This window comes from Dyadobacter sp. Leaf189, assembly GCF_001424405.1.
Lineage (GTDB): Bacteria > Bacteroidota > Bacteroidia > Cytophagales > Spirosomataceae > Dyadobacter.
This window is the reverse complement of sequence record NZ_LMPS01000004.1, coordinates 519,043-633,105: the sequence shown is the minus strand read 5'-3', so window position 1 is coordinate 633,105 and position 114,063 is coordinate 519,043. Positions and strand designations below refer to the sequence as shown.

The 114,063-nt window shown below is 46.8% G+C and carries 113 protein-coding genes and 1 pseudogene (2 of these 114 cut by a window edge); 57 read left to right on the top strand and 57 right to left on the bottom strand.

Annotated features, from left to right (window positions below):
- From ASG33_RS12010 to ASG33_RS11985, 6 genes are all read left to right on the top strand, one after another.
- Nucleotides 1-408: the 3' portion of a hypothetical protein gene (locus ASG33_RS12010; protein ID WP_157474736.1), read on the top strand. Its footprint begins 15 nt before the window's first position; the window shows 408 of its 423 coding nt (coding positions 16-423); its start codon lies off the left edge, out of view; its stop codon occupies nt 406-408.
- 3 nt (nt 409-411) lie between these two features.
- Complete coding sequence (locus ASG33_RS12005) at nt 412-831, top strand: carboxypeptidase-like regulatory domain-containing protein (RefSeq protein WP_056284984.1); 420 nt, start codon at nt 412-414, stop codon at nt 829-831.
- A 3-nt stretch (nt 832-834) separates the two neighbouring features.
- The gene (locus tag ASG33_RS12000; RefSeq protein ID WP_056284981.1) at nt 835-1,257 is read left to right on the top strand and encodes a carboxypeptidase-like regulatory domain-containing protein; all 423 of its coding nucleotides are present in this window, start codon (nt 835-837) and stop codon (nt 1,255-1,257) included.
- 49 nt (nt 1,258-1,306) lie between these two features.
- A complete protein-coding gene (locus ASG33_RS11995; RefSeq protein WP_056284977.1) occupies nt 1,307-1,729 on the top strand; it encodes a hypothetical protein in 423 nt (140 codons plus the stop codon).
- A gap of 30 nt (nt 1,730-1,759) precedes the next feature.
- Nucleotides 1,760-4,879, top strand: coding sequence for a T9SS type A sorting domain-containing protein (locus ASG33_RS11990; protein ID WP_157474734.1), 3,120 nt, complete (start codon nt 1,760-1,762; stop codon nt 4,877-4,879).
- Between the two features lie 118 nt (nt 4,880-4,997).
- Complete coding sequence (locus ASG33_RS11985) at nt 4,998-5,378, top strand: hypothetical protein (protein WP_056284973.1); 381 nt, start codon at nt 4,998-5,000, stop codon at nt 5,376-5,378.
- 2 nt (nt 5,379-5,380) lie between these two features.
- On the opposite strand, the gene ASG33_RS11980 is transcribed toward ASG33_RS11985, so the two are convergent.
- From ASG33_RS11980 to ASG33_RS11940, 9 genes are all read right to left on the bottom strand, one after another.
- Complete coding sequence (locus ASG33_RS11980; RefSeq protein ID WP_056284969.1) at nt 5,381-5,992, bottom strand: RNA polymerase sigma factor; 612 nt, start codon at nt 5,990-5,992, stop codon at nt 5,381-5,383.
- A 311-nt stretch (nt 5,993-6,303) separates the two neighbouring features.
- Nucleotides 6,304-6,762 carry a RidA family protein gene (locus ASG33_RS11975; protein WP_056284966.1) on the bottom strand — a complete coding sequence of 153 codons (459 nt, stop codon included), beginning with the start codon at nt 6,760-6,762 and terminating at the stop codon, nt 6,304-6,306.
- A gap of 33 nt (nt 6,763-6,795) precedes the next feature.
- Nucleotides 6,796-8,277: a sorbosone dehydrogenase family protein gene (locus ASG33_RS11970; RefSeq protein WP_056284961.1), complete on the bottom strand. Its 1,482-nt coding sequence runs from the start codon at nt 8,275-8,277 to the stop codon at nt 6,796-6,798.
- 18 nt (nt 8,278-8,295) lie between these two features.
- Nucleotides 8,296-8,730 carry a cytochrome c gene (locus ASG33_RS11965; protein ID WP_056284957.1) on the bottom strand — a complete coding sequence of 145 codons (435 nt, stop codon included), beginning with the start codon at nt 8,728-8,730 and terminating at the stop codon, nt 8,296-8,298.
- 117 nt (nt 8,731-8,847) lie between these two features.
- Entirely contained in the window at nt 8,848-10,584 is a 1,737-nt protein-coding gene (locus ASG33_RS11960) for a PQQ-dependent sugar dehydrogenase (protein WP_056284954.1), read from the bottom strand.
- Between the two features lie 207 nt (nt 10,585-10,791).
- The gene (locus ASG33_RS11955) at nt 10,792-12,042 is read right to left on the bottom strand and encodes an amidohydrolase/deacetylase family metallohydrolase (RefSeq protein ID WP_056284951.1); all 1,251 of its coding nucleotides are present in this window, start codon (nt 12,040-12,042) and stop codon (nt 10,792-10,794) included.
- Between the two features lie 30 nt (nt 12,043-12,072).
- Complete coding sequence (locus ASG33_RS11950; RefSeq protein WP_056284948.1) at nt 12,073-13,293, bottom strand: aminotransferase class V-fold PLP-dependent enzyme; 1,221 nt, start codon at nt 13,291-13,293, stop codon at nt 12,073-12,075.
- 257 nt (nt 13,294-13,550) lie between these two features.
- Nucleotides 13,551-14,651, bottom strand: a complete 1,101-nt coding sequence (locus ASG33_RS11945; protein WP_229238624.1) for a lactonase family protein — start codon at nt 14,649-14,651, stop codon at nt 13,551-13,553.
- A 21-nt stretch (nt 14,652-14,672) separates the two neighbouring features.
- Nucleotides 14,673-15,407 carry a carbohydrate-binding family 9-like protein gene (locus ASG33_RS11940; protein WP_056284946.1) on the bottom strand — a complete coding sequence of 245 codons (735 nt, stop codon included), beginning with the start codon at nt 15,405-15,407 and terminating at the stop codon, nt 14,673-14,675.
- A 210-nt stretch (nt 15,408-15,617) separates the two neighbouring features.
- Here ASG33_RS11940 and ASG33_RS11935 point away from each other — a divergent pair, with 210 nt between their 5' ends.
- The 4 genes from ASG33_RS11935 to ASG33_RS11920 all read left to right on the top strand — a co-directional run bounded on the left by ASG33_RS11935 (nt 15,618) and on the right by ASG33_RS11920 (nt 19,055).
- Nucleotides 15,618-15,923 (top strand): hypothetical protein, encoded by a 306-nt coding sequence (locus ASG33_RS11935; RefSeq protein WP_056284942.1) that lies wholly within the window; start codon nt 15,618-15,620, stop codon nt 15,921-15,923.
- A gap of 133 nt (nt 15,924-16,056) precedes the next feature.
- Nucleotides 16,057-17,586 carry an MFS transporter gene (locus ASG33_RS11930; RefSeq protein WP_056284938.1) on the top strand — a complete coding sequence of 510 codons (1,530 nt, stop codon included), beginning with the start codon at nt 16,057-16,059 and terminating at the stop codon, nt 17,584-17,586.
- 30 nt (nt 17,587-17,616) lie between these two features.
- Nucleotides 17,617-17,868, top strand: coding sequence for a DUF6814 family protein (locus tag ASG33_RS11925; protein WP_056284936.1), 252 nt, complete (start codon nt 17,617-17,619; stop codon nt 17,866-17,868).
- A gap of 2 nt (nt 17,869-17,870) precedes the next feature.
- Nucleotides 17,871-19,055 carry an acetyl-CoA C-acyltransferase gene (locus ASG33_RS11920; protein WP_056284932.1) on the top strand — a complete coding sequence of 395 codons (1,185 nt, stop codon included), beginning with the start codon at nt 17,871-17,873 and terminating at the stop codon, nt 19,053-19,055.
- Here ASG33_RS11920 and ASG33_RS11915 read toward each other — a convergent pair whose 3' ends face one another.
- Nucleotides 19,056-19,559, bottom strand: a complete 504-nt coding sequence (locus ASG33_RS11915) for a GtrA family protein (RefSeq protein ID WP_056284928.1) — start codon at nt 19,557-19,559, stop codon at nt 19,056-19,058. It lies immediately after the preceding gene.
- Nucleotides 19,560-19,756: 197 nt separating this feature from the next.
- On the opposite strand from ASG33_RS11915, the gene ASG33_RS11910 reads away from it, so the two are divergent.
- Both ASG33_RS11910 and ASG33_RS11905 read left to right on the top strand, forming a co-directional pair.
- Complete coding sequence (locus ASG33_RS11910) at nt 19,757-20,275, top strand: hypothetical protein (RefSeq protein ID WP_056284925.1); 519 nt, start codon at nt 19,757-19,759, stop codon at nt 20,273-20,275.
- Nucleotides 20,276-20,287: 12 nt separating this feature from the next.
- Nucleotides 20,288-20,803 carry a hypothetical protein gene (locus tag ASG33_RS11905; protein WP_056284922.1) on the top strand — a complete coding sequence of 172 codons (516 nt, stop codon included), beginning with the start codon at nt 20,288-20,290 and terminating at the stop codon, nt 20,801-20,803.
- A gap of 1 nt (nt 20,804) precedes the next feature.
- On the opposite strand, the gene ASG33_RS11900 is transcribed toward ASG33_RS11905, so the two are convergent.
- The 3 genes from ASG33_RS11900 to ASG33_RS11890 form a co-directional block, all read right to left on the bottom strand.
- The gene (locus ASG33_RS11900; RefSeq protein ID WP_056284918.1) at nt 20,805-21,812 is read right to left on the bottom strand and encodes an SMP-30/gluconolactonase/LRE family protein; all 1,008 of its coding nucleotides are present in this window, start codon (nt 21,810-21,812) and stop codon (nt 20,805-20,807) included.
- Nucleotides 21,813-21,873: 61 nt separating this feature from the next.
- The gene (locus ASG33_RS11895; protein WP_056284915.1) at nt 21,874-23,412 is read right to left on the bottom strand and encodes an alpha-amylase family glycosyl hydrolase; all 1,539 of its coding nucleotides are present in this window, start codon (nt 23,410-23,412) and stop codon (nt 21,874-21,876) included.
- A 9-nt stretch (nt 23,413-23,421) separates the two neighbouring features.
- Entirely contained in the window at nt 23,422-24,000 is a 579-nt protein-coding gene (locus ASG33_RS11890) for a nucleoside triphosphate pyrophosphatase (protein WP_056284912.1), read from the bottom strand.
- A gap of 134 nt (nt 24,001-24,134) precedes the next feature.
- On the opposite strand from ASG33_RS11890, the gene ASG33_RS11885 reads away from it, so the two are divergent.
- Nucleotides 24,135-24,593 carry a MarR family winged helix-turn-helix transcriptional regulator gene (locus tag ASG33_RS11885; protein WP_056284909.1) on the top strand — a complete coding sequence of 153 codons (459 nt, stop codon included), beginning with the start codon at nt 24,135-24,137 and terminating at the stop codon, nt 24,591-24,593.
- Between the two features lie 60 nt (nt 24,594-24,653).
- Nucleotides 24,654-25,262, top strand: coding sequence for a YceI family protein (locus ASG33_RS11880; protein WP_056286435.1), 609 nt, complete (start codon nt 24,654-24,656; stop codon nt 25,260-25,262).
- A gap of 59 nt (nt 25,263-25,321) precedes the next feature.
- Here the strand turns inward: ASG33_RS11880 and ASG33_RS11875 are convergent, their stop codons facing one another.
- Complete coding sequence (locus tag ASG33_RS11875) at nt 25,322-25,771, bottom strand: type I restriction enzyme HsdR N-terminal domain-containing protein (protein ID WP_056284906.1); 450 nt, start codon at nt 25,769-25,771, stop codon at nt 25,322-25,324.
- Between the two features lie 51 nt (nt 25,772-25,822).
- Here ASG33_RS11875 and ASG33_RS11870 point away from each other — a divergent pair, with 51 nt between their 5' ends.
- From ASG33_RS11870 to ASG33_RS11845, 6 genes are all read left to right on the top strand, one after another.
- Nucleotides 25,823-26,596 (top strand): AMP nucleosidase, encoded by a 774-nt coding sequence (locus ASG33_RS11870; RefSeq protein WP_056284903.1) that lies wholly within the window; start codon nt 25,823-25,825, stop codon nt 26,594-26,596.
- A gap of 15 nt (nt 26,597-26,611) precedes the next feature.
- Nucleotides 26,612-26,983, top strand: coding sequence for a globin (locus tag ASG33_RS11865; RefSeq protein ID WP_056284901.1), 372 nt, complete (start codon nt 26,612-26,614; stop codon nt 26,981-26,983).
- Nucleotides 26,984-27,078: 95 nt separating this feature from the next.
- Entirely contained in the window at nt 27,079-27,375 is a 297-nt protein-coding gene (locus tag ASG33_RS11860; protein ID WP_056284898.1) for a type II toxin-antitoxin system HigB family toxin, read from the top strand.
- 2 nt (nt 27,376-27,377) lie between these two features.
- Complete coding sequence (locus ASG33_RS11855) at nt 27,378-27,743, top strand: type II toxin-antitoxin system HigA family antitoxin (RefSeq protein WP_056284895.1); 366 nt, start codon at nt 27,378-27,380, stop codon at nt 27,741-27,743.
- Between the two features lie 96 nt (nt 27,744-27,839).
- The gene (locus tag ASG33_RS11850; protein WP_056284894.1) at nt 27,840-29,255 is read left to right on the top strand and encodes a CCA tRNA nucleotidyltransferase; all 1,416 of its coding nucleotides are present in this window, start codon (nt 27,840-27,842) and stop codon (nt 29,253-29,255) included.
- A gap of 74 nt (nt 29,256-29,329) precedes the next feature.
- Nucleotides 29,330-29,527, top strand: coding sequence for a hypothetical protein (locus tag ASG33_RS11845; protein ID WP_031526592.1), 198 nt, complete (start codon nt 29,330-29,332; stop codon nt 29,525-29,527).
- On the opposite strand, the gene ASG33_RS11840 is transcribed toward ASG33_RS11845, so the two are convergent.
- The gene (locus tag ASG33_RS11840; protein ID WP_056284891.1) at nt 29,524-30,804 is read right to left on the bottom strand and encodes a DUF2851 family protein; all 1,281 of its coding nucleotides are present in this window, start codon (nt 30,802-30,804) and stop codon (nt 29,524-29,526) included. The genes ASG33_RS11845 and ASG33_RS11840 overlap by 4 nt on opposite strands.
- Nucleotides 30,805-30,925: 121 nt before the next feature.
- Here ASG33_RS11840 and mtgA point away from each other — a divergent pair, with 121 nt between their 5' ends.
- On the top strand, nt 30,926-31,612 hold the full coding sequence (gene mtgA / locus ASG33_RS11835) for a monofunctional biosynthetic peptidoglycan transglycosylase (protein ID WP_056284886.1): 687 nt from the start codon (nt 30,926-30,928) through the stop codon (nt 31,610-31,612).
- Between the two features lie 33 nt (nt 31,613-31,645).
- On the opposite strand, the gene ASG33_RS11830 is transcribed toward mtgA, so the two are convergent.
- Complete coding sequence (locus ASG33_RS11830) at nt 31,646-32,047, bottom strand: OsmC family protein (RefSeq protein WP_056284883.1); 402 nt, start codon at nt 32,045-32,047, stop codon at nt 31,646-31,648.
- A gap of 35 nt (nt 32,048-32,082) precedes the next feature.
- Nucleotides 32,083-34,905: a phospholipase D-like domain-containing protein gene (locus ASG33_RS11825; protein WP_056284881.1), complete on the bottom strand. Its 2,823-nt coding sequence runs from the start codon at nt 34,903-34,905 to the stop codon at nt 32,083-32,085.
- Nucleotides 34,906-35,130: 225 nt separating this feature from the next.
- Between ASG33_RS11825 and ASG33_RS11820 the strand changes: the two genes are divergently transcribed.
- Complete coding sequence (locus ASG33_RS11820) at nt 35,131-35,604, top strand: GNAT family N-acetyltransferase (RefSeq protein ID WP_056284876.1); 474 nt, start codon at nt 35,131-35,133, stop codon at nt 35,602-35,604.
- 26 nt (nt 35,605-35,630) lie between these two features.
- On the opposite strand, the gene ASG33_RS11815 is transcribed toward ASG33_RS11820, so the two are convergent.
- From ASG33_RS11815 to ASG33_RS11790, 6 genes are all read right to left on the bottom strand, one after another.
- Nucleotides 35,631-37,499, bottom strand: a complete 1,869-nt coding sequence (locus tag ASG33_RS11815) for a gamma-glutamyltransferase family protein (RefSeq protein WP_056284871.1) — start codon at nt 37,497-37,499, stop codon at nt 35,631-35,633.
- A gap of 84 nt (nt 37,500-37,583) precedes the next feature.
- The gene (locus tag ASG33_RS11810; protein WP_056284869.1) at nt 37,584-38,909 is read right to left on the bottom strand and encodes a hypothetical protein; all 1,326 of its coding nucleotides are present in this window, start codon (nt 38,907-38,909) and stop codon (nt 37,584-37,586) included.
- Between the two features lie 47 nt (nt 38,910-38,956).
- Complete coding sequence (locus ASG33_RS11805) at nt 38,957-40,321, bottom strand: hypothetical protein (RefSeq protein ID WP_056284866.1); 1,365 nt, start codon at nt 40,319-40,321, stop codon at nt 38,957-38,959.
- A 33-nt stretch (nt 40,322-40,354) separates the two neighbouring features.
- Complete coding sequence (locus ASG33_RS11800) at nt 40,355-42,151, bottom strand: sialate O-acetylesterase (protein ID WP_056284863.1); 1,797 nt, start codon at nt 42,149-42,151, stop codon at nt 40,355-40,357.
- A 46-nt stretch (nt 42,152-42,197) separates the two neighbouring features.
- A complete protein-coding gene (locus ASG33_RS11795) occupies nt 42,198-43,367 on the bottom strand; it encodes a hypothetical protein (RefSeq protein ID WP_056284859.1) in 1,170 nt (389 codons plus the stop codon).
- Between the two features lie 227 nt (nt 43,368-43,594).
- Nucleotides 43,595-44,179 carry a Crp/Fnr family transcriptional regulator gene (locus tag ASG33_RS11790; RefSeq protein ID WP_056284856.1) on the bottom strand — a complete coding sequence of 195 codons (585 nt, stop codon included), beginning with the start codon at nt 44,177-44,179 and terminating at the stop codon, nt 43,595-43,597.
- A 391-nt stretch (nt 44,180-44,570) separates the two neighbouring features.
- Here ASG33_RS11790 and ASG33_RS11785 point away from each other — a divergent pair, with 391 nt between their 5' ends.
- Both ASG33_RS11785 and ASG33_RS11780 read left to right on the top strand, forming a co-directional pair.
- On the top strand, nt 44,571-44,876 hold the full coding sequence (locus ASG33_RS11785; protein ID WP_056284853.1) for a hypothetical protein: 306 nt from the start codon (nt 44,571-44,573) through the stop codon (nt 44,874-44,876).
- Between the two features lie 12 nt (nt 44,877-44,888).
- Entirely contained in the window at nt 44,889-46,019 is a 1,131-nt protein-coding gene (locus tag ASG33_RS11780) for a hypothetical protein (protein ID WP_056284850.1), read from the top strand.
- A 142-nt stretch (nt 46,020-46,161) separates the two neighbouring features.
- On the opposite strand, the gene ASG33_RS11775 is transcribed toward ASG33_RS11780, so the two are convergent.
- From ASG33_RS11775 to ASG33_RS11765, 3 genes are all read right to left on the bottom strand, one after another.
- Nucleotides 46,162-46,809, bottom strand: a complete 648-nt coding sequence (locus ASG33_RS11775) for a 2'-5' RNA ligase family protein (RefSeq protein ID WP_056284847.1) — start codon at nt 46,807-46,809, stop codon at nt 46,162-46,164.
- Between the two features lie 188 nt (nt 46,810-46,997).
- Nucleotides 46,998-47,417 carry a response regulator transcription factor gene (locus tag ASG33_RS11770; protein ID WP_056284843.1) on the bottom strand — a complete coding sequence of 140 codons (420 nt, stop codon included), beginning with the start codon at nt 47,415-47,417 and terminating at the stop codon, nt 46,998-47,000.
- Nucleotides 47,404-49,014 (bottom strand): ATP-binding protein, encoded by a 1,611-nt coding sequence (locus ASG33_RS11765; protein ID WP_056284840.1) that lies wholly within the window; start codon nt 49,012-49,014, stop codon nt 47,404-47,406. Before ASG33_RS11765 ends, ASG33_RS11770 begins: the two co-directional genes overlap by 14 nt.
- A gap of 252 nt (nt 49,015-49,266) precedes the next feature.
- Here ASG33_RS11765 and porV point away from each other — a divergent pair, with 252 nt between their 5' ends.
- From porV to ASG33_RS11745, 4 genes are all read left to right on the top strand, one after another.
- Nucleotides 49,267-50,370, top strand: a complete 1,104-nt coding sequence (porV, locus tag ASG33_RS11760; protein WP_157474732.1) for a type IX secretion system outer membrane channel protein PorV — start codon at nt 49,267-49,269, stop codon at nt 50,368-50,370.
- A 129-nt stretch (nt 50,371-50,499) separates the two neighbouring features.
- Nucleotides 50,500-51,132, top strand: coding sequence for an START domain-containing protein (locus ASG33_RS11755; protein WP_056284837.1), 633 nt, complete (start codon nt 50,500-50,502; stop codon nt 51,130-51,132).
- A 107-nt stretch (nt 51,133-51,239) separates the two neighbouring features.
- Nucleotides 51,240-51,473 (top strand): hypothetical protein, encoded by a 234-nt coding sequence (locus ASG33_RS11750; RefSeq protein ID WP_056284835.1) that lies wholly within the window; start codon nt 51,240-51,242, stop codon nt 51,471-51,473.
- A gap of 59 nt (nt 51,474-51,532) precedes the next feature.
- Nucleotides 51,533-51,937 carry a hypothetical protein gene (locus ASG33_RS11745; protein ID WP_056284832.1) on the top strand — a complete coding sequence of 135 codons (405 nt, stop codon included), beginning with the start codon at nt 51,533-51,535 and terminating at the stop codon, nt 51,935-51,937.
- Between the two features lie 46 nt (nt 51,938-51,983).
- On the opposite strand, the gene ASG33_RS11740 is transcribed toward ASG33_RS11745, so the two are convergent.
- Nucleotides 51,984-52,787, bottom strand: a complete 804-nt coding sequence (locus ASG33_RS11740) for a 5'-methylthioadenosine/adenosylhomocysteine nucleosidase (RefSeq protein WP_056284829.1) — start codon at nt 52,785-52,787, stop codon at nt 51,984-51,986.
- Between the two features lie 8 nt (nt 52,788-52,795).
- Complete coding sequence (locus tag ASG33_RS11735; protein ID WP_056284827.1) at nt 52,796-54,094, bottom strand: NCS2 family permease; 1,299 nt, start codon at nt 54,092-54,094, stop codon at nt 52,796-52,798.
- A 151-nt stretch (nt 54,095-54,245) separates the two neighbouring features.
- Here ASG33_RS11735 and ASG33_RS11730 point away from each other — a divergent pair, with 151 nt between their 5' ends.
- Nucleotides 54,246-57,011 carry a DUF6797 domain-containing protein gene (locus tag ASG33_RS11730; RefSeq protein WP_056284825.1) on the top strand — a complete coding sequence of 922 codons (2,766 nt, stop codon included), beginning with the start codon at nt 54,246-54,248 and terminating at the stop codon, nt 57,009-57,011.
- 102 nt (nt 57,012-57,113) lie between these two features.
- On the opposite strand, the gene ASG33_RS11725 is transcribed toward ASG33_RS11730, so the two are convergent.
- Together ASG33_RS11725 and ASG33_RS11720 are read right to left on the bottom strand one after the other, a co-directional pair.
- Nucleotides 57,114-58,697, bottom strand: a complete 1,584-nt coding sequence (locus tag ASG33_RS11725; RefSeq protein ID WP_056284822.1) for a DUF4394 domain-containing protein — start codon at nt 58,695-58,697, stop codon at nt 57,114-57,116.
- Between the two features lie 148 nt (nt 58,698-58,845).
- Nucleotides 58,846-59,964 (bottom strand): endonuclease/exonuclease/phosphatase family protein, encoded by a 1,119-nt coding sequence (locus ASG33_RS11720; RefSeq protein WP_056284819.1) that lies wholly within the window; start codon nt 59,962-59,964, stop codon nt 58,846-58,848.
- A gap of 113 nt (nt 59,965-60,077) precedes the next feature.
- On the opposite strand from ASG33_RS11720, the gene ASG33_RS11715 reads away from it, so the two are divergent.
- Genes ASG33_RS11715 through ASG33_RS11705 form a run of 3 tightly spaced genes read left to right on the top strand, consistent with a single transcriptional unit; the run spans nt 60,078 to nt 63,401 of the window.
- Nucleotides 60,078-61,253: a glycosyltransferase family 1 protein gene (locus ASG33_RS11715; RefSeq protein ID WP_056284816.1), complete on the top strand. Its 1,176-nt coding sequence runs from the start codon at nt 60,078-60,080 to the stop codon at nt 61,251-61,253.
- On the top strand, nt 61,243-62,229 hold the full coding sequence (locus tag ASG33_RS11710) for a lysylphosphatidylglycerol synthase transmembrane domain-containing protein (protein WP_056284814.1): 987 nt from the start codon (nt 61,243-61,245) through the stop codon (nt 62,227-62,229). Before ASG33_RS11715 ends, ASG33_RS11710 begins: the two co-directional genes overlap by 11 nt.
- Nucleotides 62,230-62,234: 5 nt before the next feature.
- Complete coding sequence (locus ASG33_RS11705) at nt 62,235-63,401, top strand: glycosyltransferase family 4 protein (protein WP_056284812.1); 1,167 nt, start codon at nt 62,235-62,237, stop codon at nt 63,399-63,401.
- On the opposite strand, the gene ASG33_RS11700 is transcribed toward ASG33_RS11705, so the two are convergent.
- From ASG33_RS11700 to ASG33_RS11690, 3 genes are all read right to left on the bottom strand, one after another.
- Nucleotides 63,402-64,184: a hypothetical protein gene (locus ASG33_RS11700; RefSeq protein WP_056286430.1), complete on the bottom strand. Its 783-nt coding sequence runs from the start codon at nt 64,182-64,184 to the stop codon at nt 63,402-63,404.
- 122 nt (nt 64,185-64,306) lie between these two features.
- Complete coding sequence (locus ASG33_RS11695; protein ID WP_056284809.1) at nt 64,307-65,065, bottom strand: LytTR family DNA-binding domain-containing protein; 759 nt, start codon at nt 65,063-65,065, stop codon at nt 64,307-64,309.
- A complete protein-coding gene (locus tag ASG33_RS11690) occupies nt 65,062-66,150 on the bottom strand; it encodes a sensor histidine kinase (RefSeq protein WP_056284806.1) in 1,089 nt (362 codons plus the stop codon). The genes ASG33_RS11695 and ASG33_RS11690 overlap by 4 nt, the downstream gene beginning before the upstream one ends.
- A gap of 210 nt (nt 66,151-66,360) precedes the next feature.
- Here ASG33_RS11690 and ASG33_RS11685 point away from each other — a divergent pair, with 210 nt between their 5' ends.
- From ASG33_RS11685 to ASG33_RS11670, 4 genes are all read left to right on the top strand, one after another.
- Nucleotides 66,361-67,395 carry an LLM class flavin-dependent oxidoreductase gene (locus ASG33_RS11685; protein WP_056286427.1) on the top strand — a complete coding sequence of 345 codons (1,035 nt, stop codon included), beginning with the start codon at nt 66,361-66,363 and terminating at the stop codon, nt 67,393-67,395.
- 110 nt (nt 67,396-67,505) lie between these two features.
- Nucleotides 67,506-68,402, top strand: a complete 897-nt coding sequence (locus tag ASG33_RS11680) for a hypothetical protein (protein ID WP_056284803.1) — start codon at nt 67,506-67,508, stop codon at nt 68,400-68,402.
- A 6-nt stretch (nt 68,403-68,408) separates the two neighbouring features.
- Nucleotides 68,409-68,960, top strand: a complete 552-nt coding sequence (locus ASG33_RS11675) for a TlpA disulfide reductase family protein (protein WP_056284800.1) — start codon at nt 68,409-68,411, stop codon at nt 68,958-68,960.
- 134 nt (nt 68,961-69,094) lie between these two features.
- Nucleotides 69,095-69,523 carry a hypothetical protein gene (locus ASG33_RS11670; protein WP_056284796.1) on the top strand — a complete coding sequence of 143 codons (429 nt, stop codon included), beginning with the start codon at nt 69,095-69,097 and terminating at the stop codon, nt 69,521-69,523.
- Between the two features lie 29 nt (nt 69,524-69,552).
- On the opposite strand, the gene ASG33_RS11665 is transcribed toward ASG33_RS11670, so the two are convergent.
- The 5 genes from ASG33_RS11665 to ASG33_RS11645 form a co-directional block, all read right to left on the bottom strand.
- Nucleotides 69,553-70,692 (bottom strand): hypothetical protein, encoded by a 1,140-nt coding sequence (locus ASG33_RS11665; protein WP_056284793.1) that lies wholly within the window; start codon nt 70,690-70,692, stop codon nt 69,553-69,555.
- A gap of 97 nt (nt 70,693-70,789) precedes the next feature.
- Nucleotides 70,790-72,133 carry an alkaline phosphatase family protein gene (locus ASG33_RS11660; RefSeq protein WP_056286424.1) on the bottom strand — a complete coding sequence of 448 codons (1,344 nt, stop codon included), beginning with the start codon at nt 72,131-72,133 and terminating at the stop codon, nt 70,790-70,792.
- A 207-nt stretch (nt 72,134-72,340) separates the two neighbouring features.
- Entirely contained in the window at nt 72,341-75,496 is a 3,156-nt protein-coding gene (locus ASG33_RS11655) for a TonB-dependent receptor (protein ID WP_056284791.1), read from the bottom strand.
- A gap of 400 nt (nt 75,497-75,896) precedes the next feature.
- Nucleotides 75,897-76,637 carry a hypothetical protein gene (locus ASG33_RS11650; protein ID WP_157474728.1) on the bottom strand — a complete coding sequence of 247 codons (741 nt, stop codon included), beginning with the start codon at nt 76,635-76,637 and terminating at the stop codon, nt 75,897-75,899.
- 174 nt (nt 76,638-76,811) lie between these two features.
- On the bottom strand, nt 76,812-77,174 hold the full coding sequence (locus ASG33_RS11645) for a hypothetical protein (RefSeq protein ID WP_056284785.1): 363 nt from the start codon (nt 77,172-77,174) through the stop codon (nt 76,812-76,814).
- 354 nt (nt 77,175-77,528) lie between these two features.
- Here ASG33_RS11645 and ASG33_RS11640 point away from each other — a divergent pair, with 354 nt between their 5' ends.
- Nucleotides 77,529-78,188: a ferritin-like domain-containing protein gene (locus ASG33_RS11640; protein WP_310589193.1), complete on the top strand. Its 660-nt coding sequence runs from the start codon at nt 77,529-77,531 to the stop codon at nt 78,186-78,188.
- Between the two features lie 28 nt (nt 78,189-78,216).
- A complete protein-coding gene (locus tag ASG33_RS11635) occupies nt 78,217-79,041 on the top strand; it encodes a ferritin-like domain-containing protein (protein ID WP_056284778.1) in 825 nt (274 codons plus the stop codon).
- Between the two features lie 65 nt (nt 79,042-79,106).
- Here ASG33_RS11635 and rbsK read toward each other — a convergent pair whose 3' ends face one another.
- Nucleotides 79,107-80,006 carry a ribokinase gene (gene rbsK / locus ASG33_RS11630; RefSeq protein WP_056284775.1) on the bottom strand — a complete coding sequence of 300 codons (900 nt, stop codon included), beginning with the start codon at nt 80,004-80,006 and terminating at the stop codon, nt 79,107-79,109.
- Between the two features lie 127 nt (nt 80,007-80,133).
- Here rbsK and ASG33_RS11625 point away from each other — a divergent pair, with 127 nt between their 5' ends.
- On the top strand, nt 80,134-81,048 hold the full coding sequence (locus tag ASG33_RS11625; protein WP_056284770.1) for an NmrA family NAD(P)-binding protein: 915 nt from the start codon (nt 80,134-80,136) through the stop codon (nt 81,046-81,048).
- Between the two features lie 218 nt (nt 81,049-81,266).
- Nucleotides 81,267-82,031 (top strand): LytTR family DNA-binding domain-containing protein, encoded by a 765-nt coding sequence (locus ASG33_RS11620; protein WP_056284767.1) that lies wholly within the window; start codon nt 81,267-81,269, stop codon nt 82,029-82,031.
- A 188-nt stretch (nt 82,032-82,219) separates the two neighbouring features.
- Here the strand turns inward: ASG33_RS11620 and ASG33_RS11615 are convergent, their stop codons facing one another.
- The 5 genes from ASG33_RS11615 to ASG33_RS11595 all read right to left on the bottom strand — a co-directional run bounded on the left by ASG33_RS11615 (nt 82,220) and on the right by ASG33_RS11595 (nt 86,149).
- Nucleotides 82,220-82,960 (bottom strand): ImuA family protein, encoded by a 741-nt coding sequence (locus ASG33_RS11615; protein WP_056284765.1) that lies wholly within the window; start codon nt 82,958-82,960, stop codon nt 82,220-82,222.
- A 78-nt stretch (nt 82,961-83,038) separates the two neighbouring features.
- Nucleotides 83,039-84,370: a PQQ-binding-like beta-propeller repeat protein gene (locus ASG33_RS11610; RefSeq protein ID WP_056284764.1), complete on the bottom strand. Its 1,332-nt coding sequence runs from the start codon at nt 84,368-84,370 to the stop codon at nt 83,039-83,041.
- A gap of 3 nt (nt 84,371-84,373) precedes the next feature.
- Entirely contained in the window at nt 84,374-84,610 is a 237-nt protein-coding gene (locus ASG33_RS11605; RefSeq protein WP_056284762.1) for a hypothetical protein, read from the bottom strand.
- A gap of 128 nt (nt 84,611-84,738) precedes the next feature.
- The gene (locus ASG33_RS11600; protein WP_056284759.1) at nt 84,739-85,611 is read right to left on the bottom strand and encodes a PHB depolymerase family esterase; all 873 of its coding nucleotides are present in this window, start codon (nt 85,609-85,611) and stop codon (nt 84,739-84,741) included.
- Between the two features lie 115 nt (nt 85,612-85,726).
- Nucleotides 85,727-86,149 carry a VOC family protein gene (locus ASG33_RS11595; RefSeq protein ID WP_056284757.1) on the bottom strand — a complete coding sequence of 141 codons (423 nt, stop codon included), beginning with the start codon at nt 86,147-86,149 and terminating at the stop codon, nt 85,727-85,729.
- Between the two features lie 140 nt (nt 86,150-86,289).
- On the opposite strand from ASG33_RS11595, the gene ASG33_RS11590 reads away from it, so the two are divergent.
- From ASG33_RS11590 to ASG33_RS11580, 3 genes are all read left to right on the top strand, one after another.
- The gene (locus ASG33_RS11590) at nt 86,290-87,063 is read left to right on the top strand and encodes a hypothetical protein (protein ID WP_056284755.1); all 774 of its coding nucleotides are present in this window, start codon (nt 86,290-86,292) and stop codon (nt 87,061-87,063) included.
- A 120-nt stretch (nt 87,064-87,183) separates the two neighbouring features.
- Nucleotides 87,184-87,684, top strand: coding sequence for a DUF6934 family protein (locus tag ASG33_RS11585; protein ID WP_056284753.1), 501 nt, complete (start codon nt 87,184-87,186; stop codon nt 87,682-87,684).
- A gap of 33 nt (nt 87,685-87,717) precedes the next feature.
- Complete coding sequence (locus tag ASG33_RS11580) at nt 87,718-87,888, top strand: hypothetical protein (RefSeq protein WP_157474726.1); 171 nt, start codon at nt 87,718-87,720, stop codon at nt 87,886-87,888.
- A 77-nt stretch (nt 87,889-87,965) separates the two neighbouring features.
- Here ASG33_RS11580 and ASG33_RS11575 read toward each other — a convergent pair whose 3' ends face one another.
- The 3 genes from ASG33_RS11575 to ASG33_RS11565 all read right to left on the bottom strand — a co-directional run bounded on the left by ASG33_RS11575 (nt 87,966) and on the right by ASG33_RS11565 (nt 89,938).
- Complete coding sequence (locus tag ASG33_RS11575) at nt 87,966-88,475, bottom strand: SRPBCC domain-containing protein (protein ID WP_056284750.1); 510 nt, start codon at nt 88,473-88,475, stop codon at nt 87,966-87,968.
- A 1-nt stretch (nt 88,476) separates the two neighbouring features.
- Nucleotides 88,477-88,836 carry a helix-turn-helix transcriptional regulator gene (locus ASG33_RS11570; protein WP_056284748.1) on the bottom strand — a complete coding sequence of 120 codons (360 nt, stop codon included), beginning with the start codon at nt 88,834-88,836 and terminating at the stop codon, nt 88,477-88,479.
- A 127-nt stretch (nt 88,837-88,963) separates the two neighbouring features.
- Nucleotides 88,964-89,938 (bottom strand): SIMPL domain-containing protein, encoded by a 975-nt coding sequence (locus tag ASG33_RS11565; RefSeq protein ID WP_056284745.1) that lies wholly within the window; start codon nt 89,936-89,938, stop codon nt 88,964-88,966.
- Nucleotides 89,939-90,079: 141 nt separating this feature from the next.
- On the opposite strand from ASG33_RS11565, the gene ASG33_RS11560 reads away from it, so the two are divergent.
- The 5 genes and pseudogenes from ASG33_RS11560 to ASG33_RS11545 all read left to right on the top strand — a co-directional run bounded on the left by ASG33_RS11560 (nt 90,080) and on the right by ASG33_RS11545 (nt 94,714).
- Nucleotides 90,080-90,901 (top strand): alpha/beta fold hydrolase, encoded by an 822-nt coding sequence (locus tag ASG33_RS11560; RefSeq protein ID WP_056284741.1) that lies wholly within the window; start codon nt 90,080-90,082, stop codon nt 90,899-90,901.
- Between the two features lie 322 nt (nt 90,902-91,223).
- Complete coding sequence (locus ASG33_RS11555) at nt 91,224-91,550, top strand: PadR family transcriptional regulator (RefSeq protein WP_056284738.1); 327 nt, start codon at nt 91,224-91,226, stop codon at nt 91,548-91,550.
- Nucleotides 91,547-91,741: pseudogene (locus tag ASG33_RS26275) on the top strand (permease prefix domain 2-containing transporter); the annotation flags it as partial. The gene ASG33_RS11555 and the pseudogene ASG33_RS26275, both read left to right, overlap by 4 nt.
- A gap of 130 nt (nt 91,742-91,871) precedes the next feature.
- Nucleotides 91,872-94,241, top strand: a complete 2,370-nt coding sequence (locus tag ASG33_RS11550) for an ABC transporter permease (RefSeq protein WP_056284733.1) — start codon at nt 91,872-91,874, stop codon at nt 94,239-94,241.
- A gap of 107 nt (nt 94,242-94,348) precedes the next feature.
- Nucleotides 94,349-94,714: a DUF4180 domain-containing protein gene (locus ASG33_RS11545; protein WP_056284731.1), complete on the top strand. Its 366-nt coding sequence runs from the start codon at nt 94,349-94,351 to the stop codon at nt 94,712-94,714.
- 68 nt (nt 94,715-94,782) lie between these two features.
- On the opposite strand, the gene ASG33_RS11540 is transcribed toward ASG33_RS11545, so the two are convergent.
- Nucleotides 94,783-95,961 carry a DUF4236 domain-containing protein gene (locus ASG33_RS11540; protein WP_229238623.1) on the bottom strand — a complete coding sequence of 393 codons (1,179 nt, stop codon included), beginning with the start codon at nt 95,959-95,961 and terminating at the stop codon, nt 94,783-94,785.
- Between the two features lie 296 nt (nt 95,962-96,257).
- Here ASG33_RS11540 and ASG33_RS11535 point away from each other — a divergent pair, with 296 nt between their 5' ends.
- Nucleotides 96,258-96,500 (top strand): hypothetical protein, encoded by a 243-nt coding sequence (locus ASG33_RS11535; RefSeq protein WP_056284728.1) that lies wholly within the window; start codon nt 96,258-96,260, stop codon nt 96,498-96,500.
- 331 nt (nt 96,501-96,831) lie between these two features.
- Here the strand turns inward: ASG33_RS11535 and ASG33_RS11530 are convergent, their stop codons facing one another.
- The 5 genes from ASG33_RS11530 to dinD form a co-directional block, all read right to left on the bottom strand.
- On the bottom strand, nt 96,832-97,332 hold the full coding sequence (locus tag ASG33_RS11530; protein ID WP_056284726.1) for a VanZ family protein: 501 nt from the start codon (nt 97,330-97,332) through the stop codon (nt 96,832-96,834).
- Between the two features lie 48 nt (nt 97,333-97,380).
- Entirely contained in the window at nt 97,381-97,674 is a 294-nt protein-coding gene (locus tag ASG33_RS11525) for a hypothetical protein (protein ID WP_056284724.1), read from the bottom strand.
- Between the two features lie 33 nt (nt 97,675-97,707).
- On the bottom strand, nt 97,708-98,481 hold the full coding sequence (locus ASG33_RS11520; protein ID WP_056284722.1) for an NYN domain-containing protein: 774 nt from the start codon (nt 98,479-98,481) through the stop codon (nt 97,708-97,710).
- Nucleotides 98,482-98,592: 111 nt separating this feature from the next.
- Nucleotides 98,593-99,192: an alpha-ketoglutarate-dependent dioxygenase AlkB gene (locus tag ASG33_RS11515; protein WP_056284718.1), complete on the bottom strand. Its 600-nt coding sequence runs from the start codon at nt 99,190-99,192 to the stop codon at nt 98,593-98,595.
- Between the two features lie 27 nt (nt 99,193-99,219).
- Nucleotides 99,220-100,056, bottom strand: a complete 837-nt coding sequence (gene dinD / locus ASG33_RS11510) for a DNA damage-inducible protein D (RefSeq protein WP_056284714.1) — start codon at nt 100,054-100,056, stop codon at nt 99,220-99,222.
- Nucleotides 100,057-100,229: 173 nt separating this feature from the next.
- Between dinD and ASG33_RS11505 the strand changes: the two genes are divergently transcribed.
- The 7 genes from ASG33_RS11505 to ASG33_RS11480 all read left to right on the top strand — a co-directional run bounded on the left by ASG33_RS11505 (nt 100,230) and on the right by ASG33_RS11480 (nt 111,303).
- The gene (locus ASG33_RS11505; RefSeq protein ID WP_056284710.1) at nt 100,230-101,729 is read left to right on the top strand and encodes a DNA polymerase Y family protein; all 1,500 of its coding nucleotides are present in this window, start codon (nt 100,230-100,232) and stop codon (nt 101,727-101,729) included.
- Nucleotides 101,729-104,956 carry an error-prone DNA polymerase gene (locus tag ASG33_RS11500; RefSeq protein WP_229238622.1) on the top strand — a complete coding sequence of 1,076 codons (3,228 nt, stop codon included), beginning with the start codon at nt 101,729-101,731 and terminating at the stop codon, nt 104,954-104,956. The genes ASG33_RS11505 and ASG33_RS11500 overlap by 1 nt, the downstream gene beginning before the upstream one ends.
- Before the next feature lie 176 nt (nt 104,957-105,132).
- Nucleotides 105,133-105,915: a hypothetical protein gene (locus tag ASG33_RS11495; RefSeq protein WP_056284707.1), complete on the top strand. Its 783-nt coding sequence runs from the start codon at nt 105,133-105,135 to the stop codon at nt 105,913-105,915.
- A gap of 105 nt (nt 105,916-106,020) precedes the next feature.
- Entirely contained in the window at nt 106,021-107,832 is a 1,812-nt protein-coding gene (locus tag ASG33_RS11490; protein WP_056284704.1) for a sensor histidine kinase, read from the top strand.
- A gap of 87 nt (nt 107,833-107,919) precedes the next feature.
- Complete coding sequence (locus ASG33_RS25775) at nt 107,920-108,087, top strand: hypothetical protein (protein ID WP_157474724.1); 168 nt, start codon at nt 107,920-107,922, stop codon at nt 108,085-108,087.
- A gap of 121 nt (nt 108,088-108,208) precedes the next feature.
- Nucleotides 108,209-110,611, top strand: a complete 2,403-nt coding sequence (locus tag ASG33_RS11485; RefSeq protein ID WP_056284701.1) for an ABC transporter permease — start codon at nt 108,209-108,211, stop codon at nt 110,609-110,611.
- A 29-nt stretch (nt 110,612-110,640) separates the two neighbouring features.
- The gene (locus tag ASG33_RS11480; RefSeq protein ID WP_056284697.1) at nt 110,641-111,303 is read left to right on the top strand and encodes an oxidoreductase; all 663 of its coding nucleotides are present in this window, start codon (nt 110,641-110,643) and stop codon (nt 111,301-111,303) included.
- A 92-nt stretch (nt 111,304-111,395) separates the two neighbouring features.
- Here ASG33_RS11480 and ASG33_RS11475 read toward each other — a convergent pair whose 3' ends face one another.
- From ASG33_RS11475 to ASG33_RS11460, 4 genes are all read right to left on the bottom strand, one after another.
- Entirely contained in the window at nt 111,396-112,274 is an 879-nt protein-coding gene (locus tag ASG33_RS11475) for a pirin family protein (protein ID WP_056284694.1), read from the bottom strand.
- Nucleotides 112,275-112,479: 205 nt separating this feature from the next.
- A complete protein-coding gene (locus ASG33_RS11470) occupies nt 112,480-112,992 on the bottom strand; it encodes an SRPBCC family protein (RefSeq protein ID WP_056284690.1) in 513 nt (170 codons plus the stop codon).
- A gap of 9 nt (nt 112,993-113,001) precedes the next feature.
- Entirely contained in the window at nt 113,002-113,379 is a 378-nt protein-coding gene (locus ASG33_RS11465; RefSeq protein ID WP_056284686.1) for a VOC family protein, read from the bottom strand.
- Between the two features lie 32 nt (nt 113,380-113,411).
- Nucleotides 113,412-113,726 carry a helix-turn-helix transcriptional regulator gene (locus tag ASG33_RS11460; protein WP_056284683.1) on the bottom strand — a complete coding sequence of 105 codons (315 nt, stop codon included), beginning with the start codon at nt 113,724-113,726 and terminating at the stop codon, nt 113,412-113,414.
- Nucleotides 113,727-113,899: 173 nt separating this feature from the next.
- Between ASG33_RS11460 and ASG33_RS11455 the strand changes: the two genes are divergently transcribed.
- A protein-coding gene (locus ASG33_RS11455; protein WP_056284681.1) for a helix-turn-helix domain-containing protein crosses the window boundary here: on the top strand, nt 113,900-114,063 show its beginning. The gene runs 652 nt beyond the window's last position; the window shows 164 of its 816 coding nt (coding positions 1-164); it begins with the start codon at nt 113,900-113,902; its stop codon lies off the right edge, out of view.

The window sequence follows — 114,063 nt, the reverse complement described above, 5'->3', positions numbered from 1 at the left end:
AAGCTACACTTCCGAGCAATGCTAGCTGTGATATTCCTCGGCTTCCTTATGGATTCCTGCTTCTTAAAACAAGATCGTACTACTGTTGTTTATGGAAAGATTACAGATGAGAAGGGACAGGCGGTGGATAGTATTATGGTCATTTGTCAGGGACTGAGAGATTTGACTTATGAAACAATTCACTCGACTTATTCAGACAAGAATGGAGCGTACGAAATAGCTGTTGAAGTTCCCCGGAAATTTACGGCTGTCAATGTAACTGTTCCGTTTTTACCGCTGGAAAATCCTAAATACTTACGTCTTTTTAGAGGTAAGAGAAGTTCCATGAATGGAAAGTCAACAGGAAATTGCTGCGTCGCTAAAATCGGCGAAAAGACCAGATATGATTTTCAATTAACCTTCAAATAGACCATGAAAACCAACCAAATTAAAAAGTACTTGTGGTCATCGACATTTTGCCTGTTTGCGATCTTCGTCATGCAAAAGTGTAAAAGTATTTTTTCTAACACTACAACAGTCTATGGTAGGATTACAGACGAAAAAGGAATACCTGTTGATAGCATCATGGTACGTGTCGTAGGAAGTAAAATCCACGGATCTCAGAACATGGCGGAAACTTTATCTGATTCAAGCGGTGGATATGAAATTGTTGTCGAAGTAGCAGGGAAGTTTACTAGTGTCAATTGTCTAATTCCGCCCAATTCACCTGGAAATGTCAAATATAAAAGTGGCTATTCGGGATATGATGTTTATAAAGATGGGAAGAGCGCCGGCTTCTCTGTTGAAAAAGGTGAGAAAAATAACATTGACTTCAAATTAAAATCGAAATAAACAATGAAAACTAATCAGGGCGAAATAAGTATAGTAGCAACAATACTTTGCCTGACAATAGTTGCCGTTTTGCAGGGGTGTTTCGTGTTTTCTGATCGGACGACAAGTGTATATGGTACGGTAACGGATGACAAGGGACTACCATTGCCGGGAGTGGGATTGTCCGTGTACGGTAGAAAAAAAATTAGCCATCAAATGCATATGGCAACTGCCTATACTGATTCAAGCGGCCACTATGAAATTACGGTCGATGTCGCCGGGAAATTTCATACGCTTGATTGTTACATTGATGATGGCGCAATTTTCATGAAAAACTTTCCCAAGAAGTCAAGCTATGAAACATTTACTGACGGCAAAAAGAGTCGTTGCTGTACCCTTGCGATAGGTGAGAAAACGAATTTCGACTTTCACATAATAGTAGAGTAGTTCAGCTCAATTTGGCCAGATTTCAATCAATATAAATACATTCATCAAAATGAAATCTTTACGAAAGCTACACTTCCGAGCAATGCTGGCTGTGATATTCCTCGGCTGCCTTATGAATTCCTGCTTCTTAAAACAAGATCGTACAACTGTTGTTTATGGAAAGATTACAGATGAGAAGGGGCAGGCGGTGGATAGTATTATGGTAGTTGTTCAAGGTAAGAGAATGCTGACGCATGAGTTATTAGCAACAACGTATTCAGACGAGAACGGGAATTACGAGCTCTTGGTAGATGTACCTAAGAAGTTTGTTGCGGTAAACGCCGGTATCCCAAGTTTTCCAGTTGAAAATCCAAAATTTCATAAGAAGTATGTGTCCTATGGTGTCTTGAAGAATGGTAAGGTAACTACCGATTGTTGTAATTCTGACGTGGGCACTAAGACGCAGTACGATTTTCAACTAAAATCCAGATAGCAATTTTAAACCTCTAATCATACACTTAATATGAAGCATTTGCAAAAATGTGGACGGGGGAAACTGTGCGTTTTCCTTGCTGCTCTCCTTGTTGCCTTTTCGTCCTCCTACGCACAGGATTATAAAGAACAACGAAAAGTTTTCATTAACAAACTTGACCTTTCGCAGTTAGGCAGTACGCTTTTTCTTAATGCCGCATTGACCAGCCCGAATGAGGTTGGCTTCTTCAAAAAACGCTCACAAATTCCGGATCCTGCTATGGAGCAGGTTTCTATGGAAGAGTGGCAAAACTTATATGAGCGATTGATCGATGCTGATTTGCGCGAAGGCACTTACCGGATGCCAGGCTTTGATGAGCTAACTGAGACAAACGCGTACAAGCTGTCGCGCAACAATGTGATTCCAATTGGCATTATGAATCTTAGTAGTATATACTTAACCGGTAGCGAAATTCAACAGCATGAAGCAGCGAAAAAGGCCGGGCACAGCAGAAGATTCGCCGATTCTGCCAGGTTCAATATCGTTTATGGGGCTGTGCTGCAAGAAGATGTTTTTCAGGGCGATGTTGCTTTTAAAATTAGTCGTGAGCTCTATATTTCTAATGATACTACGCAGCCAACGCAGGTGGAATTAGATCTGGAAGATGGCCGCGGGTTTGTCGCATATCCATTTTCAGAAAACCCTATCGCGCATCAGTTTAGCTCGGTAGGGAAACATACTGTACATATCCGGCTATCGCTAGGTACGCAAACCTACTTATTTGATACGCAGATTAATGTTCGTCAGTTGGAAAGATCAAAACCCTTCGCAGAATTTCAGGTTGAGGCGCAAAGGATATACAAAGCTACTGGGTCCGACGACCGTGCCGCGAGGACAATGCTGGCAGGCGGGAATATTCGGATCATTCTAGGCTGTGACCAGCTCCTTAACAAGCCGATTATCATTGCGGAAGGATTCGATATGGGGCAGGACGTCACACTTGATCATATTGAGGCACATTATCAAGCTCCCTTAAATGATTATCTTCGCGAGGGTTACGATCTGGTTTTACTGGACTATCACGACGCGCGCGCGCCAATCCAGGATAATGCGCAAGTTCTAAAAGCACTGATCCAGCAGGTTAATCAGATGAAAACTGGGAACATCGAATCTGTCGTGATAGGAGAGAGCATGAGCGGGCTTGTGGCTCGGTGGGCTTTAAGGCAAATGGAAAACGAGAACATTCCGCACCATGTCAAATTAATGATCTGCTACGACACGCCGCATCAGGGTGCCAATATTCCGGTTGGATTGACACAACTTGCCTGGGAGACCACACCCACTATTTTGAGCCAGGTGGTCCTGAAATTCTTTGCAAAAGGCTTGCGTAACTACTACCTGGCGTTGAGTACCACAGCTGCGCGGCAATTGTTGTTGCACTGGGGCGGTCAGGTAAGCGGGGGCGTAGGAAGCAAACATCCTGAATTCGATCTTTTTAGGGGTGAGTTAGCCGCATTGGGTAACGGTGGTTACCCGGAAAATTGCCGGAACATCGCCGTTATTCATGGCAGCATGGACGCGAGTGACCGGGCTCTCTTTGGGAATTATAACTATGGGAGCCGTATTCTGCGCGGCTGGGCTCCATTATTGCTTCAAAACGCTAACATCGATGTCCACACTAATGCACTCAATAAAAACACCAATGTTTTTAGGTTTGCGACCTGGGGTGTCATTTCAAAGATCCTGGGGGTCAGCAGATCTTACAATAGCAGTTTGAATGACGATTTCCTTCCGGGCGGACGTACACAATTTAGCATACCAAACAAGTTGTTTAAGAGTACTAGATCTTTTGATTTCTGTTTTGTGCCGACTTTTAGTTCTGTTGATTATAGAGGGACGGTAAACACACAAAGTGAAAGAGAACTTCTGAATGTTAACCAACTTACTTCAACGGACATACCCTTTGCGGAAATCTATGGAAGAATTAATAATACAGCTCATGTAGGTACCGACAGGGTAAATTGGGAAGATATTGGCCTTGCCGAAAACCTCCTTACAGACGTCCCTGCCTGTCCAAACCTCCCAGTCCCCCCTCAACCCGTCATTTCAACCGGCAACATCTGTCACGCATTTAGTGAGAAACGTACCACCGAGGATAATACGCCTAATATCACAGTTACCCTCGCGACTCCCTCAAACGGACAATATATTCATAACTGGACTGTCCTGCCTTCCAATCAATATTTTACAACTACCGGCGATCAGATCACTTTTCAGGCCGAACGGGCCGACCATTACGAAGTTACCTGTGTGCGGACATATCCCAACCGCCGCGATATCAGCAGCACTTTTACAAAAACAATCTGGGTGTTTGACTGCAATGACCAGTCTGTTGATCCCGGTGACGAGACCGAACTCACGGCAACTGATGCGGACATTGACATTACCGATATCTGGGAAGACGATTTTCTGGTGACTACGGCTACTGACAACTTAGAGGTTTTTGCGCATTATGAACCGGTCTCCAAGATCTTGTACGCCTCACTTGCCGACGCTACGTTCGTTGCGCCTGCCATGTTGGTGCAAGCCGGAATGTTTCCGGAGTTTGCGGAATTGTTCGCTGCTACCGATCCGCGCGAAGCTTTGCCGGTCACATTGGTTGCGTTTCATGCGGAACAAGAGGGCGCATCCGTCCGACTGAGTTGGGTGACCAGTGCGGAAATTCAATGCGACCATTTTGAAATTGAGCGTAGCGCAGATGGTAAAAAATGGACTTCGATTTCAAATAAGAAAGCGCAAGCTTCGGAAGGCAATGGGGCTGAATACATGTTTACAGACATGGAGCGGGGAAACGGGAAAGTCTATTACCGACTGAAAATGATCGATAAGGATAGCTCGTATGCTTATAGCCGGATCTTGCCAGTTCATAGTGAAGCAATTGATCATACCGGCGTGTTCCCTAACCCCGTTGGTGATGAAGATATAATACAGTTTTTCGATCCGGAGAAAGTTGCCGGATATGCAGTTTACCGACTGAATGGCACTGAGGTTTTGAAGTCAGAAACGAACGAGATTCAAAAGGCAGTCAGTAACTTACCTGTTGGGAAATACATCTTGAAAATGAAAATGAGAGACGGAAAAGAAGTTAGCCGGATTATCACTAAAAGGTAACGGTAAGCATACCCTGGCAGCGATCGTCAGGGTATTTAACTAATTTTCAAACAACTATCTAGGAAATATATAGGCTATGGATTCGAACAGATATCATTTTTCAAAAACATTACTAGCAATGTCATTCCTCGCATTGTTGCTCAACTCCTGTTTTCTCAAACAAGATAGAACTACTACAGTTTACGGGACGATAACAGATGAAAGAGGGCAGCCGGTGGATAGTATTTTAGTTCTTGCGAAAGGGCGGGAATGGTCGAAGGAAACCACTCTGGATCAAACGTTCTCGAATCGTTCAGGTGAGTACGAATTGTTGGTTGATGTACCTAAGAAGTTTGACGGTGTGGACGTAGTTATTCCTTTCGGCAGCTTAACAAATCCCAAGTTTCAATCACTTTACAAAGACTTTCGAGTGACAAAAGATGGCCAGCCAACAAACAACTGCTGCATTGCTCAAATCGGTGAAAAAACTAGATATGATTTTCAGTTAATCGCCAGGTAAGCTTAGTGCGAGAAGATAAGCAGTAATGTAATGAGCCCGGCTCCGATGGACCGCATTTGGAATTTCAATGCACTGATCGCCTTGAACAATAAATTCGCAACAGATTGCCTGTTGACCTGCATTAAATCCGCGATTTGTTCATTGTCCATTCCTTCGTAGTATTTCAGGAATATCGCTTCTTTCTGGCGGCGGGGAAGTTCTTCCAGGGCACTTCTCACTTTTGCCTTATTTTCATTGAACAGCTCATTCCGCTCTATCTCGGTTTCCACGGTCTGATAATCGGAAATCTGGTTAGCCTGCTCAATATCCAGCATATGCGACGCATTGTTTTTCCGGAACTCCTGCATCAACTGGTTCCGCAACGCTCTCAGAAAGTAAATGGTAACAAACTGGATTTGTATCTGCTGCCTTTTCTCCCAGATGTGGATCAGCAGCTCCTGAATGGAGTCCTTGATGAATTCTTTGTCAGACGTGAAGTTGGCAGCGTAATTGAAAAGAGTGCGGTATTGCTTGTCGGCGAGCTGACAGAATGCAAGACTGTCACCAGCCTGGGACTGATACCAGAGTTCCAGAAGAATCGTGTTCTCCTCAGCGATGCGTTGTCTTTTGTTCAAATCTTATCAGGTCAGACAACAAATTAACTGTTATTTAATAATAACTTAAAATATAAGAGCGACTTTATTTTTTAATTTAAAATTATCTGCGGACAAATTGTATTATTTCAAAATATACGTTTGGTGGAAGCTGTGATTTGTTTTAACCAGCTTTGTCAGACTGAGCGGACCGGGCCGCCGGGCGGTCGAAGTCACCAGCGAGAACAATAGTGCTGGTGACTTCGACTGCGCTCAGTCTGACAAGGCTACTATCAGACTGACAAGGCTACTATCAGACTGACAAAGCTATTGCCAGTCTGACAAAGGCATTATTACACGTAAGCTATGCAGTCGATTTCTACTAGGGAATCGCCTGGTACTCCGCCGTAGACTGCTACTGTTGTGCGGCAAGGTGGTTTGTTGCCGAAGCGACCTTTGTAGGCTTCGTTCATTGCTTTGTAATCGTTAAGATCGTGCAGGAAAACGCTGCATTTAAGTACCTTTTCCATGGAAGAACCCGCTTTGATCAGCTCTTTTTCCAGTTCGTCCAGTACGTGCTTGGTATGTGCCGTGATATCTCCGTCAAAGTGAGCGCCTTTTCCAGCTACGAACACCAGGTTGTTGAATTTGGTGTGTCCGGAAAACAGTGGGACGTCCTGGTACATTTCCACACTTCCAACTTCCTTCTCAGGCGTTGCGTCAGCTTTTGCTTTGGTCGCAATTCCAAGCCCGGCAACTCCGGCCACAGAGGCGAACAGCTTTTTGATAATCGATCTTCTTTCGGACTTCATACTCTTTTTTATTAAGGTTATAAACTGGTTGTATTAAGCTCTCTTCTTCTTTGTCTTTTTCAAAATTTTGTCTGACGCCGGCATGGTAATCTTCCAGATACTGCCGCCCGCCTTATTTCCTCCCTGCTTGCCGCCGTATTCAATCACATACAGCGTATTGCCCACCAGCAATGCGTCGGTTGGTGAAGTGAAGTTGTCGACAATGCGTGTTGTTTTTACTTTATAATTGTCGCTCGCCTTGTCGTAGATCATTTCCAGGTGGAGCAGGTCTTTTCCCTGGCGCCGCAATGGACTGGGGTTTACGACCCCGTTGCGCGGGCCGCCTGTATACCTGATCACAAATCCATCGCCGGCCAGGTCTTTACCCAGGGCTTTTTCATTATCGAAAAACAAGCCCAATGGAGAGGAATGCGCATTGAATGTGCCTACTGTTACGCCCGTGGTATCGCCGTCCATTACCAGACCCGTTTTGCGGTCGCGGTACTCGTTGGCATCCGGCCCCATGTTCTGCACAGAAGGTGTGAAAGTTACCCCCGCAGGTCTTTTCGGGAATTCGGGATCGTTGTGGAAATACTTCATTAGCCAGGCGAATGCAAACTTGCTCAGGAAGGTATCTTTCTCCGGATCGGGCTGGTAGTCCGGATATTGCTGCGGGTTTTCAATGCCGCCCATTATCCACGGAAATCCGTAATGCCGGCCCTGACGTACCCAGAACATATCTTCCGGGTGATCGTAATCGCCGGAATTGGACACTGCAAACAGGTTACCTTTTCCATCAAAAGCCATATCGTAAGCATTCCGGATACCTTCGGCAAACAGGTAGCCTTTCGCTTTCATTTCGGCTGCATCGGTGGTGAGTGTCAGGTCTTTTGCATCAATGGGGATGCGGAAAATATTGGCAGTTAATGCATTATCCCGCGCATTCGGGTATTCTCCGCCATTGTCCTGCACTTCGCCGTGGTCTGTCCGGGCGCCTGTGTTGACAAATACATACTTCTTGTCCGGGCTGATTTCCAATGCATTCCAGCCGTGGTCGAAAGTGGTTTTATTGGCCCCGTACTCCACTGTATTGAAAACGACGGTTAATTCAGGCTTGTCAACCCCCGCCTTCATTTCATACCGGACCATCCTGCCTTTGTTGCCTTTGTTGTTGTTAACACTCACATTGCCGGCCAGGAATAATGTATTTCCATTAAAAGCAGCGCCCTGTAACCGGGGAATACCGTGGTCTTCAACTGAAAAAACCTTCTTGCTTTGCGGCTTTCCGTCTACTTCAACAATCTTGATTACATCTCCGAAAAACGTCGTGTAATAGATTTCACCGGAAACCGGGTGCCGGATAATGCGCACGGCTTCCGGCTCTACTTTCATGTACTCTTCAATGGTAATATCATCACGCAATGCAATCGGCGTTTTGGTATTTACCTCTTTTTGCTGTGAAAATGAAGGAGCGGACACGCCTGCGAGAAGCAGGGTGGCGAGTGCGTACTTGCAGAAATTGCTGTGATGTAACATTTATATACGGTTCAGGATTTACTCTGTTTTGCCAAGATGGCGGATATAGGCAACAAGCTGCCACTTCTGCTCATCCTCGAACACATCTTTAAAAGGAGGCATATTTCCTCTTCCGTTAGACAGTTTCCAGAATAAGGCACCGTCAGTCTGTTTTTTAACGAGGGTATTGTGAAAATTAGCAGGTTTCTGTCCCAGCGCGCCACCAGCCGCACCGTCGCCGTAACCTGCATCGCCGTGACAGGACGCGCAATAAAGCGTAAATAGCTCTTCGCCCTGCGCCAGCGTGAGCGGTTCTTCATGAAACGGACTTTTCAGGGTATCGGCCCAGGCGGGTGCTACCCAGGGTTCCTGTGCTGGTCCGGTGGTATGTGCAGTTTCCTGAAAAGAGAAGCCCGTCAGCGCGGAACCGAAAAGCAGGATAAAGCTGGCTGCAAGTATGCTGTTCTGGAACATTTAAATGAAAACTGAAAGTGGATATATATAACGGGCGATTCTCCCTCCAACCCCCAAAAGGAATACTCAATTGCCGGAGAGTAATATCCACTTAATGAGGTTGGAAGGAGAAAAGCATTACTTCAAACTATCTGTGACTGCACGTACACGGGCAACTTCCTCGGTACTTACGGACCCCGCACTATTGCCAAAATTGGTCCGGATATGCGTCAGTACCTCTGAGATCTCCTCGTCTTTTAAAAAACTGTGCTGGGGCATTACATTGTTATAAGATTGTCCCTTCACTTCGATCGGACCTTCCAGTCCTTTCAACAATACATTGATCAGCTTATCCTTATCGCCGGTCACCCACTCGGAGCCACCCAGCGGAGGGAACCGCTGCGAATCGCCCATTCCATTGCGCTGATGGCAGGCGGAGCAGTACACACTGTATACATTGCTGCCGGCCACGGGTTTGTCTTTATCCAGGTTATCATTGGTAAAATCGGGGGTGCGGATGTGTGTAAGTGACTTCCGTTTTTCCATTTTGGCCAATGCGTTTTTTGGAAACTTTTTCTTGTTCCCGGTATAAGTTATTTTCCAGATTTTACCTTTTTCTGTTTCCGCAATATAGATCGAGCCGTCAGGTCCCATAGCAATTCCCATCGGCCGGTACACAGCGTCACTTACATTCACGATCGGATCAATTCCTGCAAAACCATCTGCAAAAATCTCGTATTCACCTGCTGGTTTGCCGTTTTTGAATGGAACGAAGCCGATGAAGTAGCTTGACTGCGGATAAGGCGCCCGGTTAGTCGATCCATGGAATGCGATAAAAGATCCATTCAGGTAACGTTCGGGAAACTGGCGGCCGCGGTAAAAGAGAAGGTCGTTTGGAGCCCAGTGTCCGGGAAATCCGATCAGCGGTTTCTCATATTGTCCGCAATCTCCTGTCAGTTTTCCATCGCCGCCATATTCCGGGTTGAGTACCTTTTTACCCTGCATCTGGTCCCAGTAACAATAGGGCCAGCCGGCGTGAGTGCCTTCTTTTATTCTTAAAAACTCTTCCGAGGGAAGCATTGCGCTTTGCCAGCCATTAAAAAGCTGCGGCCACAATCTCAGCAGATCGTCGCGCCCGTGTTGCAGTGCGTAAAGATTATTATCAGCAAAATTCCAATCCATTCCCACAATGCTCCTGAGCCCGGTCGCAAATTTCACCCCGTCTTTCTGGTGCTGTCCCGGCTTGCTGGCATCAAACTTCCAAATGCCGCCGTGGTCTTCCAGGATCGGACAGGGAGTCATTCCCTTGGAACCTGGCGTGCGGTTTTCTTCCTGGCATGCATTGGAATTGGCGCCAAAGGGCACATACATAAAACCTTTATCATCAAAAGTCAGCGGTTTGGCGATGTGCTCGTGCATGCCGTGCGGGTGATCGTCTGTTAGTATCACTTCTTCTTCACTCTGCGGAATCAGGTCGCCGGGCGTGAGTTTGTACCGGTAAACCACCAGCTCAGAACTGAAATACAGGTAGCCATTATAAATGCGCATGGCAGTACCATAAGCATGTTCCCGCGCCTTTCCTCCGAAACGTTTGATAATATCTGCCCGCCCGTCGTCGTTGGTATCCCGCAATGCAATCACCGATTCACCGGCATTGGCAAACCGGGCTTTTACATAAATATCGCCATTGTCATTCACCGCAATATGTCGCGCCCGCCCCGGCAGGCTGTCTACAACAACTACTGCTTCGAAACCTTCGGGAAGGAAAAGTCCGCCATTCTTCGAATTGACGGGTTCGTTGCTATCATTCTGAGTAAAACCGGCGACGCCAACAACAAGAGCGAGGAGAGAGTACTTAAAAAAACGTTTGTTCATAGAGTTTAGGGGGATTTGACTTTTGCGGTTTTAACTGTTCGGTTACTCCCTCGCCTTTTTGTCACCCTGAGCGGACCGGGCCGCCGTGCGGTCGAAGGGACGTGCTAATTGCCCTTCGACTGCGCTCAGGGTGACAAGCTTCGACTCCGCTCAGCATGACAAAAGCGGTCATCTAACATCTAAAAGCCAATAGCTAACAGCTAACAGCTACTTCAAATAAATCGGCTTTGCAATACCGTTCAAATCATACACGATCTTGCCTCCCATGACGGTCATTTCGCATTCCAGCTTTTCCTTGCCTTCCATTTTGTAGCCTGTTTTATCATAATACCCGAAGTTCCCTTTCCGCATGGAGAAAATAGCTACGTCGGCAATGGCGCCTTCTGAAATGTGGCCGAGGTTTTCTCTGTGGATTACTTTCGCTGGTTCCCAGGTACTTGCCTTGATCACGGAAGGCAGGTCCATTCCCATTACATAAAACTTTGACATAATGCTCAGCATATCTTTCATAGAGCCGTTCATACTGCCGGTATGCAGGTCAGTGCTGATCGTGTTGGGTAAAAAGCCCGACTTCACGGCCGGTATCGCCTGTGAATAATTGAAGCTAGCGCCGCCATAACCCACGTCGAAAATGATCCCTTTCTTCCGCGCTTCAATAGCAAATGGTTTCACCTTTTTAGTCGCTTCATCCACGATCGTTTCTCTTACATTTCCTTCCAGCAGCGTATAAGCGTGCGTAAAAATGTCGCCCGCGCGCAGATGTTTCATGAAAAGATCTTCCAGCGGCAAAGGCGGTGTGCTGCCCCCGAAATCTACCATAACCGGCATATTCGCGAGTTTGCCGGCTTTCACTGCATTATCAACCGGTTTCCAGTCGGGTCCCATGAAGTGGGCTACTTTGAAGCCTACCACGTCATTTTTGTTTCTCAAAGCGACAGCCGCCGCGAGCGCCGGGTCCATATCACTCGTATCCTGCTCCATCTGGCCGCCGCTCATCCCTTTGCCCACAATATTCATGAAGGAAAGAACGCGCGTTCTCGAGTTGAAAATGACATTGTTTTTGAAATCGTCAAAGTTGGTCCAGCCTGCGCCGCCTGCATCTACAATGGTAGTTACACCTACACGAAATGTAAAACCGTCAGGGGGCAATGCAGTGAAGCTGTTGCTGAGGTAGTGGTTAACCTCCGTACCAAAGAAAACGTGACCGTGAATGTCGATCAGGCCGGGCGTTACATACATTCCCTTTGCATCCACTACCTGCCTCGCTTCCTTAGGATCAATGTCTTTGGCGACTTTTTTGATCTTTCCTTCAAAGATCCCCACATCCATGACCTGGTTGATGTTGTTTTTGGGATCGATAACAGTTCCGCCTTTGATCAGAATGCTATAAGTCTGCGCGTCGGCAACAAGGCTGGACAAGCCCGACAGCAGGCAAATCAGTATTAACTTAAACTTCATTATGATGGGTTTAGAAATGGTCGTATTACTTTAAACAACTGCTTTCGACAGCTCTTCCTTTAATCTTGCCGCAACGATCTTTTCCTCGCCGGGTTTTAGCATCCAGGTAGTAATCGTCAATGTATTGTTCTCGCCGGGCATGATCTCGATCGAAGGATTTCCGTCGCGCAGGTTCTGGTGCAATACTTTCACGGGCAGTGCAACTTTGGTCGCATCCCACGAAATGCGCAGGGTAGGAGTATGGTTTCCAAGTTCCGGTACAAATTTTTCCACCTCAACTCCGGCTACGCTTTTAGCTGCATTGGTAATCGTGGCAGCGCGATCTTCCCATATCTTCCATTCCTTTTTGTGGTCCATTTTGACAAACTTGTCAAGCGCCACATACATCCCCAGGATCTCTTCCTTATTCACTTTCATACCGCGCCCGATGGTCGACCCGCGTGGCGGCATGCTCAGCCTTGCCGCGTCGATCAGGTGTTTTTTACCCATCAGGATACCTGCGCTCTGTGGTCCGCGCATCGCTTTTCCACCCGAAACGCACACCAGGTCAAAGCCCATATCATTGAATTTCCAGAGATTTTCAACAGGGGGCACGTCGGCTGCCATATCGATCATCGTAGGGATACCATTTTTCTTCGCGATCTCCACCCATTGCTGGTGATTGATCTGTCCTTTGTCCGACTGGATATGCAGAAACCACATCAATGCGGTTTTTTCAGTAATTACTTTTTGTAGTTCCTCAACCGTTTCAATTTCTATGATCTTGCAGCCTGTATTGGTCAGAGCGTGGGAGTAGCCGATATTATGGCCTTTCTGAATGATCACCTCTGATTTCATTCCGGTACCTTCCAAATGCGGTAGTGCCTCCACTTTCTTCTGGTCCATTCCTGTAAGCACACCGGCTAGCCCGAGTGTAAGTGCTGAGAAGCAGCCAGCAGTTACCACTGCTGATTCCGCGTGGGTCAATGCAGCAATTTTCTCACCTACTTTGGTCTGCACTTCGTCGAGCATCATGAAATCCTTGGATGCGCCCTGGATCGTCTCCATTACTTCCTCGTGCATCAGTGAGCCGGTCATCATCGTGTAGGTACCCGCGGCATTGATAAAAGTACGTATCCCGAGTTCCTTTGCCAGGTTCCTGGCTGGTACCTTGGCCAGCATACCTGCAGCTTCTGCATTGTTCTGTCCCAAAAACCCGCCAAGAAGAGGAACGGCGGACAAGTGTTTGATTAAATCCCTGCGATTGATCATAAAATATGAACTGAATTGAGTTGGCTGAACTATTTTAAATCCTTGTAATAAAGGATGCAGAAAATATGCGTGAATACTCGCTTCGTAGCTTTATTTTTTTTTGATATACGCAAAATAAGAAATAAAGTTTGGTCAATGCAGGCTTTGTGGTGCTTTTGTTCCGGCCGGATCGTGTGTAAATGAATAAGGCAGATAGCACATGCTATCTGCCTTATTATCAGCTGTAAAACTGAATTTAAGAAATGTACTAAGCAGGTTTATGGAAGGATCAGCTGTTTCACACAAACAGGAGTCGGTACACTGATTTCCTTGCCGGTGTAAGTGAGCTGGCCGTTTGTTTTGTCCCTTTTGAAGAATACGGCATTATCATTGTCGCGGTTAGTAACTATGACAAAGTCACCCTTTTCGTCGATCAGGAAGTTACGCGGGTGCTTTCCGTGGGTATCTGCGTGACCAGCCAGCGTAAGTTTTCCGGTACTTGCATTCACGCTGTAAATCACCAGGCTTTCATGTCCGCGGTTGGACGCATACAGGAATTTTCCGTCGGGAGAAAAATGGATATCCGCTGCAAAGCTTTTCCCCGAAAAATCAGCGGGAAGCATGGATATCCTTTCCAATGGAACCAATGCACCCGAGTTTTTGACAATCTTGAATGAGTTTACCACAGAACCGAGCTCGCCGGCAGAATAGCCAAAGTTTCCGTTCGGATGAATTGCAAAATGCCGGGGACCGTCGCCTTTTTTCACCTCGGCATAAGGAACAGCTGCGGGAGTGAGCTTACCCGTTTTTGGGTCCACAGCGTACACCATAATCTTGTCAATGCCCAGATCCGACGCATAAACGAAGTTTCCGTCTGCGGAAGGAATCATGGAATGCATGTGCGGCTTCTGACCTTCTCCACCTTTGTCCTGAATGGTATCGGCCAATGCGCCCAGACTACCATCCTGGTTGAGGCGGTACACCGCGAGGTCGCCGCTGCCGTAGTTGGACAAATAAACAAAGCGTCCTTTGGGATCTACACCTACGTGGCAGGGGCCGTTTCCGTGTGTCGGCTGCGTGTTCAATGCAGTCAGTTTGCCGGTTGCAGGATCAATGGCGTAAGCGGTAACAGAGCCGGTCCCTTCATTGGCTGCGTACAGGAATTTTTTGTTTGGATGAACTTCCAGGAATGACGGGCTGGTTTTGCTGGTTACCACCTGCAATTCTTTGAAGGACATATTGCTTCTATCCAGCTCATACACGTAAATACCTTCGCCTTTTTGGGTATAAGTGCCCAGGTACAGGATCTCTTTTTTGGATTGTGCAAATGAGGACATAGCGATGATCAGGCAGGAAATAGTCAGAATTATTGATTTCATCAGGTTGAATTGGTTTCGGTTTTATTCAAAAATTAACGTGCCGAATTTCTTGAATTCGTGAAAGCTGCCACCGGTTTTTTGCCAGGAATAATAGGCGGTTTCCGAATCGTAATCAATGCGGTAGAAATTGCCCCGCCATTTAGTACCCGATTTGGGGATAGAAGGCACAATGGGGTTCATCAACGCATAAGGAATGAAAAACTCGGCCTTCCAGCCTTCCACCGCGCCCATACTTTTCTTTTGTCCACCCTGTGCGCTGGTTTCGTGCTGGGTGCGGTTGCTCTCATTGTAAATCCAGGGTTTCCAGCCTTGCGCCTTTCCATTCAGGTTCGGGATCAGGATAGGCAGCTCGTAGTTCAACGGGGAAAGTTCGTATTCAAAATAAATGGGTACCGAGGTGTCCGGCCACAGAAATACCTCCACCACATCTTCTTTGAACAGCATACCGTAATCTTCCATAATCGTGGCTGTCAGCTTCTGATCGGTGCAGTCGAACAAGAAATAGATTCCTTTTTCAGAGTACATGATCTTGACTTTCGTAGGAAACTGCTTGCCCGGGCCGCGCTGGCCGGGACCTTTCTGAACGGTAATTTCAAACCATTTTGCCGAATCCCAGTTGCGGGCCGTGCCTTCGCCGTTTACCTTAAAGTCGGTGGTTTTTTTAATGATTAATGTGGAATCTGGTACTGCAAAGGCCAGCTGCCGGCTGTATAGGCAGGCCAGGAAGATGCAGGCAGTAAGGATCTTTTGAAACATGGATAAAAGTTTAGGAGTTTGAATGGACGAAAAGTAGTGTGGTTATTTTTGGTAAGGGGGGTAATTTCATTAGGTTTTTACATTTTACCAAACGATTACTGACGCATGCCGCAGGATCGATTCATTTGCATTAGTCGGCATTTTCAATTTTTTGGAATGATTATTTAAGAAATCCGGCAAAACATTAACGAACCTTAAACTGCAAATATCATGATACGCGAAAGAGGAGAACCTGCTATTCTGGATACCAGCAAACCAATATTGGAAGCGCCCGTATTCCCGGATTACCCACAAAATACACAACAGTCACGCCCCGTGGCAGAAGACCCTGATCTGGCTGGCAATGAGGATGAAGACGAAGAATACGTAGATGTGGACGAAGATGAAGATCTGACTGACGAAGACGGTACCGTTGCAGATGAATTTGACGATGATATCGAAAACCGGGAAGTCGTGATCGAAGACGGGGACGAGATTATCCCGCTGGATGAAGATGATGAAGACGACGAATTCTAGAATAAACATACCAATGTAATCAGAAAGCCCTTTGGACCAACTCCTGAGGGCTTTTGTTTTGGGTAATGAGTAATGCAAAGGGGGTTGTGCCTTATTCAGCTAAAATTGTTTTTTCTCCACCTTTCCCAAACCCATGCGTTCCGACAACCCAAATGTTACACAAAGCATTACGCAGGTAATTGCCGCTTCTTCACTTGGTACACTAATCGAATGGTATGATTTCTACATTTTCGGCAGCCTGGCAGTTATTATCGGGCAGCAGCTGTTTCCCAGTGATGCAGGTGCTTCCGCGCTGATCAACACATTGGCCATTTTCGCTGCCGGCTTTATTGTCCGACCTTTCGGCGCATTGGTTTTCGGCCGTTTGGGTGACCTGATCGGACGGAAATACACGTTTTTGCTTACGCTTGTTTTAATGGGCGGGTCTACCTTCCTGATCGGTCTGATCCCATCCTATTCCAGCATTGGGTACGCAGCGCCTATTCTGGTACTGATTCTCAGACTTGTTCAGGGGCTTGCATTGGGTGGTGAATACGGCGGTGCAGCTACTTATGTTGCTGAACACGCGCCTGTTGGCAGAAGAGGCTTTTTTACAAGCTGGATACAAACCACCGCCACACTCGGTCTGTTTCTTTCTCTCGGCGTGATCGTTCTGACGAAAAACCTACTCGGCGCGAAAGCATTTGCAGACTGGGGCTGGCGCATTCCCTTCCTTGTGTCGATCCTGCTCGTAGGCGTTTCGATTTACATCCGCATGAAAATGCATGAATCGCCTGTTTTTACCAAATTGAAGGCAGAGGGGAAAGTGTCCTCCAATCCATTGAAAGAGAGTTTTCAAAAGAAAGCTAATTTCAAAATGGTACTGCTGGCATTGTTCGGTGCCACGATGGGGCAGGGGGTAGTCTGGTATACCGGCCAGTTTTATGCACAGTCTTTCCTTGAAAATACCTGTAAGCTGGACTTTAACGAGTCGCGCTACATTCTGCTTTGGGCAATATTCTTTGCCACGCCATTTTTTGTGCTTTTTGGTTCGTGGAGTGATAAAGTAGGCCGCAAATGGATTATGCTCACTGGAATGCTGCTGGGAGTAATTTGTTACCGACCAATATATCAGTACTTTATTGATGCCACCAATGTGCGGGAAATGGAGAAAACCAGTCTCGCAAGTACCTCGGCTCCCGTGGAAGAGCGCAGCCTTGCGCCGAATGGAACCGACTCTTTAATGACCACCACGGTTACCAAAACCTTAACCAATGGAATGACCTTCAAAGAAGCGCAGACGGTTACACTTTCTGCCGAGCCGGAGGTAGTTACTCCCGAGTCTACCATCAAGGATGTGACGCTTTCGGGCTCTGCTTACGTGATCGTCATTCTGCTTGTATTCTTTCAGGTGTTGCTTGTTACGATGGTTTATGGCCCGATTGCCGCGTTTCTTGTGGAGCTTTTTCCTACCCAGATCCGGTACACTTCCATGTCGCTGCCTTACCATATCGGAAATGGCGTTTTTGGCGGTTTGGTACCGTTTATTGCTACGCTTGTCGCTTCATTCAGTGGCTCGACGCCGCTTTCAGGACTCTGGTACCCGATCGGCATAGCGGCCCTTTCGTTCGTGATCGGCGCCGTTTACATTGATAACCGGGTTGATAACAGTGTAATGGACTAAGGTTTTTTCGTTTTCAAAAATATTAAGACTATGAATGCATTAAAGAAGCTTTTAGGAATTGTGTGGATGTTGCTGGGACCTGTGATCATCATTTTTTTGTTTATGCAGGCAATGGACAAGATCGCAGCTGCTGCGGAAGGAATCGCCAGGACCAACACAACGCTCCAATGGTTTATCATCATTTTGATTTTCATTCCGATTTGCGCAGGACTGGTGATTTTCGGTTATTACGCCTGGAAAGGCGAGTATGACCACTTGCCCGAAAGTTCATCGGAGTTGTAATCATGAAGGAAGAAGTATATATCCTGTCTGCTGTGCGGACACCCATCGGAAGCTTTGGAGGCGCATTGTCATCGGTTCATGCGGCCAGGCTGGGCGCCACTGCTATTAAAGGTGCATTGGATCAGTCGGGTTTGAAACCGGATCAGGTGGACGAAGTGATCATGGGAAATGTCGTGTCGGCCAATCTCGGCCAGGCACCGGCGCGCCAGGCTGCGATATATGCGGGCTTGCCCACCAATGTAATTTGTACGACCGTAAACAAGGTATGCGCGTCGGGTATGAAGGCGGTTGTATTTGGAGCGCAGGCGATCCAGCTCGGCGATGCGGAAGTGGTAGTGGCGGGCGGAATGGAGAATATGTCGCAGATACCCTATTATTTACCCAAAGCGAGAAATGGATACGGGTATGGTCACGGTGAAATAACGGACGGTTTGCTGAAAGACGGGCTTACTGATGTTTACGATCAGATTGGTATGGGCGTTTGCGGCGACCGCACTGCTGACAAGTACGGGATTACCAGAGAGCAGCAGGACGAATTCGCCATATTATCGTACAAAAGGAGCGCGGAATCCAGTGCAAACGGGTCTTTCTCGCGCGAGCTTGTCCCTGTTGAAATACCCTCACCCAAAGGAGGAGACTCCACGTGGGTAGCTGAGGATGAAGAATTTAAAAAGGTCAAGTTTGAAAAGATCCCTTCACTGAAACCGGTATTTTCAAAGGAAGGTACGGTGACTGCCGCGAATGCATCTACGATCAACGACGGCGCAGCTGCATTAGTTTTGGCCGGTAGCAGTACGGTAGAGAAAGGGTCACTCAAACCGCTGGCGCGCATTGTCGCCTATGCCGATGCAGAGCAGGATCCGGCCTGGTTTACAACAACACCTGTGCTCGCTACTGAAAAGGTACTCGCCAAGGCAGGGTTATCAATTGAAGATATCGACTATTTCGAGGTAAATGAGGCGTTTGCAGTAGTAGCGCTGGCGTATATGCAAACTTTGAAACTGGACGTGAACAAGGTAAATATCTTCGGCGGCGCAGTGTCACTTGGCCACCCGCTGGGTGCATCCGGCGCGCGCATTCTTACCACGCTGCTTTCGGTACTGGAACAAAAAAACGGAAGGTACGGACTGGCCGCGATCTGTAATGGCGGCGGGGGAGCTTCTGCGGTAATTATTGAAAGATTGTAGTTACCGGATCAGCACTTTCAAGCGGTTGTAAAAACCTGTGCTTTTGAAAGTGAAAGTTTTGTGCAGAATATAGTTGCTGACAAAGCTGCAACCCTGTCCGAAAATGTAGCAGACCATTTCGGTAATATTTACATCCTTCTTCCCAAAGGGCAGCTTCGCTTCGTAAATGTCATAACCCAGGTAATGGGTAACAATGTAGTAAGAACCGTCGGCGCCTAGTTTTGTTACAAAAAGAGAGAAGGTGGCTACCATAAAAAATTTCACCATTTCGCGGCGCGTCTGATTGCTGCGGCGCGCGTCGAAAGCGAAAAGCTTCGTCAGGATAAATCCCCAAATTAAACCTACGAGGTAAGACGGTACAATGGAATCACTCCATGAAATACCAAACCAATCCTGAATTAAACTGCTGGAAACTAACTGGATAACTGCCCCGGTGCCTGCAACAAGAAAATAAGCTATTAAATCTTTTGCATTAAAAATCTTACTCTTTTCGACTTGGGTCACTGTGTGCGGCTGTTAGTTTTGAAATATGGCTGGCAATGCAAATAAGGCCCAATATTATGAAGAAAATGGTGTTGAACCAAAATCGTTCATTGAATTTGATTGATCGGAATGAAAGGTGAACTGCGGGCGGGATGGCACTGTTTTTGTTCCTGAAAAGGTATTCAGTCAATTCAATTTATTAAAACATGCCAGCCAGTATGAAAAAGCTACTACTTCTTTCCACCCTTTTTCTATTCGTTACAGATGCTTTTTCGCAAAGCCAGGATTGGGCATTGGGATTTGAAGTGGGTGAGCCAATTGCAGTAAGTGTGCGTAAATACGGAGAGCGCAATGCGCTGGATATCAGCTTTGGAACTTACATTGGATTGTTTAAAAGCAAAGATAATTACAAGGTGAGCAACGATGATATGGGCAGTGTGGGCGTGATGTTCAATGTAAGTTATGAATGGTACGTGCCTTTGTTCAACGAACGTATTTCTGCGTATGCGGGTCCGGGTGTGCAGGTCAATTCGAGGCGGTACTATCCCGACCGCAATGTGAAATCGGTGTATACTACCAACATTTCCACTGGTCCGTCGGCAACAGTAGGGCTGGAATTTTTCTTTGCCCAAAAACCGGCTTCATTCTTTGTAGAAGGTGGCGGGTATCTTGAACTGATCCCAAAATTCTTTTACTTCAATCCAAACCTCAGCATTGGTTTAAGACACAATTTTTAACCTGAACACTTCATGAATAAGCCATTTACAATTTTTCTGCTTGCGGTAGTTGCAGCACTCCAGATCTCCTGCTCGGCAACCCTGCAGAAAAGGTACGATCAACGGCACGGTACATCTACTTACGACTCCGATTCAGACCGTTACAGAAGTTCAAGGACGACAGGCTCCGACGATTCTTACCGCCGGGATTACGGCAAAATCAATGAAGGAAACTCCCGCGGTGCAGGAGACGCAGATTATAACCGGGATTTGGTTCTGCAGTACCAGGATATGGACAAGCTGGGGGAGGTAGTTTTGTATGAAATCAGCAACCTTGAAAAACGATGGGATAGTTTGATTGGTGAATACAAATCAGCACGTAACTCAGGAAGGCAGGTGATTTCTGATCAGCTCGATCGCATTGATGAGGACCAGAAAACACTTTACAAGGCTTACACGCACATTTACCGGGACGGAAAAAACAACTGGCCCGCCGTAAAATCGGAAGTAGAATCTACATTGAACTCCGTGCGACGGACCGACCGTTAAGTTACCAGCCTGCCCCTTTTGTTAGTGTTTTGATGCGGCAAACGTAACCGTCGACAGTCATGTATAACGTACTTCCGTCGCCTCCCCAGGCGCAGTTAGAAGTTAGCTCATTCATTTCAATCCGGCCCAGGAGTTTGCCTGTGGGTGTCAGGATCAGCATTCCGCCAGGCCCGGAAGACCACAGGTTTCCATCTTTATCTACCTTTAACCCGTCGGGCAGCCCGTTTTTGCCAGCTTTGAGCATGGGAGTGGCGTCATATACGAGTTTGCCTTTGCCCACTTTTCCGCTTGCGTCTACCGGATAAGACATGATAATTGCCTTCTCGGGATCGGACTGGGCTACATATAAGGTGTTCCCGTCAGGAGAAAAAGCGAGCCCGTTGGGTCTTGTCAGATCCGCGATTTCCTGGGTTACCGTCCCGTCTTTTGCGATCCTGTACACGCCAAACTGCGCAATTTCGCGCGACGGATCTTCGTGTTTTTTATTCAATCCGTAAGGTGGATCGGTGAAGTAGTAGCTTCCATTCGAATGCTCTGTTATATCGTTCGGGCTGTTAAACCGCTTTCCTGAAAAACGATCAGCCAGTGTAAGCTTGCCTCCAACCTGCAGCGGCATTGCCGAAATGCGTCGGTCGCCGTGTTCACAGGATACCAGCCTGCCTTTGCTATCGATAATCAATCCATTACTGCCGGGCTCGTCGCTGTAAACACCTTTTCCGGTATAGCCCGAAGTTTCAAGAAAAACAGATAACCCGCTTTTTTCTTCCCATTTGTAAACCCTGTTTTTGGGAACATCCGAAAAAAGTAAAAAGCCGCCTTCTTTCACCCAAACCGGGCCTTCTGACCAGTCGAATCCGGAGGCGAGTACCTCCACCTTTGTGTCTTTTGCAATCAGTTTTTCAAATGCCGCATCTTCAAAAATCACCTTACCCATTGTGGGATATTGCTTTTGGGCAAAGGCTGTATGTACGATTGTGAAGAATGCAAAAAGCTGAAACGCGATTTTCATAGACCGGAAAGTGTTTGGGCGGATTAGATAATTGAACAAAAAGCGGGCTGTGTTGCTGCAACTACTGTTCGGTAAGCTCAGATTTGAAGGTAACGGCCGCGGCAGTCAAAATCAGGCTGGCGTAAGGTGCCAGCAGTCCGCCAGTGAAGTCACCGGCAATTTTAGGATCATTGGTGAAAATGACTTCGTGCATATCCAGGAGGATGTTCGGTATCCTGATACTTTTGGTTGTACCTGACAAATTGTGAATGACGAGCACCGGTCGCGTGGGATGCGGGCGAAGAAATGCAAGCAGTTGTTCGTCAGACAGGTCTACCGGTGAAAGATTTGGGTTAATGATCTGGCATAACGCAGGTTCGGCTTTGCGCAGGCGGATCAATGTACGGTAATGGTGGTAAATGGACTGCGGGTCGGCGGCTTGCCTGGATAATGGAACGACGGTTTCAGAGGTAGTGAATTTCGCATTAATCCAGCCCGTAGTACCTGGCTCATCTTCCGGGCTCTCGGTCCACAAAAATGGCTCGCGAATGTGCGGATCGGGCTTTGAGCCCAGCATACCGATCTCTTCTCCATAGTAAATGTAGGGCTGGCCGGGCAGGGTAAGCAGGATACTGGCCGACAGCTTTATCTTATCCGGATGGTTGACCACCACACTTCCTATCCGCTCCTGATCGTGGTTGGTGAGCATTGTCGCGTCTATGAAATGCGGATTGTATTCGGCAAAAAGGGCGTAGCACGCATTGAGTTTTTCAATCAGCTCTTCGTCTTGTTCCTGCACCAGAATGCGCTGTAATGCAAAACTCAGGTCAAAGTGAAAGGTAGCGTCAAGGTGCTTGAAATAGGGTGCGACTTCCTCCGTCTCCGCCCAGACTTCCCCGACGGTAAATGCATTCGGATTGCTTTTCCTGATCAAACCGGCGAAGAAATCCCAGAATTCAAGACTATGCTGTTTTTCCCATTCAGGATAAATGTGCCGGGCTGCATCCAGCCTAAAACCATCCACGCCAATTTCGACCAGCCAGAAATCGATAATTTTTTCAAGCTCGGTCCGGAGCGCAGGGGAGTGGTAGTTGAGATCGGGCATTCCTTTGTAAAAAAGGCCGTAGTATTTCTGCTGATCTTCTGCATTCTCGTGCCAGGGATATACAACCTGCGAATCGTCGGAAGTTTCTCGTCGAGATATGCCTAGCGCGTCGATCTGCGGCGGTGTCATCCACCAATAAAACTGCCTGAAACGGTTATCCGGACTTTTGCGGGCTTCGGTAAACCACGGGTGCAGCGTACTGGTGTGGTTAACGATCAGGTCGAGGTATATCTCGATTTTCCTTTTGTGCGCTTCATAGAGCAGCCTCCTGAAATCGTAAATGGTGCCGTATTCAGGCTCGATTGCGAAATAATCGACCACATCGTACTTGTGGTAACTCGGCGATGGATGAATGGGAGTGAGCCAGATCGCTTCAATGCCCAGATCAGCCAGGTAATCAAGCTTTGAAATGATACCTTTCAGATCACCGATCCCGTCTCCATTCGAATCGCAGAAAGAGCGGACGAATATTTCATAACAAACACGCGGGATAAATTTTGATCTGTCGGCAATCATTGAACGTTTTTAATCCCTGAAAAAGGGTTTCAGCTTCTGGTAGACAATGTGAACAGGCAGGCCCATGATCGTGTAAAAAGAACCTTCGATTTTCTCAATGGCGGTCATTCCGATCCATTCCTGTATCCCGTAAGCACCTGCTTTATCAAACGGTTTGCATAGGTCAATATAGTAGGATATTTCCGAATCTTCGAGGTCGCGGAAATAAACTGTTGCTGTATCCGACACCGTTTCCAGCCCATTGTCCGACAGGATACTCACTGCGGTGACCACGTCATGTTTCTTGCCTGACAATAATCTCAGCATTTCGAAAGCTTCTGCTTCATCTGCGGGTTTCCCCAGAATCCGGTTCTCCGCTACTACCACCGTGTCGGCAGTCAGCACAATATCCCCCGGCCGCTTACCCCTGAATACCTCCGCCTTTGCACCTGATATATAGCCTGCAACTTCGTGGGTGGGCATCTCTGCCGGAAAACTCTCGTCGATAGGGAGCACGTCCACTGTAAAATCAAAGCCGAGATCGGTGAGGAGCTGCTTTCTGCGTGGTGAGTTGGACGCGAGGATTACTGGTTTTCGGAGGTAAATCATTGAAACGTAGCTGAATGGGTTTTGTAAAATGTCTTTGCTGAAAATATTTTCAGCAGCAAGGAACTATCAAAGAATAAATAGATGTTACAACATTAAATGTATATACATATTATTTGCATTTAAAGCCCGACACCATGTCAATTGAAACTGATATCAAACAAAAAAAATTTCGGAGCCCGTACCAGCGACTTGCACTGAACTTGATTTATACGACCAATTGGCTGGAATATAAGCAGCTCGAATTTTTCAAGGGCCACGATATCACGTCACAGCAATATAATGTACTGCGCATTTTGCGCGGACAGGGTAATACGCCAATCAAGGTCAGTGACATTACCGAGCGTATGCTCGACCGGAATTCGAATACGTCGAGACTGGTTGACAAGTTACTTGCCAAAAATCTGGCAAAGCGCAGTTCCTGCGAAAAAGACAGGCGCGCCGTGGATGTGCTGATCACAGAGGAGGGACTGAGGTTGCTTGCCGAACTGGATCCTTACGTGGATCAATGGGAAGACAGGTTCAATATCATCACGCCAGAAGAAGCAGATCAGATCAGTGCCCTGCTTGACAAGGTCAGGGAAGCCGAACAATAATTTTCACTCAAAACAATAATCACAATAAACAATTCAATTTAAATTACAATGAAAACTACAATGAAATCAGTGAGATTTTTCTTTGCCTCCCTTGCAGTTGCTGCGTTTGTTTCTGCCTCTGTTTCTGCTGAGGACGGTAAAAAAGCCACTAATCTGAAAGTAAACACCTCAAAAAGCGAGCTTACCTGGGTAGGAAAGAAAGTAACTGGCGAGCATACAGGAAAAATTGCATTGAAAGAAGGTACAATTACGCTTGATGGCGCTAAATTGACTGGCGGTAAATTCGTTGCCGACCTGACCAGCATTACTTGTACTGACCTTACCGATAAAGAATACAACGGAAAGCTGATCGGTCACTTGAAATCTGATGATTTCTTTTCTGTTGAAAAACACCCGACTGCTACTTTCGTAGTAACAAAAGCTGCTCCGAAATCTGCTGGTGTTTACGACGTAACCGGTGATTTGACGATCAAAGGAATTACCAAGCCTGTTACTTTCCCGGTAACTGTAAAAACTACTGCAAATGGTGCAGAAGCGACTGGTAAGATGGTAGTTGACCGTTCTAAATACGATATCAAATACAACTCAAAATCGTTTTTCGACAACCTGGGCGACAAAATGATCAATGATGATTTTACAATCGACGTGAAATTAGTAGCGGCGAAATAATTTTTCATGGCTAATAATAATTTGGCAAAGCCTGTCCGTTTGTGACAGGCTTTCCTTTTTTACAGGTTATTTTCCCGGTAAGCAGGAAAATCGTCCATGAAGCTGATTTGTCCTTCGAGAGCCTGGAAACAATAGTGGCTCATGCCGTTGGTTACTGCCAAAAACCGGGGTTGAAGTGTAAAATTATACCGGCTGATCTGCGCGAAGGTTGCCTCAGTAACAGGTACAAACGGCGCTTTGCATTCCACCAGTAAAAAGGGGAGGGAGTTGGAAGACAGGACCATGATATCCGTCCTTTTCGACAGCGAATTGTATTGCAGGCCGGTCTCTATCGCGAACAGGGATTTGGGGTAACCGTAGTGTGTAATCAGCAAATGGATGAAATGCTGGCGTACCCATTCTTCCGGCGTGAGGGTTACGAATTTCCTGCGTATAATATCGAAAATATGCGGTTTCCCATTAACCTGTTTAACTTTATAGGCAAATGCTGGGAGGTTCAAGGATTCCATAAAACGAAGATACACATCACAGCAGCCCCAGCCAATTAACTGTCTGAAATCATGACTACCAAAGAGCAAATCGTCGAAAACTGGCTCCCGCGCTATACGGGAACGCCGGTAGAAGAGTTTGGGAATTATATCCTGCTGACCAATTTTGGAAATTATGTAACCATGTTTGCGGAGAAGTTTGATGTGCCTGTAAAAGGGCACGGACGTGCGATGCAAACTGCTACTGCTAAGGACATTACCATTATCAATTTTGGAATGGGAAGTCCGATGGCGGCTACTGTCATGGACTTGCTGTCTGCGATTAATCCCAAGGCTGTACTGTTCCTGGGTAAATGCGGCGGACTGAAAAAGACGCAGGTAGGCGACCTGATCCTGCCGATTGCGGCCATTCGCGGCGAAGGTACGAGCGACGATTATATGCCGCCTGAAATTCCTGCATTGCCTTCATTCCGGCTCCAAAGTACGGTATCGGCCAGTATCAAAAAGCACAAAATGGATTATTGGACGGGCACTGTTTACACAACCAACCGAAGGATCTGGGAGCACGACGCGGAGTTTAAAGAGTACCTGCGTGCAATCCGCGCAATGGCGATCGATATGGAAACCGCAACGATTTTTATTGTTGGATTTGCCAATTCCATTCCGCACGGCGCATTGTTGCTTGTTTCAGATAATCCGCTTGTACCAGAGGGCGTGAAGACGGAAGAGAGCGATAAAAAAGTGACCACCAACTTTGTTAAAAAACATCTTGACATCGGCATTGAGGCCTTGACAGAACTGGCGCGCTCGGGCGAGTCTGTGAAGCATATGCGTTTTGATAATTAGAATTTGCAGATCAGAATGGAAAACCAAACATTATACGAACGCATCGGCGGAGATGCAGCACTGCGCCAGCTGACAGACGATTTCTATGACCTCGTTTTCAGCCACGAACTTATTTCGCGTTTGTTTAAGACGGATAAGGATTTGATCAAGGAAAAGCAGCGGTTGTTTTTGACACAGTTCCTGGGTGGTCCGCAGCTTTATTCAGAAGTATACGGTCACCCGATGATGCGCGCCCGCCACATGCCCCATACAATCTCGGAAGACGACGCGGTAGCCTGGCTGCAATGCATGTCGGAAGCAGTTGGCAAGTTGCCGATAGATAACGAATTAAAAGACGAGCTCTTCGACCGTTTTCCGCGGACCGCGTTTTTTATGGTGAATAGCTGAGGGGGATAAAATTTGATTGTGACCTTTTGTGAAAGCAAGCGTCTAAATAGAGTTCTCATTTTGGGAACTTTTGTTATTTTTGACCTTGCATATTCATGAAGCGAATTTTTGCGAAAAGCACCTTAGTTGAGTACTGGCAAACTCATCCTGACACAGAACAATGTCTTAAAATTTGGTATAAGACAATTTTGATGAATGATTTCAAATCGCCTGCTGAGATCAAGCTTGTCTTTGGTACTGCCAGTATTTTGAAAAATGGCAGAATTGTATTCAACATAAAAGGTAATTCGCACAGGCTGATAGCGCAATTTGATTTTGGTAAACAGCTTGTGTACATCCGTTTCGTAGGTACGCATAAGGAATATGACAGGATCAATGCAAATACAATTTAGCTATGCTTAAACTAATCAAGACAGAAGAACAGTACCGTACTTCTTTGAAGCGGCTGGGAGAAGTTTTCAATGCACCTGTTGGCTCGCCGGAAAGTGACGAGGCTGATGTGCTTGCGTTGCTCGTTGGGGCTTATGAAGATGAATATTATCCGATCGGAGAGCCTGACCCAATTGAGACAATCAAAATCCGAATGGAAGAAATGCAGTTGAAGCAGATTGATTTGGCGGAAGCAGTAGGAGGGAAAAGCCGCGTGTCAGAAATATTAAACAAGAAACGAAAATTAACGGTCGACATGATCAGAAATCTTTCGGTATTGCTGCATGTATCGGTAAGTAGCTTAATTGGCGATTATCAATTAGAGCGGTAAGCTTTCAGCATATAATGGCTGAAACAATTAAGTACCCTCACAAGTAACTTTTTTCGCGCCGGCACGGGCAAAACAAGAAAATATTACCTTTGCCGCATGAATTTCAAAGAGCAATTATCCGGCTATCCGATATTGGAGATCGTGGCGAAGGCTGCGGCTGAGCTGGGTGTGGAGGCGTATGTCATCGGCGGGTTTGTAAGGGACCTGATACTTAAAAGAAACAGTAAGGATATCGATATTGTTTGCATCGGAAGCGGGATTGACCTCGCTGAATTGGTAGCCAGCCAGCTGGGCCACGATGTTTTTGTTAGTGTTTACCGCAATTTCGGAACTGCTCAGATCCGTCAGGGCGATCTTGAAATAGAATTCGTAGGAGCGCGCAAAGAATCCTACCGCGCCGATTCCCGTAAGCCGGCCGTAGAAGACGGTACTCTTTCAGATGATCAGAACAGGCGTGATTTTACCATCAATGCAATGGGAATCAGTCTGAAAAAAGGCACTTTCGGAGAGCTCATTGATCCATTTGAGGGAGTTAAAGATCTTAAAAAGAAGATTATCCGGACCCCGCTAGGGCCGGAGATTACTTTTTCCGACGATCCATTGCGCATGATGCGCGCAATCCGCTTCGCGAGCCAGCTCAATTTTGACATTGAAGCAGACACTTTCGATGCGATTGTCAAAATGAAAGACCGGATTTCCATTGTTTCCATGGAGCGGATTTCCGATGAGCTCAACAAGATCATTCTTTCCAAAACACCTTCTTACGGCTTCAAGCTGCTTTTTCACGCAGGATTGCTTCACATTATCTTCCCTGAAATGATTGAGCTGCAAGGCGTGGAAAACATTGAAGGGAAGGGACATAAGGATAATTTTTACCACACGTTACAGGTGCTCGATAATGTGTCGCAGCACACAGACGATCTTTGGCTGCGCTGGGCTGCGATCCTGCATGATATTGCCAAGCCGGCTACCAAGAAGTTTGACAAAAAAATAGGCTGGTCATTTCACAACCACGAGGAAGTCGGGGCTAGGATGGTTCCCGTGATTTTCCGGAGAATGAAATTGCCGCTCAACGAAAAAATGCGTTTTGTCAAAAAGCTCGTCAGACTGCATTTGCGGCCCATTGTTCTTTCCAAGGAAGATATTACCGACTCCGCAATGCGCAGGCTGCTGGTGGAAGCGGGCGAGGATATAGAAGCATTAATGAAGCTGTGCCGGGCAGATATTACCTCCAAAAATCCTGAAAAAGTAAAAAAGTACCTGCATAATTTCGATCTCGTTGAGCAAAAGCTGAAAGACCTGGAAGAACGCGACAAGCTGCGCAATTTCCAGCCCGTGATCACGGGGGAAATGATTATGCAGACTTTCGGCCTCAAACCTGCCAAAGAGGTCGGTATTATCAAGGAACTTGTAAGGGAAGCGATCCTGGAGGGTACCATCCCCAACGAATACGAGGCGGCATACGCTTTTATGGTGGAAGAGGGAAGGAAAATGGGACTTTCCGTGCAATGATCCGGTACATATTTTGATAGCATAAGGCACTAATTTATATTTTTACCAAAAACATCTTCTCTTTCACCAATTCAATGGAAAATACCCAGTTCAAGCGGTTCTTCGGTGCGCTTTTGACAATTCTAGGCATTTCAGTACTCCTTTTTGCCTGCATCGCATTCCTGTCAGACAAGCCTGTACTTGGGCTCACCGTTTCAAAATGGGAATCGGTTGTACCTTTTTTGGTAGGTACTGTATTCCTGCTGACCGGTGTTAACCTCGTAAAAGGCTAAACAGCCCGGACCAATCCTGCTCCTACGGTGCATTCAAGGCACTTTTTTGGCATACAATAGTTATTATACCATTCAATCAGCGCCTGGGAATCGGCAGATGTTTTCACCTGCATTCCCAGGGTTGCCCATTCTCTTGTAATGCGGTTGTTTTCCGACGGAAGTTGTGAAAGCCAGTAAATCGCCTTATCCAGCAGCTCCGGCTGGTTTCTATGCTTCGAATAAGCGACCAGTACCGGAATTATGCCGTTAATAATCAGCAGTGCGCCTGCATCTTTGCCCATTGCAGGGACAGGCGCCGCAGCCTTTTTGTCAAACACATAATGCTGTGTCCAATAGTCAGACTGCCGCAAGTGAAACAGCTGCTGCAGATCGGCAAAAGATTCCAGTGAGATAATTTGTGAAAACAGGGTGCTTTCGGCACTCAGGAGCTGTGCCAGCTGCGAAATCCTGATTGTAGGAAACCCCGCAGGCCGCAGCCGCGCATATTTCCATTCGTGCGCATTCATCTGCTGTTCGGCAAGCTTGTATTTCGATCCGAGAAACCTGAATTCCTGCTGCAGCATCCGGACATACACATCTTCCGACCGCTCCGGGATCAATCCTGCGGTGCCAAAAAGAATGGCTTCAATTTGCAGGGGCCGGTCGCGATGCTTCCGGAGAATTTTCCAGGGCACAATCTGCATCAATCTCAGAAATGCGGGATCGTTCAGTTTGAACCCGAAATGCTTTCCCAGCCACTGGTACGCAGTCTGGTCCCAGTCATTTTTGTTGACTTCCAGCAAAGCAGCCACTTCGCCGGCTTTTCGGCTCAGCCTTTCCAGCAGCACCCGGTCGAGCATAGCGAATTTATGTATCTCGTGTATTTGGTTGAAAAGCGCATGACAGGGAATCCCTTCGTGCTGATCCTGCAACAGGCTGTACCTTTGCAGCACCGTATCTTTGATCAACCCTTTAAGTGACAACGTAGGAACAAGTGTACCATCCTGCCGCAAAACCGGTTTGTCATTTTCCCAAACAACATGCAGTATCACGCTTTCATAAGCAGGATTAATTTCGTGTGCATGCATAAACCAGTCCGACGACCTCACGTGCACTTCAATGCTCCCGTACCAGTGAACTCCGCCGAGTACTACGCCGGCTTCCAGGAAATCGGGACCGGCATTGGTGTTCTTGTAGCCGGTTCGGATAACTGAAATGCTCAAATTTTCATCTGTGAGCAGATTTGCGGAATCAAAATATTGAAAGCGCCAGACAAAACTCAGGATCTCTTCATTCATAGGACAGCGGATGTAGACGGATAAATAATGGTTTTGATTTCTTTGTCTAAACCTGATTAGTTTCTGTTCTTTGTACGCTCAATTTGTTCGTTGGTTTCTGTTTGTTGAAGTGAAAAGTTTTATGCTCCGCCGTTTGCAGTTCATTGCGCTGAGAATTTTGATTTTGTTTTTCGGAGTTTCTATTATTTGGGTAGTGATTCTCAGGTTTGTACCGGTTTGGGTGACGCCCTATATGCTTTCACGAAAAATGGAAGCGTTCAAAGCGGACGAGGATACCGAGCTTTTTCATGATTGGGAACCCTATGAGAATATTTCGAAAGAAGTGGCTTTGGCAGTAGTTGCTTCGGAGGATCAGAACTTCCCGAAGCACTGGGGATTTGATTTTGACCAGATTTACAATGCAGTGACAGAAAAGCGAAAGCGTGCACGCGGCGCCAGCACCATTTCACAGCAGGTTGCCAAGAATGTTTTTCTGTGGCACGGAAGAAGTTATCTCAGAAAAGGACTTGAAGCTTATTTTACAGTGCTGATCGAGTTGATCTGGGATAAAGAGCGGATACTGGAAGTTTACCTCAATGTTGCCGAAATGGGAGAAATGACATTCGGCGTGGAAGCTGCTTCGCTACGTTTTTACAACAAATCGGCCAAAAAGCTGACGCGCAACGAGGCGGCAAGGATAGCTGCGGTACTTCCTAATCCGATCAAATTTTCCATTAAAAATCCATCCGCCTACGTCAACAGGCGCACCGGTCAGATCGTCCGGCAAATGCGTTACCTCGGCGGACAGAAGTACATTGAAAACCTGTAAAGAGCAGGTTTAACGTTTTTTCGTTAATTCATATCAGGAATTAACAAGCGTGACTGCAGTTCCGATCCGGAGTGTATTATGGATTTCTGCAATGCGGTTTGTATGTTCAATCAGCTCCTCAATCACGTTTTTGGGTGAATCGGACGAAACCTTGACGGTATACTGGAAATTACTCCCCGGTTCACCTTCCGCACCAAAATCGGCTGTGCAGTTGACCTCTACGCCCGAAACAGATATGTCCTTTTTAGCTGCTTCTCTGTAAATATCATTGCAAAAACACGTCGCCAGTGCCAGTAACAACATTTCACCTCCATTAATATCCGACCCGTAACCAGTAGGCTTCGGCGGAATTTGAACATTCCTGGTCGCTCCATTCGTCGCTACTTCCAGGTAATGTTCGTTAAAACTGTTTTTGAGCTTAGCTGAGATTTTCATATCGGAATAAATTTAGTTTACAGCTTTAAAGGGATTCAGAGCGTCTCCAAAATGTCCGACCAACCCACTCTGACCATTCCCGCAGGCACAGGATCAGTCGCATTGGTGACCTGAATGGTAAGACTTTCACGACCGATGTTATTCTTCGCCAGCTTCTCCCAATCATGCAGGAATATCTGTCGGAAATAATTAGTAAGTTCTTGATCCTCAAATAACAGGCTTGCATCCCTGTTGACAGAAACTCCATCATTAGACCAATTCTGACTTCCGATCAGTACCTTTTCCCGGTCCACCATTATTCCTTTGGTGTGACATTTATCGTGCATTCTGATCCGCGCCGGATCAAATCCCAGTTCAACGAGTGCTTCCAGGTTTTTGCGCGCTTCGGCAGCAATAAAATTCCTGAAAATAATCTTCACATCAATCCCTTCCTGCTGCTTTTGCAGCACCGCATCGATCAGCTGCTGCAATTTCCCGTGCATGGGTTTGGGCGCATTGAATGTCTGGTTTTGGATAAAAAGCTCCTTCGTCGCCGATTGTACCAATGCAAGTACCTCTTCAAAATAGTTGTCGGGAGACAATAGCGGTGTTACTGTAAATTCCCTTTCCGCATTGAAAGGCTCAAAAGATTCATAAGCAATTGCATCCTCCGCTTCGGACAGTTGTTCAAATGCCGGGATCAGGAAAAACAGCTCAGGCGCCAGTGACTCCTCGGCAGGGTTGAGAATGGTTTGTTTGTTGTTTTCATAATCGTGCAGCAAAAACTGCTCGTAAGTCTCCGCTACCTGCTCATTTTCAACAAGTACATGCCAGTCACGGTTGTAGTTTTTCAGTAAAAAGGATTGCGTCACATTTTCGAGCTTGTCCAGGTTAGGCTGGTTGGAAGACTGCCAGCTGCCGCTTGACAGGAAAAGGTACCTAGTGTCTCGCACAGCGGTTTTAATGTGATAGCTGGAAGGTACCCAGCCGTTTTTAGAGCCAATCTTCACCCAGGCATTACTGAACTTCGGTCCCAGCTTCTCACTTAGTTCCTCCACCATTTCTGCATCTTCGAGGTCGTCTTTTTTCGTGCCTTCACCTGCGTTAGAGCCAACCTGAATCGCCATGGTCATCTTTTCGAAAGACTCTTTTTTCGGCAGGCTTGCTATTGAATTGAGGATGTGGGGCGCGCCAAAGTCGTACATTCCCACAATCAGTGATCTTTCAGTACCTTCCAAAAAGGGCATCAGATTACGCCAACCCTGTTCAGGGCTTACATTGGCATTCACTTTCATGAAGTCCTGGACCCGTTTCAGCTCGACGCCAGCGGGAGGGAAGTAGCGGCTCTCCATAGCGAAACCGGGCGGGTTAATCAGTGACTCAAGTATTTCCGGACCTTCGTGAAACCGGATCACTTCCTCAATGGTCGGACCCGAAACTTCAATGGGGTAACCCAGTAAAGACGCGGGCAGGGGAGAGGAGTCACCGCGTACCAGCTCATCAATCTGTTTTCGTCTGGGTACCGTCACCACTATGGCCCGTTTGCGCGTGATCCACCCATTTTCGAAAACGTAGCCCATTCTTACATTCAAAACATCGGTGCGTTCAGCAAGCTCCTGCTTTGCTTTTTGCAAGATAGCGGCTTCGCTTACGGGCTGCGGAGTCAATGCCAGCTGATCAGTCGCAGGCTGCGGAACAACTGGTTGTATAATCGGCACGGCCGCATTGCCGAGCCTGAAAGTGACGGATAGTGGGAGTGTTATTGTCACACTGCCGTCGGTATTGGCGATAACAGGCTCCGGTGAGAAGCTTTGCGGATCAGCTATCTCCGGCTTCTCAATAACTGGTCTCGCGGTAAAAAGTTGCTGGTACAAACTGGCTTGTCTGCCTGTGAGCATGCGGCTGTCCATATGTTTCAGGATAGAACTGATCCTCACGCCCTCATTGACGATCCATTTGATTTTATCCTCGCCCATTGAACTGTTCCACACCGTTCCGTCGACCGCGATGATATTGCCCGCCGAATCCTGTTCGTACACGCCGGAATGATGCAAGCCCACAACTTCCCACCTTTCATTGAAAACCGGGGATCCGGAAGCTCCCGGTGCAGTATCGGTTTTGTAATGTAAAAAATTGTCGAGCACATCAATCAGCTGGTTCTCCCGCAGGCCAATCTGCTTGGGAAGACCGTTCGGGTGCTCAATTACATTCAGCCATTGAGAAATAATGGTTTTTCCTTCCTCCCGGATCAGCGTATTAAAGCCGTATTCTGAAAGAGGTCTGCCTGTACTGCTTACCGGCGCAACAGCAACGATTGCATAGTCCAGTTCTTCGTCAGCTATAAAAAAGGTGTCAGGTTCAAGCCTGAAAATGTCTGACGCACGCAGAACCTGACCCGCGTCAAACTCATAGTTCATTTCCAGCCTGGCGCCCGAAGTTGTCAAAGCGTCGGGTAGTACATGGTGGTTGGTCATCATCAAAACAGGCGAGATCATAAAGCCTGTTCCATAGCCGATGATCTTGTCGGCTGTGTCTGTAAGCCAGATCCGCCCAACCGTTTTCGAAAACTGGATTGCTTTGTATAAAAAAGAGATGTCAACAAGATCATTGGTGCCGAGTATCCTTTCCAGGCTTTTGACCTGTACTGTCTGCACGGGCTTTTCAGCAGGTTTTGGAAGGCTGCTTTCCGTCGCCAGAATTTCCTGCGTGTCGGTCACACCGAAGTTTCTCCTTTCCAGGAACTTCTTCACTCTGGCGGGCGAGTCAATATCAAAGTAGCGCTGGTGATCGATTAACCGGATATTCCGGTCGCGTTCCTTGTTTCTGGTCAGGTACCTTGTCAGGGTTTTTGCAAGCTGCCTTTTGAATTCATTGTTCATATCGCTGCATGTTAAGGTGTGGAACGTTAACCTAAGTTATCCAACTATCGGGTGCGGACTGGCTATAAATGCGGTTTTTTACTTACCGGTAGAACACTGTTCCGGTGCATTTTCTTTTTCTTGGCAGATCAATTTTTTGTTAATTAAAGCGGGCAAATGAATGCGAACTTTGCATTTTGCACCATAAACCGCGGTTGAGAAAACCGCTTACATCGGGAAATATTCATGGAAGAAATTAATATCAGGACAGCCAGAATAGAGGAGTTGCCCATATTGCTGGAATTTGAACAGGGCATTATCAAAGCCGAGCGTCCATTTGACGAGACTTTCGTCGCGGAGGATTTTAATTATTATGATCTTGCCAAAATGATCGATAATGAAGAGACAGAGGTAGTTGTGGCAGAAATCAATGGTCAGCTGGCAGGCGCCGGGCACGTTCGGATCCTGCCTGCCAAGCCTTATAACCAGTTTGATCGTTATGCATTCCTGGGCTTCATGTATGTCGTGCCGGAGCAGCGTGGAAAAGGCATTAACCGGTTGATTATCAAAAAACTCGTGGAATGGGCCAGGCAAAAGGGCCTGCCGGAGGTGCGTTTGCAGGTGTATGATGCCAACAAATCAGCCGTTGCTGCTTATGAGAAAGTTGGTTTTAAAAAGCATTTGGTCGAAATGCGCCTGACGACCGACGAGCTGCTTTAAAACCAACTTTCAATAACGGATGCCGCTTACCATCCAAAACCATAGTCTTCACCATGGTTGCTTGACCCGCCCCAGAAGCTTCCGTGCTGCCAGTCGAAATAAATGGCATTAATGGGGCCACTTGTCCTCGGCTGGAAACTGGACGAATAACTCATTCGTGAGAGTTCTTTTCTGGTCCAGTCAGGCATGGACTGGTTCAGGATCAGTCCACCCGGAATTTTTTCGTGTGCTCCGAAGCTGCCGTACATCTGCAAAGTTTTAAAGCTTGGTGCCTCAGTCGCTTCCTGCACGGTCATACCGAATTCCACCATATTCAAAAAGAATTGAAGCAGCAGCTGATCCTGTTCGTCGCCCGCCTGTTTTGCAAAAGATAAAAATGGCTTACCGTCTTTCAGCGCAAGACTCGGTGTGAGCGTAACGCGGGGCCGTTTTCCCGGCTCCACCACATTGAATGGGTTTTCCTTCGCATCGAGAACAAACGATTGCATACGCTGACTTAACCCAACTCCCGTATTTCCGGCAATGCAAGCAGGTACCCAGCCACCACTTGGCGTAATGCTCACCACCCAACCTTCCTCATCTGCCGCTTCCACAGAGGTTGTACCTGCCGTGAATTCCTTTATGAACTGCTCGCTAGGGCCATTTTCATTGCGGTTCAATGCGGCGTGGAAATTACCCCAGGACTTGATTTGCTCTGAATACGGGTTTTTCTTTCCTTCAAAAGGGTAGGGATCTCCCGGCATTGTTTTCGCATCATTCTTTTCCCAATTGATCTGCTTAATGCGCTCTTTGGCGTATTCTTTGGATAATAGCCCTTTCATCGGTTCTTCGGGGGCAAATGCAGGATCACCGTAATAGAAATCGCGATCCGCGAAAGCCAGGTTCATTACCTGGTACAGCGTATGAATGTAGCGCGACGAATTGTAGCCCATTCCTTTCAGATCGAAGTTTTCCAGCATATTCAGAGCCTGCAACATCACTGGTCCCTGAGTCCATTGCTGCATTTTATATACCTCAATGCCCTTGTAGTTGGTCATCAGCGGCTCCTCTATCTTAACCTTCCAGGTAGCAAGGTCCTGCTCGGTGATCAAGCCGCCTTGTTCCTGTGTGCCGCGGGCTATTTCCTTCGCGATATCTCCTTTGTAGAAACGATCATATGCGGCATAGATCGCGTCTTTCCTGTTTTTGCCTTTTTTCAAAGCGGCCTGTTCGGTATCTACCAGTTTTTGCAGAGTTGCGAGCAGGTCTTTCTGCACGAAAATCTCACCGGCATCCGGCGCCTCGCGTGGCTGACCTAGATGCGGAAGGAAGACCTTCGTGGAGTACGGCCACTTCTTGATCTCTGCTTTATCGCGTTCGATTGCATTGGCAGTTTGACCTTCAATGGGATAACCCTCGGCCATCTGCATTGCCGGCGCCAGCACTTCTTTGAGGCTCATGGTGCCGTATTCTGCCAGTATCGTCATCAATCCGCCGGGAGTACCTGGTGTTGTAGCCGCTAGTGGACCATATTCTGGTGGGTACTTCATACCCTTGTTTTTATAGAAATCAGCTGTTGCGCCTGTCGGGGCTACTCCCATGGCATTAATCGCCACAACCTTCTTTGTTTTAGGATTGTAAATCAATGCCTGCGTTTCTCCTCCCCAACTTAGTACATCCCACATGGTACAGGTAGCTGCCAGCATCGCGCAGGATGCATCCACCGCATTGCCGCCCTTGCTGAAAATCATAGCACCGGCTGTTGCTGCCAGCGGCTTACCCGTAATCCCCATCCAATGTTTGCCATGCAGGGGCGGCTTCTGTGTTGTGACCGGGAAATTATTAAAAGACTGAGCAACGGCACTCACCGTCAACGAGGCTAAGGCGAGTGTAGAGAATAGAAGTCGTAGTTTCATGAAGCAGGTAGCAGGAAGTGAGTAATGCTAAATTTAAGCGTTTTACTGAAATTATTTTGCTACCAGGCCTGAGAAATCCTATCGTCACTCAATGGTAATAATCCGGTGATAGCGCTCGCTATGGTATGTTGTTACACCATCGGGACTGCAACTGAATGTGACTGCATACCTGCCTGGCGGGCATTCTGCCGGGATCAGGAAGTAAACACTGTAAAAAACAATGTTCGGAAAAAAGCCATTCGACTCTGCTTTTTTAAGTATGAACTCTTTTTGAGTATCCACATTTTTGAGTATCAGTTTTTCCCCTTTCCAATGATGAGCATCAGGTGTAGCGGTGATAGCCAGGATCTCTTGTCCCCGCTTAAAGTGCGTCAGCGGCTTGAACACTGCCAACCCGAAATCTGTATAGTACAACTGTGAAATATGGGTCAGCGACATTAGCCTGGGTTGTGCATATTCCTTTTGGACAATCAGCAGGTTGTCGGAGTTGATCAGATTATGCAGCGGAAGCTCCTTGCCGTCAATTAGTATTCTCTTCTCATAATTACCAGTCGGAAAACCGGGTGGGATGATTGTATTGGCATATTTTGAAGTTTTCGAGGTCAGTAAGAATTTCCTAGGGTTTTCGAAATCGTTGCTCAGTATCATTTCATATTTGTGTTCAGGAAGCAGGTTGTAACCCCAAATACCTGCAAACCTGCTTGTATCTAGTAAAACCGGAGGCCAGAAATCCATTCCGGCTTCGGGAGGGCCATATTCCATTATCAAAGGGTCAGGTAATTCAACCGGTTGGTCCCTGCGGTAGACTACTATCTTATATTCTCCGGCCTCCATATCGATCGGGATTTTTATTGACACTGGCGTTGGGTCGCCTTCTTTGGCCGGGATGGAAGAGAAACTCGATGTTGTAGTGACCTGCCCAGATGCCTTATTGATAAATGACGCTTTCTGGTGAATATCTGTCGGTTCCATATCGGTACCCCAATTCCTTGCATAGAAATTCAGCAGGGTTTCTTTTCCGACAAGAGGGAAACGGAAAGGCTTACCATTTGGCAGAATTTCAACCGGTTTATAGGGTATAACTGCAATTTGCAGACTTCCTATCCTTATTAAGTTCCCTTCGTATACGATGCTCCCGTTAACCCAGCCATCTTTGTTGTATGACCTATCAACTTTACCTTTTTTCGAATGTCTAAATGAAATTTTGAGTTTCTGTCCACCCTTGTAGTTAGGAGGCAGGTATATAACAAAACTCTGTTTCGGGTGAGTTTTTAAATTCTCCCTTGGAACACCTTCCACTTCCAAATCGTAAATATCATAAAGTTCGAGGACAGCAGGTTGTACGTCCTCTTCCTTACAGCCCAGAAAAACAAGTAATATAATCCAGCTTAGGTTAAATAGACGCGACATATATATCACAGGGGAGAGTTGATGATAGTTTGTAAATGAGCAGCGGTTTACTCAATCGTGATAATCCGGTGATAGCGTTCGCTGTAACGCCTGGTAATTCCGTCGGGCACAGAGCTATGAACTACCTCGTAACGTCCAATTGGGAAATCTGAGGGTATTGGAAAGTATATATGACTAAGAAGGTATCCGGAAAATACACCGGTTAGGTGATCATGGTACAACTCATGCACTTTTCCGGTTGTTACATCTTTAAGGATTAGTTTTTTCCCCTGATGAAAAATGCCATTTGGCGAAAAAATAATCGCGAGTAGGTTCTGGCCTTTTTTAAACGTTGTTTTTGGTTTGAAGACGTTCAGCCCGAACTCTGTTGAGTCTCTTTGGGATAGGTCCGTGAGAGACATAAGTTGTGGTTGATTGTAGTCACTTTCAACAACGACTATGTTGTCCGACTTAAACATATTACTAAATGGCTTATTTTTTCCATCTATGTTGATTTTAGCACTGTAATTGTCTTTAGCCACCTCATCTGGGATAGTTGTCTGGAGCTTCCAAGGGCTAACTACTTTAAGTTTCAAAATCTGTGCTGTTCGAAAGTCATTATTGAGTTCCAGCTCGTATTTGTGTTCTTTCACAAAATTATAACCACTAATTGTCAGCACTCTATTAGTATCAGTCACAAAATGAGGCCAGTGATTACCATCTGAAATTACGATATCACCAATTTCCAATATCAGCGGATCAGGAAGTACTTTCTCTTTTCCTCTTCGATATACTACAACTTTGTATTCGCCGGCTGCTAATTCCGCGGGAATGTCTATCGATACTGGAGTAAGGTCACCTTCAGAAGCAGGAGGGGTTGCCTTCATAGTTGTATGTTCTACTGTTCCCGAAATCTTATGTATAAGGCGCACCTGACCGCTGCTGTCGAAAGATTCAAAATCAGAGCCCCAGTGCCTTGTCAGAAAATTAAGCTGTTGGCTTCTGCCTGTCAATTTAAAACGATATGGAGCGCCTTTGGCGATTATTTCAGCAGGTTTGTAAGGGACAACAGTTATGAATACAGGTTTAATTCGTATTAAATTGCCTTCATACGTCACACTTCCATTAACCCAGCCTTCCTCATTGGTTAAATGCTCGACCTGACCTTTTTTTGATCTTTTGAATGACACTTTGATCTTGTTTCCGCCCTTATAGTCAGCGGGCAAATACACCGACACACCGAATCCAGGCCACGGTCTTATATTTTCGTTGGGAACCCCTTCTAAACGAAAATCGTAAATGCCATTTTGTTCAAGGATCTCAGGTCGTATGTCCTCTTCCTTACAGCCGATCAGAACTGTTAGTAGTACCCAGTATAGTATTCTAAGTCGCTGCATAGTAATGTATATCGCATTGATTTGTTGGACTTTCATCGTCTGATATTAGCTAAATGTTGTATCAAGGTGTTAGTTTTCAAGAGCTAAAAGCTTGGAGACGAAGTAGCTGCCAATCTTGATTCTGCATATATAGGAACCACTAGTAAATTTACTTAGATCTAGGGTCTGTGCTTGGTTGCCTGCAGGGCAAGCATTCTCGTCAGAACTAAATAGTATGCGCCCACTAAAGTCAACTAGGTCAATGCGTACTAGCGAAGGTTCGCGCAGTATATAACGGACTATGGTTTTTCCTTTGGCAGGATTTGGCGTAATCCGGACCGAAGCAAATTCTTCATTTTCAATCAACGCTTCTTCCTCAGCTCCCATTCGAGCGGCTCCCCCGACTGCCAGCATGGGCGTGTACACAGCCTGACTTACCATGGTTCGGGTGGGGCTTATGATGTAGCAGCGATAGGACTTCCAGTTACTGTTGCTGACTGTAATGCTTTGTGCCGAAGAGAAGGCAGTGGTGATATGGTTATCGCCTCCCACCCATTTGTAAGTATACCCTGCTGGTGCTTTGATGGTGACGTTTGCGCCACTTTTGGTAATTGTGAAGCTCGGAGCAGTTGTAGCAGGTACCGAAGTCATGTTCTTTATTGGGGTAAAACCAAATCCCGTTTTGAATGCCTCAAATGCTTGATTTCCAGCTTCAACTAGTCCGGGGGCGATAAAATGAGTATTGTCATCAGCTCTGCGTTTAGAAGCTGGGATGATGTCTGAGTTCCAGATAGCTGCTGCAGAGGATCCTTGTTGAAGAATTCCTTGGTATGCTCTGGTTTTCTGCTGACCTGCGATTACAATGGGGTCTACGGTACCGTAGTACCATGTCGCTCTTGAAATTGCCCAGCTTAAATTATTGCTAAAATGTTCCCGACTTTTGTTCAAGACAATTTGGAGCTTTGAATCATAAGTCGACTCTGAGGTGTTCAAGACATTATCTGACTCCCCCTGATGCCATAGCACACATCTCGCGCCAAACATGCTGCCAAAGTAAGTTAAGGAATTCTTTAGGCTTTTATATGGTTGTCCAGCGGCCCCTTCACTATTCCAATCGAAGATATTGGCACAGCATATGTTGCCATCGAGAAGAGGCAGTTTTACCGTCGCAGTTTCGTCAAGGGCAGTTGCTGCCCAGTTCTCCACAGAGGATCCAGTAAATGCTGCATTGAAAAATAAAGTCGGTACAACTGTTCCTGGTATAAGTTCGTCTGCGATACGCTTGCCCAAATGCCCGTAAAACCAGGCTGAACGATTGCCGGATGGAGTAATTAGCTTTCCATCTACAATCTTTTCGATATACGGAAACTGATAAGTGTTTTTGCAGATCTGGTTGTTACTGATAGAATTAACGCAGTCATAGAACACCGGGTTAACGGTTGAGTTCACAATTCCATCCGTGCCCTGCGCGTTGGATTGGCCAGCGATGAAAACGACTTCGCCTACTCCGAACTTTACAGCTCCGGATGTGGTAGGAAAGTTGTTATTGCCTTCAAATGCGCCAACTTCCAGCAAATACCAGCCTGTATTGAAGGTGGCCGAAAATTTGAATACACCCGCATAGGGCGTACTCGCCAGGCCACTGTTCCAAATCGTTGCCGCTGCCAGTGGATTTCCGTTCTTGTCCAGTGAGGTAGTTCTGTACTTGATCACAAAATTGGCGCCTATTGGTGAGCCCGGTCGTACCTGTCCGGCTATGGCGACGCTCGCTTGTCCATTTGCATTGCGCTGGAATACAGACCGCTCTAATGGAAGAGAGATCGACATTTGTGCATTTGCAGTGAAGAAACTTGTAAAAAAGAGAAGGGATAAAAAGAGGTTTTTCATGATTCTGTCGGTGTGTTGTTGAAAGGCATATTGATTTTCCGGATTGTCACTTCTTTAAATAAGATGCGGTAGTCAGCAGGGGGATTTTAGAGCCGTAACGGGCATTTACTGCCTTGATGCATTCGTTCGCAATTACTGCCTGTCCAAAGCCGGTCGGGTGAATGGCATCGTCTGAGTAGAAGTTTCCGTTTGGAAATGTGGGATCCACCAGCACGCCATCGTCGGTGATGTAGTCACCTGAGTTGATCTTTTTGTAAAGACTGTATAAATCCAGGAGTGCGAAATTGTTCTTTTCGGCGATGTATTTCACATAGTATTCATTGTACCAGCTGACTTGCCGGTAGCCGATTGTTTCATCACAATTTTCATCAACCGACAGCACTTCCCGCTCGCCAAGTACCTCATTGTCAGATTTGCCTGAAAATAAACTTTCAATCTTTTCTCCGGGCAGCAGCACGTCATTCTGGTTAGCTGGTCTGACCGGCCCGCATGCTGCTTTCACAGTCAGCTTGCATTCCGGGCAAAGCGATTGCAATCTTTTCAATGTGTAAAGTTTGAAATAGGGCAGGTCCATAACATCAGGAATATTGACCGCAATACCCTTACTACCTTTTCTAGCAGTCTCACTCAGGAAGGCAAACTCTGATTTGTCTGCCCGGTCACCTTCTTCCGGAGCGGGCAGTTGAGAAGGATCGCCGCCGACCAATGCGCTTCTCAGGTGACCGTCCATTCCCACATCAAAAACCAGAAAATCGGGCGTGATTTGGGATCTTAAATAACTCAGGTAGTTGGTGTTACCATCGTTAGCTTCCACATCCGGCAACAATCTTTTGAAGAATGGAATAAAATTCTGTGACTCCGTACTTGGTAAGTTGAGCGACGCATAATAATTAAAGTCTTTCCAGGCGCTTCTCGGATTGAAGAAAGGCAATGCCAGATTGTCAACACCTTCGGTGTATTTGATCAATGCACTGTCTCTGGAGTCTGGCACATAGGCTAAATGGTTGGTAACCTGAGTATACCTGAATGTGAGCCCGTTGTCCCGGATCAATATCTTGTAGCCTGATCCATTGTAATGTGCAGTGTCAAAGAGCGGCTGTTTCAGGTTTATACCCATTTGGTTAGCGAGTAAATTAGGGTAAGCCGTGAGCTGTGCTTCCCGGTACAATCCGCCGTTTTGAACACCAGCAGCCAGGGAGCCACCAACAACCAGCATTCGGGTGGGACTGGAAACTGCGGAATCTGAAAATGATCGTTGCGAAAGCTGGAAGGCTTTGCCAGGGTAGCCATTTAATACGAACAAATAGCAAAAAATGCATGCTGAAAGCCGAGAAAGGTAGTTTTTTGTCATCATTGTGGTGTGTAGGGAGGCTTGTTACGTAACTGTCAATCCCCAAAACTGGTGAGTTTCAGAGCCAATTCCTTTGACAAATATCAAAATCGTTATTGCTTCTTTTTCTGCTGCTTGTAATTGCTCCGCAGCCTGCTGAGATGCTCCTGCGTAATGCCGATGTATGAGGCGATGTGGCCAAGTTTTACCCTATTGAAAATATCCGGCAGCTGAACGAGCATAATCTGGTATCTTTCCTCTGCACCGCAGGAAGCAAAGGTTTTAACCCTCTCATCGAGAAATAGATAACTTTTCGAGATCAACGTTAAAGACAGCCGGTGCACAACAGGATATTCGTTGTACATGGATTCTATTTTGCGAAGAGGCAAACTATATATTTCAGAATTTTCCAGCAGCTCAATGTTATAGGCAGTTGGAGTGCCGGACAACAGGCTGTCAACCGCGCTTACAATCTGATTTTCAGCCACAAACCAGGCTGTTACATCCTTTCCATCTTTATAATAAAACACCCGCGCCAATCCTTTTTTAAGAAAGTATAGCTCGTTGCAAACTGCGCCACTTGAAATAAGCCGCACATTCTTTTTGAATCTAATGTGTTGCGTTACGTCCGCTATTCTCGCCTGTAAAGCTTCCGGTAAATCAATATTCTCGTTAATCAGATTGATGAAGGGGTTCATAAGATGAAGTGTGCGTTCTATTACTCCACAAAGTTCAACAATTCCTGATTTACTGCTAAGCTGTTAATTGGATCGACTGGTCGCGCAAATGCAAAAGGTATTTTTATGTGAACTGTAATTAATTCTAAATGAGGTAATTGATGTAGATATTAGCTTATGGTTCGTCGCATAATCAGGTCAATTACCAGCTCTTTTTTTAACATTTATCAAAAAATTTGAACCCAGCATATACTTGTGCAACGTCTGTTGGTCAACACGCATACCGCTTAGTCATATACGTAGCATTCAGCACTGAAATATCAGGCAGTATTAATGGACGAGCGATCCGATTTTGGTATATTGCTGTATAAGTCCCGACCAGTGTGCGGGGCGCTTCATCAACTTAAAAACAATGGCACAGTTCAAAATTCTCTCTTCCAACTTCCATGTCAGCACGATGGTTGAACATGGAACTCTCGCCTTTTTTCTCGATGGGAAACAGATCATCAGCGCACGCGATTCCATCGATACAAAGGAAATGATCCTGGACAAAGGCAAGCACGAATACCAATGGCAGGTAAATGGGAAAGACAACCTCACGAGGTATTCAATCCGTATGACAAGCAACGGCGTTTCAATTCCCGGGACAGGAGTCGGGCGCAGGACGTTGAAGGGTGGAGATACCGATTTTAGCGGGGGAGATTTTCAGATTAGTTAACCAGCTGCTACCATGAAAAAATATTTACATATAGCGCTGCTTATCAGTGGGCTTGTTTTGGCATTAGACATTGATCTGTTGGCCCAGGGAAAGGATGATTTTGCCACACTGGCACCCGATTCTGCAAGTAAGAAGCTGAATGAAAAGCTGCAATCCAACAATGCAACCAGCAATACCGGTACGCTTAGCAATTTGCCGAGCATCAGTTTAACCTCGATCTTTTCAGATACGCAAGCCGAGGCGAAGTTCTCTATTGTTTCCGGAAAGAGCATGTTCAATGTGGCACTGTCACAGGCATTTTCGGAAAAACCTAAAACAGCAACTTTCCTGGACATTGAAGGCATCACCACAGGGACCACGTTTTCGGTCGGCTGGCAAAAAACGATCGGACGAACCCCGATCCCTAAAAAGCTGCCGATTAAGAATATGGCCAGGTTCAATGCAGTCAAGGAAAAAGCAAGAGCGCGAAAGGGAATTGATGCTGCTACTGACGTGACTTACCTGGATATGAATGAGGCCGAAAAGAAGGAGCTGATCGAAGGTGGTGCGCTGGACCTGGACGCATTTGCTTCGCCGCTCATCTTCACTGCCCGGGTGAGCGCCAGTCGTGTCGCATTCAACTACATTCCCGATTCGCTGGCATTGAAACCTTCGGAAGCAACGCGCGTCGGGAAGAACTTCAATGTTGCCATTTCAAAATTCATGAGCCTGGATACTTACTTTTCATTGTCTTACAGCTTTGTAATCAACTATTCCAGCGGAAGCGATGTTTTGAATTACAACTTCCCGGTCGGAAATGCGGGGCATTCATTCAGCTCCGAAGTAACATTTGGCGAGCCTGCAGGGGCAAACGATTCAAGGATAAAAGGTGAGTTCCGTCAGCTGATCAGACGCAACTTTGTCCCGATCCTGGGTGTGAACCCAAGTGTCACCTGGATTGTAGGAAGTGAAAAAATGAACATCGACCTTCCCGTTTACTTCATCACCAAACGCGAAGACGGCGAATTCAACGGCTTACAGGCTGGCTTGAAACTGGGTTACACCAGCAGGTTCGACGACCGTTTCCTGAGTGACATCGTCAATCTGAAATCACAAAAAGTCTACTTCGGCCTATTTGTCACAAAACCCTTTTCGGTGCGTTGAAAGAAGGAGGAAAGGGGGGAAAGGGAGGAAGGAGGAAAGGGAGGAGGAAGGAGGAAGCGGGCTCTGCATAACAAGCACTTCCTCCCTTTCCTCCATTCTCCCTTTCCTCCATTCTCCATTCTCCTTCCTCCCTTTCCCAACGTTAAAACAATGCTGCCTGCACGAATGTGGCCTGGGTGAGGCCTTGGAGCGGGAAGCGTTCTACGATCTGGAATTTGTCGCCTTTAACAAGTGATCTCCGCAGCAGCTGCATTTCTGTTACCGGAAAACTAGCGGCAAACTTTTGATACTTCCATTCAAACCAGGCTTGTTCCAGCTGCTTATTATTCATGTTCCGCGCGATCGTATAGTGTGGGTCGGTGCAGTACTCGTGTTCGGCAGGTGACCACTGTTGAATGTGTTTGTCAATATCTGCTTTCAGCTTCTTCACTATCCCCAGAATATGTTGCGAAACCTTGTCTTCCACATCGATATACATGGTGCCATGCTCATATTTGTTGAAGCCGCTTAATTCCATTGCAAATGGGTCGGTGGTTTGGGCAATTTTCCTGCAACCCTGAATTACACGGTCCATTTTGCTCTGATGAATGACGCATTGCATCAACGACAGGTGAGGGGTGAGGTTAGCTGCATAATGGCAGCCGTAGCGGCGTTCGAAAAACTGCTTTACACTTGCAATATGCGCTTTGGTAACCTCGTCGCAGGAGAAGATCAGCAGGTACTCCAGCATGTGGTGCCGGATGTTTGTTAGTGTACTCGGGTGGTTATTGTTGATGTGAATACTTTTCATCTTACAGTTTGTTGAATGTCAGTGATTAGTAACACTACAAATGTAAGAATGGTATAATAAGTATCAAAGTTTTGATCTCAAAAATATCATAATTTTGTAAAAACCTGCATTACTGCTAAGTAAATGGGGAATGTTTTGCTGCTCAGTAGCTTATGATAACAGTTATGATGTGAAAATGGGCGCAAAGCTCAGCATGCAATGGGACCTTGCTGTAAACGCAGCATAATTTCGTTTAAGGATTTGGTAGTCAGTGGTTTCACAATCAGATCATGCACTTCCCGCAGTGACCTTGCCCTTGCAAAGTCTTCCTCATCATTGGACGAGCTTACCAGGAATATGTTCACTTTTTTTGAAAGAGAGGGAAGGAGCTTGCCCACGGCATCAAGGAACTGCCAGCCGTCCAGTACAGGCATATTAAGGTCAAGGAGGATCAGATCGGGGAGCTGGCCGGGGTCGCTGAGGTTTTCAACAAAAGCATCAACGGCGACTTGTCCGTTATCAAAATAAAACGTCTGTTCCGCAATGCAGGCGCGATTGATAATGATTTTGATTGCGAACCTGTAAATCTCGTCGTCGTCAACTACCCACAATCTGTTAACCTTGTTCATTGAAAATCAATTTAAATGCTGTTCCTATTCCAGGCGTACTCTCCACCTCAATATGTCCGCCCTGCGATTCGATCTGCGTTTTAACCAGAAACAACCCGACACCGTGTGCGTCTTTGTGATTGTGAAAAGTCTTATAAAGGCCAAATATCTTCTTCCGGTGCAGGTCCAGGTCGATCCCCAGCCCATTGTCGCGGCACTCCAATACGGTTTTTCCCTGCCGGTTCTTGTAAGATTTAAGCGTTATCCGCAGTTGCTCAGCAGGATTTCTGTACTTAACTGTATTGGATACCAGATTGGTAACGATACTTTCGAGATACACCCTGGGGAAAAGCACAGTTTCCTCTTCAAATTCGATAGATACCGCTGCATTGTTCATTTCCAGGTCGGTACCGAAGATGTTCAGTACTTTTTCTGTCACCGCCCGAAAGTGCAGTTGCTCGCTTTGAACTGCATTATCCTTGATCTTGATCGCCTTCGATAGGTCCTCCAATGTCGCATTCAGTCCATTGGATACGTCTTTCATTTTGTCAAAAAGCTGCGCATTGTCTTCGTCCAGCTTTTCCGGATCAATCAGCGTCGAAAGCAGCACCATATTGCTGGCGTGGTTGCGGATATTATGCGACAGGATATGCGTGAAATTTTTGAGCTGCTCGTTGTTGCGGGTGGTAAGTTCCAGGGATTTGCTAAGTGCCAGCTCCGCGTCTTTGTAGCGGCCGATATTCATGAAAATACCGCGCAGCTTGGTCACTTTTCCGTTTTCATCGTACAGCGGCCGGCCTGTCGATCTTACCCACACCGACTTGCCTGTCAATGTAGTCGCGATCAATTCCTTATCCCATTCCACTCCGTCCGAGATCGCTTTATTTACCGCCTCATTCGCATCCGGACGAAAAGATTCCTCCACGTGACTGTACAGACTGAGCTCATTGAGGGGGTAATCTTCCGGCAGTTCAAGGATGTCGTAAATCGTTTTCGACCACGTCCGTTTTTTGGTTACCAGATCTGTTTCCCAGCCGCCCACTTCGCTGATCCTCCCGGCCTCGGAGAGCAAAAACTCGCTCGCAGCCAGCTTTTCCTCTACAATTTTGCGTTTTTCAATTTCCTCTTCATACTCTTCCACGGAGCGCATACTCAGCACGCGTGGAAGTGTTTTATACAAAGCATAAACCGTAATCACGGATACAATCGCCGTGGCCAGGCGCAAGAGCGCACTAACCCGGTATATAGGCCACCAGAAAATCCAGGCATCAACCAAATGCGAGAGTCCGCAGAGCAGAATGAATGCAACAAACAGTAAAAACACGCCGTGAAAGGGTATATCCTTTCTTTTTCGCAGCAATGCGAGCAGCAGAATGGGAATGGCAAAGTAAGCTGCCCAGATCCCGATATCCGAAACGATATACAGCCAGCCGTGAAAGTCAGACCATTCTCCGCAGTACCAGCGCGGCGGCCAGTCGGATGTGTCAAATAATTGAGAAAAAAAGCTCGAAACCTGCTCATTGATAGGCACTTCTGCTCTTTGGGCCGCAGTGTTGGTTCGGCATACTGTGATACCTGCTGTTTGATTGGCAAGTAGCTGAGCGCTATCAGGTTTCAAGATTAAATATAGAGGGTTGCGTTGGGAGCGTCAAGATAAAGCTTTGTTGACAAAGATCAATTTCAGCTTTACGGTTTTTTCTAAAATATTGTGCGAGAGTGCAGAATTATTTTCCACGTGTAAATTTATAAGGCGTTGATAGACAGCGTGAAAAGAATATAACAATCTGTAAAACTAGTTGTAATAATTCAGACCGATAAACGTTCGGCTTTTGTAACCGCATATACCAAACCTTCAACTTCGATTCTTGCCATGATGAAAAGATTGCTTCTGCTCAGCCTTTTTGTGCCTTTTTGCACTAAATCAGTAGCCCAAATTCCCGGCGCACTCAGAATTCCTTACGGTCAGCCCGACATTCTGAGCGTGGCACCCGATGCCCGCATCAGCGGAATGGGCTACGCCGGCGTCGCTTTGAGCCCCGATGCAAATGCCACCTATATCAATCCCGCCAAGCTCGCCAGTGCAACAAACGATTTTGGTGCTTCCGCCTCCTTTTTTCGATGGTTACCGGCTCTTGTTGATGATTATTGGATCGGGTATGCAAGTGCCTATAAGAAGTTAGGTGAAAAGCAGGCAATCTCGGCTTCTGTTCAGTATTTTGATTACGAAACGTGGCTCATCAATGGTGACACGAAGCAGCTGGCAGACCTCGCTATCAGTGCAGCTTACTCCCGGCAGCTCGGCAAAAACTTTTCAATGGGAGCAACATTGAAATACATCAGTTCTGACTTAGGTTACGCTTATGTGAATGCAGGTACCATCAAAAAGGGGCAATCCGTTGCGGCGGATATCAGTGCGTACTACCATAAGCAGGTGACCGGCGGTCAGAGCGGGGAAGATTTTAACTGGTCACTCGGCGTAATTGCATCCAATCTGGGTAACAAAATTGATTTCGGATCAAGTGGCAAGTACTTTCTTCCTGCCAAACTCCGCATCGGTGGCGGACTTTCTTATACCGCCACGGGCAAGCACCGTATCAATCTGGTAGCCGATTTAAGCAAACTGATGGTGCCTACGCCAACAGCCAGCCAGAACGGACAGAATGGGGCGGTGTTAAAAGGTGCGTTAAGGTCTTTCTCGGATGCGCCGGGTGGTTTCAAGGAGGAAATGCAGGAGATTATGTTTTCTGTCGGCGCGGAATACTGGTATAAGAATGTGGTCGCATTGCGCGGCGGCTATTATGGCGAAAACCAGAAAAAAGCAGGTCAGCAGATCATAACGGTCGGTGCAGGCGCGCGCATTTTCCGAAACTTCAATGCCGATCTGGCCTACATTATCCCGTTAAAAGAAGGGAGTCCGCTCGCGGAAACACTCCGCACAACGGTTTCATTTTATATACCCGGGAAAAAAGGGTAGGGACAGCTTGATCTTTCGGGTACCTGGATTTCAGTTCACAAGAATTATGGTGCAACTGGGACAGCTTTTATTACCATCTGAAAAGTTCGCATTGTGGTGCCGGCATGCAGTTGCCAATTTGGCTGGGCCATGATAAAAACGATATTGACCTTACTGATTGTAAATCTTTCACTTACCGCCGCGCTGGGCCAGGCTGAATGGGTCCTGGCTGCCAGCCACGGGGACGTCAGGGTTTATAGTCGCGCAGTACCTGGTTCCAGGATCAAAGCCCTCAAAGCAGAATGCACCATGCAGGCAACGATGGCAGAAGTGCTGAGTTTGCTGAAAGATATTCCCGCTACCGGCAAATGGATGTGCCACACCAAACGCTGCGATCTGATCAGGCAGATCTCGGAAGATGAGCTCTATTACTATACCGAAGTAAGCCTGCCCTGGCCCCTTGATAACCGCGACTTTGTGAGCCACATGACCATCAGGCGTGACCTTTCATCGCAGGTTGTTACTGTCAATTCTCCCGCCGTACCCGGACATCTGCCCGTCAAGAAGGGGTTGGTGAGAATTACGGAGTCCGAAAGCAGGTGGACGATCACGCCAACGGGCAATGCAAAAGTTAGGCTCGAATACACGTTGCGGGTAGATCCCGGCGGTTTCATTCCCGCGCACATTATCAACTACTTCGCATTACAGGCGCCTTTTGAAACATTTGATAAAATGAAAACAGAGCTGCTGTCCCGCCGCGCATTGAAGGCTGCTGATAAGTAAGTAGCCAACCTTCCTTACTTTGGACTGTTAAATGTTGCAGCAAAGCCGGTTACAAGGCTCCGGGCACACATTTTTGTAAACGAGGAGTGAAATGTAAAACGAACAATATGGGAAAAGGTAAAGACCTGTTTGGTTACTACAATGATCTTGCAAAGGAAAAAGGCCCGGGCAGCAAGGAAAGCGCCTATGCCGGGATTTTGTTCCAGGCGCTGCTGATGGTAGGAGAGCGGCGCACTTTTGAGCTGCTGGAAGAGGCAGACGAGCAAGGTAAAAAGCTCAGATTGCTATATCCTCCCAATGCAAAAAAGGGCGACGCGCCCAGTGAAATCATAGTCGAATAAGGCTTGCTGGAATGGTTATTTAGTAAAGTGGTTTTCATCAGCAAAACTTGCAGCAAATCATGAAAACTACATTCTTATCACTGGCATTTTTCCTTCTGACGGCGTCAGGGATAGCCTTTGCACAGTCTACAACCATTTCAACCAACCCTAAAACCAAGGCAGGGGGAGATACTTCTGACGTATCCAACAGCACACCGGGAACAGGCCGCAGCGCCACAACCGGCGATCGCAAAACGGCCGGAGGTACAGGTCACCAGAAATCGGACGGTGCCTCACAGCCAGGCAGAGCAACCGGAGCAGGTGACCGATCTACACCAGGCGGTGACGATGGAAACGGCGGTACTACCGGAAAAACCAAGTTGCCTGGCGCTCAAAGCCAGGGCACCAATAAAAAAGCTATTCAGGATGGAAAAACAACCATAGCGAAGGATAGAAAACCAAAAGCCGAAGCGAAAAAGGATTGATAGCAAGCATTTTAGAGACTAAAACCCTGTTTTAAACAGGGTTTTTTTAGTTCCCTCCCACAACCGCCATCACCAGTGTAGCTGCATTGGTGGCAGCGATATCGTAAAAGTTACCCATATCGTCTTTCGCATGCTCATTGGCATTGTCGCTCATGCTCCTGATGATCAAAAAAGGAACGTTTTGCTGGTAACAGGTTTGTGCCACAGCCGCGCCTTCCATTTCAGTAGCTGCCGCTTTTAAATCTTTTATTAGTCTGTCCGTTATTTTTTTTGAAGAGACAAAAACGTCACCTGTGACGATCACGCCCTGTTTTACTGCGGGCATCCTGTTTCCTGATTTTCGTTGGATCTGCTGAAATGTCAATCCTTTGGAGACTTCCGTCGCCTTTGCAACCAATGCCGGATCGCATTTGAAAGTGACTGGATTGGCCAGGTTCGTGAGCGGGTTTTTGGTAGCCCAATATTCCATTGCATCATCTTTCACCGCGCCAAAATCATGGTAGGTAATGTCGGTGCCGATCACGATGTCGCCTGGCCTGAGCGCGGGATCCACAGCACCTGCGATTCCGGAAAATATCAGTTGTGTTGGGTTAAAATGTTCAAGCATTAATGTGGTTGTGATTGCCGCATTCACTTTTCCCACGCCGGTTTGCGCAAGTACCACATTCTTCCCGCGCAGCTGCCCGGTAATGAACCTGGCCGACCGGATTACCGTGTCTTTCGCATTCACAAGATTTGCACGTAAATGCACCAGTTCAGGTGGGAAAGCCCCCAGAATCCCGATTGTTTCCTGGGCATTAACATTGATTTGAAACAAACAAAAAACAAAAAGCAGCAAAGATTTTTTCATGAAAACAATTAAAATATTAATGCAAGAATGGCGAATAAGTCGATGATAATGAGTGCCAGACTGATTTCTCTTGCCCGGCCCGTCGCTATATGTAATGCAGTCCAGCTCAGGAAGCCCCAGATAATCCCCTGCGTAATGGAGTAGGTAAATGGAATAAGTACCATCGCCAGAAAAGCCGGGAAGGCCTCGTGCAGCTGGGTCCAGTTGATCTTGACAACCGGCTTCATCATAAAAACACCCACCAGTACCAGCGCCGGCGCAGTAGCTATCGCAGGTACCGCGCTCAATAATGGAGACAGGAAAAGAAATGGCAGGAAAAGCAGTGCGCCCGCAATCGCCGTAAGTCCCGTTTTGCCGCCCTGCTCAATGCCCACAGCCGATTCAATGTAGGCAGTGCCGGGACTGCTTCCGGTAAGTCCGGCCAGGGTTGTTGAAAAAGCGTCCACAATCAGCGAGCGACGGATGTTACGCGGCTCCCCGTTCTCGTCAAGCAGCTCGGAAGCTTCTGCCAGTCCCACGAATGTGGACAGGCTGTCGAACATATCTGTAAAAACAAATGCGAGGATCACAGGTGCAAGGCTCCATTTGAGCGAATTGACCAGGTCGAGATGGAAAAGCAGGCTGAAATCAGGAGGTGACACAATCCCCGAAATGGTAACAAGCGGCTCAGTCCCGCCCCACCAGCGCCCGATCGGCCAGGCCAGCAGGCTGGTGAGCACAATACCGATCAGGATACTGCCTTTTACATTCCGTATCAGCAGGATCACGGTGATCAGCAAGCCTGCAATGAAAGTGAGCGTGGATGCATTCAGGTTTCCAATGCTGATCATCGTGGCCGGGTTGGCGACAATGAATTTCGCATTGGCAAGGCCGATCAGCGTAATAAATAAGCCTATCCCAGAGGCAATTGCATAGCGCAACGGTTTAGGGATTGCCTTAACGATGTAGGAGCGGATATTGAAAATGGAAAGCAGCAAAAAGAAAATCCCCGACCAGAATACGGTTCCCAATGCAACTTCCCAGGAGAGCTTGTAGGTAAATACCGCCGTGAATGTAAAAAATGCATTCAAACCCATTCCGGGCGCAACCAGAATAGGGTTATTGGCATAAAGCCCCATCATCATGCTGCTGAAAAACGAAACAAGAATGGTGGCTGTCAGCACTGCCGAAAACGGCATTCCGGTCTGGCTTAGTATAGAAGGATTTACAACAATAATATAGGCGGTGGCCAGAAAAGAGGATACGCCGGCCAGTATCTCGGTCGAGAAGGAAGTTTGTTCCCTTTGCAGACTGGATTGTGAAAACATAAGGTCGTGTTTAGTTCAAATATATAGATTTAATCGGATCGGCAGGTTTAAGGGTACTTTGTTTTGAACTCGTCGGTTAAATTAACCCACTGCTTCAAGTAACTTTCAAATCCCTGGCGGCTTTTGGGACATATTCTTATTCCTGAACATAATGTTTAAATCTTTTCAATCCCGGATCAGTAAATGGAGTGTTGCTTCCGGGCTGCTGCTGCTAACCGCTTCGGTGCTGATCACTGGTCATACCAACTGGCAAAACCAGTCCGATCGCCCCGACTCGCTTCAACTTAATCCGTTTGTGGAGACTGGTTTCCCATATATTTCAACATCGGTGGACGCCCGTAAAATGGGGCCTTCTTTCCCGGCCGACAATGAAGCCGCGCGTACACTCGCATTGCAGCTCGGCGACAGTGCGTATGTGTGCTTTGATACCGATCTGCTGCGCTGGTCTGTGGCGTGGACAGGCAAGTTTTTGCCGATGGTTTTGATGGCGCAGATCTCCTACAATGATTTTTTCAACAAAAACAACAAGATCAGCAAGGTTACCGGCGCGCCTAAGATCGCGACGGGACTTTATGCAGGCTGGTCTGTCTCGGGACCATCTTTCCGCGAAAAAGAGAATGCGGAACCTACGTGGAAGGCGCTTCCGGCTTCGAAAGGCCGGTGGGGTGGTGTGTATGTTTTTGGCAAAAAAGCAGTTCTGAGCTATTCGGTTGGCAATGCATCGATTTACGAGCTGCCGGCAAGTGCACGGTTTGAAGGCGGTACCGCATTTACGCGCACATTCCAGGTGAGTAATGCAGACAAAGATCTTTACCTGACATTGGCCGAAGTGCCGAATGCGGCGGGTGTTCAGAAGAAAGGAAATATTACCTATTTGTTTAACAGCCAGGCAAAAGATACGGTTACGGCTGTGGCAATCATGGGAAAAGGGAAGCCTGGGTGGGAGCCGGCGGCCGTTGAAAACAGGTACCTGAATGTAAAAGTACCCGCAGGCGCAAAACCGGGGGAAGTAAGTATTGCGATCTGGAAAGGCCCTGTATCGAAAATGAGCGCATTTGAAAAGTTCTGCAAAACCAAACCCGCTGCCATGCCCGACTTCAAAACGGGCGGACCTGCATTGTGGCCACAGGAGGTAACCACGCGCGGCAAATTGGCGCCGGACACAGCTGCATTCGTGACAGACCAGCTCACACTGCCTCTGACCAATCCCTGGAAACGCAATGTCCGCATTGCGGATATCGCCTTTTTTAAAGACGGCCGGGCAGCAGTGGTAACCTTTGAGGGCGACGTGTGGACTGTGGAAGGTATCGACAAGCCTTTGCAGAATATAAGGTGGAGGCGCTTTGCATCCGGTTTTCACGAGCCGATGAGCATCGAAGTGGTGAAAGATACCATTTACGTTTTTGGCCGGGAAGGAATTGTAAAGCTGCACGATCTGAACAAAGACGGCAATGCTGATTTTTATGAGAATTTTTCCAATGTGATGTCGCAATCGGCTGAGTCGCGTGAGTGGGCGGCTGATATGGTTTATGCGCCGGACGGAAGTTTTTACATTGCCAAAGGAGGTAGCCTCAGCAACGGTCCGGGTATGACAGCGGTAACAGGAAAAGGGTTTCGTGCAGGTTCAGACCAGAATGGGACGATCCTGAAAATCTCACCAGACGGAAGAAATGCAGAAGTGATCGCCACCGGCTTGCGTGGTCCGTATCTTGGCTTTAATCCTGAAACAGGTGTATTAACCGCCACTGACCAGCAGGGCAACTTTGTTCCGTCATCACCCATTTATCTCGTTAAAAAAGGAGATTATTTCGGCGTACAGCCAACCATGCACCGCACAGATAATCCGCAGATCACGCCGCCTCTGACGTGGATACCTCACAGTGTCGACAGGTCGAGCCTTGGCCAGGCGTGGATCACGGGCAAGAAAATGGGGCCGCTCTCCGGGAGTCTTATCCACTTCTCATTCGGTCAGCCGGGACTTTTCCGTGTTCTGATCGATAGTGCATCGAAGGTAGTTCAGGGTGGCGTTTCGTTTATCAATGCCAATTATCCCGCACCTACCTCGAAAGGCGCGATGAACCCGGCCGATGAGCAGCTTTATGTAACGGGTTTCAACTTGTGGGGGTCGAGCTCGACCGGGATCAGTTCCCTGCTGAGGCTGCGGTACACAGGCAAGCCAAGCTATCTGCCCAACCATTTTCGCGCAGGTACCCAGGGTATTGTCATCGGATTTGATTCTCCTCTGGAATCGGCGGCAGCTACTAATGTTGGCAATTATGAAATCAAAAGGTACAACTACCAGCGCACCGAAGAGTACGGATCGGGGCATTTTAAACTTGACGGCAGTGTAGGTGAAGAGACAATGGCGGTGGCCGGCGCATATCTTTCCCCGGATAAAAAGCACATTCTGCTGCTTGTACCCGGTATGACCGACATCATGCAAATGGAAGTAGGCTACAAGCTGCTAGCAGCAGACGGCAGAAAAATGAACGATCATTTCTATTTCACCTTAAACCACACGAGCGACGTAGATTTTAAGAAATACGGATTTTCCAATGTAGACCTGGCTTTGTTAACCACGCAAAAAGCGTCTGCAGAACCGGCGAAAGCAGAAGTAGCGTCAGCTGCAAAGGGGAAGGAAGTGTTTCAGAAAATGGCTTGTGCTGGCTGCCACTCGGAAGGGCTGCGGACTGACGGAATGTACGGGCCGCCATTTCAGAACCTGTACAAATCCGAAAGGATCTTCGACGATGGAAGCAAAGTGATCGCCGACGAAAATTATATCCGCGAATCCATTCTGACCCCTTCAAAGCGCATTGTGAAAGGATATAATGAAGAAATGCCCTCGTTTGTAGGTGTGCTGTCGGATACTGATATTGAGTCTGTGATCTTGTATATCAAGTCTTTAAAGAAATAAGAGAATCTTGCGGGCTGCGCCATTCGGATTGCAGTTTGAGCATAGTATAAAAAAACAGGCGGCCCGAATGCTCAGGCCGCCTGTTTGCTTTAAAACCGAAATTTACAAGCCAAAACCTGTTGCAAGTCCTTTTACCGGATTGCTAAAAGCATATTTCAACTGCGTAGCGCCGGTTGCGGGGTTTACTGTGTAAAAACTGGTGGTACCTCCTACGGTGAAAATGGCATAGCCCATTCCTGTGAAGTTTCCGATGTCAAATCCAATGCTGGAACCAGCATCCATGCCGAGTGGCTTTCCGTCCATCAGGATTCCGTCATTTGGCGGATTTTGTTTGTAGATCATATCTTTTTGGCTGTCGATATCAAACAGCGTTGTGCCGGCTGTGGCTGCTGTTACGCCAGGATAGCTGTTGGTATAAGCTACTGCGGTAACAAAAGGCGTAGCGTTGTCCAGCTTCAATGCGCCATCAACAAGCGTCAAACCGCTCTCCACATTGATCCGCAGATTTTGTCCATTGTCGCTTACCACGCGGAGTCTGTCAGCCACAGGATTGAAATCCACGCCAAACTGGGTTCCGCTGAGCATAACCGGATTATTGCTTCCATCTTTAAGCATGGCCAGCTCGGTAGCTGCGCCGCTTCCCAGATCAATTCCGTATAGCTTGCTGTTTCCGCCAAGCGCATACAGTCTTCCATTCATCGGGCGGATATCGATTCCCTGCAGCATCACACCGTTCAGGCCGGAAATCGCCTTGGTACCGTATTCATTTCCATTCGTCGGGTTGAAGATTTTCAGGTTGTTGGCATTATCCAATGCGTAGGCTACCGGCATAGCCGGAATTGCAATACCAACAATATTTACACCGGCAGGCAAATCGCCCAGCTTCTGCAGTTTGCCCGTTTTTAAATCCACATAATCCAGCTCCCATTTGTTTTCGAATTTCACGGAAGCAATCGGATAACGGTCTGCTTCGGACATGTCGGGAGAAATATCAAAACCGCCAACTTCGCTGATATCCAATCCCAGCGGGCCAACAGGTACCAATGCACCGGGGTTAGGAGGATTTTGAATGTAAAGCATATTGGCTTCTGCATCAATGTCGTAAAGGGTAGTGCCCGCGCCGCCCGGAGCCGCTGTTACGCCGGCCCGGCTGTTGGTGTAAGCTACTGCGCCCACTTTCGGACTACCCGGGTTCAATGGGGAATCGCCTGCGAGGATTGCGCCTGTTTCAGGGTTCAACCGCAGGTTCTGGCCGGTATTGGTAACCACACGGATTTTATCAACAGTCGGGTTAAAATCAAAACCAATGCTCGACCCGCTCAATGCAGTTGCAAGTGTATCAACAATTGTTGCTTTGCCTTCCTGATCGCCCGTTTTTACATTCACATGATACAAAACGCTCGACGTACCGATCGCGTAAAGCTGCCCGGTCGCCGGACGAAAATCGATTCCCGCCAGTTTGTCGCCGCTCGCCAGACCGGTCACATTAAATGACCGCAAAGGCGAAGAGGTACTTCTGACATTGATTTCGTGCAGCTGGTTGTTGTCTGATAATGCGTAAAATATCCGGTCTGGCAACGTTTGTTCTGTTGGTGGAACGCGGTGATCCTCGCAGGAAGAGAGAAAGAGGAGGCTGAGGGAAGCAGCGGCGATTGCGCGCCGGGATGAATTGTTGAGAATCTTCATAAGCTGTTCGAGTAAAATGAAAATGGTTTTAAAACCATCTACGACGCAGCTTTGACGATGGATTAAATGTTTGCAAATAAATTTAATTCGCTTTTAATCTCATTTTAATGTGTTGGTTTATAGATAAATGTAAGTCCTGATACTCAGTTCATCGTGCGTGATTTTTACCTGTCGCATTTGCGGCAAGTACAACAGGTAACTGTGTTTGCACGCGCCACGAAAACCGGGCGGTTACCGGGTGGTGATCGGAAAGGGGGGTACCTTCCGGTGTGGAAAACAGGCGCTTCTCAAACTGGTAGTCTGTTGTTTCCATGTGCACCGCAGTACTGCCACGGTAAAGGATCTTGTCAATCGTTTCGGTATCATGGTCAATGGAGAGTATGTCTTTGGCCGGAATCGCGGCGAGCGGCTGAGGTACATTTCCCTCGTTTTTACTTTCAACCCAAACATCCTGCAAACCGAGCTCACTTTGTAAAACTGAAATATTATCCAGGTTATAGCTGTAACGTCCATTCAGGTCGCCCATCAGAATGACCGCATTCCCTTCTGAATTTTGCCGGATATACCGTGCAAGTTGAGCGATGTTCCGGCGGCGTGCCCTGGCTGCGGAGGGATGGTTATATGCATTGGCGTGTACATTGTAAAAATCTATGAAAACGGCCCGTGCGATTTCAACCCTGCTGAAAGTAAATCCTTTCGGCGTGAGGCAATCGGCGCCGGTACAATCTTCCCATTTGATCCTTTGCAGGTTCCTGACAGGAAACCGGGACAGCGTATTCAGCCCGTCGCCAAATGGGATCTTGCCTTTACTCACACTGCGGAAAGGGTGGTTGTTGCGGCTGTACAAAGTGCGGTTGTAATTGAAATCCTCCTGAACGTGCGCGATATCAAACCGGTTGAGACGAGCGCCGATTTCGCGGATACTGGGGTCCCGGTCGGTCGCTGCGCTGGAAATGAGCTGGGGCAAGCCTGCGATATTATAGCTGATCACGGTGAAGCTGCCTGAGGAGGAAGTGTCTTTCGCGGCGGCCTGGGTGTTATTGAAGTCGGGTATTTCGCGGGTAACTGTGTTCGCCCAGAGTGCAGGCAGCAGGAGCAGGAGCCAGACAGTGCGGTTTTGCTGGCGTTTTTTGGACTTGAACTTGATCATTCCGTGCGTTTTAATGATCTCCGAAATTAGTCCGGGCATGTGAACAGGATGCATCCGGAATATTACCTTATCATTATTTAATGCGGATATTTCAAGCATAATGGTTACATCCTGCATTTTGAATGCGGGAGCTGAATCATTAGGAACAAAATTTGCGTTGGGAATAATTGTTAACAGCAAGTTCACATTCAGGAAACCTGCACAAGCTATTTTAGCAGATCATAGCCACCATGAGAAAAGTGAGAGTTGCCTTTTTCGCTGAGATCCTCGTTGCCGATTTTGACGGGGCAGCGCGTACAATGTTCCAGCTTTTCAACCGCATTGATCCCGGGCAGTTTGAATTTTTGTTTATCTGCGCAAGCGGACCTGAGCAGGTCAGAGGTTTTGATTGTGTCCGCATTCCCTCGTTACCCATTCCATTCAACAGCCATTATGTGATCGGAATGCCCGCTTTCGCAGCGACGGAAACACGTGCGCGCCTCGATGCATTCCAGCCGGATCTTGTACATATCGCAACACCTTCTTTTCTGGGGCATTTTGGTTTGAGTTATGCAAAGGAAAACAGGCTGCCTGTCACCAGCATTTATCATACCCATTTTATCAGCTACATTTCCTACTATTTCAAGTACCTGCCATTTTTGATCAAACCTGTTGAAAACCGCGTCAGGAAATGGCAGAACAGGTTTTACGGGAGTTGTGATAAAGTTTACATTCCTTCAACAAGTATTGCTAATGAGCTGGTGGAGAGCGGAATGGCGCCGCATAACATGAAGATCTGGAAACGGGGAATGGACACAAGCCTGTTCTCGCCAACGAAAAAAGACGAACAATACCTTCGCAAGCTGACCGGCAATGACCTGCCCACTGTACTTTTTGCAAGCCGGCTGGTTTGGGAAAAAAACCTGGAAACGCTGATCGACATTTACAATCTGCTGAAAGCGGAGCATGTACCATGCAATTTCATCGTCGCCGGCGACGGTGTGGCCAGAAAGGATTGTGAAGCCAGAATGCCTGACGCGATCTTTCCCGGCCAGCTGGATCACACGCAGCTATCTGTGTTGTACGCTTCTGCGACCGTTTTCGTGTTTCCATCTGTATCTGAAACTTTCGGGAATGTGGTCCTGGAAGCGATGGCTTCTGGCCTGGTGCCGGTAGTTGCAGACGGCGGCGGAAGCAGGGATTTCATTGCAGAAGGTGAAAACGGCTTTAAATGCGCGCCCTACGATGCTTTTTGCTACGTCGAAAAAATCAGGGAAGTGATTGAAAACCCTGCATTGCGATCAAGATTAAGCGAAAATGCGATCGAATACAGCCGCAGCTATGATTGGGATGAACTCGCCAGGGTTTATTTTAGCGATCTCATTGCTTTGGCCCAACCTACGGAAAAGATCCAGTTTGAAGATTAACCCTGCATATATACGTATTATCAAGACCGTCCTGGTGCTAAGTATCTCGGTGCTGCTGTTCCAGTTCATCCGGAACACCGACCTGGCCGAAGTATCCGGGGCACTGCAAACAGCCGGTTCGGGCTTTCTGCTGGTTTTGTTCAGTACATTCGTCGCTTACTGGTGTGGCGCTGTGGGATGGTGGTATTGCCTGGGCGAATCACGCCGCCGGATTTCGCATTTCCGGATATTTGTAGTCAGGCATATTAGTGAAACCGTCGGTATGTTCAATCCTGCCAGTGTTGCGGGAGGCGATATGTTTAAGGTTTTCCTCTTGAAACCTTACGCGATTGATCAGCAAACTGCACTTACTTCGGTGGTCATGTACCGGTTTCTGATGATCCTCAGCCAGCTGGTGCTGCTTGTAGTGGCGATGCTCTGGCTGGTAAGCAGTCAGGATATGGTGTTGATAGCGCCGGTGTATGTCGCACTCATCATTGTTGCACTGGTGCTGTTTGCCACCGGTTGTTTCTGGTGGGTAAAAAGGGCGGCCGGGCTGGGGCCACTGGCGGCTGGTGCGGGAAGGCTGGTGAAGATCAACAGCAAAATACGCGAGATCCGCATCGAGCTTAACCGCTTCGCAAGCACGCACCCCAAAGAGCTGCTGCTCGCATTTGCCGCATTCCTGCTCCACTGGCTGATCGGCTCGGTTGAATTTTACATTATTTTGAAACTGCTCGGATACGATGTGACGCTCATGCACGGACTTTTGCTGGATATGGGCGTAGTGATCGTGAAGTCTGCCGGCGCATTCGTGCCCGGACAGATTGGTGTGGAAGAACTAGGCAATAAACTGATGCTGAGTGTTATCGGCATTTCGAGTGCATCGTTGTGGCTGTCGGTATCTGCACTCCGCCGCACGCGCCAGCTTTTCTGGATTTTAATGGGCGCATTGTTTTACGCGGTATTTGCCAGGAACAAACGCATATCCTCCTGAATTCAATGGAAATCCTCTTCGTAAGTCATAAATATCCGCCGGCTGTGGGTGGAATGGAAAAGCAAAGCTACGAGCTGATCACCGGAATGGAGCGGTATTGCAAAGTGCATAAAATCGTTTTTGACGGAAATGAAAGTATCATCCGCTTTTTTATTCTGTTAAAAAAAAGGATCATTGAAACCTGCGCGAAAAACCCCGGAATCAAGCTTATCCATTTTAACGACGGCCTGCTGGCTGCTTTTTGCGTGCGGCACGAAGGGTACACTCACCTGAAACGAACAGCTACCCTCCACGGCCTCGACGTCGTTTTTCCTAGTGCGATTTACCACAAAAACATTCTCCCCCGGTTCAACAGGTTTGATAAGCTCATTGCTGTAAGCAATGCTACCGCAAAAGCGGCTGTGTCACTTGGCATTCATGCAGAAAAGCTGGTTGTTATTCCAAATGGAGTGGATACGCAGATCCCGCATTCTCGCACCGAAGTTACCATTTCCGGATTGCTGGCTGAACACGGGATCAACTATCGCGGGCAGCGGATACTGGTAGCATTGGGCAGGCCTGTGAAGCGGAAGGGTATGTCGTGGTTTATCAAAAATGTGGTTCCCCGCCTGCAAGGTGAATTTCTGCTCCTTCTGATCGGCGCCTACCAGCCCGAACCGACCACGCCCGAAAAGCTGCTTTCGTTTTTACCGAAAAGTGTTTCGCGGAAAATCACATTGTTCCTCGGTTTTCCAACCGACAATGCCCCGCTTCGCGAAGTGCTCAGCAATCCCGCTTTGAATGCGAGGGTTAAGCATCTTGGAAAGCTCCCGACCGGTCACGTACAAGCCATTCTTGCTGCATCGGCTGCTTTCATCATGCCAAATATCAAAGTTGAGGGCGATATGGAAGGTTTCGGACTGGTTTGCCTGGAAGCCGCAATCGCCGGGGCTCCGGTTTTTGCAGCTGATATCGACGGTATCCCCGATGCAATTCAAGATGGTAAAAACGGGTACCTGCTTCCTTCGGGCAATGCTGCTGCCTGGGCGGAGCGGCTGAACGAAGTAATTCAGTCAGGACCGGCTAAGCCGAATCAGGAAGCATTCAGACTATATACCGAGGCAAATTTCAGCTGGGACAGGATGGTAAGACGTTATTATGATCTGTTCCGGTCCTTCGTGGAGCTCCGGTAGTCAGTGCGGCCGCAGGTAAGGGGAGAGCTCCATTACATCTACTTTCAGGAGCCGGCTTTTGAAAAGATCTGATTTGTATTTGAAAATGAAATTACGTAGCGACATTCCTGTTCGGTTAAGGATATACAGGTTCGCTGCCTCTTCGGATATATTGAATTTGAACAGCAGCTCCGGCACGCGGATTGTCTTGTTCTGGTTCAGCTCACTCCGAAGATATTCCACGATCCTGTCGGTAAGTACCTGCTCCGTTGATTTCTCTTCTGTTCTTTTGACTTCAAAATTGTTTCTTGCCAAAATGGTCACGATCAGGTCCATACTACCTTTGATCAACCGGATGTGAGAGGATTGGCGCTGGGTTATTTCAAATGCAATCTGGTTTACAAGGTAATGGATCGTCTCGCTGTCTCTTACATTCCTCAGCGGTTTTCCGGGTGTAAGTCTGCTGTTATTGCAAAAGTTCTCTGCGTGTTTGTACGTATCTGCAAAGTCTGCGTCCATAGCCTTTTTGGTGTGGAAATCTGTTGCCAGGTAGCTGTCAAATGCAAATACAAAAATTTCGGTGCCTTTATTTTCGTCAAAAACGGGCTGCTGTCCGGGTTTCAGCGCGATGATACCGGCTGGTAAATAGGAATGAATGCGGCCGTCGAGAACAAACTGGCCCTCGCCGGAAAGCACGTAAATAATGCGGTAATGTGAAAGGTGTTCGGGAGTACTTTCCCAGCAGTTGGTTTTACACTGAAGCAAATGAAATTTCTTGTGCGCACTGAATTTGACCACAGACATCAGAAAAAGGATTTGTTTAAACCCAATTTTCAAAAACATACATTCTTTTGAAATTCTAATTCTCCGAAGGCAGGTTTTGGGGACTTAAAGGCGGGTTTTCTCTTGCAGAAGCTGGCTAGGCACTAGCGGCCAAGCCAATTTTTGAAGTCGGTAATGCGCTCGGAACTGACAAAAACTTCCTGTGAAGTGGCGGGATTGAGATCGAGTTTCAGCTTGCCCGCCGAGATCATGTGGATGTCACGGATCGCATTGACGGAGATAAGCAGCGTCCGGTTGACGCGGAAGAAGTCGGCCGGATCAAGCAACTGCGACAATCTTTCCAGGCTATATTCAACCGCGAAATGCCGGCCGTCGAAAAGCCTCAGAAAAGTGGCACGTTCTTCAATGACGAAATAGGCGATCTCCGAAGTTTTAAATGTAAAAATACGGGGGCCGGCTGTTGCCAGAAACCGGTCTTTGTACTTCTCGCTCAGTAAGCTGGCAGGGCTTGTATCGTGATCAGCTTTTTCCTGTTGCAATGCATGCAGCTTTTTGAATTTCAGCAAAGAAGCTTGTAAATCAAGCGGGTTGATCGGTTTAAGAAGGTAATCAATGCTGTGTGCTTTGAAAGCTTTTTGCATGTATTTATCAAATGCAGTCGTGAAAATGATGGGGATCATCAGGTCAAGACTCTCTATGATCCTGAAACCATTATCGTCTTCCAGGTGAATATCGAGAAAGATCAGGTCGGGCCGCGTATTGGATTCATTTTGCAGATAAGCGATGGTCTCCAAAACGGAAGGTATGATCGCCAGCACGCGAACGGACGGATCAATGCCCGCGATAAGATTGCGCAACCTTTCGGCACTCAGTTCTTCATCCTCAACAATCAGCACATTCATGGTATCAGCGGGATTTTAACAACAAAGTGGCTGCTGTTTTTGTCGATAATAACATCTTTGTCCAGCAGCAGCTTGTACCTGTTGATAATATTCTTCAAGCCCAGTCCGGTGGTGGGTTCGGTCAGTTGTCTGAGCTGCAATGGATTACTCACCACCAGCATTCCGCCTTCGATGCCAATATTTATCCGCAGCGGGTTACTCACGGACATTGTATTGTGTTTCACGGCATTTTCAATCAGAAGCTGCAAAGTGAGCGGGATAATGGAATAGCGTTCCAGATCTGCCGGGGATAAGTCCGCATCGATAATGATTTTTTCCTTAAACCGCATGCGCAGCAGGTAAGTGTACGTTTCCAGGAATGCGACCTCTTCCTTCAGACTGATCTGATGCAGCTCGGCTTGTTCGAGAATGTACCGGTAAGCGAGCGACAGTTGCTGGATAAATTCGCTCGATTTTTCAGGACGGGATTCCACCAGCGAAGACAGTACACTGAGGTTATTAAACAAAAAATGCGGGCTGATCTGGTTTTTTAATGCGATAAAACGTGCATGTAAATTCTCCTTTTCCTGTTTTTCAGAGTCTACAAGCAGCTTTTTGAGTTTTTCCTGCACCTGGTTGTTGACACAGAGATAGTAAGCCGCGATCAGTGCGAGAATGGTCAGTGCCTCGTTGGAGCGCCTGTGAAAGGCCCTGATACGTTGCCAGTTGATATGGTCGAGAAAAGGTTGTTGAGGCTGGGTCCACAGGTTGTCCATCAGGCCCCAGGTATATCTTAGAATGGAATTGAAAAGGATTGCCATCAAAACAGCAGGAACGAGCGTGATCAGCTGATTGGAAAGCTTGAATTCGAGTGACTCGGCGGTGCCGGTCAGGACAGCGAGCTTTTCGAGGAACCAGTCGACCACATAAATCCAGCTGGTATAAAAAATGGTGCTGATTATGATTTCAATCCCGAAAAGCGGCAGGTTACCGGGTATGGTGTGCCAGCGTTCGGGCGGAACGTTTATGTAAGTCCGCAAGGGAATGTAAATGAGCGCAAGCGCAAAGCCGAGCAGCCATTTCTGACCAAAGATATAGGGCCGCATGTTTCGGGTTCAATGTGAATCGGCGAGTAAATTACGATAATCGTATTTCTGGTACTCACTGGATTTTTCTTTCTCCTTATAAATTTCAATCAGCTCGTTTTTTACTTGTCCTGCTGTTATCCTATTTACAACTCCACAATGAACTTTATACTGCCGAGATCGCCTTTTCTTTATGTAAACTGTTACACGATTCAAAAGAGGAACAATATCATGGAAATAGGAATAAGCATGTTCGGGGATCTGGCTTATAATCAGGCCGGACAGTCGTTTCAATCATCGCAGCAGCGCCTGCGGGATATGCTGGAAGAAGTCAAGCTGGCAGACCAGGTCGGACTTGATGTATTCGGGATAGGAGAGCACCACCGGCCCGACTTTGCCGTGTCAGCCCCGGAAATTATCCTGGCTGCTGCCGCGTCAGTTACCAAGCGGATCAAACTGACCAGCTCGGTGACGGTACTCAGCTCCAACGATCCCGTGCGTGTTTACCAAAACTTTTCCACTGTGGACCTGCTTTCCAATGGCCGCGCCGAAATCACAGTCGGCAGGGGAAGCTTTATTGAATCATTCCCGCTTTTCGGGTACGACCTCAATGATTACAATGGTCTGTTCACTGAAAAGCTGGACCTGCTGAAACAGATCAATGAAACAGAAACTATTAGCTGGAAAGGCAAATACCGCGCGTCGCTTGACAAGCAGCAGGTACTGCCACGGCCTTCCAACGGAAAGCTGGATATCTGGATCGCCGTGGGTGGTACGCCGCAGTCGGTCGTTCGTGCGGCCCGGCTTGGATTTCCATTGATCGTCGCGATCATAGGTGGCCAGCCTGCCCAGTTTCAACCGTTTTTTGAATTATATAAAACAGAGTATATCAATGCAGGTCACGATCCCGCCAAGATGCAGCTCGCGACGCATTCGCACGGCCTGGTAGGGGAGAATGGCGGCGCACTGGCCGACCTGTACTATCCGGGATATGCCGCGCAAATGGACCGAGTGGGAAGAAGCCGAGGCTGGTCGCCTTACACGCGCCAGCAGTTTGAAGGCGGTCGCAGCAGCAACGGTGCCTTGTTTGTAGGTGATCCCAACCAGGTTACCGATAAGATTTTACAGCAGCAGGAAATGTTCGGACTTACCCGCTTCCTGCTCCACACCGACGTAGGTGCGCCCGCCCACGATGTATTGATGAAGTCCATTGAATTACTTGGCGACAAAGTGGCTCCGGCAGTCAGGAAGGCGCTCCATAAGTAGGTTTGAAGGTGCAGAGGGCGGACCTGGCAAGTTACAAATGATCTGTTGCATCAGAACGCCAACTTTGGCAGTATTGGCAATGTAACTTGTTGTATCATAAACTTGACGCTATGTTCCTCTACCTGAAAAACCTTCTGTTAGTCTGCATTGTCACATTATTGTTCGCTGGCTGCGCGAAAAAGGATGACCGGAAAGTCAAAATTACTTTCCGGTTGAATAAAGCCAAAGGGGCCGGCGCAGTTCTGGTCACCTACAATATGCTCAATCTGGACACATTGGTTTTGGGGAAATCTACCTTGGATAGCAATGGTTTTGGGGTAATAGAAACAAAGATCGAAAAGCCGGTTTTCGGACATGTTTATTTGCAGGACCAGTATATTCCATTGTACCTCAAAGCAGGCGACGAGATCGTATTTGAAGCAGATACCAGTACTACGGGAGATGGAGTCAAAGTCGTCGGAGATGGCGCTGCGGTTAGCAGGTTTATTCGGAATACCCAGAAAATCAGGCAGAAATATCAGAATTATAAAGGAAAGATGATATGGCAAAATGAGCCTGCCGAGTTCGTGTCCAGCTTCAAATTGTATCAGAACGAATTGAACAAGGAACTTGAAAAACTGGAAAAAGAGGACGGTATCACCGCAGAGGAAGTAGAGTTGATGAAGAAGAAAGCAGGGATGACATTGCACGCTTATCAGCAGCATTATGTGAACAACCATTACAGCTATGACATGGACGATCCTACCATTCCGGCAGATTTGAAAAAGGTAGTTACGACGTTGCCCACGGATTCAGTTTTGTTGGACATGAACATGTATGAATACGGCGAAATCCTGTCGGGTTACCTGATTTCCGGTATTCACGGGCCCTTCGGCAAGCTGGCTGACAGTATGAACAAGGACTCACTCGATGGACACTGGGCGGAGCTGTCTGATACATTTATTCAGAAAATGAAGTTGCACCCCTTTTTGAAAAAGCATTTCAGAGCAGCCAATATCAACTATTGAGTACAAATGGAAGGCTTGTCGCCGGAATTAGCCCAGCTTCGCCAGGAATTCTATAAAACGACGGTCTCGCCTGTTTACAGAAAAACGCTGGACAAAAGCTTTGCCAAATGGGAGGCGCTTGGCAAAGGAAAGCCGGCGCCTGACTTTACGGGGGTTACCGCCAACGGAGACTCTGTTTCATTGCAAAGTCTCAAAGGCAAAGTTGTGTACATTGACGTATGGGCTACCTGGTGCGGGCCTTGCCGGGACGAATTCCCTGCATCGAAAAAGCTTGTGAAAGAGTTTGAGGGAAATGACAAGGTCGTATTTCTGTATGTATCTGTTGATCAGGATGTGAAGGCATGGAAGAAAATGCTGAGAGACGGGCAAGCTCCCGCCGGAATGCACATTAATCAGCAAACCGACGTAGCCGGATCAATCTGGGAGAAGTACCATCTCTGGGGTATTCCGCGCTATATTATGGTGGATAAAAATGGCAAAATGCTGGAAGCCCACGCTGCCCGGCCTAGCTCCGGAAAGGTAGCGGCGGCGATCAGGATGCAGTTAAAGGACAGCTGAATGCAAATGCCGAAAGTGGTTGCATTGTGATTTTTAGACCTGATCACACGCTTTGTTACGGGCGAATACCTTGAAATTTTGAAGTCTGGTGGATATATTTGTTCAGGCAGTTACCCCTACTGAACATCTGACGGATGACAACGGACGCACTCACATACCTGCGTGAAGAAATAAAAACCTACTTCCCTGAATCAAAAGAGCTTCAATTATCTGGCAGCCTGGCTAACCAGCCGCGCTTCAACTTTTATTTCGAAATCACCGGCGGGCTGCGTTTCCTGCTGTATCTCAACTGGGACGGTGACGGAGATGGATTTACATTGAAATGTCTGGAATTCGTGGAGGCTGGTGTGCTCAAAAAGCTGGTTTCTTCTTATCCCAACTCCGGCTCTAAAGTATTTAACATCGGTCAGCCCAGGTCTACGATCGGGTTTTTGTATAAAGGGAAAAACACTTTACAGCCGGTGTTCACAAGAGGATATTTCAATGAACCGCTTGGTGCCTCGGACATTACCTGCGGTCAGCTTCTGAATTCCATTGATCCTACGTTAATTGTAAGAAGCTGAATACACATTTTCTCCAAACTCTAAAACGGTCAGCGCAACCTGGCCAGCTGCATTTCAATGGTGTCGCGGCTCATGACAAAATGCAGCTGCATTGATTTTTGTGTACGGTTGCTCACGGAAATCATCAGGGTGTCCGTCCGCCTGTCTGCCCGGCTCGGATTACCATGAATGAACCTGATGTTGTTTTTCAGACTATCAAATTCGTAAGAGCCCGTGAGGCTTTCATCCGGCTTGTAGCGGTACGGGTTTGGACTGAATGCGCAGCCGTTCCAGCCTGCGAAGTATACCTTGTTCCACGCTTTGGTATCTGTAAGCCAGGCAGCGGAGGAAACGAGCTCGCTATTTCTTCGGAGCGTTTCTACTTTCCACGTTCCTTTGAGCACGGTGTCCGTTTTGGTACTTACAACGTAATATTGAATGGTGCAAAACGCAGCTGCAATGATCACGAACCGCAATGCATTTTTTAGAAAACCGGATTTGTCTGATACCCGCGGAAGCTTTTCCACGAGGTCCCAGAATGCAGTTTTGAGTTTTTGAAAATCGAGCAGGAGCAGGAAAGTAAGACTGATCGTGTAGATCACCGAATTGAAGAATGCGCCTACGGCAATCTGGTAAAACATGTTGATCAGAACAATGTTGACCATTACCGGCAGCAAAACCATGACGCCGATCAACGTGGTACGACGGAAAAGAAGCAGTATGGAACCGCCCACCTGGAACAATGCGAGGATTACCGCCAAAGTGTAGGAATAGCCAAAGTAGTACCAGGTAAGCGCGAAACCGCTCAGTTCGCCTACTGGAATATCAAGGTTAAACTCCGGTGATTGAAGCTGCGTTTTCAGAATTTTGGCAAAACCGTAAACGGAAATGGAATAAGCCAGCCAGTAGCGGATCACTCCCTGTAAAACGGCGTGTCGGATGCCGCTGTTACCTTTTCCTTCTTTCTCTTTTTCATGCCATAGAATCGCATAAACAAGCCCGCCCAGAAAGGCCACGGTCACAATGCCGATCAGTAATGGATGATAGTAGTGCCCGTATTTGTGTAAGAATGAAACCGGGACAAAGTTCAGTATGACAGTAAGGGATGACAATACGGCCAGAATCCCCAGAGTACATTTACAAATTTTCAGGAAGAGAGAGGAGCGGGACTGAGAAAAAGTTTCGGTCATAACGATACAGGAAAGAGCTGGAATCCTGTAAAGCTATGACCGAAAGTGAATTTTTGAAAGTATATAAGTGCCTGTTTTTGAGCAAACAGGAATTAACTTATTCTTTCACCAGCAAGCCCGGGTACAATGTACCGTCAGCTGTTGGGAAATTGAGGTTCAATAATTTGGCGATTAGCGGTGCGATATCCTGCAAACTCATTTCCGGAATTACTGCACCTGGTTTGATACCCTTTCCAAATGCCACAAAACCGGTTTGGATTTCTTTAAAATCGGGAAAAAATCCGTGGGTACCTCCGCTGGCACTGCGCATGAAGTCGCCGGTAGCTGCGCCGCTGATCGTAATGCCCTGTACGGGTGCGATAGCCAGAGCTGCATTCGGGTCAGAACCTACTGCGTCTAATGCCGCGCGGTCTTTCACCGCAAACAGCGCCTTCTGGTTTGCAGGCAGCTGGCTTAGGATCTGCTTTACCTTTTCCAGGGTTTTGGTATTGTTCTTATCTTTCAAATGCAAAAAGGCCGATCCGCCTGAGCTGTGGAAATAAGCTTTCCAGGCAGCCTTGTTGTTCGGGTCGTACAGGCCGGCTTTTGCGAGCAGGATATTGGGCGCAATGGCCGTGTGAATGTCTACAAAACCGTGGTCACCTGTGATGATAAATGTGGTTTTGTCCCTGATACCTGCCTTTTCCGTCGCTTCAATGATCGTTTTGATATTACGGTCAACTCCGGAGAGTGAGGATTTTACCTTGTCGCCTTCCCGGCCTTCTTCGTGTTCAAAATGGTCCACTGCAACCAAATGTACTGCCAGAAACGAGGGCTTGTGCTTACGGATCAGGTAGCTGCTGATACGCGCATTGTTTTCGTCAATGCTCAGGTAATCTGCGTCAAAATCAATTTCGTCCAGCTTTCCGGTGGCATGCTGCTGCACTTCCTCGAACAAGCCTTTCGGCGTAGAACTCTCGGTCAGCGCCTTGATGACAGTACGTTTGCCGCCTTTTGTTTCAGGCAAATTCCAGTACTCAGGTACATTATAGCTCGCCGGACTGTTGAGCGACACCGGCCAGAAAACCGACGCGGTAACCAGTCCTTTTTCTTTCGCCGCACTGAAAATGGTCGGAACCTTGATCGTGTTATAATCCCAGATCCATTTGCCGGTAACTTCCAGCGGCTCGGAAGGTGTGTTGTAATAAACCCCGTGCTTCAAAGGCTTCACCCCGGTAACCATCGTGGTGTGGGAAGGGTAGGTAACAGACGGAAAAACGCCCGTTACCCCGTCGGAGTAAGCCCCTGTCTGCATTCCCTGCCGTACATTGACCATGTTCCACGTAGGATCCTTATAAAACTCCGGGCGCAATCCGTCAATGCTTATCAGGATCACGTGTGAATCCTGGGCGAAAGCGTTTAGTGACAATGCGAGGGTGAGGAGTGTGAGTAGTTTTTTCATATTGTTCATTATTATTTCTAGTAAGTCCTCCTTTGGAAAATGTAATCGCCTTTGTCACCCTGAGCGCAGTCGAAGGGCCCTTCGACCGCCCGGCGGCCCGGTCCGCTCAGGGTGACAAAAAGCCGAAGGTGGTAATTGAAAAGGAGGAAGGAAGAATAGGTAGACAAACCTTCCTCCTTCCTTCCTTTCCTCCCTTTCCTCCTCTAATTAAAACGCATACCGCAAGCCGATCTGGATCTGGTATGGGCTACCGTTCAGGGTGGACACACCCACTCCATTACTCATGCCGTATCCGTATCTTTTAGTAGCCGGGTCGAATGACTTGATAGAGTAGAGGTTTTGCTTACCAAGGTTGGTTCCTACGCCCCAGTCTCTGTCCAGCAGGTTAGCTACATTGAAAATGTCAACTGATGCTTCCAGTCCGTGGTTTTTGTAGAAATTGAATTTCTTCGCCAATCTCAAATCAAACACACCGTAGAAACCATTGATACCACCGTTACGCTCTGCGATTTTGCCCATATCTCTCGTTAGATAATCCTTAATGCTTTGTTCTGCCTCGGGATTATTGAGGATTGCATTGATACCGTCACGGATGTTTTGCGGCGTTTCAGGGCTGTTAGGATCGTAAATGTAAGGCAGGTCATTTGAAGAAACGAAGTCACCGTTCATGTTACCGCTCACGGCCATGGAGTAGCGCGTTCCGCCGATGCCCGAGTAACGCAGACCCAATGTCACACCCCAGATACTTGGCGCAGTTCCGTAGAATACGACTTTGTTGCGGAAGTGGTTATTAGCATAAGTAATGCGGCTCAGATCGCGTGGATCATCGTTTACCATCAAATCAAGTGTCGCAGTATTCGCTACGTTACCGTTGTACGAAGTATTGTCTTTTGAATCATTCCAGGTATAAGAGAATGTGATCTGTCCGTCTTTGAAATAACGGTAAGTACCGTCAATCACAACTGCATACTGGTTCTTTTTACCCTCGCTCACGAGTTCCAGTACACGACCTACTTTGGTAGTCTTGCGGCTGTCCAGCCAGTTGGTAGCACCATTTTTTGCATTGATTTTATCGGCCGGCACATATACGCCACGGTTGGCTTCTGCTGCAATGCGGAAATAGGGATCTTCCACCATGTTGCGGTCAACATACATATAGTTGTTGCGCGCCCATGAAGCATAACCACTCACACCTACACGCAGACGGTCGCTGAAAAAGTGGTTGTACGAGAAGTTCGTTTTATAGAGAACCGGAATTTTCGCATTGGCATTGTTCATGTTGATTGTTACCAGACGCTCGATTTTCGGGTTATTGAAAAGGTCGGCGCCGGGAGCAGAAGCAGGGTTTTCGCGGTATCCCGGGAAGTCAGGACGAGGTACCTGGTCGCCCTGGATTTCAACGGCTGCTACCTTAGTTCCGTCAAACAACATGTTATTGATCATCGAATACGGGTTCAGCTGAGAGCCGAAAATACCCGCACCAAAACGGATAATGTCTTTGCTTTGCTCATTCACATCCCACGTAAACTGTACGCGTGGCTGCACTTGCGTTGTGTTGATTTTATTATCAGTGCGCAGGTTCAATTCATCAAATACAACCTGGCTGAAATTCGCTTTGTTCAGGTATTGCGTATTGTCCAGACGCAAACCTGCCATCATATCAAGACCACGCGCCAGCTTGGTATCCATTTGTGCGTACAAACCTGTTGCCAGCGAGTTTACGATCGAGCTTGGATCGTCCCGCAAGTTGATTTCACGTGCGTAGCGGTAGGGGGTCAGGTTGTTGAAGTTGTCAAGACCGGTGAAGTAGAAACGTCCATTCATTTCGCTACCGTAAACTGACTTCATGCGGTTGTACATCACGTCAATACCGAAAGTAAAGTTGATTTTACCCGTGTTGTAATAAAGGTTATTAACCGCCTGGTAAACTTGTCCTCTGAACCATTCAGGAGAAAAACGCTGACCACCGATTTGAATATTGGTGATATAGTTGTTTGTTCCCGAAGTGGAGTTTATGTTTTCAACGATTGCACGTGGAATACCCGCAGACGGAAGCTCCGAGCTCGGTATGACCGCTTCGTACTGATACAAATGCTGCACTTTGAATTCGTTCGTGACTTTTGGGCTCACGATCGTACGAAGCGATGCCATAATGCTGTTGTTGAACCGCTTGCGGTCGATGTAAGATTCGTATGCATTGATCGACGTGTTGTCACCTTCCGACAGCTTATCGTTTTCTGTAATCAGGTTATTGCGGAGCGTTAGCAGGTTCTTGGAATTCAACTGCCAGTCAATTCTTGCGAAAATCGCGTCCGTACCCTTTTTCTTGCCAAATGCACCAAACTGCGGACTGTTGGAAACACCGTATTTCGATCTTGCTATATCAAGGAAGTTGTCCAATGTTTGCTGCGTCACCTTGTTAGCTGCTACGTCTGCGTCAGATTGCAGGTTGGCGATAAACAGGGGACGCGAGTCGGCCTGATGGTCCCAGGCTACGAAGAAGTGAGCTTTGTCTTTTTTCAATGCACCACCCAGCGACAAACCAAATTGATTTGTCGAGAAATCCTGCGTTCTTTTATTACCTCTCAAATCATAACCGCTTGAAAGCCAGTCGGCACGCATGAAGTTAAATATGCTACCTGTCAATCTGTTTGTACCCGATTTGGTAACAGTGCTGATCGTTCCGCCACCCGCGCGGCCCAGTGTAACATCGTATTCATTGGTAACCACCTTGAACTCACGGATCGCCTCCATGGAAATCGCGTAAGCACCTCCGGTTTCTCCACCTGCAATGGTGCTCCGTGAGGTCATACCATCGATTGTATAGTTGGTAGAAGATCCCAGCTGACCGCCAAGGCTGTTACCGTTGCTCAATGGTGAAAGTTCAATAAGAGAGGTGAAATTCCGCCCGTTTACCGGCAATTTGGTAATGTCCTTTGCAGTAATAGGAGTGGATGCGCCGAGGTTGACAACTGTGTTTCTCAGCGAATTGGCCTTAATATCAACAGCCTGCAACTCATTAGCAGCACTTTCCATGGCGAAATTCAGTCTTAGCTGATCGCCCTGGTTCAGTGCGTAACCTGTTTTCTTTTGTTCTCCAAAACCAATAAATGAAACGGTGATGGAGTAAGGTGAGCCCAATGGAAGTTGTTTGATAATGTAATCACCATTTACATCGGTTACTGTTCCGGCCTGGAAACCGGTCGATTCATTTCTGACCAGAACGGTCGCGCCGACGATCGGCCCTGCTTGTACTTCGGTGACTTTACCGATAATTGTTGCCTCATTCCCCTGTCCGTACATGTCGGGAGCGATGAAGAACATTGCGATTGTCACAATGAGTCCTGTAATTAATCGATTCATTTTTTGTGAGTTAGATGAGTAATTGTTGTGGTTTTGAGAAATTGTGTTCACGTGTTTGTTTTACCACCGGGACATCCGGTGTTGCGTCGGTATTAAGAAGATGGGGTTACATGATCAACAGCGTGCAGGAGAGGCTTACCTGCAAGTGTCGGCTGTGCATTCGGCTGTACCGCTATGCTGTATACGATGCGGTTCTGAGGTGTTTTTTCAAATTCGTTTAATCCTGTTTTAACGCCCGCAAAAGTAGATAGTCAATGTTAAGGCTGTGTTACCGGCGGATTAAGGGTTGGTTAATGTTCCGTTTTCAAACAGTAGATGAACCAGACGGGTATAAAACAAAGAAGAGGCTGCCCGCCAGGTTTTCGGGACAGCCTCTCAGAAAGGGTGAAAGTGGGGCTTCTTAATTTACTTCCTGAATTGCATTCTTATCAACAAAGATGTGTGCGTAAGAGTATTCGCCCGCATTCGCATTGATAGCCGAAAACGAAAGTGTCATTTCAGCTTCTTCCGCAACAAATGTGATTGTTTTATCAACCCACGCAGCTTGCTTGCCTGTCAGATCAATGTATTCGGCTACGGCACCGGTAGAGTAGGACCTTACCAGATATACCGTTTTGGAATAGGCTGGCACAAATGGGAGCAAATGGCCGTCAAACTTGGTTGTAGCGACCCGGAAAGTAATTGCGTACTTCTTGCCTGGTTTTAAGTACTGCAATTTTGTTTTCACAGCTGATCGTTTTCCATTCGGCGACCAGGTATTAGAAGTAGTGGTAACTGTCGCAATGGAGGCAGAACTTGCAACACCCGGAATGGCCGGCAGTGGTTTAATCCAGGAAAAGTTACTGTCTCCCCAAAGGTTTGTAAAGCTTGACGATCCGGTAGGCAGCAGCTGCGGATTGTCCGGAGAGGTAAGGATGTCCCTTTGCCAACGTGTAGCGTAAACATTGTTGCCAGTCGGCCCGTTCGTTGTTGGAAAGCTGGGTAGTACCTCAATGCCGCCTCCTTGCTGTCCTTCTCTGAGAGACGAATTTTTACTTTCATTTAAAGGACTGGTTGCATTGATGGTTTCTTCTGAACAGCTACTCAGCATCAACAAACAAGCAAAGCCGAGACTAACCGGGAATTTTTGTAACAGGTTCATTTTTTTGACCTTTTTAGTGAGACATTTTTTTGTACTGATTACAAAAAAAGTTCTTGTAAAAGGATCAGGCGGTCCAAAATGAGCAGGTGGCAATCAGGTTTATTCTTCGGTATTAAAGTTCGTTTGTAAATGAAAATGACCTCCGACAAGGAGGTCATTTCGTGTGTTGCTCTATTATTTGGCTTCTCTCGTTGCTTCGATCGGGAACTCACCGTCATTGGTTACTACGATTCCTTTGAGCGTGTCGCCCTTTTGTACCATATCAATGGTAATAAGCGAACCCTGGAAATCGAGCTTGAAGTTGACCTTATCCTGGTTAATCTTCAGCTCCTTCATTTCGGACCTGTCGGTGCTTCCGAGATAGCCGGCAATTTTACCGCCTTTTTCTTCAAATGTCATTGTACCCGATTGATACTCAGGAGATACATTGGATACCGTGTACTTCCAGGTGCCTACCAGGGTGTCGGCAGCAAACCTTGCCGCGACGAAAAGCACGCTCACGCCGAGCATTGCGAGTAAAACAAAATTCTTTCTCATAGACTAATAGTACTTTAAGTGTAAAAAGATATAAAAACAAGAGATTCAAATGTAGAGAAAAAGGATTGAGAAAAGGAAATGGCCGGAGGTTATTTTGATTTAGAAAATATCAGAATTGAAATACTTTATTTAGCGGTCGACAGTATTGGTATAATCATACGAAGTGAATGCTTCCGGAACTTAATTCTGTGTTTTGTCTTAAAACAGAATATTTACTCCTAAAAGCTCTAAGAAAGTTCCTATTTTTTTTGATCCGTTTCAAGTGGTACCTCGTAGGTTTCAGTAATTGAAATTTCTCTCAACAAAACCGGATTTGCCGTAATGGAAAACAACTTACTACAAAATGCTGGCCCTATGCTTGAAAAGGTAAATCGGCGCTACTTTTTAAGATCAGCAGGAGTCGCTGCTGCAACTGGTGCCTTCATCATGGGATGTACATTGGACGATCACAATCTTCCTGGCGAAGTAGTGGATCTTGGAACGGGCGACATCGGAATTCTGAACTATGCATACGCACTGGAACAACTCGAAGCAGCTTTCTATACCCAGGTGATGATGTCTCCATACGCCGGAATGACCGACGAGGAGAAAATGATCCTGACCGATATCATGTACCACGAGATCGTACACCGTCAGTTCTTCAAAGCTGCATTGGGTGCTGCTGCGATCAAAGGGCTTACTCCTAATTTCGACGGCATCGACTTCAACAGCCGTGCAAGTGTACTTGGCGCTGCCAAATTGTTCGAAGATACTGGTGTTCAGGCTTATAACGGCGCTGGAAACCTGATCGAGAATGTTAATTATTTGCTTATTGCCGGTAAGATCGTTTCGGTTGAAGCGCGTCACGCTGCTGCAATCCGTGACTTGCTGAACCCTAATTCAGCTGATTTCTCTGGTGACGATGTGGTTGATCCTGCAACAGGTTTTGACAAAGCAGTGAAGCCAGGTGTGATTTTACCAGCTGTACAGCCTTTCGTTAAGAACACGATCAGCGGAAGCGGTTTGCCTCAATAATTAACAACTTTTACAACTTCGGAACAAAATGAACATATTTAATATACTCGAGCAATTCGAAAAATTCGATGGTGACGCAGTAGAGCGTATCGGATACACATCCCGCCGTTTTTTCTTTAACAAAGTAAGTGCGAAGGTAGCTGCGGCTGCTACGCCTGCGTTCCTTGCAAGCGCGATGAACAAAGCTTACGCACAATCATCCGATGCAGTTGAAGTGCTTAAATTCGCTTTGACACTGGAATATCTGGAAGACGAATTCTACAAAGTAGGAAACGATACAGCTGGTCTGATCCCTTCGATGTACAAGCCTGTTTTCATGCAGATCAGCAAGCATGAAGATGCACACGTTAAGTTTTTGGAAAAAGCACTTAATTTGACACCAGGTCAGAACAAACCAAAGTTTGACTTCACAGTAAACAAAACTTACGATACTTTCACCAATTTCGACACGTTCGTGTTCCTTTCACACGCATTTGAAGATACCGGTGTTCGTGCTTACAAAGGCCAGGCTGGTACTTTGATCAACGATCCGCAAATTCTTGAATATGCATTGCAGGTTCACTCTGTAGAAGCACGTCACGCTTCTATTTCAAGAAAAATCCTTTCTAAGATCAGAAACAACAAGGCTATCAAGTCCTGGATCACATTGGACGAAGGTTCACCTGCACCTGTTTACAAAGGATCTAACAGCGAAGCAACGATCGTTCAGGCTGGCGCTAACCTGCTTGACCTTGACCTTACTGGTATCCCTGATACAGGCGACATCAGATACAAGGCTGCAACAGAAGCATTCGACGAAATCCTGACTAAGGAAGAAACGTTTGCAATTGCAATGCCATTTATCGTTCCTTGACATATTTAATGCAAGTGTGAGGTTGGAGTGTGAAGAAAACAGGCTGTCTGGAAAGGCAGCCTGTTTTAGTTTACGGGTATCTCATTCCGGTAAGGCATGGAGCTCTGCGCTCCCATTCTCGTAACGCTGATCGCCGCAGCGCTGGCAGCGAACGTTACCGCATTGCTCAGCGGCATGTTTTCAGATAGGGCGACTGCAAGCGCACCATTAAAACAATCTCCTGCCGCCGTCGTGTCCGTTGCATTGACTTTCGGGGAAGCGATTAATGCGCTGCTTTCTGCCGTTCGCAGGTAAGCGCCTTTACTGCCTAGTGTGATAATCACGTTTTTGCAACCTTTTGCGAGCAGGATTTCCGCCGCTTTCTCAACAGAGGCGTGGTCTGAGACCCGAATGCCTGTGAGCAGCGCAGCTTCGGTTTCGTTGGGAGTAATAAGGTAAATGTTAGGGTAAATAGCTGCGGGCAGGTTTTGTGCGGGAGCGGGGTTCATTATGATTTTTGCACCCTTTTGGTGTGCAGCCGCGATAGCCGTTTCAACGGTAGTCAAAGGTATTTCAAGTTGCAACAGCAGGATATCCTCTGCCGAAAGTGCCACGAGTCCAAGCTCGGCATCGGCCGGAGTGAGGTGGTTATTGGCTCCCGGTGCTACGGCAATGCAATTCTGTCCGTTCTGGTCTACGTTAATCAGCGCAACGCCAGAAGGCGCGGTATCATCGGTAAAAACAAAGTCAGTGTGGATCTGTTCCTGGCGAAATTGCTGTAAAGCTTGTTTCCCGAAAAGATCGTTACCGACTTTACATATAAATGTGACGTTCCCTCCCAGTCGCGCTGCTGCTACTGCCTGGTTAGCGCCTTTTCCGCCGGGCGTCATTAAAAAATCACCCCCTATTACAGTTTCACCCATCGCAGGCAATCTTTCTGACTTGACCACCATGTCGGTGTTGGAACTTCCTACGACGTAGATCATGCGTACAATGCAGTTGGTTTTGGGTATTGTATCGACTTAACTGCGTGCAATTTAATGCGATTCGTTTAGCGGGAATAATAATTATAATGTAATGAGCAGCAACATACCTACTACTTCGAACTAAGAAATGGATTTTACAACAGAGACAAACGCCGCTGATCTCATTGTCGTAGCCGGCGCTACGGGGCAATTGGGTGGCAGGATCACACACTACCTGCTTCAAAAGGGTGCAAGGGTAAGAGCAATCATTCGCAAAGGCAGTTCCAACCCAAGTGTGAATGCACTGCAGGCAGCAGGCGCAGAGGTAGTCGAGGTTGATTTTACAAATATTCCTGAACTGGCAAGCGCCATTACCGGGGCTTCCTGCGTGGTATCTGCCTTGTCGGGCTTGCGGGAAGTGATTATCAATGCGCAGACGGAATTGCTGCAGGCCACGGTTTGGGCAGGTGTTACCCGGTTTATCCCATCCGATTATTCCATTGATTATACCAAATTGCGTCCGGGTTCCAACCGCAACCTCGACCTCAGGCGCGAGTTCAGCGAGGTAGTTGATAAATCGGGTATTCAGGCTACGTCTATACTCAACGGGATGTTCGCCGATCTGCTCACTGGTGAAGCGCCCTTGATTGTACCTGCATTGAAAAAGGTGATTTACTGGGGAGACAATGAGCAGCCGCTCGATTTTACCACCATCGAAAATACCGCCGAATTTACAGCGGCAGCCGCACTTGATCCCGCTACGCCGAGGTACCTGCGCATTGCAGGAGAAGTGGCATCAATTAAGGATCTGGCCAGAGCGGCAACTGAGGCACACGGAAAAGCTTTCGGTACTTTCAGGGTAGGCGGACTAGGAATGCTGGGTACGATGATCAAGCTTACCCGGACCATAGCTCCACAAGAAAAAGAAACGTTCCCGGCCTGGCAGGGAATGCAGTATATGCATAATATGTTTACTGGCCTTCCCAAGCTGGCACCGCTGGACAACGACCGCTATCCGGGGATCCGCTGGATTCCGGTTAAAGAGGTTTTGGCAAAAGAATGACGATAATCGGCAGCATGAAACATGAACAAGTCAGGCAGGATTTATGCATTAAATGCGTAATTTCCTGTCGAAACTTGTCGAAGTATTTCTGTAAAAGCGATTGACATTAGAAGAATTAAAGATTAGGTTTACTTTAGGTTATATTGGGCCTGAGAGTAAAAACACAATAATTAATCCTAAATCCTTTTAGTTAGCAATGCTAACAAGCTTTTATCGATATGAGCGTAGCTGCAAAAATTCTGATCGTAGAGGATAACCCGTTGCTGTCACGGCATCTGGAAGTTAATTTGGGCGGTAAGGGTTTTTCAATCAGCGGAGTGGCCAGGAACCTCACAGAAGCAGTTGCCATCATGAAAAAGCAGAGCGCCGATCTCGCTTTGATTGACATGAAACTGGACGGTCCCGAGGATGGCATTGCAACAGCACAGGAATTGTTGCGGATCAAATGGATACCCATTATCTACATTACCGGCGAAGACGCATATGAAGAAATAGCGGAACGAAGCCAGTCTACCTATCCGGCGGCTTTCCTCGAAAAGCCGGTGCGTTCCAACGAGCTCGTGGTCCAGATTAACCTGGCACTGCACAATTTTCAGGCTGGTAATTTACCGGCCGCCAAAACAAACCAGACCGAGCACATTGTATTTTTTACCGACAAGGAACACATTCAGGTAAAGCAGAATAACATTCTTTTTATTGAAGCAGACGGACCTTATGCGAGACTTTACCTGACTACCGAGGAATTTGTAAAGTTGTATCCCGGCAAAACATACAACTACATTCACATCTCTCCCAACATTGGCAGGATCTTCCCGGAACTGAAACCGGCGTTCTTCAAACTATCTCGCAAGCACGTAATCAATCTGGATCATATTACGAGAATGAGCGCGTCTCAAATTGTAATGGGAAACCACATTATCCCCATTCCGGAAGGCAGAAGATCGGAGCTGATCGCGGAACTGAATGTAGTTCGCAGCAGGTAGACTTACTTCGTTAGATAAAAACCGGATTTAATACGAAATAAACGGAGACTGGTTAAATTCCCGTTGAGCGAAGCGGTGCGCAGCATACATTTACATTACGTAAACGCTCTTTATCCGCGTAAGCTCTCCTTAATCAGAATGAAAGTCGTGCATTGCCTCCGGGTTCTGCACGATTTGTGTTTTAAAGCTTATCCCGTTTGAAGCAGATCCTTGTTTTCTGCGGCGGATGTACGCTTTTGAATGTGCTGAAAGGAGCCGGCACTCCATTCCACTTCCCATTCTCCGGGCTCGCCATTTCTAACTTTTTGCAGCTGCACATTCCAGCGCGGGTAACCCACGCCCGGCATGCCAGGTTCCAGCTGGCTGGGCAGTGGAGTGATCTTCCAGCGCGATACACTCGCCAACGTGTTTGCATTCCGCGGATTGTGCCGCAGCAGAAAACCGGTCACGCGGCTTTGTTCTACGGCCAGCTGTAAACGTCGCGATTCAGTAAGGGTAACTTCGGGAATTTCTCCTATCACAGCAGCCACGGCAGTACATTTCAGTGATTCTTCAATGGCCCACAGCAGGTCAGATTCCTTTTTAAGATCAATGAAAATGATCCGCTCCGGCTGTACCCCGAAAAATGCGAGTCCGGGCGGGAAGACTGTCCGGTTCAAGCTGATCCACAAACAGAAATCATTGATCTGCATTAATGGTCCCAGTAAAGCGGCTACAAATCCTGTAGTAGCAGCTGCATTTTCAGGTGCGTCGGTGATAAACTCGTGGACAGCGCCGGTAGGGAAGATCTGGTTCGGAAACGACATTTCAATGGGACCCAAGCCAAAATCAATGCGTTTGTCAATGGCCGGCGCACGGTATCCCTGTAAATTCAGGATTTCATTCTGTAGTTGTTCAAGAATAGCTGATTTGCTTGTTGATGATTTCATAGGAATATTGAGTATTGGTATTTTTAATACCACAATAATGATTCCAATGATACCAATTTATAGTAATAACTACAAGGATTAATAGCTTCCCGCCAGCTTTTTAGTCAGGAATGTGCTGATATCCAGCGCGTAAATGCTGTTATTGTTTTTGTAGTACATTTTCCTGTCATAAACAGGCGAGTTGGCCGGTGCATTACATCTGGCTGCCGTGCGCATTGTTGTCCGGTCCAGGATAAAAGTCTCTTTTCGGTTCCCCACGAATACATAACCGTCCGTTTCCAGGTACTTTAAATAAACCGATTTGGAATCTACTTTCTCGAACTTCTCAAAATCATTGGTAAACCTGAACAGCTCACCTGTTTCGGAAAAGAGGTAAAAGTGATCCTGGTCCAGACTGGCCTGTTGATAAATACTATCCTGCCGGATAAAAATTTCATCCGATACAAACGAGCGCATATTTGACTTTTCGTCAATGCGTACCACGTACTTTTGTATCAAACCTTCCGGCGAAAAGCGTTGTATATCCACCTTATCACGGTAAAGCATGTACAGCTCATTACTCTGTATCATGTAATCGGCGATGAAGTTCTTGCGCTCTTCCCATTCTTTCAAAAACAGCTCCTTACCTGTTTCTGCATCAAATGCTGCCACGTAAGGGTTACCCAGTGCGGTGAGCCTGCCGTATTTGGACGCGTGTCCCATATTGAGCATATAAATGACATTGCCCTCGCGAAACAGGTGTGACTTACTTGTTTTTTTAGTGTTCAGATCAGTTTCCCACAGTTTTTCCCCGTCCCAGGTATGGCAGCTGATTTTCTCTTTTGCGGCAAAATAAAATACGTCACCTGAATGCAGTACGTTCGATGAAATATTCAGCAGGTAATCTGAAAAACTTCCCATCGGAATAGCCATATAACCCGCAGAAGCCGCAGCTACTCCGCCAAGAACAGCCAGTCCAACCTTGCCCATATCGGTTTTTTTCGTGTGTGCCACCCGATTGACCGACCAGCCTTTTCCTTGCGTTAAACCCAAAGTATGCAGCCCTTCGGAAATGACCATTAAGGTAGTATCGTCGAGCATTTCCGTTTTTTGCCACCCGAATTCACCAGGTACCTCGCGCCTCCACATGGACTGGCCCGTTTTAAGATTGATCCCGTGAAGTGTATTCGGACCAGTCGCGGCGTAATCGTAGCACAATGCCAGGTTGAGTTCCGGATAAACGCGGTACGCGGTAGTTTGCCTGTTCCAAAGCGGCTTACCGTCTTCCGGATTCAGCCTGGATAATTTGGCCCCTTTTTGGTCCATGATCACGTTATCGACCTGCTGCACCGTAGTAATGCCGTATTTCTGCTTTTTGTCCCACCTGGTCGCCCCGCTTTCCATATCGATCCTGGTCAGCCTTCCCGCCATTTTCTACAGATCGTTGGTCGCGTTCTTCTTACGCAGCAAAACCGTAATCTCGTGTTGCTCAGGGGCGGGGTAGAAGTTGAAAACAGGCAATGCGAACTGGTATTCCCTGGCAATCAGCGGCGTATTTGTACGAAAGTCTGTGCCCGACTCTGAGGTGGTAATAGGTATATTCTTTCCAGCTTGACCAAAAACCTGGCAGGTGAATGCAAATAAGAGAACAGAGAGCAGCAGTTTTTTCATGGAGCTGTAATGAATGAACCAGGTGATATAAGGAGGATGTATTTGTAACCTTAAAAGTACAAAATTTATATTTTTTAGAATTATGCGGTTAAAAATAGTTCTGCCAAATACAATCTCCTCACCGGCGCTTACTTCTTCATTTGTCTCTTAAAAAATTCCCACGATTCTTCGAACATATCGAAATCAGTCACGAACTCGTGCTTTCCATTGACCACTTTCAACAGCGTAACTTCCGGTTTCCCTTTTTGCGCGTAAGTGTACTTTTCAACGGTAATGTTGTTGCCGGGATTGGCGTCGGGGAACATGGATTTGGTTGGCTGGCCGGTATATCCGTCTAGCTTAGCCCAGTATTGAAAAGATTCCTCGGTAGCACGTACATTGCCCAGCGTTACACCCGAGGTTTTCACTTCGCCACCATTATATGGATTCGTTTCATCGGCAGTTCCATTGGTGATCATTACAGGAATGGGCACATTACGTGGCGAACAATCCATATTTTCCTGTGTTGGCAAATTGGCGACAATCGCCGAAATCGCCTTGATCTTGTCTGGCATCGTCAAAGCTAACTTATACGACATGTGACCGCCTCCGGAGAAGCCTGTCGCAAAAACATGAGTTTTGTTGATCTTGTACAGTTTTGAAAAATAATCGATCATACCTGAGAAGAAAGCTTCCTCATTCACATTCTCGGTATTGGCGACCGCAGTAGAAGCTTTCCTGCATTCATTCCAGTATCTTTTATATCCGGCAGGATATACCAGCACCACATTTTCCGCTTCCGCCCGTGCTTGTAGCTTAGCAGCCCTGGGCGCTAATCCAAATGGTTCGCCTCCCGATCCGTGCATCACAAACACAAGGCTTGCGCCGGGTTTTACTTTGATGGATTTATCATAAACAAAAACACGCTGCTTGCCTTCGATCAGCAGCGAATCGGATACTAACTGGGCATTGGCCGCGATGAGGGAGATGGAAAAGAATGCAGTAAGAATTAACTTAAACATATGGGTATTTTTTGTTGCTGTTTAATTGTGAATTGCCTGTGCCCCTGACTTTTAAAGGGAGATACCTTTTACGCCTTTTAACCCAAAAAAAGTCCCCATTAAGGGGATTAGGGGGTTACGCATTTTCCAGCGTAGCAATGTCGAATTTTGACATTTGCATAAAAGCCTCGATCACGCGCGGTGCCTTTTCCGGATCTGACATTAGTTTTGATAAAACAGTCGGCACGATTTGCCAAGACATACCAAATCTGTCATCAAGCCAACCGCATTGACTATACTTGCCACCATCGCCCAGCTTTTCCCAGTAATAATCAATTTCTTCCTGCGTATCGCATTCTACCACAAAGGAAGTAGCCGGTGAAAATTTATAATGCGGCCCTCCATTGAGTCCCATGAATTTAAATCCATTGAGCTCAAAAGTCACCACCATCGGGTTTTCAGATGTGATCTTCGAGCTTTTGAAAATAGAGCAATAGTAATCTGCGGCCTCTTTGGCGTTTCCGTCGAACCACAGGCAGGGATAAATGGGCTTGATCATATCTGGTAAATTTTGTTGGTTAAAGTCGACTGGAAAGAACGGGTTTCAAATTAGCCAAAACGTATTTCATTTTTTCGTTAACCTGCTTTTTTCTTTCTTTCCTGACGATTAATAATTACCTCACTTTCACGAGCCCGTTTATGAAACTTATCCATCTTTTGCTCTTACTCATTATTTCAAATGCCGCACTTGCCCAGCGGGATACTTCTTTTGTTTTGGGTAAATACATTCACCTGCAAAAAGGCAGCGAATCGACAGACACAAGGCGCATTGAGCTGAAATCCGACATTGATACCACCTGGAACCGCTGGAAGGAGCGGGGTTACAGCTTCGGATTTGCACCTTCAAAGACACCTATGTACACCACCGTCAATGGGATTCTAAGCACACCTTACATGATCCAGGTGCGCGGCAATGCAGAAGAGCGGAACAAAAAGCGCTGGGGTTACCACGTCTTTGAAGGGTATGCGAAAGACGATAAATCGCGCATTACCATGCTGGTGAACAAACACATTGAAATGGAAAGGCCGGTAGCTGAGCTATACTATTATTCAACTGTGTACAACCACGACGAAACCGCCTACAACTGGTTTAAAATAGGCTCCGACGTGCGCCAGCATTCATTTATGTTTGGTCGCGACAAAGCCATTTTCTTTGGTTCTCTCAAACTCACCAATGCACTCACGCTCGGCAGCATCGGTAAAGAAGATATTTTAACAACAAAACCTGAAGGCGATGACGAGCAAAATGCCGAAAAAGATGCCAAATACGTCAATTATAAAGAGCTGAAAAACGGTGGTGACGGTACTATTTTCTATGACAAGGACAGGGATATTGTTGTCATAAAAATCAAAGGAAAATGGATGAAAGTAGCGGTAGAGGCATTACCTAAGGGAGTGGAGTATGGGTTTTAAAGGGAAGCGTTGTCAGGTGTGGCCGTTTATGGTTGGGATAGTTTGATTTAGGTATAAGGAATTTTGATTGCAAAGAATTTAAATATATTTAAGCTTTTACAATACACACTCTCCACTTAGATGAATATAGAAAAATACGCTATCAATGCGCTAAGCAAGACTGATTACCAGTTTTTTAGTGAAGGAAAAAACGGCCGCTTTGAGATGCGAATTTGCTTTGAGAGTATCGATGAGCACCTTTATAATTTGGCTTTTGGTTTATGGGACGAAAATCGGTGCGCTGTTGATGACCATACAGAACTTCATAATGGTGACATGGATATTATTCTGGCGACCGTTGCTGCACAGAGTATAGACTTTCTCGAAGCGAATAAAGAAGCCAGTATTTATGCTACGGGCCTTACGCTACCTGGAAAACTTGCTGTTCGAACGCGCAAATACCAAATTGGGATCAATAAACATCTTTCCCATCTTACGGAGCGACATAATGTTTATGGATTCAGAGTTTTAGAAGATGCGCATCCTGGCCTGATTGGCGGGTGGCCTTTTGGACGATCCGGCAGGTGGGAGCTGTTCCAGCCTAACACCAATTATGGTGCATTTTTGTTAAACCTGAAATGATTGGTTAAATTTGAAATAACACTTCCGATAGATATGGCAACTTCAACCGCAATTAAGAAAGAAAATTCTGAGAGCACGGATTTCGAAAAGAAGGAAAAATTTCAGAGCAATGAAGTTAATCCGCGCCCGCTTTCACGAAAAGCCGAAGAAGCAAAGATCTTCCTCGAGCGCAATCCCATTCCTAAGGAATTCCTCAAATCCTGAGAATGGCCGGTGTGGTCAGGTATTGCTTTAAATAGCTTTCCAAAACAAGACCTGACCAAGTATAATGCCTATCAAACCTACTGTTGCACTTCCGCAAGATAAACTTCCAGCTGATCGAATGTACCGCCGAAGCCCTGTTGCATGCTGTCCATAATTGAAAAATACGTTTCTTCCTGTGCCGGAGTGGCGTTAATGGGATGCCCCTGAATGGTAAGGGTGGTGATCCCGTTGTTTTCTTCCAAAGTAATTTGATTAAAAATCTCTAATGGAAAATCCATCGGGAACGGAGAGGTGATGATATTACCTGCTGCGTCGGCGAAAGAATTAATGAATTCCAGCAGATTGGGGCGTTGGATGTTTTTGTATTGGAATAATCCCCACATTACGTGGCCGTTCCCGTCCATTTTGTAGTGCGTTTTGCCGCCCGGCTTGAAATCGAAACTTTCCACCGTAAGCTGACTACCAGCTGGCCCCCACCATTGTTCAAATGCTTCCGGTGATGCAAATGCATCGAAGACTAATGTTTTAGGGGCTTTAAATTCGCGCACGATTTTCAAACCTGTTCTTTTTTCTGATTGCTCTTCCATTTTATTCAATGTTTGATTGATTGTCGTTTAACTGATTATTTGCCTGAACTTGACCGAGATAGCTTTCCAGTGAGTCGAACTTCTCGTTCCAGAATTGTTTGTACTGATCTACCCAATTTGAAACTTCTTTCAACCCATCCAATTTCGCCTCACAGAATCGCTCGCGCCCTTCCTGCCTCACCACCACCATTCCGCATTCTGTTAGAATTTTGATATGTTGAGAAACGGCCGGTCTGCTGATTTCGAAGTTGTCGGCAATTGCATTCAGGTTCATAGACTTTTTAGCGATCAGATTAATGATCTGCCGCCGGGTAGGATCTGAAATAGCTTGAAAAACATCCCTTCTTGCTTCTGTTGACATTGTGTAAGTATTTGCTTACACAATAATACATGTAAGTATTTACTTACGCAAATTTAATTTGTGAATTCACAGGGTGGAGTGTGAGTTATGAGTGAATCCTCAGTGCAACGGGAGTGAGTGAAGCGGATTAGTTTAGGAGAAGTTTCTTGCTTTCTCCTGCGGGGGAAATGATGTAGTACCTGTTGGTTGGTTTTAACTGGTAACTTACTGTGATCTGGTAGCTTACCTGGATTACCGGTTCAAGTACAACCGGGTTCATGACGATGTCAAAACTCTCAAAACCGAGCGGCAGGTAATAGCGGGAAACTGTTTTTTCAATTTCATTGATGTTAGTCTGCGCGCCGTTTTTCTTGACTGGCTTTACCGAAGTTCTAGAAAAAGCCTGGTAAGAAAAGTATCTTGACGAAGGTGAAATGGTATGAAAATTCTCCTGAACGGTTTTTTTCAATGTATCCAATTTCAGGTTTAATGCATCGAAAGATCTGATATTCTTCTTCAATGCGGCCACGCAGCTAGTGCGCAAAGAATCTTTAAAACTCTCCAATCTGGTATGAAAGCAATCTACTTTGACCAGATCGTAGATTTCATTCTGCGCCGCGATCGTGACCATCCGATCAAGCTGGTCAGCCTTTTTGTAGCGAATGCTCAGGTTTTTCTGCATTTCAAAACCCGCTGGAATTTCATTGGAAGTTTTGCTGAAAAGCCTGTTTTCTGTTTCAATATCGTATTTCGGGACAAATGAAATCATATCTACATCCATCTCGCTCTCGGCGATTCCGGCATTCACCAACCCTGTTTTAAATTTACTAATCCTTTCCAGCATGAGCCGATCGGTCACCTCCGCAGTTTCCCCGGTTTGCACTACATTGAAAGTAGCCACGTAAGTATCCGGCATGATGTTGATCAATCCTTTTACAGTAACTACGATAGTACTGTCATTTGAATTATCCCCGGAAAACCGGACTCCCGAGATAGGGTTTGCTCTTGCCGCATTGTATTGCGCATTGCCCATATAGTCATTCGCGTTCCCTGAAACTTGTGCATGGCTTTTGAAAACACTAAAAAGCAAAATGAGCGCAGCTGCAATCATGTATTTTTTCATACTCAGAACTTATTGGTTGAATATGAAAAATCAAGAGCCCTGCACAAAGTATCACAATGCGATTATTCTTCGGTAAGGGAGTTTTTATTAGGGAATGTTGCGTTATTGTCGCAGTAATTTTCACTCTCAAAACACAAAATCATGAGCACTTTGCAGCTAAGAGATGGCGCCACAATGTTTTACAAAGACTGGGGCACCGGACAACCTATCGTTTTTCACCACGGCTGGCCACTTTCCGGTGATGACTGGGATAGCCAAATGATGTTTTTCCTCGAAAAAGGTTTCCGCGTTATTGCCCACGACCGCCGCGGACACGGACGTTCTTCCCAAACGTACCAAGGTCATGAAATGGATACTTACGCGGCCGATGTAGCCGAGCTGGTTGCGCATCTGGACCTTAAAGATGCCATACACGTCGGGCACTCGACAGGTGGTGGCGAAGTGATACATTATGTAAACAAGCATGGAAACGGCAGGGTAGCAAAAGCGGTGCTGGTAAGTGCCGTAACTCCGATCATGGTGCAGAACGAAAACAATCCGGACGGTGTGCCGATGGGTGTTTTTGATGAAATCCGCGAGATGACCGCAACGCAAAGACCGCAGTATTTTAAAGACTTCTCGGAGGCTTTCTACGGTTACAATCGCGAAGGCGCTGTTGAAAAGCAGGGGATTCGTGACAACTGGTGGCGCCAGGGGATGATGGGAAGCATTCTTGCCCATTATGAATGCATCAAGGCATTTTCTGCGACAGATTTTACCGAAGATCTTCAAAGTGTTGATATCCCAGTATTGGTGTTACACGGTGAAGATGACCAGATTGTGCCTTATCAGATCACTGCATTGAAGGCGATTAAGCTGTTGAAAAATGGCAAACTGATCACATATCCGGGTTTTCCGCACGGAATGCCCACTACGGAAGCCGAAACGATTAACAAGGATATTCTGGCATTCATTCAGGAATAATAGCAACAGGCGCTATTTAGTTTACAGTATTATTAAAATGGCCGGGCAGAAATTCTTCTGCCCGGCCATCTTGCTTTACTAACGCGTATTTTTGTCATTAAGGAAACGACCTCCCTGTTTCCTTACAAATACTTGCATACACTGCGAGTGTCGTGCCGATATTCATCAGATTACGTTCATTCCCGCAACTACCCGTTCACTTTCGAACAGATAAAAAAGTTATTGTAATAATCTAATTCACTGATAATGAGATTACAATGATAGTGCAAGTCTTTCGGCACACCATTTGTTTAGCAAATATCAAGAAAATACATTTCAACAAATGGGAAGATCCTACTTAGGCGAATTTGAAGAACTTGTCCTGCTCGCAGTTACCGTCCTCAACACCGGCGCTTATGGCGTGAGCATTGCCGAAGAGCTCCGTCAGCGTGCCAACCGGACCATCAGTCTGAGCGCCGTGCACATTGCATTGTACCGGCTTGAAGAGAAAGGCTACCTCATCTCAGAAATGGGCGGGGCAACATTGAGTCGGGGCGGAAGGAAGAAGCGCCTTTTCAGCATCACCAATGCAGGCCGCGAAATGCTGGCCGAAATCCAGGAAGTAAGGAACCAGTTCTGGACCGCCATCTTAAATCCCTCCCAATCATGAAAGACAACAACCAAATCGCTCCACCGCGCTGGGCCAATAACTTATTCAAACTGCTTTGCCCGCACGAACTCTTCGAAGAACTCCAAGGCGACCTGCAGCAACAATTCGAGCTGGATGTAAAAAGAGTAGGAGTAAAGGCAGCAGAGAGAATATATGCGCTAGAAACCCTAAAATTCGCCAAACCCTATTTCCTAAAAAAAAGATTACTAACCCTTAAGAAAGCTAAAAGTCAACCGCCAACAGCTAACCGCCAACCGCCAATAGTCAACCGCAAAAAAAAAGCCGACCGCCGAAAGCCGACCACCGATAGCCGTAACAATCATGCTCCAAAACTACCTCACCACCGCACGTCGCACCCTTGCACGCCACAAATCCTACACCCTCATCAACGTCCTCGGCCTCGTGCTGGGAATGAGCTGTGCGATCCTTATTTTCTCATTCGTCAATTACCATTTGGGTTTCGATAAATTTCACGCAAATGCCGACCGTATTTACCGTGTCACCTCCGAGCTGCACAATGAAACCGTCAGCAAGTACGGCATCGTGCCGCAGCCGATTGGCGCCGCCATGCGCGACGATTATGCATTTGTAGAAAAAGCCGCGATGACGATCAATTTTGGCGGCACCATTTCCATTCCGTCGCGAAAAGACAATCCGAAGTTTGGTGACGGTGTGGCTTATACGGAGCCGGATTTCTTTGCAATAATGGATTTCCCATTGGTAGCGGGAGACCCTCAAACCATGCTCTCACAGCCCAATACTGCCGTGATCACAGAGCGATTGGCAGAGACATATTTTGGTGTAAAAAATGCATTGGGTAAAAGCTTACGGCTCGATAACAAAACCGATATCACCGTTACAGGTATCATCAAAAATTTGCCTGAAAACACCGATTTCCGCCAGGAGATCTTCCTTTCATACGTCACGATCAGCCAAACGCAACCCTGGCTCAATAGCTGGGGCGGCATTTATAGCGGCACCCAGGCTTTCGTACTCCTGAAACCCGGTACCGACATTGTCAAAGCGGACAGGTTAATGGCCGGCATTTCCACCAAATATTACGATGCAAAAGGCGCTAAAACGTTCAGCTACCATTTGCAGCCGCTTTCGGACGTGCATATGAACCAGGAATTCGGCGGCGCCATTGCTAAAAGCCAGCTGATTGCGCTGTCCCTCATTGCCGTTTTCCTGATCATCACTGCCTGCGTCAATTTCATTAATCTCGCCACGGCGCAAGCTTTGGGGCGCAGTAGGGAAATTGGTGTGCGAAAAGTAATGGGAAGTATGAAATCGCAGCTTTTCTGGCAATTCATTACCGAAACCGCCCTCATTACTGTCATCGCTTTCGTGTTCGCGATTGGGTTGGCTTACTTCTCGCTCCCGTATATGAACGAAATGCTGTCGACGCGCGTCACGCTCGGTTTGTTGCAGGATTTCAACCAACCTCTTTTCATTTTCGGCTTGCTTGTCGTCGTAACTTTCGTTGCCGGCTCTTATCCTGGACTGGTACTCGCAGGTTTCCAGCCCATTATGGCGCTCAAAGGCAAAATGACGCAAAGTCAGGTCGGCGGATTTTCCATTCGGAAAGGTTTGGTTGTAACTCAATTTGCCATTTCGCAAACGCTTCTGATCGGCACGATTGTCGTCACTAGTCAGATGCGGTTCAACAGTGAGGCTGATATGGGTTTCAAAAAAGACGCCATTGTAATGCTGCCTGTGCCCGAAACGTCCCCGGCCAAAACCAGCGCTATGCGTGCGCGGCTGTCGCAGTTGCCGGAAGTTGAAAAGATCGCCTTTTGCGAAGCGCCGCCTGCCTCGCCCGACGGGAATTTTGATACAGGCATCCGCTACGCATCGCGCCCCGAGCAGGAGAAGTTCACGATTTTCCTTAAATCCGGTGATCCTGAATACCTTTCCATGTTCGGTTTGCAGCTGGTGGCTGGCCGTAACCTTGCTCAGTCCGATACTGTGCGGGAATATCTGCTGAACGAAACCGCCGTGAAAAAGCTGGGCGTGAAACCGGAGGAGGCGATCGGGAAAAATGTGAGTGTCAATGGCGCGGACGGCATGATCGTGGGGGTGATGAAAGACTTTCATAATTTCTCTTTCCGCTCCAAGATCGAGCCGGTTTGCCTCACCACGCGGTCCGACCATTATTCCCGCGTGGCCCTCAAAATCAGCGGACAAAATGTGCCTAAAACCCTCGCCTCCCTCGAAAAGATCTGGAACGAAACCAATGCCGAGTACATTTATTCCTACCAGTTCCTGGACGATCACCTGACGTATTTTTACGGAACCGACGAGCTCGTTTTAAAGCTCATGTGGATCTTCGCCGCCATCGCGATCTTCATCGGCTGCCTCGGCCTGTACGGACTCATTTCCTTCATGGCCGCCCAAAAAACCAAAGAAATCGGAGTCCGCAAAACCTTAGGTGCCGGCATCGGAAGTATCATCTGGCTCTTCGGCAAGCAATTCGCCCAGCTCCTGGTAATCGCCTTCGTCATCGCCGCGCCGATTGGTTGGTGGTTGATGGATAAGTACTTAGCTGATTTCAAGTATCATATTGATTTGAATGCTACGATTTTTTTGGCTGCAATTGGGATTACGTTTTTGATTGCGATTGTGACGGTAGGGTATCGGTCGGTGAAGGCGGCGTTGATGAATCCGGTGAAGGCGTTGAGAAGTGAATGATTCAATGATCGAATGATTGAATGATTGAATGATCGAAATGATCTTTTATAATTGAATCTAAGGTGGGAAATTTGCTTAATCGTTTTTAGTATAGATCGAACATTTAAATGAACATTATATCTCATACTGTCGATGAAGTTCAGATTGGCGAAGTCACTTCTGACAAGCTGATTATCGAAACCGTGGAAGACGGATTGGACCTGCTCGGTAATCTTTATTACCAGGGATTTGATAGCATTGTCATTCACGAAGAGAATATTACACCCGCCTTCTTTGACCTGAAAACCGGCATTGCAGGAGAGATACTTCAAAAATTCTCAAACTATCGGATGCGTTTAGCCATTATCGGCAACTTCGAAAAATATTCCTCAAAAAGCATTCAAGATTTCATTTTTGAAAGTAACAGGATTGGGAGGATCAACTTTTTGGGGAGTGTTGTAGAGGCGTTGAAAAGGTTATCGCATGTGGGTTAGTGGAGAGCACATTTAATGAAGCCAGCAAAATTATTTTAGTTCGATGATTATTTCTGAATGTCTCTGAGCTACAATTTTCTAAGCTTCCTAATAGCATTCTGATAATCTACGAATGCTCTACCGAATTCTTCCGTATACTCATAGTTACTGAATTCGTATTCTTCATTCAATCCAGTATTGGTTTGCAAACTAATCTCTCCATACTTCACAATGGGAATTTGATAATTGTTTTTGAATCTTTTATCTGGCGTTCCGTTCTTATTGACCTTTGCCCAAGTTCTATCAATAATTGTCGAGTCTGGTGGCACTGAACCCGTTTCTGTGAACCGAACATATCTGTAATTGAACTGAATTTCATCAAATCCAATTACTGCAAAACTGGTTTTTGAAGAATACATAATAATAAAGCTAGGATAGAAATATAGATCAGCCCCATTTGCGTTTTGAAAATAAAGCGCATTTAGATCTGATTTAATGTCAGGTAGAGATTTTAAAGTAAATCTGACATCGCGCTTATTTACCAGTGTACTTGCAGATGAACGTGCTGCAACTCGGTCTTGATAATGTGCACTCGTCACGTCCCAGATTCGATGTGAAGATGTTAACTTTTGGAAAGCTCGGATGAGAGCATCATATTTTTCTTGAATATGTGGCTCAAAATCTACTTCAAGTTTTACAAAACAATTTTCGATCTGCTGTTTTGTTTGTTTTACTGCTTCTTTTTGCGCTAATAAGTCAACACGGATATTTTCGGCAATGGCTTTTTTTACAAGACCATAAATTAGTATGTAAGACGCTGCCAATTTGAAGACTGAGAGAGTAGCTGCAAACTGAATTTTGCGTAAATCCATTTGCAAATCTAAACGTTGCTGATGAGCTAGCAAAATTGCTTCCTTTATCCCCTGCATATCCTGGCTAGTTATTTCCTGAACATCTGCACTGAAAATATTATCGCTTTGATCGCTAACTAAATGCTCGTTAAATGTTTGAGGATCAATTAGCGGCTTATTATTTTTACCTGTTAACTTTTCCCGGTGATATAAACCAAGTGCCGGGATCCCTGTATTTAAATATGTCCCAGATTTACCAATAGTTAAACTTGCTCCCCTCACTCCAATGGATGTAGTTATTCCACTTTTACTGAAATTAAAGTGTACTCCTGGTATTATTTTGATTCGTTTACGGAAACTCCATGCCATGATGATAAAATTTTTAGGAGGTTTGTCAGAATTAAACTTTTCCTCCAAAAAACCCAATTATTTTATCAAACGGAAGTAATTATTCTAACCAATTATTAAACGGTATGCGCCTTCTCGTACCCTTCAAAATTCGGCCTTCAAGCAAATCAGAGAGTCTAACAAGATTTGCATTTCTCCAAATTTCTTCCGAACCTTCAAGCTCCTAATCAAATGTAACATATGAAGAATCTTGCAAGAAATGCCCTGTTATGGTGGGGGTCGGCGAAAGCTCCCCAAGCGGTGTTACATCTGCTAGGACACCTAAAACAGGGCACCCCTGTTTTCCATCCTAATAATGTAACACTATGCAAACACAACCAAATTCCGACGAATCTTCGGATTCGAGGCACCTGGCTTACGGCCGGGAAGTCGCAGAGTTGCTCAGCCAGAGCCACGCTTCCACCTGGGTCAATGACCTTTGGGACATTTACAGCGGCTATATGGTCGCCCAGCCAGAGCTCGGCTACAATCCACGCGCGAGTCACATTTTCGCGTCTTTTAAAGAGCTGGTGTTCTTCTTTGAGCGCATTGGCGAGATGAAAAAGTAAGAGGGATTAATCACTCCATCTTCAAACCAAGAGCCAGGTAGCCTTCGCGGATTGCCTGGCTCTTGGCTTTACTAGTTCAGAAATTGTGCTACACCGAAGCAAAAGCCGCAGCGCGGCAAAACATCGGTAGACTGAGATGGCAAGTACGATGTGGAAATCCCGGAGGGATGTAATGTTTTCGTTGTTACATGCCTATGGCATTTGTGCGATCTCTTGGGGCCACCGTTGTTACAAATATTTATGTCTAGCGGCATTTTCCTGATGCATATTTTGGCTAGACTACAATCCGGTGCGCTGCATGTTCTTGCCAGGGAACGGGAGAATTAGTCTATCACCGCAGAATAATAAACATAAACCGTACAAACAGGAAAAAGAGCAAAAGGAGTATGCCCAGGACGATGATCGTACGGTCCAAGTATTTGCTGGAAATATACTTATTGCTCAAATCGTAGAGTTGAAGTCCGATAAAGCCGCCCAATGTATTTGTGATCAAGTCGGTGATGTCAGTTGCTCCAATGGCGAATATGTATTGAAGCAGTTCTACTACAAAGCTGAATGCAAGTATAATAGCAAGCTTCGGCCAAAATCTGGCTTTTTTAAAACAGGCGCTCAAAAGCAAACCAAATGGAATGAAGATCACACAATTTATGATCATTTCTCCGTAATTAATCCGGCCATGCCTGATGGCAGGTGCACCAAAGGGAATCAGGTTGAGCGTTCTGTTTGCGCCATCGAGCAGGTACGGAATACTGAATGTCAACTTGAATAGTACAAACCAGACCAACACCACTACATATACAGCCAGCAACCCTCTGGAGACTGTCTTTTCCATATTATTTCTTGATTAATCGGCCTATTTGCAATTCGGCGACAACATGGTTCAGCCCTTTACCATAATCACGCTCGTCACTGATTCGTCCTTCATATTCAGCCATTTGAGCCGCTCCTCGTCATTTCCGTAAGCCTGCAAGCCAGCTTCATCTTCAAAGCTGACGAGGTGGATTTCGTACGGAGGGTCGAGCTCGCCAGCGATAAACTGGTCGGCAGTGGGCCTGATCCGCATCAGCAGTTTGCCGTTGTGGCGTTCGAGCAAAGGCAAAACCCGCGATTCGAATTCATGAAAAAGGTCCTCCTTACCCTCGCGGACATAAACAAATTGCGTGATGTGGATCATGGTCAACTCGGTTTGTCAATTATATTTTGATTCTTATTTCAACTTAACCAGCGGGTGGTTCAGTCCATTTACATCATTTTTAACGATTTTGTATTTGTCCAGACTTTTGAAAAGTGATGTCAGGGTTTTAAATCCATAGGTACGGGAGTCGAAGCTGGGGTCGATTTTTCGAAGTGAGGTACCAATTTTGGAAATGAATGCCTCTTCTTCCTCGTTGGCCGATATCTCAAATGCTTTGTCAATAATGTTCATATCGATCTTCGGGTATCTGCGCTTTGGATCCTGTTTTTTATGCTCTTTTTTGACAATTTCCTTCGGGGTAATATCCAGTTTCAGCGGTTCGGGTTCTTCGGCACTTGTATCCAGCTCTGCCACCAGGTTTTCGCTGAATGTGAAGATCTCGCAGGAATTTACAAATGCGATCGGTGTATTTTTCCGCCCGATTCCCATTACAAATAATCCTTCTTCCCGGATCCGCTTTGCAAGCCCGGTGTAATCGCTGTCACTCGACACAATGCAAAAACCTTCGACACTCTTGCTGTGCAGAATATCCATTGCGTCAATAATGAGCGAGCTGTCGGTTGAGTTTTTGCCTGTTGTATAAGAAAATTTCTGGATCGGACTGATCGAATGCTGGTTGACAATTTCCTTCCAGCTATTCATCTGGTGCGTGGTCCAGTCGCCGTAAATGCGTCGGATAGTCGCTTTCCCATACTTGGAAACTTCTTCCAAAGTTTCCTTCATCAATTTGGCCTGCGCATTGTCCCCATCGATCAATACAGCGATGTTAAATTTGGTTTCACTCATGGGGTTGAATCGTTTTCAGATTCCAACTTACGTAATATTTCGATGGGCTGTTAACTGTTGGCTATTAGCTGTTGGCTTTTCGCTTTTGGTTTTTGGAATTTAGTTTTGTTTTTAATGCAGAACCTTCCTGAATGTTAGGTTGATCCTCGCGTTCATGGGCTTGGCCGATTTGGCTACCCGGTGTTCCCAGAACCTTTGCAAATCGCCTTTCATGAGCAGAAGTGAGCCATTTTCCAGTTCCAGCGAATATTGCTGGCGATGGTCTTTCTTGTTCCGGAAATCGAAAGCACGAACCTGTCCGAAGCTTACGGAGGCAATCTCGGTTTTCATGCCGGGTATCGTATCCTTGTCGCTATGCCAGGCTACCGAATCCTTTTCGTTGCGGTAATAGTTGAGCAATACGCCATTGAAATTCATTCCGGTATAGTCTTCCACTTTCTTTTTAATTTCCCAAAGTTCTTCTGTCCATTCAATAGGAGGTCTTTTGTCCCCCTTTACCATCGGCCGGTCTCCAAACCATGCAGAAAGACGCGGTGTAAGTACTTCTTTTTCATACATCACCACCTTGGTTTGCTGCCAGGGAATGGTGAGAACGAAGATTTTCAGATATAAGTCACTTGTCTTTTTATCAAAAAAATCAGGCACATAATCCATTAAATGTTGCGGAAGCGAAAGGTGCTCCCTATCGTTGAATAATTTGAATTGTTCCATCTCCCCGTACCCATTTATTTGTTCTAACTACTTCTTCCTGATTCTCTTAACATCATTGACTCTGGCCAGTTTTTTAATACTGCCTGCATTCGGCAGGTTTTCCGGCATGGTACCTCCCAGCTCTTCGATCGTCTGCCGCACTTTCGCGCCTACTTCAAAATGCGTTTGATTCGCCTTTTGCTTACCTGTAATTTTTTCACGTCTAAGCTTATCGTCTGTTTGTGTCGTGCGGAAAAGGTTTGCAGCGAGTTCGGAGCTACCCATATGATCCAGAATGTGCTGACTTTTTTTAAGCTCTTTCTTTTCATGGATTGCTTTTGCATCCAACCCTCCGTACAATCCCATATAACCGTGATTTTGGAAAATTGCATAATCAACAGGTTCGACTACACCGGCGGTGCGGGCAGCATCCGCAAGTAGCAAATTATGCCTGGTGACTTCGCCTCGAAGGAACAGCCGCTTCTCATTTTCTCCCGGAAGCTTTTGATATTCCTCCATCTGCCGGATTTCCTGCAAGCGCGTTTGTATGGCGAAATAGGTTTGTCCCAATGCCACTACTTCCTTGGAAGGATCTGCATTTTGTACGATGAGGTAGCAAGCATACCTGGATAATCTGATATTTTCCAGTTCCCGCGTCGCTCCTGATCCAATTTGAACCATATCGAGCAAGTGCTCGAAATGGTCTGCGACGATTTGCTGGCTGTTTTCACAGGCTTCCTTTGCTTTTTTTATCACCGGTTTGAAGTGACGATACTCCGTGTATTCCAGAATTTTTGCAAGATCTCGCGCACTCCAATACTCATTTCTCTGCTCGTCTGTTCTCCTGATTTCTTCAAAAAGCGATAGGTGATTGTCTGTTGTCATAGTGCTTTCTTTTAGGTGTATAGAAATGATTTTGTCTGGCTCAAACTTCAAAAAAAGATTGCACTTATACAAGCAATTTGATATTATTGTAATCAATTTATTGATATCTAAAATATCATTTAGTTTGTAACTTATTAATAAACAATCTTTTAATTTTTTAAATGGGCTAAAATATGCATCTGCGCTTCGCTAGCATATGGTTCCGGCATTTAGCGACAGATTGGGAAACAATCAGGCAGCCCGAGTTGAAGGATCAGCAGTTTGTGCTGGCTGCTCCCGAACGTAACCGGATGGTGGTAAAGGCTGCCAGTCAGCAGGCGCAGGATAATGGAATTGAGCCTGAAATGGTAGTAGCGGATGCCAGGGCTATTTTCCCTGATCTGGAAGTGATCAATGAAAAGCCTGAGGAAATCACGACGCTTTTAATAAGTCTGGCCGAATGGTGCATCCGTTATTCGCCCATTGTGGCAATTGATCCACCAGACGGTCTGATCCTCAACATAACCGGTTGTACGCATTTATGGAAAGGCGAAGAAAATTACCTGGCGGAAATAGCAGGTAAGCTTGGTAAGCAAGGGTACCAGGTAAGGGTAGGTATAGCGGACACGATCGGAGCGGCTTGGGCAATGGCGCATTTCGGGGCGGCTAAGTCAATAGTGCCGCCTGATCATCAGGTAAATGCATTGCTCAGCTTGCCGCCCGCAGCATTGCGCATTGAACCTGCTATTGTTGAAAAGCTGCATAAACTGGGTTTGTACCAGATCCGCAATTTCATCCATATGCCGCGTCCCGTGTTGAGAAGGCGTTTTGGTCAGCAGTTACTGGACCGGTTGGACCAGGCCACCGGGCATGCACTGGAAATCATCGAGCCTGTGCAGCCCATTGTGCCTTATCAGGAAAGACTCCCCTGCATGGAGCCGATCGTAACAGCTACCGGAATTGCGATTGCATTAAAAATCCTCCTTAAAAAGCTTTGCAAGCGGTTTTTAAAAGAAGGTAAAGGTTTAAGAAAAGCAATATTTAAAGGATATCGGGTAGATGGAAAAATTGTACAGATTGATATAGTTACTAACTGCGCATCCAATCACCGGGAGCATCTTTTCAAACTTTTTGAACTCAAAATCCAGACGTTGCGGCCTGCCTTGGGTATTGAATTGTTTGTTATAGAAGCTCCTGAGGTAGAAGATGTTGACCCGGTGCAGGAGTCGATCTGGAATATTTCCGGAGAAAATGACCGGGTTACCTTAATGGAATTGCTCGACAGACTTGCGGGTAGGGCAGGAATGCAGGTGATCCGCCGCTTTTTGCCTGTGGAACATTACTGGCCCGAAAGGTCGGTCAGCGAGGCAGCTTCGCTGAAAGATCCAATGCCGACTCCCTGGCGTACCGACCGGTTTCGGCCGGTACAGCTGCTGGCAATTCCTGAAAAAGTATTTGTGACGTCGATGTTACCGGATTATCCGCCCATTCTTTTTAATTATAGAGGTAAGGTGCACATGATCCGGAAAGCAGACGGGCCTGAAAGGATCGAGAGCGAATGGTGGCTCGAAGAAGGTGAGCACCGGGATTACTATTGCGTTGAAGATCAGCATGGAGCACGCTACTGGATCTTCCGGCTGGGGCATTATGAGGAGGATAAGCGGATATGGTTCATTCACGGATTTTTTGTCTGATGTATACGGAACTGCAGGTAACAACCAATTTCAGCTTTCTGCGCGGAGGCTCGCACCCGGAAGAGCTGGTTGCGCAGGCTGTGAATTACGGGTACAAAAAAATCGCGATCACCGACCGGAACACACTCGCAGGGGTAGTGCGTGCACATGCGGCTGCCAAAAAACTCAAAGGTATCAGGGTCATACCTGCCTGTCGGCTTGACTTGCTGGACGGACCAAGCCTGCTCGCATACCCTACTAACAAAAATGCCTACTCCCGGCTTTCCGCTTTGTTGACGGAGGGTAATATACGTACTGAGAAAGGACAATGCCATTTGTACAGAAAAGATGTGTACAAATACGCAAAGGGAATGAAGTTCATAGTCGTGCCGCCTGCTACACTCAATGCCGCATTTGATTTTGAACCCGAATTCAGAAGAGCATTAAGAGAATACAAAAAGAACCTGGGAAGTCAGCTTTACATTGCCGCTGCCCGCACTTACCAGGGAGACGATACCAAAAAGCTGTACCGGATTTCGCAGCTTGCTGAGGAATTGGATGTGCCGATGGTCGCTACAAATGATGTGTATTATCACCATCCGCAACGCAGGGAATTACAGGATGTACTGACCTGCATTCGTGAAAAGTGCACCATTTACAATGCAGGTTTCAAGCTCTATCAAAACGGCGAACGGTTTTTGAAGGAAGAAGAAGAAATGCAGCGCCTCTTTGCCTGGTACCCCGATGCTATTAAACGGACCCGTGAAATAGCAGATGCCTGCCGCTTTTCACTTGACTCACTTCAATATGTTTATCCCGAAGAAATCACCAAACAAGGTCGCTCGCCGCTGGAAGAACTGGCTGAGCTGACGTGGCAAGGAGCAAAAGAGCGATATCCTGATGGTGTTCCCGAAAAGATCAGGTCTGCGATCGAGCATGAAATGGTGTTCATCAAGGAGATGGACTATGCGCCTTATTTTCTTACCGTTTATGATATTGTCAGGTTTGCCAAAGAGCAGAAGATCCTTTGCCAGGGGAGGGGATCTGCGGCTAATTCGACCATTTGCTACTGTTTAGGTATCACCTCAGTTGATCCAATGCAAATCGACCTGCTTTTTGAACGTTTTATCTCTTCGGCCAGAAATGAGCCGCCAGATATTGATGTGGATTTTGAGCACGAGCGGAGGGAGGAAGTAATTCAATATATCTATCAAAAATACGGTCGCGATCGTGCGGGTATCGTAGCAACTGTTACGCAGGTACACCAGCGTGGTGCGATCCGGGATGTGGCGAAGGTAATGGGCATGTCGCTGGACGCGATCAACCGGCTTTCCAATTCGATCTGGGAATTTACAGATGAATGGTTTGAAGGTAAACGAGTAGCCGAGCAGGGTTTTAACCCAAAAGATCCGCATTTGATCAAAATCCTGGACCTTACCAAACAGTACATGGGCTTCCCGCGCCAACTCGGCCAGCATACCGGCGGATTTGTGATCACGCAGGGTAAATTGTCAGACTTATGCCCGATTCTGAATGCAAGAATGGAAGACCGTACCTGCATCGAATGGAATAAAGATGATATTGACACGCTGGGTTTCCTGAAAATCGATGTACTCGCGCTCGGGATGCTTACCTGCATTCGCAAGGCATTTGACCTTGCCAAACTGCATTATGGCAAGGATTACACACTTGCTAATATCAAGCAGGATGACAGGGTTTATGATATGATCTGCAAAGCGGACACCATCGGTGTATTTCAGATCGAAAGCCGGGCGCAGCAGTCTATGCTCCCCCGGTTGAAACCGCGCGTGTTTTACGACCTGGTGATCGAGGTGGCGATTGTTCGTCCTGGACCAATCCAGGGGGATATGGTGCATCCTTATCTGCGCCGGAGAAATGGGGAGGAAAAGATTGAATATCCTACTCCTGAGTTGGAAAAAATATTAGAAAGAACCCTGGGGGTGCCTCTTTTTCAGGAGCAGGCTATGAAAATTGCGATTGTTGCTGCCGGTTTTACACCTTCAGAAGCAGATGAGCTGAGGCGAAGTATGGCCACTTTTAAAGTGAAGGGAATGGTAGAGCGGTTTGAAAAAAAGCTGGTGGAGGGGATGACCGCGAGAGGCTACACCGAAGAATTTGCAAGACGCATTTTCAAACAACTCGAAGGATTCGGCAGCTACGGTTTTCCCGAAAGCCACGCGGCGAGCTTTGCATTGCTGGTTTATGTTTCGTGTTACCTCAAATGCCATTATCCCGATGTGTTCGCCACTGCATTGCTCAACAGCATGCCGATGGGATTTTACCAGCCCGCGCAAATCATCATTGACGCCCGAAAACACGATGTGGAAGTACGGGAGGTGGATATTAACCATTCTCAGTGGGATAATATTTTGGATGAAAAAACGGGTAAGTACTGTCCGATCCGGCTTGGTTTTCGTCAGATCAAAGGCATGCGAGAAGAAGATATACAAGCATTGACAGCAGGCAGAAAAAAGCCTTACACCAGCGTGCATCACCTGCGTGAAGCGGGCGTGTCGCAGGCTGCATTGGAGCGGCTGGCTGATGCGGATGCATTCAGGTCCATCGGGCTGGACAGGCGGCGCGCGTTATGGGAAGTATCTGCATTGAGCGACCGGCCCATTGGATTGTTCGAGGGGCAGCCTTCTCCAAGTGCCACTGAGCCGCAGGTACAGCTGCCGCTTATGACCGCTTCTGAGCACGTGGTGCAGGATTATACCTCCACATCGCTGTCTTTAAAAGCGCATCCGGTGAGTTTTGTGCGTGAAAAATTGAAAGAGCAAGGCATTTATTCAACCAACGATCTGGAACTGATCGGGAACAACCGACCCGTGAAAGTGGCGGGACTCGTGCTCGTCAGGCAGCGGCCAGGTACAGCGGGTGGTGTTTGTTTTATCACGATTGAAGATGAAACGGGCTATGCGAACCTGGTGGTTTTTGAAAAGCTGTTTGAAAAATACCGGAAAGAAGTACTGCGCGCGCGGCTGCTGATGGTGGAAGGAAGGTTGCAAAGAGAAGGGGACGTAACGCACGTAATTGTTCAGAAATGCTATGATTTGTCTGTCTTACTCAAAAAGCTCACAACCATTGAGACAGAAAATCCTGAAATACTAACCCTTTCCCGCGCAGACGAAAAGGATGAATATGTGTCACAAGCAATCAACAAACGGACGCAGGTAAGGCGCGACGTGCAGACTGAAATTTTCCCGACGGGAAGGAATTTCAGATAAAACAATTTATTTTAGTAGCTATGAGGATGACTCCAACACTCTGATAGCACTCCCATCGTCTCCCGACGCGCTGCCTTTCGATAAAGGTTAGCATTGTATTGCCTGTATTTTTCTTCAAATAATTAACGAATACAGCCACTTTGCGCTGTTTTCCGAACCCATTCATCTATACAATCATGGAAGGACCATTCAATAACCAGCAAATAACAGAATTCATCCATAATGGCTTTATCAAGCTGAACGACGCATTTCCGGCGGATGTTGCTGCCGCGGCCAGAGAAATATTATGGAAAGACCTCGACTGTGATCCTCATGACCCCTCTACCTGGAAGAAACCCGTTGTAAGGCTCGGCATGTACACAGACGAACCATTCCGCGAATCAGCAAATACGGATGTACTGACAAGCGCCTTTGATCAGCTTGTAGGTAGGGGAAAATGGCTCCCAAGGTTTAGTATGGGTACTTTTCCCGTCCGGTTCCCTTCTGAAAAATCGCCGGGCGACGACGGCTGGCACGTGGATGCAAGTTTTCCGGGAAATAATCCCGACAACTTTTTTGACTGGCGCATTAATATATTCTCAAAAGGGCGCGGCTTGCTGATGCTCTTTCTTTATTCCGATGTGACTGAAAACGATGCGCCTACCCGCATCAGAATAGGTTCGCATCTGGATATTGCCCGCATTCTAGCACCCGAGGGCGACGGTGGTCTCTCATTCATGGAAGTAGCTTCCAGGCTGGACGCGCTGCCAGCGAAGGAACAAGCGCTTGCAACGGGCACAGCCGGTACCGTTTACCTGTGCCACCCGTTTCTTGTACATGCAGCGCAGCCACATCGTGGAACAAACCCGAAATTTATGGCGCAGCCCCCGCTTATGCTGAAAGATCAGCTGGTCATTTCCAGCCAGTCCGGTAATTATACGCCCGTGGAGCGGGCTATCCTGCACGCATTTGGTAAATAGGCAGTTTTTGGTGCTGCTTTGTTTTCATTTGGCTAATTGTAGCGGTTACTTTAGTTTTGGGTTACGGCATTTCGTGTGATACCTCCATCGCTCTCAATTCAGTTCATGAAATCACTTATACTTTCAATGACGGCTGTGCTGGCTATTGTTTTCAGCAGTCACGCACAGCCGGATTCTACCGGCTTTTCCACATTCCGCAATAAAATCAGCACCAAACCTGACTCGGCGCGCTTTGAAGACCTGAATAATTATGGGTACGATATGATTGATCTGCTCAAATTTGGCCGGGTCGACAGTGCGATTGTGGAAATGATGGAACTGGCTGTTGATAAGGAAAACCGCATTTGGGAAGGACGTACTTATATGTTGATGGCGTGGCTGCAAAAGGTACAGAGTAATTCCAATGCGGCAGTTTCAAATTATCAGAAGGCGCAGGCATTGTTTCAGAAAGCCGGGGAAGTGCGGCGGGAAATCAGGGCGCTGCAAAGAATAGGCGGTGTTTATATCACCGTAAATGACTTGAAACTGGCTGAACATTACTTCCGGAGAGGGTTGTCTCTGGCCGAAAAAAGCAAGATGGAAGATGAAGTAGCCAATATGTACACCGATTTTGCCACAGTCGAGGATATCAGGAAAAATTACAACGGTGCACTTGCTTACAATGATAAGGCTTTGAAAATATACAAAAAGCTGGGCGCCGACTTCTCGTCAACACTTTTCAACAGAGGTATTATCCTCAAAAATGCAGGCAGGTATCAGGAATCGCTGAATACTTACATGCAGCTGCTCGATTATGCCAAAAAGGAGTCGGACCAGTTTCTTGAAAAAATGGTTTACCTCAATCTTCCCAACACATTACTCCTGCTCGGCAGGCCAGATGAGGCGGAACAATATGTTAAAAAAGCCATTGAAATGGCCAAAACAAGTCCGCAGCGGATCAACGATTATATGCATATCTACGAGATGCTGACGAATATCTACAAAAAAAAGGGGCAGTTTGAACAGGCGCTGAACTACCAGAATCAATGGGTTGCGTACCGCGACAGCGTGTTCAATTCAGAGAAAAGCAGGCAGCTGATCGAGGCGGAAACGAGGTTTCAGGCAAAGGAAAACCAGGAACGCATTCAGCGGCTGGGTACTGAGAACTATGAGAAAAAACGACAACTGTGGTGGCTTTATGGCGGAATTTCCATGCTGGCGTTCCTGCTTGCGATCGCATTGTGGCAGTACAGGATCATTCAGCGGGTGAACCAGAAACTCGAAATTACCAATAGCAACTTGTCAGAAGCCAATAGCCGGATCAGCGTTCAGGCGACGCAGCTCAAAGAGTTAATGCAGGAATTGCATCACCGGGTGAAGAATAACCTCGCCATTGTTTCAAGCCTGTTATCACTGCAAGCCAGCCGTTTGGAAGATGAGAAGGCGATCCAGGCTGTGACGGAAGGGCAGCAAAGGGTAGAGGCTATGTCGCTGATCCACCAGCAATTGTATCAAACCGACAATGTGGCCGGGGTAAGTGTCAAAGAATATATCCAGGACCTGGTGAAAGGATTAATGCAGTCTTTCGGCTATTCGGAGGATTTCAGTTTGCGTACAGACATTGAACCCATCGTACTGGATCTTAAAATGGCTGTTCCCCTCGGCCTCATCGTCAATGAGCTGATCACAAATGCATTCAAGCATGCTTACAAAGGCATTGAAAATCCTGAGCTCAGTATCAGGCTGTGGCAACAGGAGGAAGTATACCTCGAAATCAAGGATAACGGGAGAGGTGTGGATGTCGCAAATTGGCGAAAAGCGGGTGGACAGTCGTTTGGAAAGCGGCTGGTTGCCTCTTTAACGAAGCAGATCAACGGAAAGATAAACGTTGATTCTGAGCAGGGTTCGCGGTTTTTACTCAATTTTCCACTTGCCTGAGCAACAATAAAAACCGTTTGGCACGGTTTTGTGTATCATAGGTAACATATCATCAATAAAACTAAAAATCATTAAATATTAGCAATCATGAAATCATCAGCCAAAACCGCTTACGAAACAAACCAGGAGTTTTTTGAAGATCAAAATATGCTGGCAGACACTAATCCATTCCAACGCTCAGCTGCTCCTGTTATGCAGAAAGCGGGTAAGAGACCAAGGATTATGAAGCCGGTGTACTCAGTAAGACTCGCTTAGTAAGCACACGCTACTCACATTACATTGCCAATGCAGGAATTCGAGAACCTGCATTGGCAATTTTTTTGTGATATACTGTGGGATTTTGGATTATTTTAGTGCAGATAAACTCCTGAATCCTATGCTGTTCCATTACTTCAAGATCGCATTGCGGTCTATCCGCAAAGAAGCCGGCATGAGCGTTGTCAATATAGGCGGACTGTGCGTCGGGCTGGTTGCTTCATTGTTTGTTGTGCTGTATGTGGCCAATGAATATAGTTTCGACCGCTTTCACGAGCAGGGTAGCAGGATCGTCAAAGTGGAGTTTGATCATTCAGACGACGAGGCTTCTTATTCTGTTCCGTGGATGTCGTATGATTTTGGTGCGGAAGTCAAGGAACAATGTGCCGAAATTGAGGATTTTGGAAGGATAACGGACAATTCATTTTATAGCAAACTGGTTTTTAGTGATGAAAGTCACCGTTTTTACGAATCCGGATTTGTGGCAGCCGACCCCGGTTTTCTTCGCCTGTTTTCTTTTAAATTAATAAAAGGCGACCGTAGCACTGCACTTACCAAGCCTGGTACGATCATCCTCACAGAAAGTATTGCTAAAAAGTATTTCGGAGAGGCAGATCCGATCGGAAAAACGATCACTTACGATAAAACCAATGTTTATGAGGTAGTTGGTGTAATTCAGGATCCGCCCGCAAACTCGTCCATTCAGTTTGACTTCCTGGCTGACCTGCATTCCTATCGCGCCAATGAGCTCCGCGAAATGGCGGGTTACCTGGATAAAAAAGCATTAAAAACGCAGACCAACAACATAGGCGCAACCGGCAGCTACAACACTTACTTTTTAATCAAAAACAATGCATCGGCCAAAGCTGTGGAATCCCGCATTCCGTCGCTGCTTTCCGAGAGTGCAAAGATCAAAGATAAAAAGGACGGCTATCATCTTTATGCACTTCACGATCTTCATTTCGACCGCATTGATCTGACTGCCAGACAAAAAGCAATCGTATTTTCGGTCATCGGTGTGCTGATCCTGGCATTGGCGCTGATCAATTATGTTAATCTTACTACGGCCTATGCATCTACCAGGTCGGCGGAAGTATCGGTAAGAAAGGTGGTCGGCGGCGCACGCAGCTCCCTTGTTTTTCAATTTTTCCTCGAATCTTTTCTGTCTGTTACCATTGCATTTGCAGCGGCTGTTCTGCTCGTACTTATCTTTTATAATGCAGTGTATACTGCGCTTTCGATCGAGGTCGATACCCATTTTTTGCGGAGTCCATGGTTTATAGTCCCGGTGATTATTTTTTATGTGTTGAGCATTGTGCTGGCTGGGAGCTATCCGGCATTGATGCTTTCCGGCTTTTCGCCCGGGGATGCATTACGCGGTAACCTGGCGATCCTGGGCAATGCGGCCACTACACGCAACTTTCTCACCGTATTTCAGTTTACAATCTCCATTTCGCTGATTATCTGTTCTTTCCTGATATTTAAACAAATGCAGTTTTTTCAAAAGAAAGAACTTGGCATTGCGCGTGATCAGGTTGTGACGGTGTTTTTGGATCATCAGGACGGGATGAGCAAACATTACAAAGTGATCCGGAGCGAGTTGGACCGCATTTCCGGCGTGGATGCAGTTACCTCGTCGAGTTTGCTGATGTACCATCCATATGGGAATTCACTCGAACTCAAGCGGGCAAATTCAGATAAGCGGGTTACAGTCAACTCGTTTCGCGTGGATGATCATTTTGTGAAAACTATGCAGATCAAATGGGTGGCAGGTCCGGCAAAAACAGCGCTGACAAGCGGACTGTTGCTCAACGAAACCGCAGCTGCTGAACTCGGACTGAATGCCGCTAATTTTAAGCATACATTTGATCTGGGACAAGATATGAAAAAGGATGTAGTCGGGATTGTAAAGGATTTCCACTACACTTCACTGCGCCAGAAGGTCAAACCGATGGCCTTAATGCTGAACAGCGACAGCGTTTTTAATGATTATCTGTATATCAAAATCAACAAAAATGCGGATATGAAAACCGCGCTAGCGGGTGTGGAACGTGTGTACAACCAGTTTAAAGTAAACCGCCCGTTTGAATACACATTCCTGGATGAAACCTATGCTAAAATGTATAAGACAGAGGAACTTACAGGGCGCATTGTGTATTGGTTTACGATAGTGTCCATTCTCATTGCCTGTTTGGGCTTGTATGGTCTGACCACATTCACTGCCCGGCAGCGGCAAAAGGAAATCGGGATCAGGAAAGTGCTCGGGGCCACTGTGCTGAACATCGTGACGATGCTTTCCAAAGATTTCGTCAGGCTTGTGATCTTCTCTTTTGTACTCGCCTCGCCGCTGGCCTATTTTGCAATGGAAAAGTGGCTGGGAGATTTCGCTTACCGCATTCCGGTGAGTCCCTGGGTATTCGTGCTCGCAGGTACTGGCGCGCTTTTGTTGGCATTGATCACAATCAGTTTCCAGGGCGTAAAAGCAGCAATTGCTAATCCCGTCAAGTCTTTGAAATCGGATTAAGTGAACAGTTTCAAACCATAAAATTTTGCATGATGACATCTAAAAAAGCCATATTATTCGGAGCGAGCGGCTTCATCGGTTCTTATCTCCTGGAAGGGCTTTTGAACGATCCTGATTATGCGCAGGTAACCGTTGTTGTCAGGAAAAATCTGAACAAATCGCATCCCAAATTGAAAGTCCTGATTGGCGACTACAATACATTGCCCGCATTGCGAATTGAGATCGTAGCCGACGATGTATTCATCGCCCTTGGTACTACCAGGAAAAACACACCCGACGAAAAGATCTATTACCAGGTGGATCACGATTATCCGGTGCTTGCAGCCCGGATTGCGAAAGAAAATGGCGCGAAGTCTGTGTTTATAGTAAGTGCTGTGGGCTCCAATGCGGGTTCAAGTGTTTTCTACGTACGTACCAAAGGGGAAACGGAGCGGGATATTATCGCGCTGGATATGGAGCACACGCACATTTTCCGTCCTTCCATGATCATGGGAGATCGCCAGGAGAGCCGCCCGTTGGAAAAGTCGTTTATAGGATTGTTTTCATTAATCAACCCGCTGCTGATCGGCCCCTTCAAAAAATACCGGGGCATCCAGGCAAAAGACATAGCCAGATCAATGCTAGCCGCCGCGAAAAAAACATCCGGCAAAGTGCAGGTTTACGAATGGGAAGAAATGTCAGCGCTGATTTGACGATTGACTCTTTACACACAACAAGACTCTGATGTATAAAGAACCAACCATCAATCGGTGAAGCTAATAACTAACAGCTAACAGCTAATAGCTTAATACCTAAACCGCTGCTCCTCCGGTAAATCGGATACATGCCCGATTTTGCCGGATCTGTAATCGCGGTAGAGATTCCGGATCTCTTCGTCTTTGTCAGCGATGAAAGGTCCGTAGGAAACAATTGGGTCGTTTTGGGGTTGACCAGCGTACAGAATAGCCCGTCCGCCTGAACTGCCGCCGGAAAGGCTGAATGTACTTTCGCCTTCTTCGTCGAGCCTGTCAAACCATCCTATCTGCCCGTCGCTTAATGCTCCAGCGTCTCCTACTCCCAGGCTACCTTCAATTACATACAGGAACGCATTGAATGTAGCGGGCAACTTTTGCGTCGTTTTTGCGCCAGGTTGCAGGATCATGTCAGCAATTACAACCGGTGTGTGATTCTTCACAGGTGAAGTGACGCCGCCAAGTGTACCGCTGTAAACCCGGATTTCTACACCATTTTCGTAGACTTTCGGCACATTCGAAAATGGAAGGTCCTGCACGCGTGGTGTAATCCACCTGTCTTTTTTGGGTAGGTTAAGCCACATTTGCAGCAGCCGCATTTTCGATTCACCTTCAATAGTCTCCGTATGAACAATGCCACTTCCCGCTGTCATCATCTGAAAATCCCCCGACTTCATGGTATGCGCCGAGTCGCCCACTTCGCCTTCGATCAAAAGCGAAACCGTTTCAAACCCCGCATGAGGATGGGGGCCACCCACCGGTTCATTGTCTTTTTTGTCTAAAAAATCATCCATCAAAATAATGAATGGATCGCTGTTGCTAAAATCATTCTGTATCACAGCCCGCGCAATATGATCAGGGCCGAGAAAACCCTGGTTTGCGCGAGGAGCTTGCACCTTAACCAGCTTGCGGTTTAAAATTGGAGTTTCCATGTTCTGTTGTCTGTTTGTTATTAGGTACCAGCGCCAATTCTGAGCCGGGACTTCACTTTAACAAACAAAAAAACAGCGCATTGCATCCTCCCGCCACGCTATACATTAGGTTACCGGAATGCTTCCATCTACTGGAATCGCCGATTTTAGTGTGAGTGCATTATATTCGGATTTTCAGAGTGGATGCGCATCTTGCCTGCCGACTTTACATATACGTGCTCTGCGTCTCTTCAAAAATTACCCAAAAATTCCGGGGTACTTCTCCGTGCAGGTTGGCTGCCAGGATTTCGAGGTGCGTGTGCCAGCCGCTGCCGATCATCTGGCGGTTTTTGCCTTTGTATGCGATGTTCCGGTGGGTAAGTACCAGGCGTACACCGTCAGGTTCAGCGGTGAGCTCGAAGGTGACTTCGGAATCGTCATGCCAGGTGAATGAAAGCAAATGAGGCGGACTTACCTGCAACACTTTCCCGCTGAAACTGTGTCCTGCCTCCATGGCCTTATGCATTTCAGGCGGCGGGCCGGGAATAGGGCTGAGTTCGCTGTGCATGAAATGCAATGTAAAATTCCCACCTGGAAACAGCTCCATTTCACCTTTCGCAAGCCACTTTCCGCGTTTTTCGGAATCTGTGAGGTAGCTCCATACTTTGTCAATGCTGCTGTTGAAAACGCGCTCAAAGCAAATCACGCCCGGGGCGAGTATCTTTCCTTTTTTTGCCATGATGATCCGTCAGAATGCCGCGAGTTGGATCAGATTTCCGCACGTATCCTCAAAAATCGCTTCATAACCCCATTCCGTTTTCACGGGCGCTTTGCGGAAAACAACGCCCGCAGCACTCAGTTTCTCGTATTCCTGGTAAATGTTACTCGTAGAAAAGGTGATCACGGGCAGGTTGGCTTCCCACAAACTGGTCTGGTAAGTAGAAGCGATCGGGTTCTGGTTGGGTTCCAGCAGGATTGAAGTGCCGTCAGGCTGGTCCGAAGAAGCAACAATTGCCAGGTAAGCTTCGGGAACAAACATTTTTTCAACAAAGCCAAGCTTCTCCGTGTAAAACTGATGTGCTTTCACAACATCATTTACAAACACACTCACCATTTCGATTTTCATACGATCAATTTTTAAGGTTTGGAAAAAAGCATTTACTGTTCATTGTTCAAAAGATCTTCAAGGGTATCAAGCCGATTGTTCCAGAAAGCGAGGTGCTCCCCGGCCCATTTGGTAACTTCTTCCAGCGCACCCAGGTTAGCCTGGCAGCGTTTTTCGCGTCCGTGCTTGACCATTACCACGAGTCCGCATTCGGTAAGTATCCGCATGTGCTTGGAAATGGCCGGCTGGCTCATATAAAAGTTGTCAGCTATGTCGCTGACGGTCATCGTACGGGAGGCAAGTAACCCGATCATCGCTCTTCTGGTTGGATCTGCAATCGCCTGAAAAACATCTCTGCGCGCTGTCATCTCAATTTTTAAATAAATATAACCGTTCGGTTATGCAATTATATATATAACCAAACGGTTATGCAACTGTCTTCAAAAAAACTTGTTCAACTATTTTCAAAGACTATCGAAACTTGTATGATAATCCCCGTGTATGTGTTTATGTTGCATTCACCTAACCCGCTAAAAACCGCATGCAGATACCCGTAAAGAACAAGCTCGAAACAGCAGAGCTGTTCAGGATCAAGAGAATGAAGGAAGTGATCAAAACGACCAACCCCCACGGTCACAAGGATTATCTCGAAATCATTTACCTCCGGGAAGGCGCGGGTGTGCACCATATTGATCACCATCATTT

Coding starts and splice junctions, on each gene's coding strand:
- ASG33_RS12005 (WP_056284984.1), top strand. CDS start 412: ATGAAAACCAACCAAATTAAAAAGTACTTGTGGTCATCGACATTTTGC.
- ASG33_RS12000 (WP_056284981.1), top strand. CDS start 835: ATGAAAACTAATCAGGGCGAAATAAGTATAGTAGCAACAATACTTTGC.
- ASG33_RS11995 (WP_056284977.1), top strand. CDS start 1,307: ATGAAATCTTTACGAAAGCTACACTTCCGAGCAATGCTGGCTGTGATA.
- ASG33_RS11990 (WP_157474734.1), top strand. CDS start 1,760: ATGAAGCATTTGCAAAAATGTGGACGGGGGAAACTGTGCGTTTTCCTT.
- ASG33_RS11985 (WP_056284973.1), top strand. CDS start 4,998: ATGTCATTCCTCGCATTGTTGCTCAACTCCTGTTTTCTCAAACAAGAT.
- ASG33_RS11975 (WP_056284966.1), bottom strand. CDS start 6,762: ATGAAGTCCGAAAGAAGATCGATTATCAAAAAGCTGTTCGCCTCTGTG.
- ASG33_RS11970 (WP_056284961.1), bottom strand. CDS start 8,277: ATGTTACATCACAGCAATTTCTGCAAGTACGCACTCGCCACCCTGCTT.
- ASG33_RS11965 (WP_056284957.1), bottom strand. CDS start 8,730: ATGTTCCAGAACAGCATACTTGCAGCCAGCTTTATCCTGCTTTTCGGT.
- ASG33_RS11960 (WP_056284954.1), bottom strand. CDS start 10,584: ATGAACAAACGTTTTTTTAAGTACTCTCTCCTCGCTCTTGTTGTTGGC.
- ASG33_RS11955 (WP_056284951.1), bottom strand. CDS start 12,042: ATGAAGTTTAAGTTAATACTGATTTGCCTGCTGTCGGGCTTGTCCAGC.
- ASG33_RS11950 (WP_056284948.1), bottom strand. CDS start 13,293: ATGATCAATCGCAGGGATTTAATCAAACACTTGTCCGCCGTTCCTCTT.
- ASG33_RS11945 (WP_229238624.1), bottom strand. CDS start 14,651: ATGAAATCAATAATTCTGACTATTTCCTGCCTGATCATCGCTATGTCC.
- ASG33_RS11940 (WP_056284946.1), bottom strand. CDS start 15,407: ATGTTTCAAAAGATCCTTACTGCCTGCATCTTCCTGGCCTGCCTATAC.
- ASG33_RS11935 (WP_056284942.1), top strand. CDS start 15,618: ATGATACGCGAAAGAGGAGAACCTGCTATTCTGGATACCAGCAAACCA.
- ASG33_RS11930 (WP_056284938.1), top strand. CDS start 16,057: ATGCGTTCCGACAACCCAAATGTTACACAAAGCATTACGCAGGTAATT.
- ASG33_RS11925 (WP_056284936.1), top strand. CDS start 17,617: ATGAATGCATTAAAGAAGCTTTTAGGAATTGTGTGGATGTTGCTGGGA.
- ASG33_RS11920 (WP_056284932.1), top strand. CDS start 17,871: ATGAAGGAAGAAGTATATATCCTGTCTGCTGTGCGGACACCCATCGGA.
- ASG33_RS11910 (WP_056284925.1), top strand. CDS start 19,757: ATGAAAAAGCTACTACTTCTTTCCACCCTTTTTCTATTCGTTACAGAT.
- ASG33_RS11905 (WP_056284922.1), top strand. CDS start 20,288: ATGAATAAGCCATTTACAATTTTTCTGCTTGCGGTAGTTGCAGCACTC.
- ASG33_RS11900 (WP_056284918.1), bottom strand. CDS start 21,812: ATGAAAATCGCGTTTCAGCTTTTTGCATTCTTCACAATCGTACATACA.
- ASG33_RS11895 (WP_056284915.1), bottom strand. CDS start 23,412: ATGATTGCCGACAGATCAAAATTTATCCCGCGTGTTTGTTATGAAATA.
- ASG33_RS11890 (WP_056284912.1), bottom strand. CDS start 24,000: ATGATTTACCTCCGAAAACCAGTAATCCTCGCGTCCAACTCACCACGC.
- ASG33_RS11885 (WP_056284909.1), top strand. CDS start 24,135: ATGTCAATTGAAACTGATATCAAACAAAAAAAATTTCGGAGCCCGTAC.
- ASG33_RS11880 (WP_056286435.1), top strand. CDS start 24,654: ATGAAATCAGTGAGATTTTTCTTTGCCTCCCTTGCAGTTGCTGCGTTT.
- ASG33_RS11875 (WP_056284906.1), bottom strand. CDS start 25,771: ATGGAATCCTTGAACCTCCCAGCATTTGCCTATAAAGTTAAACAGGTT.
- ASG33_RS11870 (WP_056284903.1), top strand. CDS start 25,823: ATGACTACCAAAGAGCAAATCGTCGAAAACTGGCTCCCGCGCTATACG.
- ASG33_RS11865 (WP_056284901.1), top strand. CDS start 26,612: ATGGAAAACCAAACATTATACGAACGCATCGGCGGAGATGCAGCACTG.
- ASG33_RS11860 (WP_056284898.1), top strand. CDS start 27,079: ATGAAGCGAATTTTTGCGAAAAGCACCTTAGTTGAGTACTGGCAAACT.
- ASG33_RS11855 (WP_056284895.1), top strand. CDS start 27,378: ATGCTTAAACTAATCAAGACAGAAGAACAGTACCGTACTTCTTTGAAG.
- ASG33_RS11850 (WP_056284894.1), top strand. CDS start 27,840: ATGAATTTCAAAGAGCAATTATCCGGCTATCCGATATTGGAGATCGTG.
- ASG33_RS11845 (WP_031526592.1), top strand. CDS start 29,330: ATGGAAAATACCCAGTTCAAGCGGTTCTTCGGTGCGCTTTTGACAATT.
- ASG33_RS11840 (WP_056284891.1), bottom strand. CDS start 30,804: ATGAATGAAGAGATCCTGAGTTTTGTCTGGCGCTTTCAATATTTTGAT.
- mtgA (WP_056284886.1), top strand. CDS start 30,926: ATGCTCCGCCGTTTGCAGTTCATTGCGCTGAGAATTTTGATTTTGTTT.
- ASG33_RS11830 (WP_056284883.1), bottom strand. CDS start 32,047: ATGAAAATCTCAGCTAAGCTCAAAAACAGTTTTAACGAACATTACCTG.
- ASG33_RS11825 (WP_056284881.1), bottom strand. CDS start 34,905: ATGAACAATGAATTCAAAAGGCAGCTTGCAAAAACCCTGACAAGGTAC.
- ASG33_RS11820 (WP_056284876.1), top strand. CDS start 35,131: ATGGAAGAAATTAATATCAGGACAGCCAGAATAGAGGAGTTGCCCATA.
- ASG33_RS11815 (WP_056284871.1), bottom strand. CDS start 37,499: ATGAAACTACGACTTCTATTCTCTACACTCGCCTTAGCCTCGTTGACG.
- ASG33_RS11810 (WP_056284869.1), bottom strand. CDS start 38,909: ATGTCGCGTCTATTTAACCTAAGCTGGATTATATTACTTGTTTTTCTG.
- ASG33_RS11805 (WP_056284866.1), bottom strand. CDS start 40,321: ATGAAAGTCCAACAAATCAATGCGATATACATTACTATGCAGCGACTT.
- ASG33_RS11800 (WP_056284863.1), bottom strand. CDS start 42,151: ATGAAAAACCTCTTTTTATCCCTTCTCTTTTTTACAAGTTTCTTCACT.
- ASG33_RS11795 (WP_056284859.1), bottom strand. CDS start 43,367: ATGCTGGTTGTTGGTGGCTCCCTGGCTGCTGGTGTTCAAAACGGCGGA.
- ASG33_RS11790 (WP_056284856.1), bottom strand. CDS start 44,179: ATGAACCCCTTCATCAATCTGATTAACGAGAATATTGATTTACCGGAA.
- ASG33_RS11785 (WP_056284853.1), top strand. CDS start 44,571: ATGGCACAGTTCAAAATTCTCTCTTCCAACTTCCATGTCAGCACGATG.
- ASG33_RS11780 (WP_056284850.1), top strand. CDS start 44,889: ATGAAAAAATATTTACATATAGCGCTGCTTATCAGTGGGCTTGTTTTG.
- ASG33_RS11775 (WP_056284847.1), bottom strand. CDS start 46,809: ATGAAAAGTATTCACATCAACAATAACCACCCGAGTACACTAACAAAC.
- ASG33_RS11770 (WP_056284843.1), bottom strand. CDS start 47,417: ATGAACAAGGTTAACAGATTGTGGGTAGTTGACGACGACGAGATTTAC.
- porV (WP_157474732.1), top strand. CDS start 49,267: ATGATGAAAAGATTGCTTCTGCTCAGCCTTTTTGTGCCTTTTTGCACT.
- ASG33_RS11755 (WP_056284837.1), top strand. CDS start 50,500: ATGATAAAAACGATATTGACCTTACTGATTGTAAATCTTTCACTTACC.
- ASG33_RS11750 (WP_056284835.1), top strand. CDS start 51,240: ATGGGAAAAGGTAAAGACCTGTTTGGTTACTACAATGATCTTGCAAAG.
- ASG33_RS11745 (WP_056284832.1), top strand. CDS start 51,533: ATGAAAACTACATTCTTATCACTGGCATTTTTCCTTCTGACGGCGTCA.
- ASG33_RS11740 (WP_056284829.1), bottom strand. CDS start 52,787: ATGAAAAAATCTTTGCTGCTTTTTGTTTTTTGTTTGTTTCAAATCAAT.
- ASG33_RS11735 (WP_056284827.1), bottom strand. CDS start 54,094: ATGTTTTCACAATCCAGTCTGCAAAGGGAACAAACTTCCTTCTCGACC.
- ASG33_RS11730 (WP_056284825.1), top strand. CDS start 54,246: ATGTTTAAATCTTTTCAATCCCGGATCAGTAAATGGAGTGTTGCTTCC.
- ASG33_RS11725 (WP_056284822.1), bottom strand. CDS start 58,697: ATGAAGATTCTCAACAATTCATCCCGGCGCGCAATCGCCGCTGCTTCC.
- ASG33_RS11720 (WP_056284819.1), bottom strand. CDS start 59,964: ATGCAGGATGTAACCATTATGCTTGAAATATCCGCATTAAATAATGAT.
- ASG33_RS11715 (WP_056284816.1), top strand. CDS start 60,078: ATGAGAAAAGTGAGAGTTGCCTTTTTCGCTGAGATCCTCGTTGCCGAT.
- ASG33_RS11705 (WP_056284812.1), top strand. CDS start 62,235: ATGGAAATCCTCTTCGTAAGTCATAAATATCCGCCGGCTGTGGGTGGA.
- ASG33_RS11700 (WP_056286430.1), bottom strand. CDS start 64,184: ATGTCTGTGGTCAAATTCAGTGCGCACAAGAAATTTCATTTGCTTCAG.
- ASG33_RS11695 (WP_056284809.1), bottom strand. CDS start 65,065: ATGAATGTGCTGATTGTTGAGGATGAAGAACTGAGTGCCGAAAGGTTG.
- ASG33_RS11690 (WP_056284806.1), bottom strand. CDS start 66,150: ATGCGGCCCTATATCTTTGGTCAGAAATGGCTGCTCGGCTTTGCGCTT.
- ASG33_RS11685 (WP_056286427.1), top strand. CDS start 66,361: ATGGAAATAGGAATAAGCATGTTCGGGGATCTGGCTTATAATCAGGCC.
- ASG33_RS11680 (WP_056284803.1), top strand. CDS start 67,506: ATGTTCCTCTACCTGAAAAACCTTCTGTTAGTCTGCATTGTCACATTA.
- ASG33_RS11675 (WP_056284800.1), top strand. CDS start 68,409: ATGGAAGGCTTGTCGCCGGAATTAGCCCAGCTTCGCCAGGAATTCTAT.
- ASG33_RS11670 (WP_056284796.1), top strand. CDS start 69,095: ATGACAACGGACGCACTCACATACCTGCGTGAAGAAATAAAAACCTAC.
- ASG33_RS11665 (WP_056284793.1), bottom strand. CDS start 70,692: ATGACCGAAACTTTTTCTCAGTCCCGCTCCTCTCTCTTCCTGAAAATT.
- ASG33_RS11660 (WP_056286424.1), bottom strand. CDS start 72,133: ATGAAAAAACTACTCACACTCCTCACCCTCGCATTGTCACTAAACGCT.
- ASG33_RS11655 (WP_056284791.1), bottom strand. CDS start 75,496: ATGAATCGATTAATTACAGGACTCATTGTGACAATCGCAATGTTCTTC.
- ASG33_RS11650 (WP_157474728.1), bottom strand. CDS start 76,637: ATGAACCTGTTACAAAAATTCCCGGTTAGTCTCGGCTTTGCTTGTTTG.
- ASG33_RS11645 (WP_056284785.1), bottom strand. CDS start 77,174: ATGAGAAAGAATTTTGTTTTACTCGCAATGCTCGGCGTGAGCGTGCTT.
- ASG33_RS11640 (WP_310589193.1), top strand. CDS start 77,529: ATGCTTGAAAAGGTAAATCGGCGCTACTTTTTAAGATCAGCAGGAGTC.
- ASG33_RS11635 (WP_056284778.1), top strand. CDS start 78,217: ATGAACATATTTAATATACTCGAGCAATTCGAAAAATTCGATGGTGAC.
- rbsK (WP_056284775.1), bottom strand. CDS start 80,006: ATGATCTACGTCGTAGGAAGTTCCAACACCGACATGGTGGTCAAGTCA.
- ASG33_RS11625 (WP_056284770.1), top strand. CDS start 80,134: ATGGATTTTACAACAGAGACAAACGCCGCTGATCTCATTGTCGTAGCC.
- ASG33_RS11620 (WP_056284767.1), top strand. CDS start 81,267: ATGAGCGTAGCTGCAAAAATTCTGATCGTAGAGGATAACCCGTTGCTG.
- ASG33_RS11615 (WP_056284765.1), bottom strand. CDS start 82,960: ATGAAATCATCAACAAGCAAATCAGCTATTCTTGAACAACTACAGAAT.
- ASG33_RS11610 (WP_056284764.1), bottom strand. CDS start 84,370: ATGGCGGGAAGGCTGACCAGGATCGATATGGAAAGCGGGGCGACCAGG.
- ASG33_RS11605 (WP_056284762.1), bottom strand. CDS start 84,610: ATGAAAAAACTGCTGCTCTCTGTTCTCTTATTTGCATTCACCTGCCAG.
- ASG33_RS11600 (WP_056284759.1), bottom strand. CDS start 85,611: ATGTTTAAGTTAATTCTTACTGCATTCTTTTCCATCTCCCTCATCGCG.
- ASG33_RS11595 (WP_056284757.1), bottom strand. CDS start 86,149: ATGATCAAGCCCATTTATCCCTGCCTGTGGTTCGACGGAAACGCCAAA.
- ASG33_RS11590 (WP_056284755.1), top strand. CDS start 86,290: ATGAAACTTATCCATCTTTTGCTCTTACTCATTATTTCAAATGCCGCA.
- ASG33_RS11585 (WP_056284753.1), top strand. CDS start 87,184: ATGAATATAGAAAAATACGCTATCAATGCGCTAAGCAAGACTGATTAC.
- ASG33_RS11580 (WP_157474726.1), top strand. CDS start 87,718: ATGGCAACTTCAACCGCAATTAAGAAAGAAAATTCTGAGAGCACGGAT.
- ASG33_RS11575 (WP_056284750.1), bottom strand. CDS start 88,475: ATGGAAGAGCAATCAGAAAAAAGAACAGGTTTGAAAATCGTGCGCGAA.
- ASG33_RS11570 (WP_056284748.1), bottom strand. CDS start 88,836: ATGTCAACAGAAGCAAGAAGGGATGTTTTTCAAGCTATTTCAGATCCT.
- ASG33_RS11565 (WP_056284745.1), bottom strand. CDS start 89,938: ATGAAAAAATACATGATTGCAGCTGCGCTCATTTTGCTTTTTAGTGTT.
- ASG33_RS11560 (WP_056284741.1), top strand. CDS start 90,080: ATGAGCACTTTGCAGCTAAGAGATGGCGCCACAATGTTTTACAAAGAC.
- ASG33_RS11555 (WP_056284738.1), top strand. CDS start 91,224: ATGGGAAGATCCTACTTAGGCGAATTTGAAGAACTTGTCCTGCTCGCA.
- ASG33_RS11550 (WP_056284733.1), top strand. CDS start 91,872: ATGCTCCAAAACTACCTCACCACCGCACGTCGCACCCTTGCACGCCAC.
- ASG33_RS11545 (WP_056284731.1), top strand. CDS start 94,349: ATGAACATTATATCTCATACTGTCGATGAAGTTCAGATTGGCGAAGTC.
- ASG33_RS11535 (WP_056284728.1), top strand. CDS start 96,258: ATGCAAACACAACCAAATTCCGACGAATCTTCGGATTCGAGGCACCTG.
- ASG33_RS11530 (WP_056284726.1), bottom strand. CDS start 97,332: ATGGAAAAGACAGTCTCCAGAGGGTTGCTGGCTGTATATGTAGTGGTG.
- ASG33_RS11525 (WP_056284724.1), bottom strand. CDS start 97,674: ATGATCCACATCACGCAATTTGTTTATGTCCGCGAGGGTAAGGAGGAC.
- ASG33_RS11520 (WP_056284722.1), bottom strand. CDS start 98,481: ATGAGTGAAACCAAATTTAACATCGCTGTATTGATCGATGGGGACAAT.
- ASG33_RS11515 (WP_056284718.1), bottom strand. CDS start 99,192: ATGGAACAATTCAAATTATTCAACGATAGGGAGCACCTTTCGCTTCCG.
- dinD (WP_056284714.1), bottom strand. CDS start 100,056: ATGACAACAGACAATCACCTATCGCTTTTTGAAGAAATCAGGAGAACA.
- ASG33_RS11505 (WP_056284710.1), top strand. CDS start 100,230: ATGCATCTGCGCTTCGCTAGCATATGGTTCCGGCATTTAGCGACAGAT.
- ASG33_RS11500 (WP_229238622.1), top strand. CDS start 101,729: ATGTATACGGAACTGCAGGTAACAACCAATTTCAGCTTTCTGCGCGGA.
- ASG33_RS11495 (WP_056284707.1), top strand. CDS start 105,133: ATGGAAGGACCATTCAATAACCAGCAAATAACAGAATTCATCCATAAT.
- ASG33_RS11490 (WP_056284704.1), top strand. CDS start 106,021: ATGAAATCACTTATACTTTCAATGACGGCTGTGCTGGCTATTGTTTTC.
- ASG33_RS25775 (WP_157474724.1), top strand. CDS start 107,920: ATGAAATCATCAGCCAAAACCGCTTACGAAACAAACCAGGAGTTTTTT.
- ASG33_RS11485 (WP_056284701.1), top strand. CDS start 108,209: ATGCTGTTCCATTACTTCAAGATCGCATTGCGGTCTATCCGCAAAGAA.
- ASG33_RS11480 (WP_056284697.1), top strand. CDS start 110,641: ATGATGACATCTAAAAAAGCCATATTATTCGGAGCGAGCGGCTTCATC.
- ASG33_RS11475 (WP_056284694.1), bottom strand. CDS start 112,274: ATGGAAACTCCAATTTTAAACCGCAAGCTGGTTAAGGTGCAAGCTCCT.
- ASG33_RS11470 (WP_056284690.1), bottom strand. CDS start 112,992: ATGGCAAAAAAAGGAAAGATACTCGCCCCGGGCGTGATTTGCTTTGAG.
- ASG33_RS11465 (WP_056284686.1), bottom strand. CDS start 113,379: ATGAAAATCGAAATGGTGAGTGTGTTTGTAAATGATGTTGTGAAAGCA.
- ASG33_RS11460 (WP_056284683.1), bottom strand. CDS start 113,726: ATGACAGCGCGCAGAGATGTTTTTCAGGCGATTGCAGATCCAACCAGA.